Here is a 114820-nt window from a genome sequence, read left to right as displayed (position 1 = left end):
CCCCCGCCGCCATACCCTGCTTGAAGATGTGCAGGGGCTGGTGTTTGGCACGGGCATGGCCGCCACTGGCCTTGTCATCCTGACCCATCTGGGGCTGGTCACGGGACAAACGGCGGGGCTGGCCCTGTTGCTGTCATATGCCAGCGGTTACAGTTTCGGGCTGGTGTTTTTCGTCGTGAACATCCCGTTTTACTGGCTGGGCTTTCGCCGGATCGGGCTGCGGTTCACGATCAAGACCTTTGTCAGCGTTGCCATGCTGTCGCTCATGTCACTTTATTTTCCGCAGCTGATCAGCTTTGCCAGCCTCGACCCGATCTTTGGCGCGGTGCTGTTTGGTGCGGTCACCGGTGCGGGGCTGCTGGCGCTGTTCCGGCATGGCTCAAGTCTTGGCGGTGTGGGTATCCTTGCGCTTTACCTGCAGGAAAAGACCGGCTTTCGCGCCGGTTTCACCCAGCTTCTGTTCGACGCCTGCATCTTTGCGGCGGCCTTTTTCGTGATTCCGGCGGGGGCGGTTTTCTATTCCATGCTGGGCGCGCTTGTGGTCAACTTGATCATCACGTTCAACCATCGCCGCGACTGGTATGTCGCCACGTAAGGGGGACCAATGGCCGACCCTGTAATCCTTGAAGGCCTTGCCAATATGCGCATGGACCTTGGTAACGTCAAAAACGACCGCCCGCTTGCCACGGCCGCCGTGGCGCTGGTGGGCAACTGGGTTGGCGGGCGGTTTTCCCTGACGCAAACCGCACTGACATTCACCACCAACCGGATGAACGCGGCTTTTCAAAAAGACAGCGAACCGGTGGTGATCGGGCTGGACAGCCTGCGCAGTTTCGGGTTCGGGCGGATGTTCTTTGTCTTGAAAACTGTCGATCTGGACACCCAGCACGGCACCTATCGCCTGCGCTGCGCCCCCGGCAAATCGGTGCAGTTGATGGAAAAACTCCGCGCGCTTTGCCCGATGGGCGAATTTACAGGATAGCCCATGCCTTACTTCTATTTATTCATGGCCGTGCTGGCCGAAACCATCGGCACAAGTGCGCTGCAAGCCAGCCAGCAATTCACCCGGCTGTGGCCTTCGTTGCTGGTGATCGTGGCCTATGCGGTGTCGTTCTACCTGCTGTCGCTGACCCTGCGTTTCATGCCCGTGGGGATCATGTATGCGCTTTGGTCCGGCCTTGGGATCGTGCTGATCGCGCTGATCGGCTGGCTGGTGTTTCGCCAGAACCTTGACCTGCCCGCCGTCATCGGCATGGCGATGATCATTGGCGGAATTGTCGTCATTCAGGTCTTTTCCAACACCACTGTGCATTAGGGCTGGCGTTCGCTGCGGTTGCACGGTATCGCGCGCGCAACCCCAGACAGGACGGACGTTATGGAAATTCGCAACATCGCAATCATTGCCCACGTTGACCACGGCAAGACCACCCTTGTGGACGAGCTGCTGAAACAATCGGGCACCTACCGCGACAATCAGGCCACCACCGAACGGGCGATGGACAGCAACGATCTTGAGCGCGAGCGCGGCATCACGATTCTGGCCAAAGCCACCTCGGTGGAATGGAAAGGCATGCGCATCAATATCGTCGACACCCCCGGCCACGCCGATTTCGGTGGCGAGGTCGAGCGCATCCTGTCGATGGTTGACGGGGTTGTGCTGCTGGTGGACGCCGCCGAGGGGCCGATGCCGCAAACCAAATTCGTCACCTCCAAGGCGCTGGCACTGGGGCTGCGCCCGATTGTTGTGCTCAACAAGGTCGACAAACCCGACGCCGAGCCGGATCGCGCGCTGGACGAAGTTTTTGATCTGTTTGCCTCGCTCGAAGCCGACGACGATCAGCTTGATTTCCCGCATCTTTATGCCTCGGGCCGGTCGGGCTGGTGTGACGCCGAACTGGACGGGCCGCGCGAAAACCTCGAAGCCTTGTTTGATCTGGTCGTGAAACACGTCCCCGCCCCCAAACAGATCGCCGCGCGCGACGAACCGTTCCGTATGCTGGCAACCACGCTGGGCTCTGATCCATTTATCGGCCGTATCCTGACGGGCCGCGTCGAAAGTGGCACCCTGAAGGCGGGCGAAAGCGTTAAGGCGCTGGCGCGTGATGGCAAGCTGATCGAAAGCTTCCGCGTCACCAAAATTCTGGCGTTTCGCGGACTGGGCCAGCAGCCGATTGATCTGGCCGAAGCGGGCGATATCGTCACCCTTGCGGGCATGACCAAGGCGACTGTGGCCGATTCCATCGTCGCACCCTCCGTCACCGAAGCCCTGCCCGCGCAACCCATTGATCCGCCGACCATCACCGTCACATTCGGGATCAATGACAGCCCGCTGGCGGGCCGCGATGGCAAAAAGGTCCAGTCGCGCGTTATCCGTGACCGCTTGATGAAAGAGGCTGAATCCAACGTCGCGATCAAGATTTCCGACACGCCCGGCGGTGAAGCATTTGAAGTGGCAGGCCGCGGCGAACTTCAGATGGGTGTGTTGATCGAAAACATGCGCCGCGAAGGGTTCGAGCTGTCGATTTCCCGCCCGCAGGTGCTGTTTCGCGAAATTGACGGTGTGCGCCATGAACCCGTCGAGGAAGTGACAATCGACGTGGATGATGAATACTCCGGCGCCGTGATCGAAAAGCTGACCGGCGTGCGCAAGGGCGAACTGACCGAGATGAAGCAAAACGGCGGCAAGACGCGGATCATCGCCAATGTGCCGTCGCGCGGGCTGATCGGCTATCACGGCGAATTTCTGACCGATACGCGCGGCACCGGCGTGATGAACCGCGTCTTTCACGACTGGGCACCGCACAAGGGCGCGATCCCGGGGCGGCGCGCAGGTGTGCTGATCTCGATGGAAAACGGCACCTCGGTGTCCTACGCGCTGTGGAAACTCGAAGATCGCGGCAAGTTCTTTATCGGCGCGCAGGAAGCGGTCTATCAGGGCATGATCATCGGCGAACACAGCCGTGAGAACGACCTCGAGGTAAACCCCCTCAAGGGCAAGCAGTTGACCAACGTGCGCGCGTCGGGCACCGACGAAGCCGTGCGCCTGACCACGCCGATCACCCTGACGCTGGAACAGGCGATTGCCTATATCGACGATGATGAACTGGTCGAAGTAACGCCCAACGCGATCCGCCTGCGCAAGCGCTACCTTGACCCGCACGAACGCAAGCGCCAATCCCGCAGCGCCTAATCCATCCGGTCAGCTAGACGCATGGGGCTGGATTGACTACAGTGTCCCTTCGCCCTTTTCACGGTGGAGGTGGCACATTTTTGTTAATCGGTTCCTTATTTGTCTGCTCGCGATCGTCGCGCCCCTGGGGGCGCAAAGCGAGCCCTATGCCTGCCCCGACACGGCCGTCACCGTTGATGCGGGATCGCCCGAGGCTGACCAGGAGGTTTGCGATCTGGTGGCGCGCGCCAGCACCCAGCTTGCATCCTGTTCCCTGGAGATCACCCGCCCATTGACGATCACATTGGCGGACAGCCTGTCGGACGATTGTTACGGCCAGTTCTTTTGTGAAGATGACCTTATCAAGGTGCTCTCGCCCCAGGCCCTCGCCGCGGCTGTCTCGGATGACAGCATCTATCAGGCGCTGCCAGACGACACATTTTTCCAGGGTATTTTGGTGCACGAGCTTGCCCACGCCGCGACGGACGACATGCCCTGCCCGTTCGAGTCTTGTTTGTTGGGTCAGGAATACATTTCCTATGCAATGATGATGCAATCATTTCCCGATGATCAGCGCACCATGCTGATCGAAGAGCGGTTTCAGCGTCAGATCTATCGCGATGAAGTAAGCCTCATGATCCTTGCGATGGCACCCGAAGTCTTTGCCCAGAAAGCGTGGCTGCATTTCAGCCAACGCCCGGATCCTTGCGGGTTCATCGGGCAGATTGTTGATGGCACAGTCTTGCTCGATACCGAACATTTCTGACGGGCTTACTCCTGAACTTCGACGATCATCAATTCGCGTTCGGACGCGCCGCGCGCGTGGTTCAGCGCGGCCTGATATTCGGGCGAATGATAGCAGGCCTCGGCGGCCTCAAGACTGGGGAAACGCGCAACGACGTTGCGGGCGCGCTCAACCCCTTCCAATTGCACAAAACGTCCGCCACGGGCGATGAAGTGCCCGCCATGCGCCGCAATGGCGGGCCCGGCCAGTTCGGCGTATTTGCCATAGGCCTCTGGGTCCGTCACAGTGACATGGGCAATCCAAAGCGCGCTCATCCCAGCACCTTTTCGGCTGCAGCAATAGCGGCCTCGGCGTTGCCGGCATCCTTGCCGCCACCCTGCGCCATGTCCGCGCGGCCACCGCCGCCCTTGCCACCCAGTTCCGCGACAGCGGCGCGCACCAGATCAACGGCAGATACCTTGTCGGTCAGGTCGGTCGTGACGCCCGCTGCAACGGCGGCTTTGCCATCGCCATCGGCGATCAGGAGCACAGCACCGCTGCCCATATCGCCCTTCATCTCGTCGATGATGGCGGGGAGGTCACGCCCCGTGACGCCCTGCATCACCTGCGCCTTGAAGGCGACACCGTTGATTACCCTGGCCTCGACGGGGGCGGCTTTGGCCCCGCCCGACATCGCCAGTTCGCGACGCAGTTGCGCCACTTCATTGGCCAGCGCCTTGCGTTCATCTATCAGCGATTTCACGCGGTCGGGCACATCGGCGACCTGCGCTTTCAGCGCCAGCGCCACCTGTGCCAACCTGTGATCCTGCGCTTGCAGATGGTCCAGTGCGGCCTGTCCGGTCAACGCCTCGATCCGGCGCACGCCCGATGATGAGGCGCTATCACCCAGCGTGACGAACGCGCCGATATCACCGGTCTGGCGCACATGGGTGCCACCACAAAGTTCAATCGAATAGGTCTGGCCATCGGCCCCTTTGCCGGTGTCGGCACGGCCCATCGACACCACGCGCACCTCGTCGCCATATTTTTCGCCGAACAGCGCCTGTGCGCCAATCGCGCGGGCATCGTCGGGCGTCATGATGCGGGTCACAACGGGGGTGTTCTGGCGGATCATGGCGTTTACATCCGCCTCGACTTTGCGCAATTCGTCCGCTGACAGCCCCTTGCCGTGGCTGAAGTCAAACCGCAACCGGTCTGGCGCATTCAGCGATCCGCGCTGCGCCACATGGTCGCCAAGCGCTTCGCGCAGGGCTTCGTGCAGCAGGTGCGTGGCGGAATGGTTGGCGCGAATGCCGGTGCGGCGCGCGTGATCGACGATCAGCTCCGCGCCTTGACCTGCTTTGATTTCGCCATCCGTCACATCGGCGATGTGAATGAACAGCCCCGCTTCCTTGCGGGTGTCCTTGACGACGGCCGCGCCGGTCGCGGTCGTGATCACGCCGGTGTCGCCCACCTGCCCGCCACTTTCGGCATAAAACGGTGTCTGGTTCAGCACGATCTGCACTTCGCCCTTTGCCACCTGATTGACCGGGGCACCATCGGCGACCAGCGCCTTGATCTGGCCTTCGGCGGTTTCGGTTTCATAGCCCAGGAAATCAGTGGCGCCATGGGCATCGACGATATCGAACCAGACGGCCACATCGGCGGTGGCCCCGGTGCCAACCCAGGCCGCGCGCGCCTTTGCTTTTTGATCGGCCATCGCGGCATCAAACCCGTCCGTGTCAACCAGAACGCCGCGGTCGCGCAGCGCATCCTGTGTCAAATCGAGCGGAAAGCCGTAGGTGTCATAAAGCTTGAACGCCGCCGCGCCCGACAGCGATTGCCCCTCCGACAGCCCCGTTGCCTCCTCGGCGAGCAGTTTCAAGCCGCGATCAAGGGTCTGGCGAAAGCGCTCTTCCTCGCCCAGCAGGGTTTCCTCGATGGTGGATTTGCGTTCCACCAATTCGGGATAGGCCGTGCCCATCTGGCGCACCAGTTCGGGCACAAGGCGGTGCATCACCGGGTCTTTGGCCCCCAGCAGATGCGCGTGTCGCATCGCGCGGCGCATGATCCGGCGCAGCACATAGCCGCGCCCTTCATTGCTTGGCATCACCCCTTCGGCGATCAGGAACGACGTAGAGCGCAGATGGTCCGCGATCACACGGTGATGCACGGCCCTGTCCCCGTCGGGATCAACGCCGGTGACATTGGCCGAAGCGCCGATCAGGGCGCGCATCAGATCGGTTTCATAAACGCTGTTGGACCCTTGCAGCAGCGAGGCGATCCGCTCCAGCCCCATGCCGGTGTCGATGCTTTGCATATCAAGCGGTTTCATGGTGCCGTCTTCGAACTGTTCGTTCTGCATGAAAACGATGTTCCAGATTTCGATGAAACGGTCGCCGTCTTCTTCGGGCGATCCGGGCGGGCCGCCCCAGATTTGATCGCCGTGATCAAAGAAGATTTCGGTGCAGGGGCCGCAGGGGCCGGTTGGCCCCATCCGCCAGAAATTGTCGTCCGTAGCGATACGGATGATCCGGTCTTCGGGCACGCCGATTTTCTTCCACAGATCAAAGGCCTCGTCGTCGGTGTGATACACCGTGGTCAGAAGGCGCGATTTGTCGATCCCGAAATCCTTGGTCAGCAATTCCCATGCGAAGGGGATCGCGTCTTCCTTGAAGTAATCGCCAAAGCTGAAATTGCCCAGCATTTCGAAAAACGTCAGGTGGCGCGCGGTATAGCCGACGTTATCAAGATCATTGTGTTTGCCGCCTGCACGCACGCATTTCTGGCTGGTGGTGGCGCGCTGGTATGGGCCGCTTTCAAGGCCGGTAAAGCGGTTCTTGAACTGCACCATCCCCGAATTGGTGAACATCAGGGTCGGGTCATTGCGTGGCACCAACGGGCTTGAGGCCACGACCTCGTGACCTTGTCGTTTGAAATAATCAAGAAAGGTCGAACGGATGTCGGCAAGGCTGGTCATGGCGCACTCTTTTGGTTGGTTGCGCCTGAAATAGCCCTGCCCAATGTCAGTGTCCACAGGGACATGCGAAAAGGGCGCAGCCCGTGCCACGCCCTTTTGCCAGTTTTACCGTTGCGGCGGTGCCTAGACGTCGATCAACGCGTCATCATCGCTGTCATTGGCGGCGATTTTCGGGGCAGGTTCTGCACCATCAAAATCAAGCCCGTGCGCCGCGCGAATCTTGTCTTCGATCTCGTTTGCGATGCCCGGGTTATCCTTGAGGAACACCTTGGAGTTTTCACGCCCCTGCCCGATCCGCTCATCGCCGTATGAAAACCACGCACCGGATTTTTCGACGATCCCCGCCTTGACGCCCAGATCAAGCAGTTCGCCGGTCTTGGAAATCCCTTCGCCATACATGATGTCGAACTCCACCTGTTTGAACGGCGGTGCAACTTTGTTTTTCACGACCTTGACGCGGGTGGCGTTGCCGACAACCTCGTCACGGTCTTTCAGGGCACCGATGCGGCGGATGTCCAGACGCACGGAAGAGTAGAATTTCAACGCATTGCCGCCGGTCGTGGTTTCGGGGCTGCCGAACATCACGCCGATTTTCATGCGGATCTGGTTGATGAACACGACCGTGCAGTTGGTGCGGTGGATTGATCCGGTCAGCTTGCGCATGGCCTGTGACATCAGGCGGGCATGCACACCAACGCTGCTGTCGCCCATATCGCCTTCAAGTTCGGATTTCGGTGTCAGCGCCGCGACACTATCGACGACGATCATCGACACCGCACCCGAGCGCACCAGAGTGTCAACGATTTCCAGCGCCTGCTCGCCCGTGTCGGGCTGCGAGATCAGCAATTCGTCCAGGTTCACACCCAGCTTGCGGGCATATTGCGGGTCAAGCGCGTGTTCAGCATCAACGAATGCGCAAACCCCGCCCTTTTTCTGTTCTTCGGCGACGCAATGCAGGGTCAGCGTGGTTTTCCCCGATGATTCCGGCCCGTAGATTTCAACGATGCGCCCCTTGGGAATGCCACCGATGCCAAGCGCGATATCAAGGCCCAGGGAACCGGTCGAGGTCGCCTCGATGTCGGCCAGCACGTTGTCGCCGCCCAGTTTCATGATCGAGCCCTTGCCGAACTGCCGCTCGATCTGGGCCAGCGCGCTATCAAGCGCCTTTTGTTTGTCTGCTGATTTCTTGTCGGTCATGCTGAGAAGTTCTGCCGTTGCCATGTTTGTCGTCCTTATTCCATGCGCGCCCCAAATCTGCAATCTGTGGGCTGCAATCACTGCTATTGTTCACCTCTTGTTCTTTTCATGAGACCAAAATGAGAACATTACAAGATAAATCTTTCCTGCCCCCACTTTTTCCTCAAGTGGTTAAGGAGTAGTTTACAAAAACGGGGTGTCATGGCGCAAAGCCGAGGGAGTAGTGTTAAATGCTTGTTTTCTGGAGCGAAAAACTGGTGATGCTGGCGGTTCCCAAAACCGGCACAACCGCGCTGGAACGGGCACTTTCGTCAAAGGCGTCAATGGTCGTGCGCGATCCGCCCCTGCTGAAACATGCCCCCGTTTACCGCTACCGGCGATTCCTTCACCCCTATTTCAAGCAGGCCGGCGGGCAGGAGATGGAAACACTCGCCGTGGTGCGCGAACCGGTCGACTGGCTGGGTAGCTGGTATCGCTATCGTTACCGCGACGATCTGATCGGCCACAAGAACAGCACCCGCGACATCAGTTTCGATGATTTCGTGCAGGCCTATATGAAGGGGGCCAAGCCGCCCTTTGCGCAGGTGGGAAGTCAGGCCAAGTTCCTGCTGGACAACGAGGGCGCGATCGGCGTCGATGACCTGTTCCAATACGAACAGCAAGACAAGCTGATCGCCTTTCTGGAGGACCGGCTGGGGATCGAAATTTCCCTGCCGCAAATGAATGTCTCACCCCGGATGACACTGGACCTGTCCGATGCCACGCAGGACAAGTTGCGGCGTAAATGTGCCGATGAGTTCCGCGTCTGGGAGGCAGGGCGGCGATAAGCGTGGTATGCTGCCAGCGTCAGGTTATGGTGGTGATATGAATTTCAATCGACGTGTTTTTCTTGCCGGGTCAGGTGCCTTTGGATTGACGGCGTGCACCGGCGCGCCATCCGCCATGCAGCGCGTCAGCACCAACGGGTTGCCCGCCGATCTGCGCCCCGTGGCGAACGACGGGTTCACCCGCTGGGTCGCGGCGTTTCGCCCGCGCGCGCGCAGTGCCGGTATTTCGTCGGCGACGCTGGACGCGGCCTTTGCCAATGCGGGCTATCTGCCCGGCGTGATCACCCGTGACGGCACGCAAATCCAAACCCGCCGCACCCTTGAGGAATATCTGTCCATCGCCACGTCGGACGAACGCATCAGCAAGGGCCGCGCCGCGTTTTCGCGCCATGCCAGCACCCTGTCGGCGATTGAATCGCGCTATGGCGTTGATGCGCTGATCGTCGCGGCGATCTGGGGGATGGAAAGCCAGTTCGGTGAAAAACGCGGCGAAATCCCGGTGATCTCGTCCACGGCGACCCTTGCCTTTGACGGGCGGCGCGGGGCGTTTTACGAATCCCAGCTGATCGCGGCCCTGCGGATTTTGCAAAGCGGTGATACGACCCCGGCCCGCCTGACCGGAAGCTGGGCCGGTGCGATGGGCCATACGCAGTTTATTCCCACGTCTTATCAATCCTTTGCGGTTGATTTTACCGGTGACGGGCGGCGCGATATTTGGGGCGATGATCCAGCCGACGCGCTGGCCTCCACGGCCAGTTACCTGGCGCGCAACGGCTGGCGCACCGGGCTGCGCTGGGGCGCCGAGGCCGGCACGGGCGGACCATCAGGGCGCAGGATCCAGCCGCAAAGTGGCGGCGTCAGTTTCACGGTGACGCGCAATTTCGATGTGCTGAAAACCTACAACAATTCAGACCTTTATGCACTGGGCGTGGGCCATCTGGCCGACCGGATTGGCGGCGCTGGCCCGTTGCGCGGCAGCTTTCCCCCCGATGCAAACGGGCTTAGCCGCGACGACCGGCTGGCGATCCAGCGGGCGCTGGCGCAGCGCGGTTATGACATCGGCACGATCGACGGTGTGGTCGGCGCGAAAACGCAGGCCGCGATCAGCGATTTCCAGCGCCGTCAGGGGATGGTTGTGACCGGACAGGCAACCCGCGACGTGCTGGCCGCCTTGCGCTAGATCGGCGAACGCCGCGCAGGGCAAAAGTCGGCCCGACGAAAAGGGGGGTGGCGGACAGACAGGGATTCGAACCCTGGAGACGGTCTCCCGCCTACACACTTTCCAGGCGTGCGCCTTCGACCACTCGGCCACCTGTCCGTGGGCTGTCCTTAATCCATGCGGCACGGCAGTTTCAAGGGGCTTTGCGCCAAGCCGGTCAGTTTTTGCGGGTGGCCCACAAGGCCGCAGCCATCAGGCATTCGCCAAGGGCGGCGATCAGGATTGCCGCACTTGCGGTTCCGGCCAGATATGCGGCCAGACCGGTCGCGGCGATCCCGACGAACGACAGGGCAATGCCAAGCGCCACGGCGCGGCGCAGTGGGGTGTCGGGCGCGGATGCGGCGCACCACAAAATAACCGCAGGCGCGATGAACATGGGCGCAGCGCGGCGGGTGATGAACTGCACGCCCATGTCCGCCGCCACGCCGTAGGTCGGCGCATAAGTGGCGGGAAAAAGCAGCAAGATCACAAATAACACCGCGCATATGGCGGCAACGATCCGCGCGACCAAGGCAAAGCTCATGATACCAGATGCATATAGACGCGGCGGTTTTGCTTGCCCTTCTTTTCGATCTTGCCAATGCGCACGCTGCCGATTTCACCGGTAAAGGCGACATGGGTGCCGCCGCAGGGTTGCAGATCGGCGGTATTTTCACCGCTGCCGATGCGGATCAGGCGGATGCGCCCTGCCCCGCGCGGCGGCTGCACGGACAGGGTCTTTACCAGCGCGGGATTGGCGTCAAGCGCGGCCTCGGTGATCCATTCCGCGGTGACTTCGAAATCGCAGGCGATCAGCTTGTTGAGGGTCGCCTCGAGCGTGTCCTTGTCCGCGGGGGCATCGGGCATGTCGAAATCAAGGCGGCCCTTGTCGGCGGAAATCGATCCGCCGGTGACCGGCAGCGGGATCACGACCGACAGCAGATGCAGCGCGGTGTGAACGCGCATCATCCGGTGGCGGCGGTCCCAGTCCAGCGACTGCGTGACGGGTGCGCCGACCGGAGGCAGGGGCGCGGGTTCGGCGGGAACAAGAACGATCGCATCACCTTCGCCCTTGACGGTGGTGGCGATTTCGATGGCACCGCCCCCCATGCCAGCCGCCCGCTGTCGCCGGGTTGGCCACCGCCGGTGGCATAAAACACCGTTTGATCCAGCACGATCCCGCCCTCGTCGGTGATTGCTGTCACGGTCGCGGGGGCATCACGCAGGTAGGCGTCATCGCGAAACAGCGGCGTCGTCATGACGTGCCCTCCGGCGATTTTGGTTTGGGTTTGGGTTTGGGTTTGGGCTTTGCGGCGCCCGACAGCGTTTCGGGGTTGCGCAGCCAGACGTCACGCTGGGCAAAGGGTATCTCGATCCCTTCTTCGGCGAACTTTTTGGCGATGGCGTGATTCATATCGGATTTGATCTTGAGCACCCAATTCACATCCCGCAGGATTGCGCGAATTTCAAAATCAAGCGAGTCCGCACCAAACCCCTGAAAGATGACGTTGGGCGCGGGATTGGCGAGCACAAGCGGATGATCCTTGGCAATATCCAACAGCAATCGGGCAACCAGATCTGTATCGGTGCCATAGGCCACCCCCACGGGCACGATCACGCGACCCACAGAATTGCCACGGGTCCAGTTGATCACCTGCCCGCTGACCAGATCGGCATTGGGCACGATGACGTCGGTGCGATCAAAGGTTTCGATCCGGGTGGAGCGCACGGAAATATCGCGCACATAGCCCATTTGCCCACCAACCTCGATCCAGTCGCCTTCGGAAATCGGGCGCTCGATCAACAAGATGATCCCGGCGACGAAATTGGACACGATGTTTTGCAGGCCGAAACCGATGCCGACCGACAGGGCACCGGCGACAATCGCCAGGCCCGACAGATCAATCCCGGCGGTGGTGATCGCCACAAGGGCCGCCAGGAATATCCCGACATAACCAAGGCCCGACACGACCGCGTTCTGCCCACCGACATCCATGCGCGTCTTGGGCAGCACAGTGGTGCGCAGCGTCCCTTGCAACAGCCGCGTCACGGTATAGCCAACCGCGAAAACGATGGCGAAGGTCAGGAAGCTGGTGGGCGAAATCTGCGTGGCCCCGATCGAAAATCCCTGACGAAAGCGGGTCCAGAGTTCGGTCAGGTCCGCCACCCGCGCGCCCCAGATCAGCGACAGGACAGGCAGGGCCAGCAACAACAGCACAAAGCCGATCAGCACCGGGATCAGCGCATCGCGGCTGCCATCCTCGGCGCGGGTCAGCAGGGTGTAGATGTCAAATACAAGGCTTTGCAGCAGCAAGACAATGCCCAGCACACCCAGCGACATGACAGCCGGATAAAGCAGCATATTCGCCGCTTCGGTATAGCCCAGCACGGCCAGCAAGGGTGCAAGCGCGGCGATGATGACCAGCGCCCGGCCAACCAGCGCGACAAGGCGATCCGTATATGGTCGTGGCGGCGAAGCGTCATCATCATCGGCGGGCACGGGCGCGGGCGCGCCATAGCGCACCAGCAATTGCCCCAACCGGAACAGCATCACCGCAACCAGCACCGCCAGCGGCAACAGCATGACCGATTGCACAGCCGCCGAGGCATCTATCACCGTCAGGAATGACTCAAGCAGGATGCGCGCCCCCAGCAACCACCCCAACGACGTGCTGAGCCAGCGCCCCTGACTGCGGGTCTCGGCAGTGAAATCAAGTGGGGCCACCCCCACCTGCCCGTCCGCATCGGCAAAGAAATGCCCCGACAGCCATCGCGCAAACAGCACAAACAGCGCCGCGAGCGGCAAGACCGCCAGCAGGGCCGCGCCCCGTTGGCCCAGAACCTCAAGCGAATCGACCGCAGCCGTCAGCGCAACAACCCCCGTCAGCGGCAGGACGATCTGGCTCAGGGATATGATGAAATCCCACACGCCACGCCCGCGCAATGACCGCGCCACCACAAGGTTTTGCAACCGCGCGGCCCACTGCCGGCCACGCAACAACAGCACCAGCCCGACCAGCGCCAGCAGGCCCGCGGACGGGGCGGCCTGAACCACCGCCGCACGGCGGATTTCACTGTTCAAGGTGGTGCGGGCCTCGATATAGATCGCCATTCCGCCTGATTTCACCGCCCCCCATGTCGCGCTCCAGTTCTGCGGCATCAAAGGCGAATCATCGCGCGCATAAAGCGCTTCGGCCTGACGATCGCGGATCAGCGTGTCAATTTCACTGATCAGCCCGTTGGCTTGGGTATGCGCTTCCTCGGCGAGGATCACAGGTGCCTGCAAGCGGTCCAACTGGTCATTGAGAACCGCGCGACGCGCGGCGATGGCAGGCGAGTCCTCAATCGGGTCGCCCGCATCGTTGGTGGTCGGGCCAAGGGCGCTGATCTGCGCCGACACGGTTTCGATCCGCGCGCTGTTGACCGATTGGCCCGTAAGAAAGGTATCACGCCAGTCGACCAGTTCGGCGCGCAATTGTTCAAGCGCGAAGCTTGATGCACGCCCGGCCTCCACAGCGGCCTCGGCGCGGGTGGCGACACTGTCCCACGCGCCATAGTCAATGCCCGCGACCTTGCCGCGCTCTGCCACGGTATTTGGTGTCGTGACGGTCGTATCGGCGGGCGTTTCGATGGTCGTGTCCTGCGCGCTGACCTGCAAGGGCAGGCCAAGCAGCAGCCACAGCGCCGCGATACGGATAAAGCGGGCGATCGGCGTCATACGTCCTCGAACACGCCGGGGATGGACTGTGGCGCGGCACTGAGCCAGCCGGGAACGGGCAGACCTTTGTCGCGCAGAAATTCGGGGTTCCACAATTTGGATTGATAGCGCGTGCCGTAATCGCACAGCACCGTCACAATCGTATGGCCCGGCCCCATTTCACGCGCCATGCGGATCGCCCCGGCGACGTTGATCCCAGACGATCCGCCCAGACACAGCCCTTCGTGTTCCAACAGGTCGAACACGATCGGCAAGGCTTCGCTGTCGGGGATGTTGTAGGACATATCGGGTGTGAACCCTTCAAGGTTGGCGGTGATGCGCCCCTGCCCGATCCCTTCGGTGATCGAGCCGCCGTCGGATTTATGTTCGCCCGTGGTATAAAAGCTGTGCAGCGTTGCGCCATCGGGATCGGCCAGCGCCATTTTCACGCCCTTGGGTTGCAGTGCCATACCGACACCGGCCAGTGTGCCGCCCGAACCGACAGCGCAGACGAAACCATCAACCTTGCCGTCTGTCTGGTTCCAGATTTCCGGCCCCGTGGTTTCGAGATGGGCCTGACGGTTGGCGACATTGTCAAACTGATTGGCCCAGATCACACCCTGATTGCTGTCGCGCGCCAGCTTTTCAGCCAGCCGCCCCGAATAGCGGACATAGTTGTTGGGATTGCGATAGGGTGCGGCAGGCACCTGCACCAGTTCGGCGCCGGCCAGGCGCAGCATGTCCTTCTTTTCCTGCGATTGTGTCTCAGGGATGACAATTACCGTCTTGAAGCCCATCGAGGCACCCACCAGCGCCAGACCGATACCGGTATTGCCCGCCGTCCCTTCGACGATCGTGCCGCCGGGTTTCAACTGCCCCTTGGCAATCGCGTCGCGGATGATGAACAGCGCCGCGCGGTCCTTGACCGACTGACCGGGGTTCATGAATTCGGCCTTGCCCAAAATGGTGCAGCCTGTCGCCTCGCTTGCGGCGCGCAGCTTGATCAGGGGCGTATTGCCGACAGTTTCGGCGAGGTCGGATTTAATCTGCATCAGTTTGGCCTTTCTTGCTTGCCTACCTGTCTAGGGGCGCGCAGGTGCGAACTCAAGCGGATGCGCGCACTCCCTCGCGGTTTCGTGCAAGCCAATGGCCCGCGGCGATCAGCGGCAACAGCCGAAACCCGCCCGCCATCAAACGCGCGTCAAACTCTGCCCACGGCAACAGGTGGCTGCGGATATCTTCGTCTTCGGCCACTGCGCCGCCCAAACCGGCGATTCCATCCGGCAGATCGCAAAGGCCGACGAACACATGGAAAAATTCGGTTGTGGTGCCGGGGCTGGGGTAGGATGCAGCCACGGGCAGCAAATCGCGCAGGGTCAGACCCGCTTCTTCGCGGGCCTCGCGGCGGGCGGCGGTTTGAGGGCTTTCACCACGATCAATCCGGCCTGCGATGGGTTCAATCGTCCAAGGGGCATCATCCCCCGCCCCGTAAGCGCCCGCGCGGAACTGTTCGACCACCAGCACGCGGTCGCGCACGGGGTCATAGGGCAGCACAATCGCGCTTTGCCCACCGACGAACACGGCGCGCTCCACGGTTGGGCTAAAGCCGCCGGCGAATTTACGAAATTGCAGATCGTATTCGTCAACGGCAAAGAAGTTTTCATAGACGCGGCGTTGGGCGATGTGGCGCACCGTTTCGGGGGCGGCGTCAAACCCTGCCATCTTGTCGGCGGCGGCGATCAGGTTCTGCGCGCCAAATTCGCTGTGCCATGTGTCATAGTCCCAGAGCACGCCAGGTTCCCACTGCGCGGCGATGGGCCAATAGACTTCGGCCGTGTGCCATGTGCCGCTGGCGTCCATCACGCCGACGTCGCGGCGTCGATACCCGAACAACCCCTCGTAATAATCAAGGCGGGCGTAGTCCTGCGCGCTGAGCCTTGTAAAGCGCAAACCCTGGGCCGCCCCGGCTTTATCGGTCACCAGCAGCGGGAAATTCTGCCCCTTGGCCCACCGCACGCTATGGCCCGTCAGCACCGCCCATTCGGATTCGTAAGGGTCCAGATCGCGCCCCAACACCAGCGTCATCAACGCCGGGTCGCGCAGCGTGCCGAAGATCACCAGCCCCTTTTGCGGGTTCATGTTCAGGAATACCTGCTGCCGATATATTCGGTGATCAGGGCGGCAATCAACGACCCGACGACGAAGGTGCCAAGGACCAGCGGCGTCGCCAGCCAGCCTCCCAGTTCGGCGGCCAGTTCCATGATGCTGATCACCGCCTCTGAGGGGCCATCGTAGCGCTTGTTCAGGGACCGGTCGATCATTTCGATGAAGGAATGGGCGAACAGCGACCAGAAAATGATTGCCGCAAAGGTGGTCAGGCCATAGCCGATGGCCGCGCTTGTCCCGTCACCCGCGCGTTTTCCGGCGATGATCCACCCCATCAGCAGGCCAATCACGGCGTTGATTTCCGCCCACATGGGCGGAACGCGCCCTTCGGGAAACAGCGGTATCGCCAGAAGCGACACATACCAGCAAAGCGGCGCAAACAGGATGGCCGCCGTCAATCGTCCAAAGGTAGGCATGACACTGCTCCTTGTCCCGGCGGTGCCGACCTTCAAGCGGGCCGTGTCACCGTGATCTGTGTTACGTCACAGTTTCCGCTATGAAACGTCCCCGCGCAAGAGGTGAGGTAAAAGTTCCACATCCGGCGGAACCGATCATCGAATCCAAGCGCGGCCACCTGATCCCATTTGGCGTTGAAATCATCGTGCCAGCGGCGCAGGGTCTGGCTGTAGCTTTCGCCAAATTCAATCGAGTGGGCCACGCGCAGCCCCGCCTTTTCAACCTGTTGGCGCAGCACCGTGGGGCTGGGCAGCATCCCGCCCGGAAAAATGTATTTCTGGATGAAGTCCACGCCGCGTTTGTAGACCTCCCAGCGGGCATCATGCACCGTGATGATTTGCAGTGTGGCGTTGCGCCCCGGTTTCAGGCGGTCGCGCAGGGTGTCAAAGTAGACCGGCCAGTATTTTTCGCCCACGGCCTCGAACATCTCGATCGAGGCAACGCCATCATAGGTGCCGGTTTCGTCGCGGTAGTCCTGCAACTTGAAGGTCACCATATCGGAAAGCCCAGCTTTTTCAATGCGATCCGTTGCATAGTTAAACTGCTCTTGGCTGATGGTCAGCCCCGTGACCTTGATCCCGCGCTCGCGTGCGGCGTATTGCGCGAACCCGCCCCAGCCGCAGCCGATTTCCAGCACATGATCACCCGCCTGCGCGCCCATCTGATCAATCATTGAGGCGTATTTCTGTTCCTGCGCCGTTTCCAGCGGCTCTTGTCCGCTCTCGAACTTGGCCGACGAATAGGTCATGGTGTCATCAAGCCACAGCCCGTAGAATTCATTGCCCAGATCATAGTGATAGCTGATGTTTTTACGGGCCTGACGCTTGGAATTGGACTGCAGCCAGAAGCGCAGCTGTTCATAGGCGCGCACGAACCGCTGGCCTGGAAAGCCGTCATACATTTCTTCGGCGTCATCATGCACAAGGTCCATGAAGGCCTGCAAATCGGGCGTTGACCACCAACCGTCCATATAGGCCTCGCAAAAGCCCAGATCGCCCTCGCGGATCAGGCGGGCGAACAGATCGGCGTTATGGACATGCAATTCGGCGACATGGCCCGCATCGCGCCCTTCGGCGCGAAAATGCCGCCCGTCGGGCAGGATCATATCGACGCGCCCACGTGGAATCCGGCGGACCACGTCAAACACGGATGCAAAATAGCGCGGCAGGTTGTCCTGCCCTTGTGTCGTTGTCAGGATCATCCCAACCCCCCAAGTGTGTGGCGCGCAGCCCCCAGGGTGCGCGTGTTTATCTTAATACAAGATACGTGGAAGTCACGGAAAGGGTTTCATTTTTTCCCGATCGGCACAGGGTGACCCAAGGGCAATCAGCCATCACCACGGCTTTGATAGGCGTCAAGCGCGCGTTTGCGCCCCACATCAAGGGCCACCACGGGGGGCGGATAAGGTGCATCGGGGCGCAGGTTCCAGGCGCGCGGAATGGCATCGAAATACGACAGCGCGGTGGCGGACGGGCGCCCATGTCCTTCGGCAATCCAGGCGCGGGTATAGGTGCGGTCGGCGTCGAATTTATCCAGCTGGGTGTCGGGGTTGAAGACGCGAAAATAGGGGGCGGCGTCCGGCCCGCTGCCCGCAACCCATTGCCACCCCATCGCATTGGCGGCCGGATCCCAGTCGATCAGGCAGTCGTCAAACCACGCCTGCCCGATCCGCCAGTGGGTCATCAAGTGTTTCGTCAAATATGACCCGACGATCATGCGCGCGCGGTTGTGCATGGTGCCGGTCACATACATCTCGCGCATGGCTGCATCGACGAAGGGGATGCCGGTGCGCCCCTGTTTCCACGCCACAACATGTTCATTTTCCGTTTTATTCCAAGGAAATGCGTCCCACTCTTCACGCCAGTTCCGCTCCATGATCCGGGGCGTGTGATGCACCAGGTGATAGGCAAATTCACGCCAGACGACCTCTTTGAGGAAATGTTCCGCGCCTGCCTTTCCATCGTGCACCGCGCGCCATCCGGCGTGCCACAGGGCACGCGGCGCAATTTCACCATAGGTCAGGTTTTCCGACAAACCCGAGGTGGCCTCGGCCGCAGGAAAATCGCGCAGGGTTTTGTAATTGGCGACCCGTTCGGCGATGAACAGCCCCAGCCGGTCGCGCGCCGCCCCCTCGCCCACGCAGACATGCCGGGCCAGCACATCGGCCCCGCGCTGCATGTCTGCCCCCATCTGCCAATCGGCCAAATCTTCGGACGCGGGCCAGACATCTGGAAGGGGCAGCGTGGGTTCGGGCAGGCAGGCATCAACATCGCGGTCGCGCACGGCTTTCCACAACGGCGTGTAGACCTTGTAGAATCCGCCGGTCTTGGTTTCCACGGTCCAGGGTTCAAACAACAGGTGGCCATTGAAACTGCGCGCCGCAATCCCGTCGTCTTTCAGCGCCGCCTTGACGGTGGTGTCGCGCGCCTTGGCGTCGGGATCATAAAGGCGCGACCAGTAAACCGCCCCTGCCCCCGTCTGTGCGATCACTTCGCGCAAGACGTCCAGTGCGCGCCCACGGCGCAGGATCAGGCGGCTGTTGTGGCGATGCAGCGATGTTGCAAGGCTGGCGACGGACAAGCCCAAACGGTAACGCGGCGCGGCACCTTGGGTTTCCACGACCTCATCATGAATGAACAGCGGGATGATCGGGCGCCCCGTAGAGGCCGCCGCCGTCAGCGCGGGATGATCGGCCAGCCGCAAGTCGCGGCGAAACCACAAGATAATCGGGGAAGTGTCAGTCACGGTGCGCCTGTTTCTTGCTGCTATAGCTCCTGATCTAGCGCGGTCATCAGTTTGTCCACCTCGGCTGGCGATGTGTAATGGGTGAACGACAGGCGCAGCACGCCTTTGTCGGGGTCCACACCCATGCCCGCCAGCGCGCGCCCCGCGTAAAAATCGCCGCCGCCGGTCATGATCCCGTGTTGTGCCAGCCGCGCCGCCACGCCCTCGCCCGGTTCGGCCAGTTCCAGCGCGATGGTCGGGGCACGGTTTTCCGGTGCACGCGGTCCCAGCAGCCGCACCGCATTTTTCGACGCCAGATACTCCAGCAGCGGGGCCATCAGCGCGATTTCATGGGCGCGCATCAGGTCGTGGGACAGGCGGGCCGCCTGGGCCCCCTGCCCGCCCCCATGTTGGGCCGACAGCGCATCCATGTAATCGGCCATGCCCGCACAGGCGGCAACCTGGGCGTGATCCGGTCCTGCGGGGGTGAACCGCAGAAAAAGGCTGTCACCGTTGAAATGGTGCCCCTGATTGGGCAGGTCCATGCCAAACCCTTCGCGGATCACCATAATGCCCTGATGGGGACCGTAGGTTTTGTAGGCGCTGAACAGATAGACATCACACCCCAGCGCGCCCACATCAGCAAAGCCGTGCGGCGCATAGCTGACGCCATCCACCACCGTAAACGCGCCAGCCGCATGGGCCAGCGCAGTGATCGCCGCAACATCGTTGATTTCGCCCACCACGTTTGAACAATGGGGAAAGCAGACCAGCCGCACCTTTTCATCCAGCAGGTCAGACAGTTTTTCCGGGTCCAGATGGCCGGTTTCGGGGTCGATGCGCCATTCGCGCACTTCGATCCCTTCGTTGGCCAACCTGCGCCAGGGGCCGGAATTTGCCTCGTGATCCTGATTGGTGACCACCACCGCCTCGCCGGGTTTCAACCAGCGGCGCACGGCATTGGCCAGCACATAGGTATTTTGCGTGGTCGAGGGACCGAACGAAACCTCATGCGTTGCGACACCCAGCATCGCAGCCAATCGCGCACGGGCTTCGTCCATTTCCTGCCCGGCCAGGGTTGACGCCGCATAGGGCGCATAGGGCTGCACCTTGCGCTGGCGATAAAACCGCGTCAGCCGGTCAATAACGGGTGCGCAAGCATATGATCCGCCAGCATTTTCGAAAAAGGCCTGTCCCTGAAGCGGGGCCTCGGCGAAAGCGGGAAACTGGGCCCGCACCCATGTAATATCCAAATTCATGAGCGCAGTGTTTCGCGAGTTTGCAACCGAGGTCAAGCAGGACTCCTCCGCGCACGGTGTCAAGGCGTAGCCGCCGTGCATCGACAGGCCGCCCCGCCGGGCTGGCGATTTGGCTGATCCGGGTGCCACGCTCGAGGAAAGGATGTGCTTGGCCACCATAAAGTGCAATGCCGACAGGTTGGATCGCCTTCCCGCGGTCTGTCGATGCACGGCGCGTGTCGCGCGACTTGGCAATACACAAAAGACACCGTCCCATGCTGCTCTTACCGAAGGAGCGCATGCGCCAAGCCCGACCGCGGGAGGCCCTGCAACCCAGCGTGGCAGATGTTTCGTAGCCTGCCTGATGTATCACGCAGATCAGCCGATGCTGTAAGCCCTCCCTTGGGGGAGGTCGGGCTTGGCGCATGCGCGCCGAAGTGCGCAAAACACGATAGGGCCGTCCCTCAACGGACGGCCCTGAAGCAACCGATAGCTGCCGGATCAGCGCGGCTCGGACATCAGCCCGCGCATGATCGAAAAGCACATGACCAAGAGCACTGCGGTAAAGAACAGCCCCGAGGAGATGACCATCGCCTGCAGCGAATCCAGCCCCGCCGTGCCTGCTGCGCCCAGCAGCAGCACACCGGCCACTGCCCCTTCGAAGATGCACCAGAATATCCGCTGTGACACAGGCGCGTCCACCTTGCCGCCAGCCGTGATCGTGTCGATCACCAGCGAACCGGAATCGGACGAGGTCACGAAAAAGATGATGACCAGCACCACCGCAAGCACCGAGGTGATTGACGCAAGCGGCAATTCACCCAGCATCGCAAAGAGCGAGATTTCCGGCTTGTAGGCCGCGATCACATTCTGGAACACGCCGCTTTCGCTGGCGCCCGCAACCACCTGACTGATCGCCGTGCCGCCGAATGTCGCCATCCAGAACACACAGACCAGCGAGGGGATCAGCAAGACGCTGATCACGAACTCGCGCACCGTGCGGCCCCGGCTGACGCGGGCGATGAACATACCGACAAAAGGCGACCAGCTGATCCACCACGCCCAATAGAACGTGGTCCAACCGTGCAGAAAGCCGGTGTCGTCGCGCCCGAACGGATTGGACAGCGGCGCGATGTTCTTGGCGTAGCCCACCAGCCCGCCAATGAAATCACCAAGGATCGCAAGGGTCGGACCGGCGAAAAAGACAAACGCCAGCAACAGACCCGCAAGCCCCATGTTGATCTCCGACAGCACCTTGACCCCGCCATCAAGGCCACGAATGACCGAAACAAGCGCGATCGCGGTGATAAAGGTGATGATCAAAACCAGCAGGACGGAACTGTCGCTGGACCCGTCCGCATTGCCCCAAAGGAACCCCATGAAGTTGCGGGTGCCTGCGGTAGCATCGCCTGACCCAAACACTTCCGTCAGGCCCGACGCCACCTGTGTCGCACCAAACCCCAACGATGTGGCAAGGCCGAACAGTGTGGCAAAGGCGGCGATCGTATCAATCGCATTGCCCCAGGCGCCCCAGACACGTTCGCCCAGCAGCGGATAAAACGCCGAGCGCAGCGTTAGCGGCAGACCCTTGTTATAGCTGAACAGCGCCAGCGCCAGACCAACGATTGCATAGATCGCCCAGGGGTGCAGACCCCAGTGATAGATTGTCGCGGCCATCGCCATCTGCCGCGCGGCCTTGAGCGCGGCAGGATCGGCAACGACACCGTCAACGATCCCCAACGCGCCCCCCAGCGGCTGATCGCCCCAGGGCGTGCCAAAGTAATAGACCGGCTCAAGCACGCCAAAGAACATCAGCCCGATACCCATACCGGCCGCAAACAGCATCGCGAACCATGCAGGATAGCTGTAATCGGGCGTGGCCTCGCTGCCGCCAAGCCGGATCTTGCCCCAGGGGCTCACAATCAGGAACAGCGCAAAAATCACAAAGAAATTCGCCGAAAGCAGAAAAAACCAGTCAAAGGTGGATTTCACATAGTCGCGCATCGCCAAAAAGGTTTCCTTGGACCCTTCGGGCCAGATCAGCGCGATTGCGACAAACAACACAATCATCGCCGCGGAAATGACGAAGACCGGATTGTGGATATCAAACTTGAGCGGCCCGATCTGGGCCTCGATATTGTCCTGACCGATCTCATAATCGGTCGCGATCACTTCAGAGTGTCCTTCGGGCTCAGGTATCCCCTGGTTTGTTGTTTCATCGGCCATTTGACAGCCCCCTGTTGTTTTGTTTTTCGTGGTCCTGCGCGCCTAGGCGTGGCGCACAAGAAAGACGGAAACATCCGTGTGACGCGCCAGGGCGCCACCATGTGCCGGCAAGATCATATCGGCCATATTGGGCACATGGGTTGCCATGACGACCAGATCAGCGCCGACATCGCCCACCGCCTTGATCAAGACATCGTCCAGCTCGACAGCCGGATCGTGGCTGATGATCGTTTGCGCACGTGTGGTGATCGCGTGGCGGCTGGCCTTTTGGGCGGCAAAGGCCGCAAGTTTGTCGCGATATTCCTCGGGTGAATGGGCCGCGCGGCTGGGCGCGGTCGCAGTCACACCAACAAACACAAGCTCTGCACCGTAGTGGCCGGCAAGATCGGCGGCGACGGTCACCGCCTGCCCCAGGCTCTCCACATGGGCCAGATCCACAGGCATCATGATACGCTTGAACATACATCCCTCCTGTTCTGACGATGACAGAGGTGCGCCTTGGGGCGCTGCCCCTTTTCGCCTGTTCATTTCGGGGAACACGGTGTCCAACGCCCCCCGGATGGGGGAACGCTAACAGGTGATTTGCGCAAAAAACACCCCGCAAAGGCACTTTTGCCGCACTTCACAACAGATCTGGGGCGCAAATCGCGCTCAGACGTTTACATCGACAACGACGCGGCCCTTGACCTGACCCTTCAGGATATCACGGCCCAGTTGCGGCAAATCCGACAAACTGGCGGGCTGGATCATGGAATCGAGCTTGTCCATCGGCAGATCGCGCGCGATGCGCTGCCAGGCGCGCACGCGGTTGTCATAGGGCTGCATGACACTGTCAATTCCCAGCAAGTTGACGCCGCGCAACAGGAACGGAATGACCGTGGCAGGCAGATCCGCGCCGCCAGCCAGGCCGACCGCGGCCACGGATGCGCCATATTGCATCTGCCCCAACACGCGGGCCAGCATCGCGCCGCCCACCGCATCAATGCACCCGCCCCAGGTCTCCGCCTCAAGCGGGCGTTTGACGGTCTCGTTGATCTCGTCGCGCGCCACGATCCGCGTTGCCCCGAGGCTGGTCAGGTAATCGGTGGTTTCGGGACGCCCCGTCACGCCCGCGACCTCATGGCCAAGATTGGCGAGAATCGCCGTAGCAACCGACCCAACACCGCCCGCAGCCCCGGTGACCAGCACCGGCCCGTCCTTGATCCCGTGATCCTCCAGCGCCATCACCGCCAGCATCGCGGTGAAACCGGCGGTGCCCACGGCCATCGCCTGACGGGTATCAAGCCCCTCGGGCAGCGGCACCAGCCAGTCGGCCTTGACGCGGGCCTTTTGGGCATAGCCGCCCCAATAGGCCTCGCCCACGCGCCAACCGGTCAGAACAACCTTGTCGCCGGGCTTGTAGCGCGGATCGTCCGAGGCCTCGACGGTGCCAGCAAAATCAATGCCCGGCACGTGAGGATAATTGCGCACCAACCCGCCACCCGGTCCAATGCACAACCCGTCCTTGTAATTGACAGTCGAATAGTCCACCGCGACGGTCACATCCCCTTCGGGCAGGCGATCAATGCCGATCTCCTGGACCGACGCGCTTGTCTTGCCCTCGTCATTCTTTTCAACCACCAAAGCGTTGAACATCTCAAAGACTCCTTTATTCATCTTGGCCCATACAACTCCCGCCGGAGGCTCCGACGGATCAGTGGGCGCTAAATCCAGAATGTTTCCTGCACCACCGCCGGAAACACGCCGTTCTGGGTCACAACATCAAGATCGGTGGCGGCGTTCCAGTGGGTCATCCGCACCATGCCGATCGCGACATTGGTTTCAAAATCGGGCGACCACGCCGCCGACGTTATCGCCCCGACCTGATACTGCCCGTCCATCAGGGGCCAGACCCGATCGCAGGGCGGGATATCGCCCTCGATCCGCAGCGCGCGGACCTGTTTGACCGGCCCCTCGCTGGCCACGCGCAGCAATGCATCGCGGCCCACGCAGCCAATCGCCGTCTGGGTCGAACAAAACCGCCCCAATCCGGCCTCATGCGGGGTGTTGTCGCGGGTCATGTCGTTGCCATAGGACAGCAAGCCGCCCTCGATGCGTTCAATCAGGTTGGGACAGCCCGCATGCACGTCCAGATCACGCCCAGCTTCCATCAGCGCATTCCACAGGGGCATGCCGATGTCGCCTCCCTCGACGTAAATCTCGAACCCGCCCTGGCGCGAATAGCCCGAGCGCGCAATCACCATCTCGCGCCCCTGAAAATCAAAGCGGCCAAAGCGGAAAAACCGGATGTCGCGCACCGCGTCTCCAAAGACCCCTGCGGCCAGATCATCGGCTTTCGGCCCCTGAATGGCCAGCGGCGACACATCGGGTTCGCCCACCAGCACATCAAGCCGAAAACCATAGACCAATCCCTTGACCCAAAACAATAAATCACTGTCGGCAATGGATATCCAATAGCGGTCTTCGGCCAGCTTCACGGCCACCGGATCGTTCAGCATGCCGCCGGTCTCATCCACCATCGGCACATAGTAACACATGCCTTCCTGCATCTTGCGCAGATCACGCGGCGTCAGCATCTGCATCAGGCGCCCCGCATCGGGGCCGCGCACTTCGACTTGCCGTTCGCAGGACACATCCCAGACCTGCACCGCCTCTTTCAGGTGGCGATAATCCTCCTGAACCGTGCGAAACACAGTTGGCAGCAGCATGTGGTTGTAGGACGTGTAGCCCTTGACGCCCGCCGCCTCGACGCCTTGGGAAAACGGGGTGCGCCGCAACCGGCGCGAGGGTGAAATCAGGGCCATCAGAATTCCTCGGGCATAAAGGGCAGATCGGTCGGGCCGGGTTTGGCCCCTGCGGCTGTCAACATCGCGTGGACTTGCCCGCGGTGATGGGTCTGGTGGTTAAAGAAATGCACGATGCAGGTTTGCATGGGTTGGGTGACCTCGCGTTTGGCCGCTTCGGAATACCATGTCAGGTCACCAACCAGATCGACCGATGCCAGCTTGTCCGCCCAAAGCGAAATCCGCCCGTCCGTGCGAAACCGGTGTGTGGACCATTCAACCGGTGTTGCGGTCATATCCGGGCTGTCGGCGATGGCCTGGGGTGGGGCATCACCGCCTGCGAACCGCGCCATCCAGACCAGATCACCCCAAAGCAGATGGTTCAACGTGCCAAAGATCGAGCCAAAGAATGCACCGCGGTCGTGCCGCAGCGCATCTTCATCCATTGCATCAACAATGGCGCGCAGCCCTTTGTTTTGCCAGGCATTATAGCGCGCCATGACCCTACAGTAACCGGCGTCGATCACTTGGCGACACCTTTCCAGTCAATCGCGCAGATCTCGCCCGATTTGCCGGACAGATCCCAGACGCGACCATAATCGCGCACCTTGGATTTCAGGCCCTTGGCGGCAATCACATCTGGCCCCATCCAGTATTGGGTATTGGTCATGGTGACGGGTTTGTCGGGGTCGGTGCCGGTGATCATCTCGATCTCGCCGTGAATCTTGCGACCGATGTAAAGGCCCCGCTTGGTGCCTTCGCGCATGATATCGACCTTTTCGCGCTCCATGCCGATGATTTCACTGACCAGCATCGTGAACAGCCCCGTGGTGCCGCCCGCCGTGCCGCTAAAGATGCGGCCCAAGCCTTCGTAGGCTGTATCGCTGGCGCGTTCATCCACATACAGCGCAACTTTCCAGTTACCTTCGGCCATCCGGCCCGGAATGTCCGCCAGAATGCCCACATTCAGACCCGACAGGTCTTCGCCCTCGAAATGACCCTCGTCGATGGCCACGGCCATCCATGCCTGGCAGTAGCCCTCGGTTGGCGGGTGCGCGCCAAGGCTGACAACACAGGGGCAGAACAGGGTGCAGTTGCAATTCAGGAACAGCTCGCCCTTGATGGCCCAGTCTGTTGCGCTGATCTTGCGCCGTAGGGGATGTGTATCGCCGTCCATGATCTTTCTCCTCAGGGTTAAAGGCCGGCCAGCACCAGCGCGCCTGCGCCGATCAGACCAAATCCAAGGGGCCGCGTCAGGCGATCCCCCAATTGCGGTAGTTTTTCCAGCACCATCAGCAGCGTCGCCAGCCCCATGAATGCAAGGCTCATCACGCCGCCGACAAAGGCCAGCACCATCAGCGCCCAGCAACAGCCCAGACAGACGGCACCAAGGCGCAGACCCATCCGCCACGGTCCTTCATTCCAATGATCCATGAAGAACGGCAGTGGCGCGCGGCATTTGCTGACGCAGGCATTCTTGAGGGCGGTGAACTGATAGGCACCGGCCCCGATCAACAGCGCGGCTGACAGGATGCGGCTGAGGCTGAGACCGGTCTGATCGACCAGCCCGAATTGCCACAATGCCATTTGCGCCAGCGCGGCCACGGCCGAAAAGCCCAACCAGATCGCGAGGTATCCGCCGACAAGCGCCGCAAAATCGCGCTGCGATGTCGGCAGGTCGTCAAAGGTGGCGAAAGCGGGCAGCGCCGTGGGCAACATCATCGCCGCCGACATCAGCGCCCACATCCCCCAGAGTTTCAGCGCGCCTGCGCTGTCGGGCGTGACGCGGCACAGGCCCGCCCAGAAATCACTGCCATAAATCCGTGACAGGCTGCGCATCTCGGCGGGGATTGCCATCACGTAAAGCGCGGCCCAGCCCGCCAGAACAAGCCCGAACAGCGCCAACCACTGGGGCGTCGCCATCGTTCTGATCAAGCGTGCAAGCATCTGTCCTCCCCGACTCAGCTCTTGCGTTTTAAATGTCAGACTTTTAAATGTCTGACAAATGAAAATTGATCCCAACAACCCCGCCGACCTCTCGGCGCAGATCGCCAAGGCGATCCGCGACGCCATTATTTCGGGCGCGATGCCAGTGGATGAACGCCTCCCCAGCGAGGCAGAACTGGCCGAACAATTTACCGTGTCCCGCCCGACGGTGCGCGAGGCGCTGAAGCGACTGGCCGCGCAAAGCCTGATCCGCACCCAGCGCGGGGCGACGGGCGGTGCCTTTGTCAATCGCTTGCGGTTCGAGGATGCCTATGCGCAGCAAATCACCACCTCGACGTTACTGCTTAGCATGAACGACGTTGGCTTCGCCACGGCCTGCGAGGCCCGCTACGCGCTGGAGCGCGCCTGCGCACCCCTGTCGGCGCAGCGCCGCACAGCCGATCAACTCGCGACCATGCGCGCCGAATGTTTCCGCCAGTCCCAGCCGGGCCTCACCGACGAGGCATTTTGTGCCTCGGATGTGGCGTTCCACCGCGCGCTGGTCGATGGCGCGGGCAATCCGGTGCTGTCCTACCAACTGGCCGGTGCCGTCGAGGCCATGCAGCCGCTGATGAACATGATCACCTTTACGGCGCGCGACCGCGAACGGATCGTCGCGCTGCACCATGCCATTGCCGATGCCCTGGAGGCGCGCGATGGCAGGGCCTGCGATGACCACCTTGCCGCCCTGGCCCGCTACACGATGGAACTGGCCGAGGAAGTCATGGCGCGGCGCGCCGCGCGCTGATCGGAACGTCGCCCAAGACCCGGTCCAGGAGAGATCCCCGGAAACGGTCAATCGCTGGTCCGTAATGTGGTGATCCAACCTTGCAGCTTTGGCACTTATGGCAACCAACTGGATCGTCCCTGACGGCATCGCCTGACAGTCGCGCGCCTTGACCCTACCCGTCCCAGCCCCATCTTGAACGGCAATCAAAGGACCACAACAATGGACATTATCAATATCCTTCTTGCCCTCGCCTCGATCGTGTTCGGCGCGTTCGGCTGGCTGGCCCCGCGCTACACCATGGCAGTGCTGGACCTGCATCAGGGCGACAGCGAAATGGGCATCAGCGAAGTGCGCGCCTCGGTCGGGTGTTTGTTTGTCGCGCTTGGGGTAGGCAGCCTGATCATCGCCACGCCCGCAGCCTATCTGATGATGGGTGTCGCCTATGCGGGGGCAAGCCTGGGGCGCGCGACCTCGCTGATCCTTGACAATCCACCGCGCAACAAGGCGCTGCTTTATCTGGGCATCGAGGCAGCGATGGCTGCCTGGCTGATCGCCGCCAATCTGTAGCGCGACTGAGCGCGATCAAATATGATCACTCCTGATTGCGATCAAATATGATCACTCCTGATTGCGATCAAATATGATCACTCCTGATTGCGATCAAATATGATCGACGAACTATAGCTGCCCCAGGCGCGGGTTTCGACCGTGTTGGTGCTTGTGGCGCGATAGCTTTCAAGCCCGCCAATGCGGATCACATTCACCGTGCCGCCTTCGCGCGCCAGGGCACCTGCGTGCCGTGCAGCCGAGCAGATATCACTGTCGGCCGTGTAGGGGCCGCTGCCATAGACCGGACGACGGGTGCCATCATCGGCGGGGCATGTGCAGGCCAATGTATCGGCATCGCCCGGCAACACCGAACAGGCGGCAAGCGTGGCCGGGCTGCTGGCCATGACCACATCAAAGCTACGCCCATAGCTGCCCCAGTTGCGCGTCGTCACCCCGTTGGCCGAGCCGCCCTCATAGGCAACTTGCCCGTCGCGTTTGATCACCAGAACGGCACCGCCTGCCTGATCGACCGCGCCTGCGTGAAGCGCTGCGGTGCAGATATCGCTGTCGCCCGTATAAGGCCCGCTGCCCCAGACGGATTTGACGGCAGGCATCGCCGGGCAACGGCACAGGCCCACATCGGGCGCATCCGTTGCAAGGCTGGTGCACACCGGGGCATTAGCCATTTCCACCTGCGAAAATGTCGGCAGGGCATCGGTGGCCGCGGTCGTTTCGGGTGTCGCGGCTGCGGCGACCTGCGCCCGTGCGACGTTGAAACTGCGATCCCACGAGCCCCAGCCCTGGGTGGTGACACCGTTTGCCGACGAGCTGGGATAATCCGCGTTGCGCCCCGCCGGTGTCACCACGATCACACCGCCCTGCACATCGATCACCCCCGCATGGCGCGCCGCCGTGCAGGTGTTGCTGTCGCCCGTATATGGCCCGCTGCCCCAGACCGACCCCGCCGCGCCACCCGCGGCACATGCGCAAACCAGCCGTTGCGTGCCATCGGCCGATACCGGACAGGCACCTGCATTGGCAATCTCATCGCCGGTGACACTCTGGGCCAGGGCCGCCGGGGCACCCAAAGCCATGATACACAAGGCAACAACAAGGGATTTGGGATTCAACATCGCCGACTCCGATCATAGGTTTTGGCAAAATGCCCTGCCTCATCCTAGGGCGCGGGGCGGACGCGATCTTACCCCAAATGCGGTAGGGCCGTGCGAAACCCATTGAAATTGCGCCTGCGCTCGCCTACTTTAGGTCTGTCCCTCGGGACTATGAACATAAACGCGCACGTAATAACCGGATTGGACCAGGGGGCGGTACCCTGCGCCTCCACCATCATCTCTCATTTGGGGACTTTGGGGGCGAAATAGGATCGACAAACGTCTAAAGGTGTTTGCTTTGTTTCGGTGAGTTACCACCGTTATCGGTACATCAAAGCTAGTTGCAAATGACAACAAAGCTCCGATGGCTCTCGCAGCGTAAGCTGTGCGAAACGTCGAAAATTAAGCCCTTGCGCCTAGCAGCGTAAGGCGGGGTTCGCAGGCACCTGGCAACAGAAGCCTGCACTTTCATCCGCCATGATCTGACCGCCGCGCCTGCGGGCCGCTGACTCCACATTTGGCTGCGCCAAGTGTTCTGTCAGGGGAACGTGATTGCGGGCAATCCCGTGGAAGCCTGCACTTTCATCCGCCATGATCTGACCGCCGCGCCTGCGGGCCGGGCTGGGGTTGCGCCCTGTGTTGCGATTCCACGTCGCGCAGCCGCCCTTGGTGCTGGTATCTTTGACAGGCCGATGTGCGCCGGATGCGGCTGGAGGCTGGCGCATTTCCGTTGGGATTGGCGCAGTGTTGACAGATGCGCCTCCGGCGGGAGTTTTTTTTGAACAGAAGAAACCGGGGCACGGTCAGCGGTTGCGCTGCCCCTGTTGGGTTTGTGCGCGCGCCTGGGCGAAAGAAAGTAACTGCCGGGTTTTTTCATCCCAGAGCTTCAGCCGCGCGGACCCGATGCTTTGCCGGATGGTCATGCGGTTGCCGCTGGCAAGCTCGCTGTGGTCGTGCAGCACTTCGGGCAGGCGGTAAAACGGGATACGGCTGTAAAGGTGGTGGACGTGGTGGATGCCGATATTGGCGCTGAGCCACTGCAGTGGCGATGGCAAAACATAGTGCGAACTGCCATGCAGCGCCGCCGCATGGACCTGCCAGTCGGCGTCCGTGTCCCAGCAGGCATCTTCGAATTGGTGCTGCACATAAAACAGCCACATGCCGGCCGTAGCCGCCAACAGCGTAGTCGGCAGGAACACCAGCAAAATCGGCATCGCCCCACCGAAATAGGCGATCACCGACAGGCCGACCACCAGCGCGACATTCGTGCCCATCGCGCTGATCCAGTATTTCAGACCCCGCATCAGCCCCAGTGGCAGGCGGTTTTGCAGCAAGAACAGATAACCCGGCGCAAGCCCGAACAGAACGATCGGATGGCGGTAGGCACGATATTGCAGCCGGCGCAGCCAGCCCATCGCCTGATATTCCGCCACAGTCATCGTATAGACATCGCCGATTCCGCGCCGCGACAGGTTCCCCGAGGCGCTGTGGTGAATGGAATGGGTGCGCCGCCACACGTCATAAGGCGTCAGCGTCAGCACCCCAAGGGCACGCCCCAGCCAATCGCTGAGTGCCCGGTTGTTGAAAAAGGAGCCATGCCCGCAGTCATGCTGAATCACGAAAAGGCGCAACAGGAAGGCACCGTTCAGCACCGCGATTCCAAGGGCCAGCCAGTAGCTGTAAGACAGGCTCCACCAAGCCAGCCCCCACAACAGCACAAACGGCCCTGCGGTTACCGCCAGTTCAAACAGGCTGCGCCACATATTGGGCTCGCGATATTTGGCGAGGGTTTTCACCCATTCGATGGGCGCGCGCGCCACCGGTTCGTGCTGCACGCAGCTTGAAGTGTCTAACATATGCCTGCTTGTTTTTGATCTTTGCCCGGCCACTATAGGGTGCAAATCCTTTCACGAATATCAATTTCGACGCAAATTGCACAAAAGTTCCATGCCGCGGGCATTTGTCGCAACGCTGCGCCCGCCCCCGGAATATCCGCCACCGGCTTGCACTTGGTCCGCAAATACCCTCAACTTGGGCCATGCTGCGGATTGTCACCCTTATCTGGTTCGCCCTGATCGCACCTGCCGCGCAGGCCTGCGACACGGCGCTGATCCTGACGATTGATGTCTCCAATTCCATTGATACAGCCGAATACCGGTTGCAGACCAATGGCATGGCGGACGCGCTGCTTGATCCTGAAATCATGGATGAACTGATCCGTGGGCAGGCCGCGCTGATGGTGATCCAATGGTCGGGTGTGGGCCGTCAGGAGGTGTCGATCCCCTGGTCCCAACTGCGCGCCGAAGCAGATGTGATCAACCTGTCCGCCCGCGCCCGCGCAATGCCGCGCGCCTTTGTGCAATCGGACACGGCGATTGGCGATGCGGTGCAGTTTTCCTTGCGCCAGTTCGCCGATGCCCCCGCTTGCGCCCGCCGGGTGATCGACATTTCCGGTGATGGCACCGCCAATGCTGGCAGTGATGTGCGCGCCGTGCGCAATGCCGCCGAACGCGCCGGTGTCACCATCAACGGTATCGCCATCGAGGGGATGGGCCTTGCCATTACCGGCTTTTTCAATCGCGCCGTGATTACCCGCAACGGGTTTGTCATCACCGCCCTGACCCACCGCGACTACCCCCGTGCGATCCGTGCCAAGATCCTGCGCGAGGTCAGCCGGGTGCTGGGTTGACCCGCCAGTTGTCGGCCCTGACCCTTTCAGAAAGACTTCACCATGTCGGCCCCTGACGAAAATATGCCCTCCGCGCCGCAGCGCATGACCGGCGCACCGACCGAAGCTGGCAACGGCTGCGCCCGGCCCGCAGCGGCAGCGCCATGATCAGCTGGGGCGACATGGCGCGCGTCTTTGGCAGGATCGGTGTGCTGTCCTTTGGTGGACCCGCCGCGCAGATTGCCCTGATGCACAAGGAACTGGTCGAAGACCGCCCGTGGTTAACCGAGCCGCAGTTCCTGCGCGCCCTGTCGTTTTGCATGTTGCTGCCCGGCCCCGAGGCCATGCAGCTTGCCACCTATTCCGGCTGGCGGATGCGCGGGATTGCGGGCGGTTTGCTGGCGGGTGGGTTGTTCGTGATCCCCGGGGCGCTGGTGATTTTCGCGCTGGCCTTTGCCTATGCGGCTTACGGCAACCTGCCACTGGTGCAGGCGGGTTTTGTCGGGATCAAGGCCACGGTCGTGGTGATCGTGATCGAGGCGATCTTGCGCATCGCACGCAAGGCCCTGCGCGGCCCGCCCGATTGGGCGATTGCGGCGCTGGCGTTCATTGGCTTGTTTGCGCTGAACCTGCCGTTTCCGTTGATCATCGGCGTGGCGGCGGTTTATGGCGCACTGACCAGCCGCGCGGGTGCCACGGGCACGCCCACCGCCCTGCCCTGGGGCAAATCCCTGCGGGTGATCGCGATTGGCGGGCTGATCTGGGCCGCGCCGCTGCTTTTGATCCGAGGGGCGCCATTCCTGACCGATATCTGGGTTTTCTTTTCGACCTTGGCCGTTGTCACATTCGGCGGGGCCTACGCCGTGCTGGCCTATATGACGCAGGTGGTGGTGGTCGATTTCGGCTGGATCGACACGGCGCAGATGATGGACGCGTTGGGGCTGGCGGAGACCACGCCCGGGCCGCTGATCCTTGTGACGCAGTTCGTCGCGTTTCAGTCGGGTCTGGGTCTCGGCGGGCCGTGGCTGGCGGTTCAGGCCGCTGTGCTGGCGCTCTGGGTGACCTTTGTGCCGTGTTTCATCTGGATATTCGCCGGTGCGCCGCTGATTGACTGGCTCGAGGGGCGGCCACGGGTGGCAGGTGCGCTATCTGCGATCACGGCAGCCATTGTCGGCGTCATCGCCAATCTGTCGCTTTGGTTCGCAGTGCATCTGCTGTTTGCGCAGACCGGCAGCCTTGGCCGCCTGAACCTGCTTTGGCCGGTCTGGAGCAGCCTTGATTGGGCCGCCCTTGGGCTGGTTGTGCTGGCGGGCGCAATGATGCTGGTGGCGCAACGCGGACTGGTGCTGACGCTGGTTGTGACGGCACTGGCGGGGGTGGCGATTGGCATAATCTAGGGCGCGCGCTGGCCCGTGGGGTGGCGCATTTGTCGTCCGTGTTGAGCACTTTCTAGCTGCCTGGCACCTGTGCCATTTCCGTTCTGCGCCCCGCGTGTCAAAGCGCCAGCCCGTGCGGACGGGCCAGCGCTCGCCCGGCGCCTGCGGCTTGATTCCGGGCGGACGTTCATTTTACCCAACCGCCCCTTTCATCCGCTTCCGAATCCCTTATGCTGTGTTCAACTGCAAGGGATGATGCGCATGACCCGTTCAATCGACTACGGAAACCTCATGCACCGCGCAATGCGTGGGCTGATCCAGCAGGTATTGACCGACATCGGCAAATACGGCCTGCCGGGCGATCACCACTTTTTCATCACCTTCGACACGATGCACCCCGACGTGGAAATCGCCGACTGGCTATCGGACCGCTATCCCGGTGAAATGACCGTGGTGATCCAGCATTGGTTCGACAATCTGACGGTCACCGACGACGGCTTTGCCATCACCCTGAATTTTGGCGACAACCCCGAGCCGCTTTATATTCCTTATGACGCGATCAAGACCTTTGTGGATCCGTCCGTTGAATTTGGCCTGCGCTTTGAAACCCAGGACAGCGAGGACGAGGAGGAGGACGAGAGTCACCCCGAAGCGCCGATGGATGTGATGGCGGACGAGAAAGACCACGCCGCCCCCGAGGCCGAAGTCGTCAGCCTTGACAGTTTCCGCAAATAACGGTTGCGGCAACACGCCCGTTGCAGCGTGGCGCGCGCTGGCTTAAACGGCATACAACCGCATACCAAAGGACCGCGCCATGACCAAGACCCGCACAGAAACCGACAGCTTTGGCCCACTCGAGGTGGAAAGCACACGCTATTGGGGCGCACAGACCCAGCGCAGCATCATGAATTTCCCGATCGGCTGGGAAAAACAGCCCGTCGCCATCGTGCGCGCCCTGGGCGTGATCAAGAAAGCCTGTGCGCAGGCCAACAAGGCATCCGGCAAGCTGGAAGGCAAACTGGCTGACGCGATCATCGCCGCTGCGGGCGAAGTGATCGACGGCAAGCTGGATGACCACTTTCCGCTGGTGGTCTGGCAGACAGGGTCGGGCACACAATCCAACATGAACGCCAACGAAGTGATCGCCAACCGCGCCATCGAACTGCTGGGCGGCGTGATCGGCTCCAAAGACCCCGTTCACCCCAACGATCACTGCAATATGGGCCAATCCTCCAACGATACCTTCCCCACGGCCATGCATATCGCCGCCGCCATGACGGTGCGTGATGTGTTGCTGCCGGGGTTGGGAAAATTCGCCGCCGGACTTGAGGCGAAATCAAAGGAATTTGCCGAGATCATCAAGATCGGCCGCACCCATACCCAAGATGCGACGCCGCTCACCCTGGGGCAGGAATTTTCCGGCTACGCCGCGCAAATCCGCAACGGGATCGCGCGTATCGAACTGGCCCTGCCCGGCATCTATGAATTGGCCCAAGGCGGCACAGCGGTCGGCACCGGCCTGAACACCGCCAAGGGCTGGGACACGACCGTGGCCGCGCATATGGCCGAGATTACCGGCCTGCCCTTCGTGACCGCCCCCAATAAATTCGAAGCCTTGGCCGCCCATGATGCGATGGTTTTCATGTCCGGCGCGATCAAGACCACCGCAATGGCCGCCTATAAAATCGCCAGCGATATCCGGCTGCTGGGGTCCGGCCCCCGCTCGGGCCTTGGCGAATTGATCCTGCCGGAAAATGAACCGGGATCCTCCATCATGCCCGGCAAGGTGAACCCGACCCAGGCCGAAGCCATGACGCAGGTCTGCGCCCATATCCTTGGCAATGACGCCGCGATCAGCTTTGCCGGGTCGCAGGGGCATTTTGAGCTCAACGTCTATAACCCGATGATGGCCTATAACCTGTTGCAATCCATGCAACTGCTTGGCGATGTGGCCGACAGTTTCACCGAACGGATGCTGATGGGGATCGAAGCCAACGCACCCCGCATCGACAAGCTGATGAAGGAAAGCCTGATGCTTGTCACCGCACTGGCCCCCACCATCGGCTATGACAACGCCACCAAGGTCGCCAAGACCGCCCACAAGAACGGCACGACCCTGCGCGAGGAAGCCATCGCCCTTGGGTTCGTGGACGGCGAAACATTCGACGCGGTCGTGCGCCCCGAGGATATGATCGGCCCGAAATGAAGCCCGTGAACCTCAACCAGGTGCGCAAGGAAAAGGAACGGGCCCAAAAGAAGGCCCGCGCCGATCTGAATGCGGTGAAACACGGGCGCACCAAGGCGCAGCGGTTGCTGGATACGGCACAGTCGGATCAGGCCAAAGCGCGGCTTGATCAGCTGAAATTCGAGGACGAATGACGCGGCCTGAAAAACACTCGCTAACCTTACGCGGCCACCGCACATCGGTGTCGCTGGAACCGGAATTTTGGGTGGCGTTTCGGGCGCTGGCACGCGCACAAGGCAAGACCCTGAACGGCCTGGCGATCGAAATCGACGAAGGGCGCGGCGATGTCGGTCTTGCCTCGGCGATCCGTGTGGTGGTGCTGAAAGCAACCCAGATGAACAATCAAGGCTAGCGGGGCGTGATCCGCAGCCAGATGCCATCCTTGGCGCGCACGGTCAGATGGGCGACAGGCACAGGTTGGCGCCCCGCCACCAGGTCAAAGCGGTAGGCGCGCAGCAGCATCGACAGGATCAACGGCCCCTCGACCATCGCAAAACCTGCGCCCGTGCAGACGCGCGGACCGGCGGAAAACGGAATATAGGCCTCGCGCTGGCATTGCTTGCCGTTTTCGGTGGCCCAGCGGGTCGGGTCAAACCCGTCGGGATTGTCCCACAGCCGTTCATGGCGATGCAGGTGCCAGGGGCTCAGGACAATCTGCGACCCCCGTGGCACATCGCGGTCGCGGAAGCGTTCGGGGCAGCCCGCCTCGCGCACCATCATCGGCACCGGCGGATAAAGGCGCAGGGCCTCGCGGAATACATCCTTGGACAGACGTAGCTTGGCGACCAGCTTGAAATCGGGACCGGTCAGTGCCTGCGCTTCCTGCGCGACCCTGTCCTGCCAGTCAGGATAAAGCGCCATCAGATAGAGCGTCCAGGCCAGTGCCGAGGCCGAGGTTTCATGCCCCGCCAGAAAGAAGATCGCGACCTGATCGACCATTTCCGCGGTTGTGAATGTCTCGCCAGTCTGGGGATCTGGCGTGGTCATGATCTTGGTGGCCAGATCATCAGGCGCAGTGCCTGCCTTGATCGCCGCCATGCGCTGGACCGTCAGTTGCGTGATCAGGGCGCGAATATCGCGCGCGGTGCGTTTGGTCTGCCCCTTGAAAAAACGCGGAAACCAGCGCGGCACGGGGATGAAGGCGGCCAGATTGAGGATCGGCTGACTGCGCTGATAGTCGCGGAATTTCGTAAAGACATCGGCGGCGATCTGATGCTCGATGGGGATCGAAAACAGCGTGCGGAAAATCACATCCGCTGCGGCGTGGCTTGTCTCGGCCTCGACCTCGTGCGGGGTGCCGTTGGCCAGGGGGGCAAGGCGGGTCACGGCGGCCTGCGCGGCCGCATACATTGCGCCGTAGGTATCGCGCAGGCGCCCACCCTCGAACGCGGGATCAATGATGCGGCGCTGACGTTTCCAGACCTCGCCATTGGTCAGGAACACCGACTCCCCCAGCAAAGGCCGCAATCCCGCGCCGATCCGGTCGGATTTGGGAAAATCATCGGGGCGATCTTTCAGGACGGTCTGCACAAGGGCGGGATCATTGGCAAGGAAGCTGCGAAAGAACGGCGTGCGAAATTCGGCCATCCACGCACGGTATAACTTGGCCGGCTGGGCCGACAGGATATCACTGCGAAACAGGCGCACGTAGCGCCACAACGACACCTTGTCGGCGCGCGCGGGCGGCTTGGGCGGGATCACGGCGCCACGCTCGTGTATTTCGACGCGGGCACGTCGATACGGGATTTGGATGGTGGGCGGTCGCGGTAGCGGTCAGCCAGGGTGACAGGTCCGGCAGTGATCTGGAAATAGTCGTAATCGCGCGGGCGATCAAAGGCACAAAGGTATTGGAAATGCAGGCGAAAGAACTTCCAGCGCAGCTCTTTCCAACGCGCTTCGCTCAGGCTCTGGGTAAAGGCCGCCGACATGATCAGCGGCCATTTCTTGCCCGCGGGCGCGACACCGGACACGGCCACCGGATCGCACAGGGCAAAGGCGCAGCCATCGCCGGGGGCGGTGACATCGACCCATGTCAATTCATCGCGCATCGACAGATAGGCCAGATCGTTGCGCAAGCGGTGCGCCTCGCGCAGGAACGACACCATCGGCACCACCTGCCCCAGCGACAAAAACGCAAGCCTGGGACCATCCGCGCGCACCCGCCCGGCGCGGATCAGATCGGCCAGAATGCTGACGCCCAGATGCGCCCCCGAAGAATGACCAACCACCAGAACCTCGTCCACATCCCCCTCCAAAGCGGCGGCGATCACATCGCCGAATTGGGCCATCCGCGCCTCAAGCTCGGGTGGATTCGCGCCGTTCCAGTTGGCGGAATAGGCGTAGTCATGCATCAGGTAGTAGGCGAAAAACTTGCCGTCCATACGTTTGAACCAGCGCAGGATCCACACCGCCAGCGCCAGAAAAATCGGCCACCAGATCAGCGCTTTGACCAGATCAGGCGCGTCCCAAACCGCACCCAGACCGGCCAGCGCCAGCCGCCCGGCCTGTCCGCCCACAACCAGCGCCAGCAGCAGTTGCAACAGCAACATGCCCACCGGATAAAGCGCGGCGATCACCGGCCCCTTGCGCAGCCACATCAGGCGGCGCAGCGTGCCGCTGGCGATATAGGTCCAGGCGGTGCGGACCAGTTGCAGATAGGTCGCGCCAATGGTGTTGGACATGCTGTCACGCACGATATCGGACCAGACCAGCACGGCGATATCGGCCTGCACCGGGGCGCCAATATCGGCCTGCACGTGCCAGCCATAGGGGCCGTCACCGGTTTTCGGGCTGATCCCGATCTCGTAGTCGGAAATCGCGGCCTGCGCGGCACTTTCGCTGCGGTAAAGCTCGCGGTAGCGGCGCGGATGGATCGGGTCATAGCCGGGGATGTAAAACACCCGCCGCCTGCGCACCTGCATCTGTTCATCCGCCTCGCTCATGCGGCTACCCTAAACAGAAATTTCGGCGAAAATAAGCCGCGACAACACCATTCTTCTGTTCAGAAATACCTCCGGGGGGACCGCAGGTCGGGGGCCGCGCCCCCTGCACCGCTAGCCCAGCACGGCCAGCGCCGGAAACGTCTCAAGCAGCCACCAGCTAAAGGCGGTGAATTGCCCGGTCAGCATCAGCAGGCCGACGGTCCACAACAACAGGCCGGAAATCCGCTCGATCCGCTTGGTATGGCGCTTCATAAAGGCCATCGGCCCTTTCATCACCGGGAAGAAAGCCGCAACCAAAAGGAACGGCACCCCAAGACCCATCGCATAGAACGCCAGCAAGATTGTGCCGCGCCACAGGTCGGCCTCGCTTGCCGCCAAGCCCAGGATCGTGCCAAGGATCGGCCCCAGGCAGGGCGTCCAGCCAAAGGCAAAGGCCAGCCCCAGCACATAGGCCCCGAGGGCCGTGCCGCCCTGATCGCCGGTGTCGACACGGGCCTCGCGATCCAGAAAGGGAATGCGGAACACGCCAATGAAATGCGCGCCGAACGTCATGATGACGATGCCCGCAATGATAACGAACCAATCCTGCCAGGCCAGCAATACCCGCCCCATCGCCGAAAAGGCGAATCCCAGCAGGATGAAAACCGTCGACAGACCCAGCACAAAGAACACCGCCGCAAGAAGCACGCGGCCCCGCTTTGCGCGGCTGTCGTCCATATCCGTCACCGACACCCCGCCCATATAGGCCAGATACGGTGGCACGACCGGCAAAACACAGGGGCTGAGGAACGACAGCAGCCCTGCAAACAGCGCAATGGCTATAGCAGGCAGAAGAGTCGCATCCAGCAAAAGATCAGGCGTCATTGTCAGGTCTCCTTTTCCCAACAGCTTTAGGGCAGCATGCGCGCCGCGTCACCCGCCAAACGGTCACAACTTAGTGGACAGTCTGTCACATGCGGCCTAATCGTCGGGCATGACCCCTGATCTGGACATCGACGCGATCGGCTTGCTTTGCCCCCTGCCCGTGCTGCGCGCGCGCAAGGCGCTGTTGGGCATGCGCGCGGGCCAGATCCTGCGCTTGCAGGCCGACGATCCGGTAGCGGTGATCGACGTGCCGCATTTTTGCGCCCAAGCGGGGCACGTCTTTTTGTCCGCGACCTCCGAAGGTGCCGTGACCACCTATCTGATCCGGCGCGGCACATAAAAAAGACCGCCGCGCAAGGCTGCGCAGCGGTCCTGTTCCTTTATCGCAATGCCTTAGCGGCCCAGTGACCACCAGCCCTTGCGTTTGGGCTTGCCATCGTCTGGTTCGGCGGCCTGCCGGGCAGGCTCGGCCTTGGCCGGTTCCGCGGTGGCCAGTTCGGCTTTCGCGGCTTCGGGCGCAGCGACTTCGGCGCCGTCAACGGCTTGGGCCGCGACAGGTTTGGCCTTGGCGCGCGAGGCGCGCTTGCGCGGTGCTTTGGGGGCCGCCTCGGTGGCAGTCTCTGTGGTGGCCTCCACGTCGGTCGTCGCCTCTGCCTTTGGCTCGGCTTTTTTGCGGCTGCGTGTGGCGCGCTTTTTCACCGGCTTTTCAGCGGGTTCAGCTTCGGCAGCCACCGGTTCGGGCGCGGGTTCGGCGGCGGGTTCGGGCGCGACCTCCTCCTTGGGTTTGCGGCGGGTGCGGGTGCGCTTGGGCTTGGGTAATTCTGCGGCGTCAACTTCGCCAGCAGGGGCGGCGTCAACCTCGACGGGGGCCGCGTCGGTTTTTGCCTCGGCTTCCTGCGGCGCGGCATCACTGCCGTTTTCGCCGCTCACAGCTTCCCCGTTGCCGTCACCATTGCCACCACCACGACGCCGCCGCCGACGCCGACGGCGCTTTTTCGGCTGGCCTTCACCCTCACCGTTTTCGGGTGTATCGGCGCGCGCCTGTTGCGCGGTCTCCTCGGCCGGATCGTCTTCAATCACGTCGGCCATGACGGCCGTATCCGACGAAATCACGTTGGCGGCGGGTTCGGCGATCACCCGGCTGGCGGTCTTGAACTTTTCGATCGCAAAATCAGGCGAGATCATGAAGGGATCAGCTTCGACCCGCACCGACAGCCCGTAACGCGCCTCGATGCCGAGCACATGGTCGCGTTTCTGGTTCATCAGGTAGTTGGCGATGGCTGTGGGGGCCTTCACCAGCACTTCCTTGCTGCGGCCACGCACGCCTTCTTCTTCGATCTGGCGCAGGATCGACAGGGCAAGGTTGTCATCCGAGCGCAGCAGGCCGGTGCCGTGGCAATGCGGGCAAGGCTGGGTCGTCGCCTCGATCATGCCGGGGCGCAGGCGCTGGCGCGACATTTCCATCAGGCCAAAGCCGGAAATCCGGCCCACCTGAATGCGCGCGCGGTCGGTCTTGAGCTTGTCTTTGAAGCGTTTTTCCACGGCGGCGTTGTTCTTGCGCTCATCCATGTCGATAAAGTCGATCACGATCAGACCGGCAAGGTCGCGCAGGCGCAACTGGCGGGCCACTTCGTCAGCCGCTTCAAGGTTGGTCTTGGTCGCGGTCTGCTCGATGCTGCCTTCCTTGGTGGCGCGCCCCGAGTTGACGTCAATCGCCACCAGTGCTTCGGTCACGCCGATCACGATATAACCGCCCGAGGGCAACTGCACCGTGGGGTTGAACATGCCCGACAGATAGCTTTCGACCTGATGGCGCGCAAACAGCGGCATCGCTTCGGTATAGTTTTTCACGTTCTTGGCGTGGGACGGCATGATCATTTTCATGAAGTCCTTGGCCGTGCGATAGCCCCCCTCGCCTTCGACGATCACCTCGTCGATGTCCTTGGAATAGAGATCGCGGATCGAGCGTTTGATCAGGTTGCCTTCTTCGTAGATCGGTGCGGGCGCTGTCGATTTCAGCGTCAGCTCGCGGATCTGTTCCCAAAGGCGCAGCAGGTATTCGTAATCGCGTTTGATTTCCGATTTGGTGCGCTGGCTGCCCGCAGTGCGCACGATCAGGCCCGCGCCCTCGGGCACGTCGATCTCGTTGGCGATCTCTTTCAGCTTTTTGCGGTCGGCGGCGTTGGTGATCTTGCGCGAAATGCCACCACCGCGCGCGGTATTGGGCATCAGCACACAATAGCGACCCGCCAGCGACAGATAGGTGGTCAGGGCCGCGCCCTTGTTGCCGCGCTCTTCCTTGACGACCTGCACCAAAAGGATCTGGCGCACTTTGATCACTTCCTGGATCTTGTAGCGCTTGGGGCGGGGTTTGCGCACGGGACGCACATCTTCGGCGTCGTCTTCATCGGCGACTACTTCGATGGAGTCGTCCTTTTCGGCGGCGTCATCCATCGCGACATAGGGCTGTTCGCCGTCGTCATCATCTGATGCAGGCGTCTCCACCGGCGTGTCACCCACGGTTTCCATCGGGCTGGAGCCTTCTTCGTCCAGATCAATGGTTTCCATTCCGGCGATATCGCCCGAGGTTTCATCCTCGCTCGTTTCGACGGGATCGGCGGTTGCGACGGCGTCCTGCCCATCAACCTCGGCGGCTTTGGGTTTGCGGCGGCGGCGTGTGCGCTTGGGCTTGCTTTCCGCGGCTTCGGCTTCGGCCCTCTGCGCCTCGGCATAGGCTTTTTCCTCGGCGATCAGCGCCTGGCGATCGGCCACCGGAATCTGATAGTAATCAGGGTGGATTTCGTTGAAGGCAAGGAACCCGTGGCGGTTGCCACCATAGTCGATGAACGCCGCCTGAAGCGAAGGTTCGACCCGTGTTACCTTGGCCAGGTAGATATTGCCCGCCAGTTGGCGGCGGGCTTGGGATTCAAAGTCGAATTCCTCGACTTTGTTTCCGTCCACGACCACGACCCGGGTTTCTTCCGGGTGGGTCGCATCGATAAGCATTTTCTTTGGCATGTTGTCCGATCACACGACAACGCAAACGGCGCCCGGGGGCGCTGTTGTCTGGCTGGCGTGACTATTAAGGGCGATTGGCGCAACAGCACACGCCCGAGACAAAACGCCCCGTTCACTTGTGCCTGTCAGTTGCGCGCGTTGCATCGCGTTTCTTCTCCGACCGCAGTGTAACTGCGGCCCATTCAATGCCCGGCGCTTTGGTTGTCCAACAGCGCCCGCGGGCTGTTTATCTGGCCCCGTCATGTGAAATGTGGGGCCACATTCTTGGTCTGACAAAGGGGCGACTTGGGCCGCGCGACCTTTGGCAGAGAAACTCACCGGACTTTTGCGCAAAGCGTCATGGCAACCGTCCGTGGCCTATACATAGGGGAGGAAGGACCGCCATTACAACGTCTAAGTGTGTTGCAGGGGCAATTAGACGGCCCCTACCCTAGGTCGGTGCAGGTTTGATCCACTACCACACTAGCCATTCATCTCTTGTCACAGCGGCAATATTTACCTTTACCCAGTCACCAGACAAACAGCTCCCGCGTTCACGCGGCCCTTACAGATTAGCCCAGATAGTCAGACCTTTGCAGGCCATACTTGGCCATCTTTTCGTTCAGGGTGCGGCGTGGCAAGCACAATTCGTCCATCACGTTGACGATGCTGCCCTTGTGGCGGCGCATGGTGTTGTCGATCAACATGCGTTCAAAGGCATCGACAAAATCTTTCAGCGGCTTGCCTTCGGTGGTCATCGCGGGGCGGCTTTCGTCGTCATCGGCCATCAGCAGCGATGCGATGGTGCCCGTGCCACGGCGGTTTTGCAGCACCGCGCGTTCGGCCACGTTGATCAGTTGGCGCACGTTGCCGGGCCAGGGCGCCTGCAGCAACTGTGCGGCTTCCTGTGCGCTGACCTGCGGCGCGTCACAGCCGTATTCTTCGGCAAATTGTTCGCCCAAGCGGGTGAACAACGTCAGGATATCCTCACCACGCTGGCGCAGGGGGGCACGGTAATGCGCAGGGCCGCAAGGCGGTAAAACAGATCGGCGCGCAGTTCGCTTTCGCAGGTCTTGCCTTCGTCTTGCAGGTTGCAGATCGCGACAATGCGGGTTTCGGCGGGTGTGCCCTGATCATTGATCGCCTGCAGCAGGCGCGCCTGCGCCGTTGGCCCCAGCGATTCAATATCTTCCAGCACAAGCGTGCCACCGCGGGCTTCTTCCATCGCGGGAATCGGATCATCCTGCCCGGCGGGACCGAACAGGCGCTTTTGCAATGCGTCTTCGTCGTAGGCCGAACAGCTGATCAGCACGAATTTCTTGCTGGCGCGCGCACCCACCGCGTGAAGCGCATGGGCCACAAGGGTCTTGCCGGTGCCGGTTTCGCCTTCGACCAGCACATGGCCGTCAGCCTGCCCCAGATCAAGGATATCTTCCTTGAGCCGCTCCATCACCGGGCTTGCACCGATCAGTTTCTTGATCAATGCGCTGCCATCGGACAATTCACGGCGCAGCGCACGGTTATCAAGCGTCAGGCGGCGCACATTGGTGGCCTTTTTGGCCAGTTCGGTCATGCGGTCGGGATTGAAGGGCTTTTCCAAAAAATCGAACGCACCGATGCGCATCGCCTCGACCGCCATCGGGACATCGCCGTGGCCAGTGATCATGATCACTGGAAGAGTGCTGTCTACGCCCTTGAGTTTCTTGAGAAATTGCATCCCGTCCATACCGGGCATCTTGATGTCGCTGACGATGATACCCGGATAATCGGGGCCAAGGCCGCGCAGGGCTTCTTCGGCGCTGGCAAATGTTTCGGTATCAAAGCCCGACAGCGCCAACCACTGTGATATCGAATGACGCATGTCTTTCTCGTCATCCACAATCGCGATCTTCATTGCCTGTGCCATATGTCCACGCCCTATTCTGCTGCGGAAATCTCGCTCTCTTCTTTCCAGATAGGCAGGCGAACTTCAAATACAGCCCCCCCCGCATCGGCATTTCGGGCGGTTAATCGCCCACCCAAGTCGTTGACGATCCCCGAGGAAATGGCCAGACCCAGCCCGACCCCGTCACCGGGTTGCTTGGTGGTGTAGAACGGCTCGAATAACGCGTCGAGATCGGCGATGCCTTCGCCGTTGTCGCGCACCGACAGGGTCACCGTGTTGCCTGCGGCCAGAACGATATCAATCTGCGGGTCTTTCACGCCTTTGGTGGCATCCAGCGCGTTGCGCAGCAGATTGATAATCACCTGCTCATAGCGCATCCGGTCGCCGAAAATCATCGCCGGTTCACTGGGCAGGGTGCGGGTGATGCTGACGTGACGCTGGCGCAATTGCGGCTCCATCATCGCGAGGGCGGAGGTAACCGCATCACGGGTATCGACGGGTTCAAAGGTATCGGCGCCCTTGCGGGCATAGGATTTCAGCTGTTTTGTGATTGCGCCCATCCGTTCGATCAGATCGTCGATGCGCTGGAACGACGACAAGGCCTCGTCCGGGCGTTTGCGGCTCAGGAGCAGGCGTGCGCCGGCCAGATAGGTTTTCATCGCCGCCAGAGGCTGGTTCAATTCGTGGCTGACGGCGGCGGACATTTCACCCAAAGCGGCCAGTTTGGACGATTGCGCAAGGGTTTGTTCGGCCACTTCAAGGGTCTTTTCGACTTTCTCGCGCTCGGCGATTTCGCGCTGCAGGCGCTGATTGAGCATGCGCAATTCGGCGGATTCCCGTTGAAACACCCGCATCCGCACCATTGATTTGCGCGACGTAAACCAGAAACCGGCGGCAAGCAGGATCGCGAATCCCATGATTTCAAGCGCCAGCACGCTGTTCACCCGTTCGCGCACGCTGGCATAGGTTGTGAAACTGACCATGCGCCAGCCCTGAAACGGCACGCGGGTCTCGCGGCGCATCACGCCTTCACCCTGCAAATAGGCGTCGATCGGCAGCGAGGTCCAGTCCTGCGTGGCCTGCAAGGCGCGCTGGATGGCCGAGGGCGCGTCTTGCCGTGCAAGCGCTTCGACCTCGGTCAGCCCGCGCCAGCGGCCCTCGGTGGTCAGGATGATGCGCCCCTCGCTGTCGGTGACGAAAACCGCATCCGATATGCCAGCCCAACTGCGTTCCAGCTTGGCCAGATCAACCTCGACGGTGATCACCCCAAGGAACACGCCGCCATCATCAAGTTTACGCGAATAGGTAAAGGAATAGCCGCTGCTTTCGCGTTCCTGCACGCTGAACACGGTGGTGTTGGATCGCATGGCATCGGTGAAATCGGGCATCCCGCGGTGGGATTCGCCCAGCCGGTTACGATCGGTCGCGGCGACGGTGCGCCCGTCCTGATCCAGCAGCATCAACGAAGCCGCGCCAATTTCATCGACAAACGACAGCAGGCGCTGGGTCGATTGCGAATAATCCCGCGAGTTGAGCGCGCCAATCAGGGCCGGATCGCGCGCCAGCAGTTGCGGCACGATGGAATTGCGCTGCAACTCGCTGATCAGGTTGGCAGAATAAAGCGCAAGCCGGATTTCGGCACGGTTGCGGGTGTTTTCGGTAAAGCGTTCGGTCAGCAGTTGGTTGGTGATATAGATCACGCCAATCGCGACCAGACAGATCACCAATAAGGCAAGCCGTTCAGCCCGTTTGCCACGCGCCCCAAGGCCTTGGTTGGTGTCACTGTTCTGCGCCATCACGCCAGCTTACGCCGCGCCACCTCTTCGGGCAACTAGCCAGCGACCAGTTGATCGGCCAATCCGCGGAACATCGCCGCCCCGTCAGTGCCGCCGTGGGCGGTTTCCGCCGCGCGTTCAGGATGGGGCATCATCCCCAGCACACGGCGATTTGCGCTCAGCACCCCGGCAATATCGGCGACCGATCCGTTGGGGTTGTCGCTGTAGGTAAAGGCCACGCGATCATCGCCCCGCAGGCGCGCCAGCGTGTCGGAATCAGCGAAGTAATTGCCATCGTGATGGGCAATGGGCACTTGCAGGGTGTCCCCTTGCTTGTAGCCTTGGGTAAAGGCGCTGTCGGCCGTTTCCACGGTCAGGCCCACTGTGCGGCAGATATATTTCAGGTTCTCGTTACGCAACAATGCGCCGGGCAGGATGCCGGTTTCGGTCAACACCTGAAAACCGTTGCAAACCCCCAGAACGAACCCGCCGCGATCGGCATGGGCCACAACCGCGCGACAGATCGGCGACTGCGCCGCAATCGCCCCACAGCGCAGATAATCGCCAAACGAAAACCCGCCCGGGATCGCGACAATATCCAGTCCTTGGGGCAGGTCCGCATCCTTGTGCCAGATCATCTGCACCGCCGCGCCCGCATTTTGCAGGGCCACGGCCATGTCACGATCACAGTTCGATCCGGGGAAAACGATGACGCCAGCTTTCATGGGAGGCTCCGTTATTGGCTAAAGTCGGTAATGACCGCCACGCCGGGCGGTGCAGGATGATCAAAGGCGGCCAATTCGTCACTGACCTTGCCCAGCGGAATGCGCCGCGCAATCAGCGGCGTCAAGTCCACATGACCCGCCTGAATAAAGTCGAGCAGCGCAGGGTAGCGCCAAGCGGCCATGCCACGGGTGCCGAAAATCGCCAGTTGGCCGCTATAGACCCGGTCCATCGGCAGGGCCATCGTTGCATGATCCCCGGCGGGCATGCCCACCTGCACCATGCGCCCCAGCTTGGCAAGGCAGTGCAGCGCAGGCACCGTGGTCGCGGCAATGCCCAAGGCCTCGATTGCGACATCCGCGCCGCCATCGGTGATCGCGTGGATGCGCGCGGCGGTGTCGCCCGTGCGGGCATCCACCACGTGATCGACCCCCAGCGCCAGCGCATGGGCCAGCTTTTCAGGCACCGTGTCCACGGCGATCACGCGCGCGCCAAGGCCACGCGCCAGCAGGGCTGCCGACAATCCAACGCCGCCCGTGCCAAACACCGCGACCCATTCGCCCGCCTGCACTGCCGCGCGCCCCGTAAGCGCCTGCCATGCGGTGGTCACACGGCAGCCAAGGGCAGCAGCAAGGGCGGGGTCCATCCCATCGGGCAGTGCTGTGAGGTTGGTATCGGCAAAAGGCACGGCGATCATTTCGGCGAACGCGCCCTGGGCCGTAAAGCCCGGCAGGATCTGGCGGGCGCAGGTGGTTTGGTGGCCGCGGGCGCAGGCGGGGCATTGGCCACAGGCCAGAATGAACGGGGCGATTACACGATCCCCTTTGCGCCAGCGCGTCACCCCCTGCCCCAGGGCGATGACTTCGCCGCAATATTCATGACCGGGGATATGGGGCAGCGTCACATCAGGATCGGCCCCGGTCCAGACATGCCAGTCAGAGCGGCACACACCGCAGGCCAGCAGGCGCAGGGTAACCCCGCCCGCAGGGGCATCCGGTGTGGGCAGGTCCACAGCTTGAAGCGGCGCGCGCCACTGATCAAGCTGCATGGCCCGCATCAGATCACCTCGATGCGGTAGCTTTCAATTACTGTATTGGCGAGCAGCTTTTCGCACATTTCGCCAATTTGTGCCTCGGAGGTGCCATCGGTCAGATCAAGTTCAATCACCTTGCCCTGACGCACCGCGTCCACACCCGTGAACCCAAGCGTGCCAAGCGCGTGTTTCACAGCCGCCCCCTGGGGGTCCAAGACCCCATCTTTCAACATGACGTGAACCCGTGCTTTCATGGTCTTACCTTCAATCTTGTCTTGCCAAAAATGTCCAATGTTCCCGGATCGCGCGCCTAGTTGATCAGCGTCGGTTTCGGGATCGACGTGGTATTGCTGGGCATGACACCCAGACGGCGCGCCACTTCGGTATAGGCGTCCGTCAGGTTGCCCAGATCGCGGCGGAACACATCCTTGTCCAGCTTGGTGCCGGTTTCGATGTCCCACAGGCGGCAGCTATCGGGGCTGATTTCATCGGCCACCACAAGGCGCTGATATTCGCCATCCCAAACGCGGCCCACTTCGATCTTGAAATCGACCAGCTTGATCCCGACCCCGTGCATGACGCCGGACATGAAATCATTGACCCGCAGGGCAAGGGCAACAATATCGTCCATGTCCTGCTGGGAGGCCCAGCCAAAGGCTATGATATATTCTTCGGGGACCAGCGGATCACCAAGGGAATCGTCCTTGTAGCTGAATTCGATGATCGGGCGGGGCAGTTGCGTGCCTTCTTCCATCCCCAGGCGTTTGGCCATCGACCCGGCGGCATAGTTGCGCACGATCACTTCCAGTGGGATGATGTCCACGGCACGGATCAACTGTTCGCGCATATTCAGCCGTCTGATGAAATGGGTTGGCACCCCGATAGCGGCCAGCCCGGTCATGAAAAACTCGGACAGGCGGTTGTTGAGCACACCTTTTCCGTCAATCACGGCTTTCTTTTCGCCGTTGCCTGCGGTGGCGTCATCCTTGAAGTATTGCACCAGTGTTCCGGGCTCGGGGCCCTCGTAAAGGATCTTGGCCTTGCCTTCATAGACCAGCTTGCGACGTGCCATGCATTGCTCCATCTGTCGCGGCGGCACCCCAGTGCGGGGCGCGGGGCAGCACACGACTTAGGCCGCGTCATACGCCAAGCCCCCCTTGCGGGCAAGCGCCCAGCGGGGCATATCTGATGTAACATTAGTCCAACCAAGAGGTTCCCGCCCATGTCCACCTTTGATGATCGTGAAAACGCCTTTGAGGCCAAATTCGCCCATGACGCTGAAATGCAGTTCAAAGCCGATGCCCGCTGCAACAAACTGCTGGGCATCTGGGCGGCTGACCTGTTGGGCAAAACCGGCGCGGATGTTGATGCCTATGTGCAGGACGTGATCAAATCCGACTTTGAAGAAGCCGGTCACGAGGATGTCTATCGCAAGTTGTTCGCCGATATCGGTGATCAGGTCGACGAGGCCACGATCCGCGCCAAGATGGCCGAATGCATGGCGCAGGCCAAGGCACAGCTTGTGCAAGAACTCTAAGATTTTCATAAACTTGCGCGGCATTTCGCGCGGTTTTCAGTGGAAAAATGCGGCGCGTCGGGGCGATCTCCCGGCGCGCCGCCATGATGAGGGGCGCTGTTAACACGCCATTCATGCAAGCGGCCTAAGCCTTGGGAACAGCCGGTGGACCGGCGCATTCGGGGGGCCGAAATGACAACCATTCACCATCTGGATCCGCGTGCAGGGCGTGGTGACACCTTGGCCAGCGACTGGCGGTTTCTGGGCCGCCTGTTGCCCGTCGCGGCTGTTGTTATCTTTGGAATTTTGCTGGCGCGCAGGATTGGGGATATCGACACCGCGCATGTCTGGGACAGCCTTGGGGCGACCACACCGGCGCAATGGGCGCTGTCGGCTTTGGCGACTTTCGCCAGTTTTTGCGCGGTCGGGCAATATGACGCAGGGGTGCACAGGATGATGCACACGGGGGTGGCACCGGTTGATGCACGCCGTGCCGGTATGCGCGCGATCGCCCTGGGGCAGACCCTTGGATTTGGCAGCCTGACCGGCGCATTGGTGCGCTGGCGCTGCCTGCCGACCCTTGGGCTTTGGCGCACAACGCAGATTTCCGTGCTGGTGAGCCTGTCATTTCTGGCCGCATGGGCGGTTGTTGCGGCCGTGATGGTGGCGCTGACCGGCCTGCCGCTGCCCGGCACGATGATGCAAACCGTCACGGGGGCAACGGTCACGGGGGCAACGGTATTGCTGGGGCTTGCGGTGGTGGCCACGTTTTTCATGCTGCGCAAGACCGGCGCGCGCACGGGGCTTGGCGATCTGGGGGCGATGCTGCTGTGGTGCCTGATTGATACAGCCTGCGCGGCACTGGCGCTTTATGTGCTGTTGCCCGCCGGTGTCGCGCCCGCGCCTGCCCTCTTTTTCACGGCCTATCTTCTGGCGCTTGGGGCTGGGCTTCTGTCAAACGCACCGGGCGGGATTGGCGCGTTCGATCTGGCCCTGCTGGCCTGTCTGCCGCTGGTGGATGACGCGGCAGTTCTGGCAGCGCTGATCGCCTTTCGCGTGACCTATTATGCGGTGCCGGCGGCCCTGGCCTTTGTGTCGCTGTTGCGCGCGCCCCGTTTTGGCCCGGCGCAACATCTCGCGCCGTTGCGCGGCCTTACCCTTGCGCGCGCGCTGCAAGCCCCGCCCCACCCAGAATGGGCGCTGTCCCATCAGGGTGCCAGTATTTGGAGCGATGGGGCAAATGGCTGGATGGTACAAAACGTTGCGGGGCACGCCTGCACCATCGGCCCGCCCAAGGGCGCGGCCAGCCACGCGGATATCACGCAGATCGCGCGCCGCCTGGGGCGTCGGCCTGTCTTGTACAAATGCGACTGCGCCAGCGCCCTGCGCGCGCGCCGCGCGGGCTGGGCCGTGCGCCGGATCGGGGCCGAGGCACAGATCACACCGGCGCAATGGTCCAAGGACGGCCCGCAACACCGTCAGTTGCGGCGCAAGCTGCGCCAGGCCGAAAAGGCTGGCGTGACGATCAGCCAGACGGGCACCCTGCCCATTGCCGAGATGCGCGCGCTGGCCCGCAGGTGGGCTGCACGGCACGGCGGCGAAAAAGGCGTATCGATGGGACGGTTCGATCTGCGCATCCTTCCCGGGCAGCAGGTGTTTCTGGCCCATGTGGGCGGCGCGCTGATCGGTTTTGTCACGTTTCACACCAGCCCCACGGCCTGGTCGCTTGATCTGATGCGCCACGATGACGATCTGCCCGATGGCACGATGCATGCGCTTGTCACCGCCGCGATTGATGCCGCGCACCGACAGGGTATCGCCCGCCTCAGCCTTGCCGCCGCGCCGCTTGGCTTGCCCGACCGTTTGGCACGCACCGCGCAGGGGCTGATCCGCTTCAAGCAAAGCTTTGCCCCGCGCTGGCAACCGCTTTATCTGGCGGCGCCCGGTTGGCTGGCCCTGTTTTATGCAGGTCTGGCGCTGGCAGTGGCCATTCACCGCCCGCCACCCCTGCGCAGCCAGTCTATGCTGCATCAGGATGATAATCTTTATGCAGAAAATACATTTGAAACCCCGGGCAACCCGTGTCATGGCCCATTGGCAACTCTTACTGGCTAGGGATACCCCTTGCCATATGAACAGGCTGCCCGATCATGACAAACGCCCTTTCCCGCCTCCTTGAAACCCGCGACTGGCTGCTGGCCGACGGCGCGACAGGCACAAACCTGTTCAACATGGGGCTGATGTCGGGCGATGCACCGGAAATGTGGAACGAAGACCACCCCGACCGGATCACCGCCCTTTATCAGGGGGCAGTCGACGCGGGCAGCGACATTTTCCTGACCAACAGCTTTGGCGGCAACGCCTCGCGCCTGAAACTGCACGGGGCGCAGTCACGCGTGCATGATCTGAACCGAATCGCCGCGGCAATCGGGCGCGAGGTGGCCGACGCCGCCGGCCGCCCGGTCGTCGTTGCCGGTTCTGTCGGCCCCACGGGCGAAATCATGTCGCCGATGGGCACCTTGACCCATGAAAGCGCGGTGGAAATGTTCCACGAACAGGCCGAGGGGCTCAAGGCGGGCGGGGCCGATGTGCTCTGGGTCGAAACGATCAGCGCCGCCGAGGAATTCATCGCCGCGAGCGAGGCATTCGCGCTGGCCGATATGCCCTGGTGCGGCACGATGAGTTTTGACACAGCCGGGCGCACGATGATGGGGCTGACCAGCGCGGAAATGGTCAAGATGGTCAATAAACTGACGCATAAACCCCTGGCATTCGGGGCAAACTGCGGCACGGGCGCGTCCGACCTGATGCGCACGATCCTTGGGTTTTCAGCACTTGGTCCGCAACAGCCGATCATCGCCAAAGGCAACGCTGGCATCCCGAAATATCATGACGGACATATCCACTATGACGGCACGCCAGCGTTGATGGCCGATTACGCCGTGCTGGCGCGTGATGCAGGCGCGACGATCATCGGCGGCTGCTGTGGCACCACGCCCGAACATCTGGCGGCGATGCGCGAGGCGCTGGAAACACTGCCCGCGGGTCCGCGTCCGACGTTGGACCAGATCACCGCGCAGCTTGGCGCATTTTCCTCGGCCTCGGATGGCACGGATGGGGCCGGCCCTGTGCGCGCGCCCCGCCGTGGTCGGCGCAAGGCCTAAAACAGCGCCAGTTGGTCGCCCGCTTTTGGTGGCACCGCAAACAGGTCCCTGCGCAGCGGTGTCAGCCTGCGATCCAGGCCCAGCCGCGCCGTGGCCAGCTTGACCCTTGCGCGCAAAAGGGCCGCCCATTCCCCCTGCCCCGTCATGCGGCTGCCAAAGGCGGGATCATAATCCTTGCCGCCATGCAAATCACGCACGCGGTTCATGATCCGCGCGGCGCGATCGGGAAAATGCGCCTGCACCCAATCGGCAAACAGCGGCGCAACCTCGCGCGGCAGGCGCAGCACGATGGAACTGGCCGCCACCGCGCCCGCATCGGCGCAGGCGGCCAGTATCGCCTCAACCTCGTGATCGGTCAGCCCGGGCACCACCGGTGACACCATCGCGCGCACCGGAATCCCGGCATCGGCCAGGCGACGGATCGTTTGCAGGCGCCGTTTGGGGGCGGGTACGCGCGGCTCCATCGCCCGAGAGATTTTCGCGTCCAGACTGGTGACCGAAATGCCGACCCGCAACAGCCCTCTGGCCGCCATCGGTGCCAGAATATCAATGTCGCGTTCAATCAGAACACCCTTGGTCACGATCGCCAGCGGGTGATTGAAAGCCGCCAGCACCTGCACCAACCCGCGCATGATTTCATGCGCCTTTTCAATCGGTTGATAGGGGTCCGTATAGGTGCCAATCGCCAGTGTATCGGGCACGTAGCCTTTGCGCGACAGCTCGCGGCGCAACTGTTCAGGCGCACTGGGGCGGGCCACCAGACGTGTCTCGAAATCAAGCCCGGGTGACATGCCCAGATAGGCATGCCCGGGGCGCGCATAACAGTAAATACAACCGTGTTCGCAGCCGCGATAAGGGTTCACCGAGCGATCAAACGACAAATCGGGCGATGTATTGCGCGAAATCACACGGCGCGACACCTCCTCGCGGACCTCGGTGCGCAGGGGCGGCAAATCATCCATCCGCGCCCAGCCATCATCCACCGCCTCGCGACTGTAGGGTTCAAAGCGGTTGGTGTCATTGCTTTGGGCTGCCCGCCCGCGGGCGGTCCCGTGCAGGGGTGGCGGTGCATGCGACATGGGCCAACATTAGAACATAACAGGAACGCATGAAAGACCCGCATCACGATTCCGCAAATTTTTCATTTGTGTTAACGTCGGTCACGGTTCAGGCAGTGTCGCAATCGGTTCAGCCAGTTGCGACGTTTCAGCGCAATTCTGGCGCCAAGAAACACCCATGCGGGAGCGACCCATGTCCGAAGACGACGACATCATCCTGAGCGAATTGAACGACGAAGATCTTGTCGCGCAGATGTTCGACGACCTTTACGATGGCCTCAAGGAAGAGATCGAGGAAGGCGTGCATATCCTGCTGGACCGCGGGTGGGAGCCTTACCGCATCCTGACCGAGGCGCTGGTCGGCGGCATGACCATCGTCGGTCATGATTTCCGTGACGGCATTCTGTTCGTCCCCGAAGTGCTGCTCGCCGCCAACGCCATGAAGGGCGGGATGTTTATCCTCAAGCCGCTTTTGGCCGAAACCGGTGCGCCGCGGGTGGGCAAGATGGTGATCGGCACCGTCAAGGGCGATATCCACGACATCGGCAAGAACCTTGTGGGCATGATGATGGAAGGCGCCGGTTTCGAAGTAGTCGACCTTGGCATCAACAACGCGGTCGAGGCCTATCTTGAGGCGCTCGAGGCCGAACAACCCGATATCCTTGGCATGTCCGCCCTGCTGACCACCACCATGCCCTACATGAAGGTCGTGATTGATACGCTGGTCGAAAAAGGCATCCGCGAGGATTACACGGTGCTGGTCGGCGGCGCCCCCCTGAACGAGGAATTCGGCAAGGCCATCGGTGCGGACGCCTACTGCCGCGACGCCGCCGTGGCCGTGGAAACCGCAAAAACCTTTATGGCGCGCAAACACAATCAGGGTGCCAGCGCCTAGGACACGCACTGGATTTGCACAATCCGGCCCCGTGTCCCATGCTGGCGCGGGGCTTTTTCATGGGATCAAACGATGCGACCGGACGATCACAGCCTGACAACCAGCGGACTGCCCGCCAAGGGGCAAGGTCGGGTGCTGTTGCTCGCCTGTGGTGCGCTGGCCCATGAAATCCTCGCGCTGAAAGCCACAAACGGCTGGGATCATCTGGATTTGCACTGCCTTCCGGCGATCTTTCACAACACGCCAGACAAGATCACCCCCGCGATCGAGGCCGCCGTGACAAAACATCGTGGCGCTTACGACGACATCTTTGTCGTCTATGCCGATTGCGGCACAGGCGGGCAGTTGTTGGAAAAGTGCAAGGAATTGGGCGTTAAAATGGTGGAGGGCCCGCATTGTTATTCGTTTTTTGAAGGCAACGATGCCTTTGCGGCGCGTGAAGAAGTCACCGCCTTCTACCTGACGGACTTCCTTGTGCGCCAGTTTGACGCCTTCGTGTGGAAACCGCTGGGCCTGGATCGCCACCCGGAGCTGCGCGACATGTATTTCGGCAATTACGAAAAACTGGTCTATCAGGCACAAACCGATAATCCGGCGCTCACGGCCAAGGCCAAAGACTGCGCCGCCCGCCTTGGGCTGAAATTCGAGCGGCGCGCGACAGGCTACGGCGATCTGGCCACGACGCTGGCCGCAATCCCGCGCACCTAGTTTCATCTTGCCGAAAATACCTCGGGGTGTTTGAGGGGCGGCGCCCCTCATCAAAATATCATGCCTGCGCAGCAGCCAATTTGATCCGTTCAACCATCGCGCGCAGCCCATTAGAGCGTTGCGCCGAAAGATGATCGTTCAGTCCCAGCCGCCCCAGTTCGGCCCTTGCATCGATCGCCCCGACCTGGTCCACGGGCACCCCGTTATAAAGCGCGGCCAGCACCGCGATCAGCCCGCGCACGATCATCGCATCGCTGTCGCCACGAAAGGAAAACACGCCGCCATCGGTGTTTGGCAACAACCAGACCTGCGAGGCGCAGCCGTCAACTTTGGTCGCGGGCACCTTGAATGCGTCCTCCAACGGCTCCAGCCCCTTGCCCAGATCAATCACATGACGGTAACGATCTTCCCAATCGTCAAGGAATTCAAAGGTTTCCGCGATATCTTCAAAACTCTCGGTGGCCATGCCTGTCCCCTTTTGACTGCCCTTGATTTAGGGTCTGTGACACCAGAGGTCCAGTGCGTGCTTTTCAAGCGCGCGCTGATCGGCTAGCAATTGGCAAAGCGAAATGAAGGTCCTGATCATGATCCGTCCCCTGCTCCTCTCGGCTGCGATTGCCCTCACCCTTTCGGGATGCGCGCGCATCGCGGAGTCGCGTTTCAATCCGGTGAACTGGTTTGGACGCAGCACCGTAGAGGCGTCAGCGCCCACGGAAATCCGCCCGCTGGTCCCCGAAGGGCGCCGCGCCCAGGTCGTGGAAGGGCGTGAACTCGTGCAAAGCGTGACCGCCATGCGGATTGACCGCACGCCGGGCGGCGCAATCGTGCATGCCACGGGCCTGGCCGCGACGCAGGGATATTTCAACGCGCAGCTTGTGCTCGCAGGTATCGAAAACGGCGTAATGACGCTGGATTTCCGCGCCGAAGTGCCGGCTGGGTTTCAGGCGATCGGGCCGGACCGCTCGCGCCGAATCGATGCCGCCTATACGTTGTCGGCGGCTGAACTGGCGGGGATCCGCACGGTCCGCGTGCAGGGCGCACAAAACGCCCGCACCGCCCGTCGCTAATCCAGATTGACGGCGATCACATTGCCGCCCTTGGCGGCCAGCGCCACCTTGCCATCACACAGGCGCAGCGCATCCTCGCCAAACACCTCTTTGCGCCAGCCTTTCAGGGCTGCGACATCGCGCTGCCCCGCCGCGATCAGATCAAGATCAGAAGCATTGGCGATCAGCTTTTGCGCGACCCCCTCGCCTTCGGCCTTGGCTTTCAGCAACACGCGCAACAGGTCCGCCAAAGCGGGGTTCACCTGCAGCTTTTCACGTGATCTGTCGGGGTTGGGCATATCTTCGGGGCGGGTGTTGATCCCGGCCTGCACGGCAGCCAGAATCCCCTCTGCGATCTCGCCGCGCCGGGCCTCGCGCAGCAACAGGCGCGAGCGGCCCAAATCCTGTTCACTGGCCGGTTTGGTCGAAGCCAGTTCGACCAACGCATCGTCCTTGAACACCCGCGTGCGCGGCACATCGCGCGATTGTGCGTAAAACTCGCGAAACCGCGCCAATTCACGCACAATCGCCAGAAACTTGCCCGAATTGGTGCGCGTCTTGACCCGTTCCCACGCCCGATCGGGATCGGCCCGATATGTTTCAGGCGCATTCAGGATCGCCATTTCCTCGGCGACCCATTTGTGGCGCCCCGACTTGGCCAGTTCCGCGGCGAGAAATTCGTAAACGCCGCGCAGGTGGGTCACATCGGCCAGCGCATAGGTTTTTTGTGCATCAGTCAGCGGGCGGCGTGACCAGTCGGTAAAGCGCGAGGATTTATCGACCTGTTCGCGCACGATCTTGCGCACCAGGGTCTCGTATCCGACCTGTTCACCAAAACCGCAGACCATCGCCGCGACCTGGGTGTCAAACAGAGGTTCGGGGATAACGCCTTTGTCCACATAGAAAATTTCAAGATCTTGACGCGCGGCGTGGAACACTTTGACAACGCCGTGATCTGCAAAAAGGGCATAAAGCGGGTCAAGCGACAGCCCGTCCGCCAGCGGATCAACCAGCACCGCATCATCTTTGCCATCCCCCGCAAAGGCAAGCTGGATCAGGCACAGTTTGGAATAGTAGGTGCGTTCGCGCAGGAACTCGGTATCGACCGTCACATAAGGAAATGCGGCTGCCCGCGTGCAAAACTCCGCGAGATCGTCGGTCGTTGTGATGGTTTTCATTATGGCCTGTTCCACTGCGCGTTTTCACAGTGATAGGCCAAGCCCCCGCCAAAGGAAAGGGCGCTAGCCCAGCATCACCGGACGGCTGTCACCACTGGCAAATCGGCGCAGCACCGCAGGATAAAGCGCGTGTTCCATCGGCAAAAGGCGGGCGGCCAATGTCTCGGGCGTGTCGCCCTTGTTTATGGCGATACGGGCCTGCCCCAGGATCGGCCCATCGTCAAGCGCGGCGGTGACCTGATGCACGGTGCAGCCATGTTCGCTGTCGCCCGCGTCCAACGCGCGCGCATGGGTATGCAGCCCTTTGTATTTCGGCAATAGTGACGGATGGATATTGAGCATCCGGCCTTCCCATTTGGCGGTGAAATCGGCCGTCAGGATACGCATGAAACCGGCCAGGCAGATGATATCGGGGTTCGCAACTTCAAGTGATGCATTAAGAGCGCCCTCGAACGCACTGCGATCTTTGTGAAATTTGCGATGGTCAATAACTGCCGTGGCAATACCTAATTCGGCCGCTTTCGCCAGCCCGCCCGCCTCTGGATCGTTTGACAACACCAGAACGGGCCTTGCAGGGTGGTCGCCCGTCATGGACTGCGCCAGCGCGACCATGTTCGACCCGCCACCAGAGATCAGGATGGCGACCCGTTTTGTCACAGCAGGTTGCCCGTGTAGGCGACCCCTGCGGTATCGGTCACATGGCCCATCTGATAGACCGTTTCGCCCATATCCGTCAGCAGCGCGGTCAGCGACCGGGCCTGATCGGGGGCCACGACCAGCATCATGCCAACACCGCTGTTGAAGGTCTTGAGCATTTCACCCGCGTCCATCCCGCCCTGATCGGCAAGCCAGGCAAAGACCGGTGGCAGGGTCCAGCTGTCCAGATCGATCGCCGCGCCCATGCCGTCCGGCAGAACGCGCGGCAGGTTTTCCGTAAGGCCCCCGCCGGTGATATGCGCCAGCGCATGCACGCCCCCTGCCCGCACCGCCGCCAGCGCCTGTTTCACATAAAGCCGCGTCGGCGTCAGCAGCGCCGTGCCGAGGGGTGCGTCGCTCCACGGACAGGCATCGCCCCATCCAAGTCCCGAGCGTTCGACCACGCGGCGCACCAGCGAATAGCCGTTGGAATGCACACCGTCGCTGGCAAGCCCCAGCAGCACATCGCCCACTGCCACGCCTGCGGGCAGGTCCGTGCCACGCTCCATCGCGCCCACGGCAAAGCCAGCCAGATCAAAGTCCCCCGCCGGATACATGCCCGGCATTTCCGCCGTTTCACCGCCGATCAGCGCACATCCCGATCGCACGCAGCCTTCGGCGATGCCCTCGATGATGCGCGCGGCCTGATCCAGTTCAAGCTTGCCAGTCGCAAAATAATCAAGGAAAAACAATGGCTCTGCACCTTGGCACACCAGATCGTTGACGCACATCGCGACCAGATCGATGCCCACGCCATCGACGTTTCCGGTATCAATGGCGATGCGCAGCTTGGTGCCGACACCATCCGTGGCCGCGACGAGAACCGGATCGACAAATCCCGCGCTCTTTAGGTCAAACAGCGCACCAAACCCGCCGAGGCCCGACATCGTGCCGCTGCGCTGGGTGCGTTTGGCCGCAGGTTTGATACGATCCACCAACGCATTGCCCGCGTCAATATCAACACCTGCATCCGCATAGGTCAGCCCGTTTTTGCAGTGATCTGCTGCCATGTCACATCCCCTTGAAACCTGCCCGCAGGCGATAGCGCTTTTGGCGGCCACGGGCAACAGGCGCGCTTGACGCGGCGGCCACTGGCTGAAATCTTGCGCCAATGGAGCGCATTCGCGAATATCTGACAGGTTTTCTGGGGCTGGGTGAGCTTTTGTCACCGGTTTATGTCGTGACATTTGTCATGATCGGCTGGGCCTGGTTCAAATATCGCCACATCAGGGGGAGTTTCTGGGCCTACCTGTTCCCCAAGGCGATCTGGTCACACGAATCGACGCGCGCGGACCTGTCGTTATTCGCTCTTGGTCAGTTGATGGTATTTTTCCGGTTTGGCGCGCGCTTTGCCGCTACACCGATTGTCGCGGCCTGGGTCGCGCAATTTGGTCCCGGACCGGTGATCGACCACGCGCAGATATCGCCGGTGACAATCGCCCTGCTGATGTTTCTGATTGCCGATTTTTCGCTTTACTGGATCCATCGCGGCTATCACACGATTGCCACGCTGTGGCCGCTACACGCCGTGCATCATAGTGCGGCCGTTCTGACGCCGCTTACAGCCTATCGCATCCACCCCGTCGGCAGCCTTGTGACGACGTCGTTCAACGCGGTGATTTTCGGGACGATCTTCGGGCTGTTGCTTGGCGGGCTTGGCGCGGAGCTGAGCATTGCGGAAATCGCCGGCGCGAACGCCTTTGTGGTGGCCGTTAACCTTGTGCTCACGAACTTTCACCACTCGCATATCTGGATCAGCTTTGGTCCCGCGCTTGAACGTCTGGTGATCTCTCCGGCGCAGCATCAGGTGCACCACTCGATCAACCCGCAGCATTACAACAAGAATTATGGTCAATCCCTTGCGCTATGGGACTGGATGTTTGGCACGCTTTACCTGATCGGCGAGGATGAACAGATCACATTCGGGCTGGAAGGCCCCGTCGATGCGCCCTTGATGACACAGCGATTGGCGCCGATCCTGATTGATCCGTTGCGCCGGATGGTGTTTCCAAAGTCCGGCGGGTGATCAGAACTTCATGATCACATCATCATCGGTCTGATCGGTGGTGTCGCGTGGTGCGGTGTTGCGCGTGGTCGTGCCGCGACCGTTGATAAGCATCAGCGCCCCCACGACGATAAGCACAAACAACACACCCTCGCCCGAGCCCGAGCCCGCAGGCAGCGCCGTTGAATAGGATGTCGCGACAGCACCCGCTGCCGCAGACGTGGCCGACACAATGGCCATCCCAGCAAGTAAGAACTTCATTACATTTCCCCGTCTTCGTTTCCCAATATGGAAAACGCTAACAGACACAGCCGCACCGCGCCACAAATTTGTCCCGGCAGCTTGACCGCCCCGCCCGCCATGATACGACACTGCACGGGGCCTGTAGCTCAACTGGTTAGAGCAGAGCGCTCATAACGCTTTGGTTGCGGGTTCAAGTCCTGCCGGGCCTACCAATTCCCCGTCATGCCGCGCAGGATTCGCCTGTAGCTGCGCGCAGCCATGCCGCAAGTGCGATCACGTCGGGCGCGATTTCTTCGGCCATGCCGCCGCAAAATTCCTCGAACGCGGGCTTGTTGAGCGTGTTCAGCCCCACCAGCACAGGGATGTCCATCGCCAGCGCATCGGCAATGACGCTGCGGAAACCGCGCCCTTCGGCCTCGTGCTTGCCGAATTTGTTGATGATCAGCAGATCCGCCCCCTGTTCCAGACTGGCGGCCACCATCGCAACGGCGGTTTCCAGTGCGTCTGGGTCAAGCCGGCACCCGTGCGAGGCGCGCCCCAAGGCCTGTGAAATCCGCAGGACGGCGCCATCGGGCAGCACCTGAACGTCCATATCGCAGGGGCCGGCATCGGCGCGGTCGGTATTGGTCTGCACAAGGCCACAGGTGCGATAGCCCTGCGCCCCCAAAGACCGGGCCAGCGCGTGCAGCAAAAGGTCCGTATCGCCGCGCCCCTGCGCCATTGTGTATGCAATCTTCATTGTGTGGTCCTATCACTGTGGTTGTCTGTGTGTTGAAAATGCCCCGACCCGACCGCGTTACCGGGATCGCGCGACCGCTGCACATCGCATTTGAAAAGGTCATTCAGCATGGCGCGTCCAGCAGGCGGTCAAGGCCGCGGCGTTTCAGCATGTTCCGGCGCATCCGGTTCAGGTCAGAACTGCGCAGCCGCAGCCGTGCCAGCGGCAGGATGATGGCGTTTTCAAAGATCAGATGGCGGCGCGCATTGCGGGCGTAATCGACCAGAACCGCCCGCCCCGCCGCGTCGATCCCCGGCTCCGCCAAAAGTGCAATCACAACCGGCGTGTCGTCACCTGCGTGCCGGTGATCGTTTTGCACTTTGTTCAAGGCTTTGTCGATTTCATCTTCGGGGTCACATCTGCGGCGCAGCATCGGGAACAGGTCTTGTTCCTCGTCCTCAAGATGGGCGGGTAACTGGTATTTCAGAAAGGCGGTGATACGTTCGCAGATGTCACCGTCAGGGGCGGCGCTGGCGGCAACACCGTCCATCAGCGCACAGATTTCTCGTTCGGCCAGATGGTCCTCGGCGATGAAATCAAGCGGATTGGCAAAACCGGGAAGTTCCGGCAGTGCCTTTTTCGCGTGCGCTAACAGACGGATGTCGCGGCGGCCCATGCGTTTATCCTTGTGGTATGGCCTTCCCCAATTCGGCCCCCTGAATGTCGGCCGTGGCGACCAGACTGGCGATAAAGGCGCGCGACTGGCGCACCCACGCGGCCTTTTCCAGCGCGGCGGCGATCTTGTCGCGCACGGCGTCAAAGGGCAGCACCTGCCCCGGCGCCACTGCATCCATGCGGATCAGGTGATACCCGTGGCGCGTCAGCACGGGGGCCTGGGTCATTTCGCCCTCGGCCAGTCCGCGCAGCGCATCTTCGAATTCGGGCACCGTGTCACCCGGCCCCAACTGGCCCAGCGCCCCGCCCGAGGATTTCGAGCCGCAATCGCTTTCGCGCGCGGCCAACGCGGCAAAGCCCTTGGCATCGGCCCCCTGCACAATCGCCAAAAGACCGTTCGCCCGGGTCAGCGCCTTGGCGGTGGCCGCGGTGTCGCGCGGATCGCAGGCGCACAGGATATGCGAAACCTCCCACAAGGGATGCGAGCGAAAGCGCGCGGGGTCTTTGTCCCATTCGGCCTTGACGTCGGCCGCGCTGGGGGGGGCCACATCCACGGCCCCGTCAAGAAGCCCCCTGATCAGGGCCTCCTCGTCTGTTTCAAAGCGGCCCGGGGCGACTTCTTCGGGTGTCGCCTGCAGATCGCGTGCCCGTGCCTCTTGCAACAGCAGGGTGCGGATCGCGACCGCATTGGCGGCCTTGCGCCAGGCGATGCCCGGTTTGCCCGCAGGCGCGTCCTGATTTTGCGTCTCGGCGGCGACAACGGCATGGGGCACCGCTTCGCCATTCACGACCAGATCGGGGAAAAGTGCTGCGTTCATGTGCCCTACTCCGCCGGTGTTGTGGTTTTGCGGTCAGCAAGTGGTTTCTGACGGCGCGACCGCACGATCTGATAACCCGGACGCAGCAGATACCGGAACGGTGCCGCAAAGCCGGAAATCAGATGCACAAGACGCGTGAACGGAAACAGAATGGTGATCAGCAAGCCAAGGAAGATGTGCACCTTGTAAAGCCAGTTCACGTCAACGACCAATTCCCATGCATTGAGGTTCAGCGTCACTACCGACTGCGACCATGTCATGAAGCGCACCATTTCAACGCCATCCATGTGTTGCAGCGTCAGGGTGATCGTCGCCAGCCCGATGAACAGTTGCAGCCAAAGCAGCACCAGAATGCCGATGTCGGCGAAACTTGTGTGCCGCCAGATGCGCGGATCGCTGACGCGGCGATGGATCAGGATCGTGGCACCGATCAGCGCCGTGAACCCGGCCACCCCGCCAAGCACCACCGCCGCCCACTGTTTGGCGACATAGGGGATGCCCAGCGCATCGAGCACGGCAACGGGCGTGAAAAGGCCAACCAGATGGCCGCCAAACACGGTGATGATGCCAACGTGAAACAGGATCGAGCCCCAGACCAGTTGCTTGCGCCGCAAAAGCTGGCTCGAGGACGATTTCCACGTGTAGGGATCGCGTTCATAGCGGGCGATTGACCCGACAATCAGCACGGTCAGCGCGATATAGGGCATGATGCCAAAGATGAAATAATCAAGTTGTTCTTGCATGTCTCTCTCTCCCTATTGTGCCGCATGGCGTGGGTTGGGGGTGATCGGCGTATCCATGCGCGACAGCATATCGCGCACCTGCGGGCAGCCTGCGTTCGGGTCGGGACCAAAAAGCACCTCGCTTTCCTCCCAGACCTCGTCTAGGGCTTCCAGGTCGGTTGGGTCGACTTCGGGTTGGGCCAGCATATCGGCCACGGCCCCGGTGTCGGCCTGCACGGCGGCAAGCTGTGAAAGGACGGCGAACACGGCACCATAAGGGCTGTCACGACGCGCAAGGCGCACCGCCAGAGCCTCAAAGATATGGGCCGCGTCCGCCAAGGTTTCCTGACCTTCTGTTTGGGAACGCGTGGCCAGGAATTCGAGCAGGACCGGGAGATGGTCGGGCAGTTCGCTGGTCACAGGTTCAAACCCGCCATCGCGGTAGGTTTCCACCAGTGACACCATTGCGCCGCCACGGTCGCGGCTTTCGCCATGCACGTGTTCAAACAGGTTCAGCGACAATGTGCGCGAGCGGTCAAACAGCATCACATATTGTTCTTGCAGCTCGTAAATGTCGCGCCCGCCAAGCTCCTCCACTAGCGGGCGCAGGTCCCGACGTGCCGCAGCGGTAAGGCGGCTGTCAGCGGCAAGAACGCCACCGATTTCCGGCATCGCCTGCTGCAGGTCGGTCGTCGGGTAACTCAGGATCAGTGAAAGCGCTTTGAATGTGCGGTCCATTACTGCACCTCCGTTGGCATTTTGAGGGGTTTCTTGGAGCCACCAAAGAGCGAGCCTTTGGAAATCCCGGTGGAACAGCCGTTGGTATCGGTAAAGCCGCATCCGCCCTTGAGGTCATAGGCTTCCTCGACCTGTTCGCGGTGTGTGGTGGGGATCACAAAGCGATCCTCGTAATCCGCAAGGGCCATGATTTTATACATGTCCTCGATCTGGCGACCGGTCAGGCCGACGCTTTGCGCGATCCCTTCGTCGTTCACGCCCTCGACCGTCTTGGAGCGCATGTAAGAGCGCATCGCCAGCATTCGTTCCAGTGCTGTGACAACCGGGGCTTCGTCGCCCGCCGTCAGCATGTTGGCAAGGTATTTAACCGGGATACGCAGGTTCTTGACGTCCGGCATGCCGTTCTTGGAACTGATTGCGCCGGCTTCGGCGGCGTTCTGGATCGGTGATAGTGGCGGAATATACCAGACCATTGGCAGGGTGCGATATTCAGGGTGCAGCGGGAAGGCCACCTTCCAGTCCATCGCCATCTTCCAGATCGGACTTTCCTGCGCCGATTTGATCCAGTCCTCGGGGATGCCATCGGCGCGGGCGGCCTTGATCACCTCGGGATCGCTTGGGTCAAGGAAGACACCCAGTTGCGCATCATAAAGATCCTGTTCGTCCGCGACATTCGCCGCGTCTTCGATCTTGTCCGCGTCATAGAGCATCACACCCAGATAGCGGATACGACCAACGCAGGTTTCCGAACAGACCGTGGGGTTGCCGCTCTCGATGCGCGGGTAGCACAGGGTGCATTTTTCCGATTTGCCGCTTTCCCAGTTGTAGTAGATTTTCTTGTAGGGGCAGCCCGAGACGCACATCCGCCAGCCGCGGCATTTTTCCTGATCAATCAACACGATACCGTCTTCTTCGCGCTTGTAGATCGCGCCTGACGGGCAGGACGCGGCGCAGGCGGGATTGAGACAGTGTTCGCACAGGCGCGGCAAATACATCATGAATGTATTTTCGTATTCGCCATACATCTGCTTCTGGATGCCCTCGAAGTTGTAATCCGCTGACCGCTTTTCAAATTCGCCGCCAAGGATTTCTTCCCAGTTGGGCCCCTTTTCGATCTTCTGCATCCGCTCGCCGGTGATCTTTGAGCGGGGGCGCGCCGTGGGGAAAGCCTTGCCTTCGGGCGCACTTTTCAGGTGGTCGTAATCGAAATCGAACGGTTCGTAGTAGTCGTCGATTTGCGGCAGATCGGGGTTGGCAAAGATATTCGCCAGGATCCGCCACTTGCCACCCTGTTTGGGGCGCAGTTTGCCGGCCTTGGAGCGTTCCCAGCCGCCATTCCAGCGCGCCTGATTTTCCCAATCGGTGGGATAGCCAAGGCCCGGCTTGGTTTCGACGTTGTTGAACCATGCGTATTCAACGCCGTCACGGCTGGTCCAGACGTTCTTGCAGGTAACGCTGCAGGTGTGACACCCGATACATTTATCAAGGTTCAGCACCATGCCGATTTGTGCGCGGATTCTCATTGGGCTGCCTCCACAGGGGTTGCTTCATCGTCGAGCCAGTCGACCTTTTTCATTTTGCGGACCACGACGAATTCGTCGCGGTTGGACCCGACCGTGCCGTAGTAGTTGAAACCATAGGACTGGTGGGCATAGCCGCCAATCATATGGGTCGGTTTCAACGTCGTGCGGGTGACCGAATTGTGGATACCGCCGCGGTTGCCGGTCTTTTCCGAGCCGGGCGTATTCACGATCTTTTCCTGCGCGTGATACATGAAGGTCGTGCCTTCCTTGATCCGCTGGGACACCACCGCGCGCGCTGTCAGCGCCCCGTTGATGTTATAGACCTCGATCCAGTCGTTATCGACGATCCCTGCCGATTTGGCATCGACTTCGGAAATCCAGACCACCGGCCCGCCCCTGTTCAGCGTCAGCATCAACAGGTTATCGGTATAGGTCGAGTGGATCCCCCATTTCTGGTGGGGCGTGATAAAGTTCAACACCAGTGTGTCGCCTGCATCCAGCACGTCCGCCGTGATCGTCTTGAGATCAACGGGCGGGCGATACGACATGAATCCTTCACCAAATGCCCGCATCCACAGGTGATCCTGATAAAGCTGTTGGCGTCCCGTGAGTGTGCGCCAGGGGATCAATTCGTGGACGTTGGTGTAGCCGGCGTTATAGCTGACCTTTTCGGATTCAATCCCTGACCACGTGGGCGAGGAGATGATCTTGCGCGGTTGCGCGGCGATATCGCGGAACCGGATCTTGTTGTGATGTTCGCCTTCGGCCAGGTGGGCATGTTCGCGCCCTGTTGCCTTTTCAAGGGCTTGCCACGCCTTGACGGCCACTTCGCCGTTGGTTTCGGGGGCCAGCATCAGGATGACCTCGCAGGCGTCGATCGCGCTTTCGATCTTGGGGCGTCCCGTCGCTGCGCCGTCCAGTTGCACACCGTTCAGATCCGACAGGTTGTCGATTTCCGTCTGGGTGTTCCAGCCGATGCCCTTGCCGCCGTTGCCCAGCTTGTCCATCAATGGGCCAAGCGCGGTAAAGCGGTCGTAGATCGCCGTGTAATCCCGTTCTACCGCCACATAGTTCGGCGCGGTTTTGCCGGGGATCAGATCGCATTCGCCTTTCTTCCAGTCCAGCACCTGATCCTGCGCAATTTCCGCAGGGGTGTCGTGCAGGATCGGCAGGGCGACGATATCCGTTTCCACACCCAGATAGCCGGGGGTGATTTCCTGAAACTTCCTGGCAATCGCCTTGAAGATTTCCCAGTCCGACTTGGATTCATATGCGGGGTCCACCGCCGCCTGAAGCGGGTGAATGAACGGGTGCATATCGGACGTGTTCATATCGTCCTTTTCGTACCAACTGGCCGTGGGCAAAACGATGTCGGAATAGACGCAGGTCGTGGACATGCGGAAGTCGATCGTGACCAGCAGGTCCAGCTTGCCGCGCGGCGCGTTGTCGTGCCAGGTCGCCTCTTTTGGCAATTGCGCGCCATCTTCACCCAGGTCCTTGCCCATGACACCGTGATCGGTGCCCAGCAGGTGCTTGAGGAAGTATTCATGGCCCTTGCCCGATGATCCCAGCAGGTTGGAACGCCAGACGAACAGGTTGCGGGGCCAGTTTTCGGGCGCATCCGGGTCTTCACAGGACATTTCCAGATCGCCTGATTTCAGATGCTCGGCCACATAGGCGGGGATGTCCTTGCCTGCGGCCTTGGCAGCCTTGGCCACCTCGAGCGGATTGGTTTTCAACTGTGGCGCCGAGGGCAGCCAGCCCATACGTTCGGCGCGGATGTTGTAATCAATCAGGTTGATGTCCCAGTCCCCGGCGGGGGCTGTGGGCGACAGAATTTCCTTGGCCTCGAGGGTTTCATAGCGCCACTGATCGGTATGCGCATACCAGGCCGAGGTCGAGTTCATGTGCCGTGGCGGACGGTTCCAGTCCAGCGCAAAGGCCAGCGGCTGCCAGCCGGTTTGCGGGCGCAGCTTTTCCTGACCCACATAGTGCGCCCAACCGCCGCCCGATTGCCCAACGCAGCCACACATGACCAGCATGTTGATCACGCCGCGATAGTTCATGTCCATGTGATACCAGTGGTTCATCGCCGCACCGATGATGATCATCGACTTGCCGGTGGTCTTTTCGGCGTTATCGGCAAATTCACGGGCGACATGGATGATCTTGTCGGCAGGAACGCCGGTGATCTTTTCCGCCCAGGCCGGTGTGCCGGGCATGTCGTCAGCGAAATCAGAGGTGACCCAGTCACCACCCAGACCACGGTCAAGCCCGTAGTTGGCGCAAAACAGATCGAACACCGTGGCCACGGCGATCTTCTTGCCCTTTGGCCCCTTGATCATCTTGACCGGAATGTTGCGCGTCAGCACATCGGGGTGATCGGCGTCCGTTTCAAACTGGCCGTAAGCTTCGCCGCCAAAGTAGGGGAAATCAACGCCGACGACATCATCGTGATCGTCGTCCAGAACAAGGCTGAGTTTCAGTTTAGTTTCGGCCGTGCTGGCCTTTTCTTCAAGGTTCCATTCGCCGTCTTCACCCCAGCGATAGCCGACCGACCCGTTGGGCGATACCAGCGCGTTCGACAGCTCATCAAAGGCCACGGTTTTCCATTCCGGGTTGTTCTTTTCGCCCAGTTTGCCCGCCAGATCATCCGCGCGCAGGAACCGGCCCGGCACCATGCGCCCCTCCTGTTCCTCAAGCTGGACCAGCATCGGAAAGTCGGAATACTTGCGCACGTAGTCCTCGAAATAGGGTGTCTGGCGATCAAGGTGGAATTCACGCAAGATGACGTGGCCAAAGGCCATCGCCAGCGCGGCATCCGTGCCCTGTTTGGCGTTCAGCCAGACATCGCCGAACTTGGCGGCCTCGGAATAATCGGGACAAATGACGGCGGATTTGGTGCCTTTGTAGCGCGCTTCGGTATAGAAATGCGCATCCGGCGTGCGGGTCTGTGGCACATTGGACCCCCAAAGCAACAAGTAACCGGCGTTATACCAATCGGCCGATTCCGGCACGTCGGTCTGTTCGCCCCATGTCATCGGTGACGCGGGCGGCAGATCGCAATACCAGTCATAAAACGACATGCACACACCGCCCATCAGCGACAGGTAACGCGACCCGGCAGCGTAGCTGACCATCGACATGGCCGGGATCGGCGAAAAGCCGAACACGCGGTCAGGCCCGTATGTTTTCGCTGTATAGGCATTGGCGGCGGCGGTGATTTCAGTCGCCTCGTCCCATGTGGCGCGCACGAAGCCGCCCTTGCCACGGGTTTCGACGTATGAGGCACGCAGAACAGGATCGGCCTGCAATTTCGTCCATGCCGCGATCGGGTCCATCGTTTCGCGCATCTTGCGCCAGACCTTCATCAACCGGCCCCGCACGAGCGGGTTTTTCACCCGGTTGGCGGAATAAAGATACCAGCTGTAGGACGCGCCGCGCGCGCAGCCGCGTGGTTCGTGGTTGGGCAGATCGGGGCGGGTGCGCGGATAATCAGTTTGCTGGGTTTCCCAGGTGACGATGCCGGACTTGACGTAAATTTTCCAGCTGCAAGACCCCGTGCAGTTCACACCGTGGGTCGAGCGGACGACTTTGTCGTGGCGCCAGCGGTTGCGATAGGTGTCTTCCCAATCGCGATTTTCGCGGGTCACTTGCCCGTGGCCGTTCGAAAATTTCTCCAATTCCTTGGACTGGAGGAAGTTCAATCTGTCGAGCAGGTGGCTCATGTTATTGTCTCCTGTGGGGGTGGTCCTGCCCCGACACCGGGCCGGGGCAGGCAGGCGTTGGTTTAAGGGTTCTTCACGTAGGCGTTGGGCCGCAGGTAGAACCAATAGTTGATCACGATGCAGACCGCGTAGAAGATCGCGAAACCATAGAGCGCGAGTTCGGGCGATCCGGCCTTCAGTTGCTCGCCAAAGACCTGCGGGATGATGAAAGCACCATAGGCAGCCACAGCAGCCGTCCACCCCAGCGCAGGGCCGGCTTGTTCCTTGTTGAACACCACGCCGATCGTGCGGAAGGTCGATCCATTGCCGATGCCGGTGGCCGCGAACAGGATCAGGAACAGCCCCAGGAAGGGGTAGAAATACTGTTCAGGAGTGGCCGAGGCATAGGCCGCCTGAATGAAGTAGGCCACGCCCAAGGCACAGATGACCATGACCACGGAAATGATCTGCGTCACCTTTGCGCCACCGGCCTTGTCGGCCCAGATGCCGCCAATCGGGCGGATCAACGCACCGATGAATGGCCCCATCCATGCAAACATCAGGGCCGAGGGGCCGTTGGGGTTCACGATGTCATGGGTCAACACGCCGTCCACTTCGACGTGGCTGAAACCAAAGACCACCTTGATGGTCAGCGCCAGCGCGGCCGAAAAGCCGATAAAGCTCCCGAATGTCATGGTATAGATCACGGTCATGGCCCAGGTGTGCTTGTTGCCGAAAATCTTGTATTGGCGGCTCAGGTTCTGGCCGACGGCACCGGGGATCATTTTCAGCAGGAACACGGTCAGCGCGATCACGATCGGCAGAACGATCCACTTGGACAGGCCAATGCCGGATGTGGGCAGGCCACCTTCTGTCTGGGGCAAAAGCAGCCAGATACCGAACGCGGATGCGGCCAGACCAAGCAGCAACATGCCGGTGATGATGGCAAAGGATCCCAGCGGGTTGGGGATTTCTGGCGACACATGTTCATCGCGGATGTTGTTCATCCCCATCCAGCCGATGAGTGCCAGCGGCACAAGGAACACCAGCCAGATCAGCCCGGCGTTCTGGATGTAGGTTTCGGTGCCTGCCGGAATTTTCCCGATCAGCGTGCCCGAGGTATTGACCAGCGTGCGGCTTTCCCCACCAAACAGGCCCATTGTCATGGCCAGCGGGATCAGGATTTGCATGGTGGTCACACCAAAGTTGCCCAGACCGGCGTTCATGCCCAGCGCGTAGCCCAGTTTCTTCTTGGGATAAAAGAACGAGATGTTGGACATCGACGACGAGAAGTTACCGCCACCGATCCCCGACAGGAAGGCAAGGATCTGGAAATACCACAGCGGTGTATCAGGGTCTTGCAGGGCCAGACCCGCGCCAATGGCAGGGATCATCAAAAGCGCGGTCGTGAACACGATGGTGTTCTTGCCGCCCGCGATACGGATAAAGAAGGTCGAAGGGATACGCAGCGTTGCCCCTGTCAGGCCCGCAATCGCCCCCAGCGTAAAGAGCTGCGATTGATCAAAGGCAAAGCCAAGGTTGATCATCTGAACGGTGATGATCCCCCAGTAAAGCCAGACGGCAAAGCCACACAGCAAGGACGGGATCGAAATCCACAGGTTGCGCGTGGCAATCGCCTTGCCGGTCGAGGCCCAATAGGCCTCGTCCTCGATGTTCCAGTTTCTTAGGTCTTGTCCCACTTGTATTCTCCTCGGGCGAGGTTACGGCGAGCCCCAGATGGCCCGCCTTTGTTTGGTGATGTCGTCAGGCGGGGTTTGCCCTGCCATTCTTGTCAGAGATCGCCTGCAGACCCTCTTCGAGGGCTGCATTGGCCTTGGCAGCGCGCAGGCGAAGTGTATCGATATTGGCCGCCGCAAAGTTCGCGCGCTCTTCATCTTCCTGGCGGGTCGAGAACCGCACGAAGAAGGCAAGGAACGACGCCGCGGTCACAACCAGGCCAAGGATGAAGAAGGCCTCGGACCAGTCGATGACGTTCTTGAACAGGAAGCCTGCCAGAACCGCGCCGGTGTTACCGCCCGCACCAACCACGCCGGCAACAGCGCCCAGCGCCTTTTTGTTGATGAAGGGCACAACCGAATAGGTGGCGCCTTCGGCCATCTGCGTGAACAGCGAGAAAACGATCAACGCGGGCAACGCCAGGAACAGAACCTGCATCTGGCTAAAGACCAGCAGGGCCAATCCTTCGAAGAACAGGCAGATGAACAGCCAGAAGCTGCGCCCCCGCAGACCCCAAAGCGCGCCGAAGTTATCGCCAAAGATACCGCCCAGGGTGCGGGCAAAAAGGTTCATCAGGCCAAAGGATGCAGCAACGAAACCGGCGGCAACCAAACTCAGATCGAAATAGTCCATGAAATACAGCGCCGCGACGTTGTTCACCGTCAGCTCGATGCCAAATGAGGCACCGTAAATGACAAACAAGACCCAGACCCGGCGGTCCTTGAGCGCATGCATGTAATTGCCGGTCACCTTTTTCTTTTCTTCCATTTTGCCTTGGGCGCGCAAATCGTCATAGTTGCCGTCAGGCGCGTCCTGGGTCAGGAAGTAATAGCCAATCCCGATCAGGAAGATGATCACACCGACGACAACCATCGACAGGCGCCAGCCCACCGCTTCGGAAAAGCCGAAACCGATGACCATGACCGAAAACAGCAATGGCATAACGAACTGTGTGACACCGCCGCCCAGATTGCCCCAGCCTGCGGATGTGGCGTTGGCCTGCCCGACCACGTTGGGCGCGAACATCACCGATGTGTGGTATTGGGTGATCACAAAGGATGCCCCGATCCCGCCGATCAGCACGCGGAACAACAGGAAGGTTTCAAACGATTGCGCAAGGCCGATCCCCATGACGGGCAGCGAGCCGACAAGCAGCAACCAGGTATAGGATTTCCGTGGCCCGATCCGGTCACAGAGCCAGCCGATAAACAGCCGGGCGAAAATTGTCATCGAAACCGAGCCGATAATGGCCCAGCCGATCTGGTTGGGTGTCAGACCCAGTTCGTCGCGCACGACGCTCATCAGCGGGGCAATCCCGAACCAGGCAAAGAAACATGCGAAAAAAGCAAACCACGTCATGTGGAATGTCCGGATTTGCACCATCTTCACATTCAGGAAATTCGACCACAGCGCCGTGGCCTTGTTTTGCAGTTCCATTCCGGTCCCTCCGTCCTTGGCAGATTTTCCTCTGCCGTTATGGGTTGGGCGGGATGTGCGCCTTTGCGGGTGCAGAATGGTTGATCTGGATCAAAAAACGCTGCCAAACCATGCGAAATAAATCGCGCCGTGAACAATGTCAGCTTGCCGACTTTGGATCATCAAGAGGGGCACTGAGATACATCAATTAACCACTTGACATTTATCAACTGCTCACGTCTTTTCCCGTGATGCTCGTAACCCGAAAGCTTCTGATCCATGTCTGAGTCGTATCGCGACGACCTCCGCAGTCTCGACCTGTTTCGCAACATGCAGCGGGCGAATTTCGATTCGTTGATGCGGGCCGCCTATGTTCAGAATTTCCCGCCGCGCATCGATCTGATCCACGAAGGCGACACGCCCGACTTTTTGCATGTGGTGCTGACCGGATCGGTTGATTTGTTTTCAACCTGGAATGGGCGCGAAACCAGCATGGCGACGGTGCGACCCGTGTCGACCTTTATTCTGGCCGCCAGCGTCAAGGATGCCCCCTATCTGATGTCGGCCCGCACCCTTGAGAAAAGCCGCATCGTGCTGCTGCCCTCCGAGGACGTGCGCGCGATCTTTGATATCGATCACGATTTTGCCCGTGCGATCGTCACGGAACTGGCGCAGTGTTACCGCGCGGTGGTCAAGAACACCAAAGACCTGAAATTGCGCAGCTCGCTAGAGCGGCTGGCCAATTACCTGCTGCGTGAACGCGGTCGCGAAGGGGCGGATGCCTTTACGCTGCGGATGGAAAAGCGGCGCCTGGCCTCGTCACTGGGGATGACGCCGGAAAACCTCAGCCGCGCGTTCAAGGCGCTTGAAGCTTACGGGGTGCAGGTCACCGGCACCCAGATCACCTTGATGGACCCCGAAGACCTGTCAGGCTTTGCCAAACCCAGCCCGCTGATCGATGGGCGCAATACCTAGCGCGATTTGGCCGGACGAGCGCGCAGCAACAGCGGGCCGTAAAGCAGCGCGAAGCCGGTAAATCCGGCGATCCAGAACAGACCGGACAGGGCATAGACCGTCGCCGCAAAGGCGGGAAACAGCCCCGCAAACACCCGCAAGATCACGGCCAGAAATAACGTGACATAGATCGTGACGGTGCCCGGCCCGGCCCATAACGCCTGCCCGGTGTGCCCCAGGCTGGCGCGCGTCATTACCGCAACGGTCATCAGGCCGATCGCCCCCGCCATCCACAGGTGTTGCACCGCGCCCAGCCCCGCCGCGCCGGGCCAGGCGATCCCGGCTGCCAGCGCAAGCGCGCCCAGCGGCACAAAGGCATAGGCCAGATGCAAAACCACCACCAGCGGATCGCGCAACGTGCGCAGCCCCGCCCAACGCGACAAGCGCGCGGCATGAAGTGCCCCTGCAAGGGCCAAAAGCGCGGCGGTGAAACCGGACACGGGTGCCGCCAGCCAGAACAGCAGGCCCGCCAGCAACGCCAGCAAGGCAAGTTTGTCGAACCGCTGCATCGGCGGCACGGGCAGCGTCGCGGATTGCTGTTTCACCAGATAGTTGCGGGTGAACGATGGCACGACGCGCCCGCCAATCACCGCGATCATCATCATGGCTGCCCCAAGGCCAATGCGCAGCCCATAGCCCTGGGCCGCGTAAACACCGCGCGCCGCCTCGTAGTGAAACACGCCGTTGCCAAGGATCAGCGCCACAAGCATCGCCAGCACGATCAGGTTGCGCCAGTTCTTGCCCGCGACGATCTCGCGGGCGATCAGCGCGGCAAGGGCCACGGGCATCGCCAGATCAATCACCGCGACGCTGAGCGGCGTCAGGTAAGCTGACAGCGTCACCGCCACCCGCCCCGCAACCCATAGCGAAAACAGCGCCGCCAAGGGCCAGCCGACAATCGGCAAGCGGCCTGTCCAGTTTGGCACCGCCGTCAACAGGAACCCGGCAACGACTGCGGGCAGATAGCCAAACAAGAAGGCATGCGCGTGCCAGGACACCGCATCAAACGCGGTCGGCAGGGCGATTTTGCCCGCCAGCATGGCTATCCAAAGGACCATCGCCAGCGCAGCCCAAACAGCCGCTCCAAGAAAGAACGGGCGAAACCCGAAGCTGAAAATCACAGGCCCGCGCCAGGCGCGCATTTGTTCGGCGGTCGTGGCCATGATCCTGTCCCCGGATACGAAAATCTGGCTTGGCGATAGGCGCTTTAATACGCATTGTAAATACCAATTCAAATATGACCATCCAGACCGGCCCGGCGTTAACCAAAAATTAACCCTGTCAAGGTTAAGCGTTTCTTAACGCAAGAACGGGTAGATCATGGCGATCCTGCAATGGGATACGGTAACCGGTGACAGTGCTGTCACAGGGGGCGCGGGTGCGTGGTCCTTTGGCTTGTCGTATTTCACGGCCGATGGCGGCGTCACCAATACCACCTTCAGCAATGGCGACAGCGTCAGTTTTGGCGGAATCGGTGGCACCGTCGATCTGTCGCCCACGGTGGCGCCCGCCGAGATCAGCTTTGCCGCCAGCGGCTATGTCCTGTCCAGCACAGTCGGCGCGCTGATCGATACGGGCAGCGGGCTGACCATCCATATCGCCAACTTCGGGCAGACGGCGGCGATCACCACACCATTTACCGGCACCGGACTGGTGACGCTGACCGGGTCGGGCACATTGACCGTCGCGGGCACTGATATCGGGGCAGTTGTGCCCGTGATCGTGGCCTCCTCGGCGGGGCTGGTCGTGACGGGCACATGGGACGGACTGATCGCTTCGGCGGGCAATTTCACCAGTTCCGGCACGCTGCTGGACACATTCAGCAACAGCGGCGTGGCGACCCTGTCAGGCACAGCCGCAGGCATTGACGCGAGTGGCTCAACCACAATCGCCGCAGCGGGGCTAACCCTGAGCGGGCAGAACGTCGCCAATGACACAGGCGGCACCGCCGCCACGGCCAGTTTTACACTGGACGGCAATCTGGGCGGAGTGGGCACATTCACCAACCTTGGCGACAGTCTGGGCGGGCTGGCGCAACTGACCGTCAACAGCGGCACCACATTGAATGCGGTCTCACTGGCCAATGGCGAAAACGGCTATATCACCAACTTTGGCACCATCACCGCCAGCCTGTCGCAAAGCTTGGGCGCGAACCTCACCAACTATGGCGGCGCCGTGATCACCGGCGATCTGACCCTGACCGGCGGCACGCTGACCAGCTATGGCGACATCGTCGGCGCAGTCGATAACGCTGCCCTGCTGCGCCTTGCCCTGGGGGCCAGCGTGACGGGCGATTACACAAGTTCCGGCACGACACTGATCATGTTTGGCGGCGCACTGTTTGACGGCGACGTGACCCAGACCGGCGGCAGCTTTACCCTGTCCGAGGCCGCGACGATCACGGGCGACATGACCGCAACGGGCACCTTGAATGGCGCATATACCCTCGCGGTGGCGGGTGTGCTGACCCTGCTTGATGGCGCCGATCTGGGCAGCGGTATCGGCCTTGATACCGCCACGCTGGTGATCGGTGACGGCGCGGGCGATGCGGTAGTCACCACCGACAATCTGGTGCTTGATGCGGGCACCACCCTGATCCTGCACAGCAACGGCAGCCAGTCCGATACGATCACCAGCAGCGGAACACTGGACCTTGGCGATGTCAACATGACCTTGACCAGCACCGCAATCAGCCAAGGCACCGTGCTGACACTTGCCAGTGCGACGACCGGGTTGTCGGGTCTGGATGTCAACATGAATATCACCGGCCAAGACGTTGATTTCAGTTACATCCTTGGGGTCTCAACGGGCCAGAGCGCCCTGACCGTCACCGCCTTGAACGATGGCGCGACCGGCGGCGCGGCCACGCTTGACCTCACCAGTGCGGGCAGCGCCCTCACGGCCCTGTTTGACGGAGATGGCAGCGGCGCACTTTGGGGTGGCGGGTATGATCCGACGACGCCATCGCTGTTTGTGAACCTTTCTGACATCATCGGCACCGGCTTTGCCGACATATTGGATGCCAGCGCCGATAGCGCAGGCGTGACCCTTGCGGGGGGTGCGGGCGATGACACGATCGCGGCGGGCGCGGGCGATGACACGATCGCGGGCGGGGCGGGCAATGACAGCCTCGCGGGGGGACGGGTGCGGATGTGTTCATCTTTGCGCCCTTCCAAGGCCGGGATACGATCACCGATTTCACCAGTGGCGACCTTATTGACCTGTCGGCAATTACGGCGTCGTTTCTGCGCTTTGACGATCCCTTTGCGGGGGCCGGCATTCTGTCGGATGGGTTCAGTTGCGTCGCCCCTGCCCCCAGTATCGGGCGATTGCTGATCTGGCAGGACGGGGCGGACACCCAGTTGCGCGTTATCGCCAGCTTTGACATGATGGCGGGCCCCTACGGTGAAGTGACCCTGACCGGCGTCGATGCCAGCACCCTGACGGCGGCGGATTTCATCCTTTAGCGGGCCAGCACCAGATCGGCGCGCAAGCCCCCCAGACGCGCGCTATCGTCAAGGCGAAGGGTGCCACCGTGGCTGCGGGCAATATCGGCAACAATCGCAAGCCCCAGCCCAACGCCGGTGCCCCGATCCTGATTGCGCGCCGGATCAAGGCGGGCAAAGGGGCGCAGGGCTTCCTCGCGCTTGTCCGCAGGAATGCCCGGGCCATCGTCTTCGACCGAAAAGCGGATCGCGCGATCACTCAGGGTCAGGGACACCTCGCAGCGGGAGCCATAGCGCAGGGCGTTGCCGATCAGGTTTTCCAGCGCGCGCCGGATCGCCATCGGCCGCAGGGACACCAATTGCGGCGGGTCCACACCATCAAGCCCGCCCAGCTGCGCCGCCTGCCCCATGCGTTGCGCATCGGCAATCACCTTTTGCAACAACGCGGCAGGATCGACCATATCAGGTTCATCCCCCGCATCACCGCGTGCGAAATCAAGAAAGCCGTCAAGCAGGCGCTGCATGTCATCGACATCGCGGATCAGCGGTGCGGCCTCGTCCGGGTCGTCCAGCAGGGTCAGCCCAAGGCGCAGACGGGTCAGCGGCGTGCGCAGATCGTGGCTGACCCCCGACAACATCATCGTGCGCGCGGCTGTCTGGCGCTCGATCCGGTTGCGCATGTCCAGAAAGGCCGCCCCCGCCGCGCGGACTTCGGTGGCCCCAGAGGGGTTATAGGGGACCACGCGCCCCTTGCCATATTCAGCCGATGCCTTGGCCAGCCGTTTGATCGGGCGCAATTGGTTGCGCAGATAAACAAAGGAAATCGTCGTCAGCAAGATGCCCAGGACCACAATCAGGACCAGCAACTGATGCGGGTTTGACGCCGAGACCCGCCCGCGGGCGAATGTAACCTGCAGCGCCCCGTGGCGGGTATCGAACCAAAGCGAAATCTCGCGATCATCGGGCAGCGATACGGTCCGCAGCTCAGGCAGGGACTCCCGCAACCTGCGCATCACGACAATGCCGGAAAAGTCGTAAAACCGGCGTATGTCTGCCGCTGGCATCCCGCCAGTCGGCAGGGTCATCTCAAGTTCGAGCGGCGCGGCCAATGCCCGCCCCCGGCCTTGGGCAAGCGCCAGATCAGGCGCGTTTTCGACAGTTTGCACAAGAAGTGCCAGTTCGGGGATCATCGAGCCGGTCATCTGTTCGGTCACACCCTCGAAGTGGCGCTGGATAAATACGACCGACACCACAAATTGCAGCGAGATCACCGGCAAAAGCAGGATCAGCGCCGCCCGCCCATAAAGCGAGCGCGGCATGTAGTGTTTGAGCATCGCAAAGAACATGGGCTAAACGTAGCGGGCGCATCAGGGCGGGGAAAGCACGAAGCGATGGATGACAGCGATTTTAACCCGACGGCGGGCCTGGCCGAAAACCTGGACGACGGGCTACGCCGTGTGCTTGCGCCCAACCCTTCGCCGATGACCTATCGTGGGACCAATACCTATTTGCTGGGCAGCGACGATCTGGCGGTGATTGATCCCGGCCCTGATCATCCGGCCCATATGGCGGCCCTGCTGGCGGCGATTGGTGGCGCACGGGTATCGCAGATTATCGTCACTCACGCCCATGTGGATCATTCGCCACTGGCCGCGCGCCTTGCACAGGCCACCGGCGCGCCTGTCAGCGCCTTTGGCGATGCTTTGGCGGGGCGATCTGGCGTGATGACGGCCCTTGCCAGCGCGGGGTTCACCGGTGGCGGCGAAGGGATCGACCACAGCTTTGCCCCCGATTTGCACCTCGCGGATGGCGCGCGGGTCTCGGGTGGCTTTGGTGATCTGGACGTGCTGCACACCCCCGGTCATCTGGGCAATCACATCTGTCTGGTCTGGGGCGATCAGGTCTTTACCGGCGATCATGTGATGGGCTGGGCCAGCTCGCTTGTGTCGCCACCCGATGGTGACTTGGCGGATTTCATGGCCTCCTGCGCGCGCCTGCGCGCTATTCCTGCCAGGCGCTACCACAGCGGCCACGGTGCCCCAATCGGGGACCCCCATGCGCGGCTTGACTGGCTGATCGCGCACCGCGAGGCCCGCACGGCGCAAATCCTGACCACTCTGGGCGATGGACCCGCCACACCGACGCAACTGACCACACGGATTTACGCCGATGCCCCCCTCGCCCTGCGACCCGCCGCCGAGCGTAATGTCATTGCACATCTCATTGATCTTCATGGAAAAAACATGGTTGTCGCGACCCCAGACCTATCCAGCACAGCGGTTTTCGCGCTCGCCACCTGAAGCGGTGCATTTTTCTGCGCAAACCCACTGGACGCCTTCAAACGAGGTTGCTATACGGCCCAAGGTTTTCCGGCGTAGCTCAGCGGTAGAGCAGTTGACTGTTAATCAATTGGTCGTAGGTTCGATCCCTACCGCCGGAGCCAATACTTTCATCGATAGACAGTGAGACGCTTTGTCCGACCCTGCCTACCTTGCCCCAAAGTTGCCATATTTTGGCCCTTTGAGCGGCATAGTTTTGTAGCAGCCTTATTTTATGGCCCGACAAGAGGTCAAACCGGCAGTGATACCGAGGCAAAGCAGGATCACGAATATGGCACAATCGACCCCCATTCGCGCGCCCAAACCGGCGCCTCGGCCCCCAGCGCCGAAAACCATTCCCGTGCAGGGCCGCAAACGCCCCAGCCCCAAACCGGTTGTCTTTACGGATTTCGCCAGCATCTGACTGGCCGCGAACAACCCTGCGGTGCGCAGATCCTCCCCTCGCGCGGCGCAGATATGCAGACCAGACGGGCACGGTGCCCTTGGGTTTCTCCCCCCTTGCACCCGCGCCCTCTGGTCTTTTTTTGTGCCGACCCTAAACTGGGCGGATGGCAAGTATCACAACCATTCGCAACCTTGGCCCCGCGATGGCGGCCGAATTTGCCCGGGCCGGGATAACCACCGCCGCAGAAGTCGCCGCCCTGGGGGCTGACGCGGCTTACGGACGCCTTTTGGCCAGCGGCACCCGCCCGCATTTCATCGGATACTACGTGTTGGTCATGGGGTTGCAGGGCCGCGCCTGGAACGATTGCAAGGGCGCCGAGAAACAAGCGCTTCGCGTCCGTTTCGACGCGATCAAGGCCGCCCATTTTGACGCGGGGCGATCAGAGCTGCAAAACTTCATGGACCGGATCGGGCTGGTCGAGGTCAATAAATCCTGAAAGGCGCGCGATAATCCGCTGGGGCATTGGCCTGCGCTCTGGACGCGTGTGCCCTGCGCGGGCTAGGCATTTGTCATGATCAAATATATCGCCCTTATCGGCGTGCTGGTGCTATCGGCCTGCGCCCGCACGGACCCGCCTGCCCCGCCGCCTGCGGCCCTTGCGCTTTATCCCGGTGAAACGCCGGAAATCCGCGCGTTGATCGTGAAATACGCCCAGGTGCATGACATCCCCGAGGCGCTGATCCACCGCGTGATCCAGCGCGAAAGCGATTACCGTCCGCGCGCGCGTAACGGCCCCTATTGGGGGATGATGCAGATTCTTCCCGAAACCGCGGCACAGATGGGCCATCGCGGCCCGCCCTCGACGCTGCTGGATGCGGAAACCACGCTGATCTACGCGGGGCGGTATCTGCGCGGCGCCTGGCTGGTATCGGATGGTGATATCAACGAGGCGGTCATGTGGTATGCGCGCGGCTATTACTACGAGGCGCGCGACCGGTGCATGTTGGTGGAAACCGGATTGCGCACCCGCGAAGTGCGCCGCGACTGCCCGTCCCGCACTTAAAACCTGGCCCGCGCCGCACAAGGCGGGGTGGCAATTCTCTTTTGCTCAACCAGTGGTGTCGACCCTCGCACATCAGTGATTCACGGCGGCCGATTTTCCCAATTGCGCCAGCGGGCCGCAACACCAAGAAGGCCAAACTTCTATAGTCTGAAGCAGCCCTTGCGTGATGCCTTCGGGCGCATCGTCATGGCCATCTTTCGCGAAGGGCGCACTGACACCGGAGGGGAGAGAACTACGCAAACCTCGGTCACGCGACTGCGCAAGATCTGCAAGCAGCACGCGCGTCAAGCCGCTTGTTGCGCGGCCAGCGGATAAACAGCATCGCTTCGCCAGTGATCTCATGGGCCATTAACCTATCTTCAAGCGCGCAGAGTGTGCAGTTGAAAACAACCTGTTGTTTGCGTTGTGCCCTGGCGACGACCTGCACGTCCAGCCCTGCATCGGGGTGACTGCGGTCCAGCTGCGCCATGATCTGAGGGGCAGCGCCCACAGCCATATAGAGCGCGACGCAGGTTCCCGGTTTGAGGTCTTTGATCGCATCAGGAACAGCATAGCCTTGTTCTAGATGCCCCGTGGTCAGGACCAAGCTGTCAACGGCGCCGCGCTCTGTCAGGCTTTCGCCCAGGGTTGCCGCTGCGGCGCAGGCCGCCGTCACACCGGGAACGATTTCAAACGCAATGCCATTGGCCTTGAACGCATCGATTTCTTCGGTGCTGCGCGCAAACACACCCGGATCGCCACATTTGAGACGGACGACCCTTTGGCCACGCTGTGCCGCAAAGACCAAAGTCTGCGTGATTTTGTCCTGTGGCCAACTGTGGCATCCCGGGGCCTTGCCAACATAGATGCGTTCCGCGTCGCGGCGCGCAAGATCGAGGATTTCAGGGTCCAGCAGACGATCATAAAAGATCACATCTGCCTCTTGCAGGCGTTGCACCCCGCGCAGCGTGATAAGGTCCTTGGCCCCCGGTCCGGCACCGACAAGGCTGACGCTGCCGCCTTTGGTTGCACCGAACTCGCCTGTTGCGATGGCGGTCTTGATTTGCTTTGCCGCGTCCCGCTCGGCCCCGCTTGTGAACAGTTGGCGCGGTTGATCGTTGAACACCCAACGCCATAAATCGCGACGCGCGCGGGGCGCGAGGCGGGCAGCGGCCGATGCACGCAGGCGGCCAGCCAAAGCCGCCAGGTCGCCCAGGCGCGGTTCAAGTGTTTCCTCCAGTCTTGTTTTGATCTGGCGGGCCAGAACGGGCGCTGTGCCTTCGGTTCCGATGGCCACAACGACAGGGTCACGGTCTACAATTGACGGGGTTATCGCATCGCAAAGGTGCGGCTGATCCACGACATTGACCGTCGCCCCTGCCTCTTTTGCGAGCGCGTGTAACGCGCTGTCAAGGCCGGGACAGCCCGTTGCGATAAAGGTCAGCGCCGCGTTCGCGAAACAGGACGGAGTAACAGGGCCGATATGGTGATGCAGACGCCCCTGTGCGACAAGACCCGCCAATTCCGGATCAAGTGTCGGGGCGTAGACGTCAACCGAGGCTTCGGTTTTCAGGATCAGACGCGCTTTTTGTGCCGCTTGCTCGCCGCCGCCCAGGATCACAACACGGCGGCCTGCCATTTGAAGGAACATCGGAAAGGTTTTCATGCGGACAGGCTTTCATGTTGGTGTCGGGTTGCCCAAAGGTCTTGCGCCATGTCCTGCGCTTCGGCCACGGTTGGCGTGGCTTTCAAGGTCCACAGGGCGAGTGCGGCGGTGCCGGTAATGGTGGCAATGGCAAAGCGGTCATGTGACTTGCCATGCCAAAGGGCGTTGAGGTCGACAGGAGCATCGGCCTCGTGCAGGCGGCGTGTGTCATCGGCAATCGGGCGGGTTTTCTGCTTGATGTGCACACCATCGCGCAACCCGAAGGCGGTGATGTCCTTGGATGGATGGCGCTCGAATTCACCACCGCCGCCTTTGATGATGCAAAGCTGTTCTTGCCCCAGCATTGCGGCGGCTTGCGCCTGTAAACTGCGATAGGACGGGTGGAACACGCCTTGCACGGTTGCGGGGGCGTTTGATGGGTTCCACATGCGTAAAACTGTGTTGAAACAGGATCGCAGCCCGAACGTGTCGCGCAAGGCCAGTAAATCAAATGCAACCGGGCTAAGGGTCTCCAGCGGGAAATAGGCAACATTCGGCCCGACGAGGGGCAGCGCATCACGCACGGACGCCACCCCAGATTGGTGGGAATTCCAACCATGCATGGACACGCGATAGCCCGCTTGGCCGACCAGCGCTGCGGCCAGCAAAAACAGGGGTGCGCCGCGGCTACGGCCGGCGGCATAAGACGGCCAATCAAGGTCAGACCTGGGCAAGGCCCCATCGACATGCGCGCGCAGGGCTGCGGTAAAGCCCGCGATTTCCGCGGCGGTTTCTCCGCGCAAGCGCATCACCATCAAAAGCGCGCCAACCGCTTCGGGGGCGGCCTCCCCGTTCAGGATTATGCCCATCGCATCCTGCGCTTCATCCATCGTCATGGCCCGTGTGCGCCCCTTGCCGCGGGCGACGATCTGGACAAATGGGGCAAGGCTCATTGTGCCGCGACCCTGAGGGTCTGTTCCGAAAGCAGGGCTTTCAGCTCGGGCTTGCATGACCCGCAATTTGTTCCGGCGCAGGTGGCTTCGCCCAAAGCCGCGACGCTGTGCGCGCCCTCGGAAATAGCGCCCAGAAGCGTGTTGCGGCCCACTTTGAAACACGCACAGACCGTGGCACCTGCATCTGGCATATCAGCAGGGTTGCGCCCCGCAAGAGCGGCGAGCGGGGAGGTATTGCTGCCAATCAAGCCAATCACCGCCGTGCGTGACAATGTGACAGGTTCTGGCGAGGCAAAGAACAACGCAGTAATAAGACCATTGTGAACGATGGCTATGCGGACCACGCCAGTTGCGGCATCGCCCTGCACCGAGGCATCGCCCGTCGTTTGGCCGGACAAACGCCGCGCCTCGGCTTGCCAATCGTGCGGGGTTTGCGCGCTGGCAAGTTCGGCCTGCCAGCCTGTTTGGGTGCGGGCAATCGCTGCATAGGTCGTCTGCGGGGAAAGCGTTGAAGCGGTCGCGAGATATCCATACCACTTCGGCTTGAATTTCGTGGCGGTGACAGCGCCAGCTTTCAATGCAGGTTGGCCCGAAACCGGATCGGTGAAGGGGGCGACGAGGCTGTTGACAGGACTGCCCGCACTGCGCTTCCGTGTCCAATGCATCGGCGCAAACAATTGTCCCGGTGCCGTGCGAGGCGTGATCAGGACACGCAGGATCACGCCGCCATAAACGCTCTCAACGCGCAGAAGGTCGCCGTGCCCCAACTCTAACGCATGCGCATCTTCGGGATGAATTTCGACGTAGGGTTCGGCCAGATGCATCCCCAAACGCGCGGATTTTCCGGTGCGCGTCATGGTGTGCCATTGGTCACGATTGCGCCCGGTGTTCAAGGCAAAGCGGGTTTTGGTGAGGGTTGGCGCCTTCACGGCGATCATTCTGGCTTTGCCATCGGGGTGGTAAAATCGACCATCCGCAAAAAAGCGATGATCGTCGCGGGGCCATTGCGACGGGATCATTTCAGCATAATCCGCATCGGCAAAAATGCTCAGGTCCAGGTCACGCGGGAACTGAGAAGTAGCGGTATCAAGCGCGACATACTCGGCAAAGACATCCGACGGGGCGCGATAGTGAAACGCATCGGCAAACCCCATGCGCGACGCCACATCGCTCATAATCTGCCAATCAGGTCGCGCCTGTCCCGGTGCGGGCAAAAAGGCGCGTTGGCGCGACACGCGGCGTTCGGAATTGGTGACGGTACCATCCTTTTCACCCCACCCGGTTGCGGGCAGCAGGACATGCGCCAGATCATTGGTGTCCGTCTTTTCGATGATGTCAGATGTCACGACAAATGGCACGTTGGCGATCGCCGCTGCCACCCCGTCTGCATCGGGCAAAGACGCCGCCGGATTCGTTGAGATGACCCAAAGCGCCTTGATTTTGCCATTGGCACAGGCGTCGAACAAATCGACAGCCCTCAGGCCTGGCTGGGTGCAAATGGTCGGGCTGTTCCAAAACGTTTGCACGGCTGCACGATGATCGGCGTTGTCCAGCTCAAGATGATTGGCCAGCATGTTCGCCAGCCCGCCAACCTCGCGCCCGCCCATGGCGTTGGGTTGGCCCGTGATGGAAAACGGCCCCATGCCGGGCTTGCCGATGCGGCCCGTCGCCAAGTGGCAATTCAAGATCGCGTTTACCTTGTCAGTGCCCGACTCTGACTGGTTCACGCCTTGCGAATAGACGGTCACGACCTTTTCGGTCTTGGCCCAAAGTGACAAGAACAACTGAAGGTCTTGCGCACTTAATCCCGTGTCGGCGAGGTTTGATTGACCCGCCGCCGTCAGCGCTTTGTCCAATCCGTTCACATGGTTTGCGACAAACCCGTGATCCAAAGCCCCCGCCTTGGCGAGATGTGCCAACAGGACATTAAACAGCGCAACATCAGCGTCGGGTGCGATCTGCAAATGCAGGTCCGCCAAATCCGTCGTCGCTGTGCGGCGCGGATCAATATTGACCACGCGCATGTGCGGGCGTGCATCTTTGGCGGCGGCGATCCGTTGGTAGAGAACCGGATGACACCACGCCAGGTTCGATCCCACCAGCACAACCAAATCCGCTTCCTCAAGGTCGCCATAGATCCCTGGAACCGTATCCGTGCCAAACGCGCGTTTATGTCCGGCAACAGAAGACGCCATGCAAAGGCGCGAATTCGTGTCGATATTGGCCGCGCCGATAAAGCCTTTCATCAGCTTGTTGGCGACGTAATAATCTTCGCTCAGCAATTGGCCCGAGGCGTAGAATGCCACGCTTTCGGGGCCATGTTTTTGGATTGCTTCCGTGAACTTGGCGGCCACCAGATCAAGCGCTTCGTCCCAACTCGCCTTGCGGCCTTCGATCTTTGGGTGCAACAGGCGTCCTTCAAGATCAATCGTTTCGCCCAAGGCAGACCCTTTGGAACACAGCCGACCGAAGTTGGCCGGATGATCGGGGTCTCCCTTGATGGTCCCGTCCGCGCCCGCCAGCACACCGCAGCCCACGCCGCAATAAGGGCACGTGGTGCGGGTCAGGCTCATGCGGCAGACCCTTGAATGGATTGCGCTTGCAGCACCGCAGGGTCCAGCAAAATGCGCCCCTGTTCCACGCGGGCCGGATATGTGGCGACGCGTCCTTCGTCGGCGCCTTGCGCCTCACCGGTTTCGAGCGAGATCACCCAATTATGCAACGGGCATGTCACTGACTTGCCATGCACGATGCCCTCGGCCAAGGGGCCGGATTTGTGCGGGCATGCATTGTTGAGCGCGAACACCTCGTCCTCGCCCGTGCGAAAAACCGCCACGCAACCCAGCGCCGTTTTGACGACGCGTGCGCCGCGCTGCGGGATGTCATCAAGTGCCGCGATATCGATCCAGCCGCTCATTCTGCGGCCTCCAACGCGAGGGTAGCAAGGGGCTGGTAGCGCTCGACTTTGGTTTGCGCATGCTCGGCCCAAGGATCCTTGCGATAGATGGATTGGCTGAGGTCAAATCGCGTGGCGAGGTCCGCGCGGCTGTCCTGATCATCGACGATCCGTTCTTTGATCCAATCCAGGCCGACCTTGCCCATCCATTTGTAGATCCGGTCGAGATATTTGGCGTTCTCGCGGTAAAGCTGCGTGACCGCCTTGATCACGTATAGCGCTTCCTCTTGGGTTGGCACCTGCACCAGCAATTCGGTTTCGCGCACGTCCATGCCCGCCGCCCCGCCGATGCTGATCTGGTAACCGCTGTCGACGCAAATGATGCCGATGTCTTTGCACGTCGCTTCGGCGCAATTGCGTGGGCACCCCGATACGCCCAGCTTGAGCTTATGCGGCGTCCACGACCCCCACAGTTCCTTTTCAAGCTTGATGCCAAGGCCGGTGCTGTCTTGCGTGCCAAAGCGGCAATGGTCCGTGCCGACGCAGGTTTTCACCGTACGCAGCCCCTTGGAATAGGCATGTCCGGACACCATGCCCGCATCGTTGAGATCCGCCCAGATGGCGGGCAGGTCTTCGCCTTTGACGCCCAACAGGTCGATGCGTTGGCCGCCTGTAACCTTGACAGTAGGCACCATGTATTTGTCCGCCGCATCCGCAATTGCGCGCAATTCGTTGGGCGTTGTGAGTCCACCCCACATGCGCGGCACAACGCTGAATGTCCCATCCTTTTGGATATTCGCGTGCTTGCGTTCGTTGACGAACCGGCTTTGCGGGTCGTCCTGATACTCCAGCGGCCAATCGGCCAGCAGATAAAAGTTCAACGCGGGGCGGCAGACATGACAGCCGCAGGATGTTTTCCACCCGCATTCCTGCCAAACCGCAGGCATCGACGTCAGCTTTTGTGACTTAATCATGCGGCGGACATCTTCGTGCGTCATGTCTGTGCAGCCACAGACCGAGGCCGCGGCGGGCGCGACGAAATCATCGCCCAAGCGAACCGCCAGCACTTGTTCGACCAGCCCCGTGCATGTCCCGCAGGACCCGGATGCTTTGGTGGTTGCCCGCACGCTGCCCAGATCAGAGGCACCCGCTGCGATCGCGTCTTCGATTTGCCCTTTGCAGATACCGTTGCAGCCGCAGATCTCCGCGTCACGCGGTAAGGCTGCAACAGCCGCTAAAGGGTCCAGGGGGGTCCCCCCTTGATAGGCTGGGCCGAAGATGAGGGTATCGCGTATCCCGGCGATGTCGGTCTTGTCGCGGATCAGACCAAAGAACCAGTTGCTGTCAGATGTATCGCCATACATGACGGCCCCCACCAGCACGTCGTCCTCAACCACAAGGCGGCGGTAAACGCCGCGCCCGGGATCGCGAAATACGATATCCTCGCGCCCTTCCCCTTGCGAAAAATCACCCGCGCTAAACAGATCGCATCCGGTGACCTTCAGCTTGGTCGACAGCTCTTTCGCCACAAAGGCGTCCGGTTCATCCATCAGCGTCTTTGCGACCACCTTGGCCTGATCATAAAGTGGGGCGACCAGACCAAAAAGATGGCCGTCAAATTCGATGCATTCGCCGACGGCAAGAATATCAGGGTCAGAGGTCTGCATCTGCGCGTTGACCTCGATCCCGCGCGCAACCTCAAGCCCTGCATCATTTGCAAGCCGGGTTTCGGGGCGAATACCGACGGCCATGACAACCAGATCTGCTTCCAGCCCAGTGTTATCTTCAAGCATCACGCCTTCAACGTGACGATCACCCAGGATGGCGGCGGTTGACGCCTGACAGATCACCTTGACGCCCTTGTTCTGCAAATCACGCCGCAGCAGGAAGCCGGCACTTTCATCAAGCTGTCGCTCCATGAGATGGCCCATGAGGTGCAGCACCGTCACCTCCATGCCGCGTTCGGTCAGGCCCGCCGCAGCTTCCAGCCCCAACAGGCCGCCGCCAATGACAACAGCCTTGCCGCCTTTGGCTGCCGCCGCGATCATCGCATTGGTATCATCAAGATCGCGGTAGGTGATGACTCCCGGCAAATCCTTGCCCTGCACCGGAATGATGAAGGGGGCCGATCCTGTGGCGATCAGCAGTTTGTCGTAAGGCACGGTGCCATTCTCGCCCGTGACTGTTTTGGCGCTGCGATCAATCGCGGTCACATGCTCTCCGAAGCGGCAGGTGACACCATGATTTTCGTACCAATCAGCATCATGGGTAACGATATCATCATATGACTTTTCACCCGACAAGACGGGCGACAGCATGATTCTGTTATAGTTCCCGCGCGCTTCGGCGTTAAACAGCGTCACCTCATAATCTGCGCCCGCATCGAACAGGTGTTCCAACACCCGCCCCGAGGCCATTCCTGCGCCAATGACGACCAGTTTTTGGGTCATGTTCTTACTCCGCTGCGATGGCGTTGGGTTTTGATTTGGGCGTTGCGCCATGCTCATACGCCTCAAGAAAATCGAGCACTTCCTGCCTGTAGGCATAGTAATCCGGGTGTTCGAGCAGCGCTTTGCGGGTGCGTGGGCGCGGCAGGTCTACATCCGTGATTTTGCCAATTGTCGCGCGCGGTCCATTCGTCATCATGACCACACGATCTGCCAGTAGTATGGCCTCGTCCACGTCATGCGTGACGCAGATCGCAGTGACCTTGGTGCGCGACCAGACCTCCATCAAGACCTCTTGCAGTTCCCAGCGTGTCAGGCTGTCAAGCATCCCAAAGGGTTCATCGAGCAACAGCAATTTGGGCGACAAAGCAAAGGCGCGCGCAATACCCACACGCTGCTTCATCCCGTTCGAGAGGCTTGCGGCCCCTTTGTCCATGCTGTCGGCAAGCCCCACACGTTCAAGATAGTATTCCACCACGTCCTGTCGTTCGGCCTGCGAGGCGCGTGGGTAGACCTTGTCGACGCCGATCGCGACGTTCTCTTTGGCGGTCAGCCACGGGAACAGATTGGGCGATTGAAACACAACGGCGCGTTCGGGGTCGGCCCCTTCAACGTTCCAACCATCCAAGCGGATGGCGCCTTTGGAAATCTCATTGAGTCCTGCCGCCATTGTCAACACGGTGGACTTCCCACAGCCCGAATGCCCGATCAGCGAGATAAACTCGCCTTTGTTGATCTTCAGGTCGAAATTCTCAACGACGGTCAGCGGCCCTTTGGGCGTGGGATACACCTTGTCGAGTTGAGAGAAATTCAGGAACTTTTCTTCAATCGCACCTTCCTGTGCCTTGGCGACAACTGCGGGAACAGCGTGGATTGGTGTCACATCGGGCAATATGCGTCCGCCTTCCACCTTCGCGGCAATACCGACATCCATCAGAAAATTCGTTACTTGCCCGCGCAGTTTTTTGAACGTGGCATCGCTGTTCATCGCGACGCGATCGCGCGGGCGCGGGATATCCACCTTGAATTCATTGCCCAAGGTGCCATCCGGGTTCAGCGCAATGATGCGGTCGGCCAGAATGATAGCCTCGTCCACGTCATTGGTGATCAGAACGCAGGTCTTTCTATCCTTGTCCCAAATCGCCTCGATCTCATCTGCCAGATTGGCGCGGGTCAGCGCATCAAGCGCGGACAGCGGTTCATCCAGCAGCAGGACTTCGGGGTCCATCGCAAGGGCGCGGGCAACGTTCACCCGTTGGCGCATCCCGCCCGAAAGTTCCGCAGGGCGGCGGGTGGCGGCGTGGCTCAGGCCGACCATATCAACGTAGTGGTCAACCTTGGTAGCGCGGTCTTGTCTGCCCAGGTTGGGAAACATCGTATCCACCGCCAAAGCCACATTTCCAGTCACAGTCAGCCACGGCATCAAAGAATAGCTTTGAAAGATCACACCGCGTTCCCGACCCGGTTCAGTGATCGGCGCGCCTTTGAACGTCACGGCACCAGCGGTGGGCGGTTCCAGCCCCGCCATCAGGTTGATCAGTGTCGTCTTGCCGGTGCCGGAAAACCCGAGGATGACCACGAATTCACCTGCTGCCACATCCAGATTGATGTCTTTCAAAACCGGCACATCACCATAGCTTTTTGAGACGCCTTTGAGGGAAAGAATGCTCATCGTTTTTCCTTTGTGCGCGATCGCTACGCTTCTTGCGCGCGGGCTACCGGTTGTTTGAGAATGTGAACATGGATTGCAGAGCATACATCACGCGATCCAAGAGGAAGCCGATGATGCCAATCGTAAAGACCGCGACCATGATCCGTGCCAGCGATTGCGATGATCCGTTTTGGAACTCATCCCAGACAAATTTGCCCAGGCCCGGGTTTTGCGCCAGCATTTCGGCCGCAATCAACACCATCCAGCCGACCCCAAGCGACAGACGCAATCCGGTAAAGATCAACGGTAGCGCGGACGGCAAGACCAGTTTGGTGATCTTGGTGTAGGTGTTCATTTTCAGAACGCGGCTGACCGAAACAAGGTCTTTGTCAATGCTGGACACACCAAGTGCCGTATTGATCAGCGTTGGCCACAGCGAACACAGCGTCACGGTCACGGCCGAGATCAGAAAGGATTTCGAGAACATCCCGTCATTGGTGGTGTAGACCGCTGAGACCACCATCGTGACGATCGGGAGCCAGGCCAGAGGCGAGACAGGTTTGAATATCTGGATCAGCGGGTTGAGGGCGGCGTTTGCCGTCACTGACAGACCCGCCGCGATACCCAGTGGAATGGCAAAGATAGACGCGATCAGAAAGCCGAAGAATACCGTTTTGATCGAGGTCCATATCTGATCGTAATACGTTGGTTTGCCCGTATATACCCGGTCGCGAACTGCGTCGGGGTTGCCTTCGGCTATGGCCTCGGCGTTGCGCGCGTCCTGGCGTTCATAAAAGGCGGTGGCTTTTTCACCTTCGCGAAGGGCGTCTTGATGCAACTCTCCCACCTGTTCCCAGACCTGAACCGGTCCGGGCACGGCACCCAGCGATGTTTGCACCCGTGGGGCCAGTGTCGCCCACATCATCAGGAAAATCGCGATGGCCAGTAACGGCACCCCCAACAGCCGCCAGATTTCACCCATCTGCGCGCGCGGATTATCACCCGCTGCGGCCTTTAGAACGGGCGTGAGCCACGACAGACCCAAAACGCGAAACCACGCATCGGCCTTGTTGATGCGCGCGAAACGGCGGGCGCGGCGGTCTTCTTGGTCAAGTGTCTGGGGATCAATCGCGGTCATATCTGGGTCCAGCTACTGGTTTTGAAAGGGGTCTGACCCCTTCGGCAAAGGCCGAAGGGGCCGTTTGATTAGCCTTGGATTTCGCTATCAACGACGGTCTGGCCGGACTTCAAGCCGATGGGCAGGCTGTCGATGTAGGCGTTGGGCGCGCGGCCGTCATAAGGAATGGCGTCGATGATATCGCTGGCCGGTGTCGGTTCTTTGAAGCCATCACTGTCCCATGGGAAATCCGCTTCATTGGCCAAGCCTTCGTCAACCAGCAGACGTGCGGCCTCAAGGTAGATGTCGGGGCGATAAACCTCGGCAGCGGTCTCGAAATACCAGTCATCTGGCATCGTTTCAGGGATTTGGCCCCAACGACGCATCTGCGTCAGATACCAGATCGCGTCTGAATAGAACGGATAGGTCGCATTGTAGCGGAAGAAGACGTTGAAATCAGGTGCAGGGCGTACATCGCCTTTTTCAAACTCGAAGAAGCCGGTCATGGAATTGGCGATGACCTCGGCATCTGCGCCGACATATTCAGAGCGCGCCAAAATCTCCACTGCCTCTTCGCGGTTGGCGTTGTCGTTTTCATCAAGCCAGATCGCCGCGCGAATCAAGGCCTTGGTCATCGCGATTGTGGTGTTGGGATAGGCCTCGGCGAATTCATCGGTGATGCCAAAGACCTTTTCTGGATTGTTGCTCCACATGTCGTAATCGGTGATGACGGGGACGCCGATCCCTTTGAACACGGCCTGCTGGTTCCACGGCTCGCCCACGGCGTAGCCATAGATCGTGCCTGCTTCCATCGTCGCAGGCATTTGCGGCGGAGGCGTCACCGAGAGCAAGACATCCGCGCCGATCTGACCCGAGATATCTTGTGGGCTGTAATAGCCAGGCTCAAGGCCGCCCGCGGCCAACCAATAACGGATTTCGTAGTTATGGGTTGAGACGGGAAAGACCATGCCCATGTTGAACGGCTCACCGCGATCAAGGTAGTCCTCAACCACAGGCGCAAGCGCGGCGGCGCTGATCGGGTGCTGGGGGCGGCCGTCCTCCATCAGTGGCACGTTCGGACGCATCTCGTCCCAAATCTCGTTGGAAACCGTGATGGCGTTGCCATTCAGGTCCATCGAAAAGGGCGTGATGATATGCGCCTCTGTGCCGTAACCAATCGTGGCGGCCAATGGTTGACCGGCTAGCATGTGGGCACCATCCAGTTGGCCGCTGATCACACCATCCAGCAAAACCTTCCAATTGGCTTGTGCCTCCAGCGTGACGAACAAGCCCTCGTCTTCGAAATAGCCAAGCTCATAGGCGACGGCCAAGGGGGCCATGTCGGTCAGCTTGATAAAGCCAAGGGTCAGGTCCTCTTTTTCAAGATCGAGGTTTTGCGCAAAGGCGGCCGGCGCAATGAGGCAGCTGGTGGCAAGCAATACGGATAACGTCTTTTTCATTTTGGAGTCCCTTTGTGGTCCTGTCGAAAAACAAAAAAGCCGCACGTCGAGATCACGGGGGAGGAGGTCCGTGGTCTAAACGAGCGGCTTTGCTCTGAGAAAATGCACCCCGTCAGTGGCGGTGCGGTGTCGGCTTCGTTGCCTCTTGGCCTAAACGTGACGCAAGACGAGTCGGCGTTTCAATTCTTTTTTCTGCATCGCCGCATTAAAATTGCCGCAATGCAGTATGTGCTCAAATGTTCATCACCTTTGCCCGCTGAAATCAAATGTCCTGCCGTCAAAATAAGCATCCGGCGCAAGAATCATTTGACCGCGCGACGATGCGACAGCCGTTGCAACTTGCAACGACCCTTCTTCTTTTTCAGACGCGCCGGGCATGTCTGCGCCAGCATCAGCAAGGTTTTTCCGGTATAGATCCGAGCGAAAACAGTCTTTGGCCCGCTCCAGGCCCGCAGCATCCGCACCCAACTGATGCGCGATCCATGCGGCCTGACTGCGCCACGGAAAGTTTGCGGCGTGGTTATGGAACTGCACAAATCTATCGACCTTGACCGGAACCGCCCCCAACTTGGGCGCTATGCGCCCGCTTAATGCCGGATCGATAAGGTCTATTGGCATACTAAGGTGTTCGCTGCGGCCCAGAACCTCAACCGCGAGCGGCGTGTTCCTGGGCGTGTCCAGCCATGCTGCCGCCTGTAGGACTGCGCGCATCAATCTGGCCGCGATATCGTCATTTTGTTCAATCCAATCACGCCGCGCGGCAAGGACTTTTTCAGGGGCGAACTGCCAGACATCGCGCCCCGTCATCATCAGCTGCGCGACACCGCGCTGCACGGCGGCACTGCCCCAAGGTTCCCCAACCCAGAACGCATCGACAAAACCGTCAGCCACAGCATCCGCCATGCGCGATGGGGGCACAGTGATGACCTCAATGCGCGGGTTCGGCGCCGCAGTGGTCCAATAGGACAGCAACAATCGGTGCATGGAGTGGTGAAACGGCACACCAACGCGTAAAGGCTCGTGCAGGGTTGTGGTCAGTGCTGCCAAAAGCGCGTTTGCGTCGCCAAACGCAACATCCCCGACACGCGCAGCGATCGCGTTGGATAGCCCAAAGACGGTGCCGTTCACCGACAGAACCATCAAGGCATCGATTTCTGCCGGAAGCCCCCCCATCCCCAGCGACATCGCGACGGGCATCGGTGCCAACATATGTGCGGCATCCAGATACCCCAGCGCCAGCATATCGCGCAACGCTGACCAGGAAGGCTGGCGCACAAGGTTAAGCGCAAGCCCGTGATCCGCCGCAAACCCGAGTTCTTTGGCGACAATCAAAGGCGCGCTATCTACCAGCGGAACATACCCGCAATTCAGGACCGCACCATTCATGCCAAAAGATCCGCGGCCATAACCAATGCGTGCGCAACATCTATCACCTTGCGCCCTTGGCTCATCGCCGTTTTTCGCAACAACGTATAGGCCTCGTCCTCACCAATCTGGCGTTGCCCCATCAATATGCCTTTGGCACGGTCAATGGTCTTTCGGTCTTCCAGCGCTTGTTTGGCCGCATCGAGTTCGGACTGCATTTGGCGCATGAACCCGAACCGCGCGATCGCGGTTTCCAGAACCGACTTGATGCGCTCCATCTTGAGACCATCGACAACATAGGCGCTGACACCCGCATTGAGCGCCGCCTTGGTCAAGGCGTCGTCCGTCTGATCGACAAACAGGGCCACTGCGCGTTTTGTCGATTCCGTGGCGTGGGAAATGTGCTCAAGCGTGTCGCGATCAGGGTTGGCCAGGTCAATCAGGACGATATCTGGCGCAAAGTCTTTCACGGTCCTCTCAAGAGCTGAGATTTGCGCGACCGCTTTGACATCAGACCAGCCCGCCGATGCCAGTGCATCGATAATGTCACGCGCGCGGTCGGGGTCCGGTTCAACAACAAGGATGCGTAAGGAGGTGGCCATGCGCTGTAATTGAACTCCCTGTCGCGAAGGTCAATTTCAGACGTGTATTCTCCACCGCATTTTTGAGGTCACCCGCCTATGGAAAAGGCACGACCGTGCGATATGCCTAATCCCGGTGCGTTCCGCAAAGAATGGCAGAAGATTATCAGGAGAGCGCCAACCGGCGTTGCAATAACGCGCCGTGATAGGTTCGTCCCACTGCCTGTCTTGGGGGCGTCCATACCCGACGACACCGCGCAAGTGTCGATGCGTTCAGTCACTGTGTTTTTCAATTGAAACGGCGCGCAACGGTCGCTCGCAACATCAGGCGCGAGCGACCGCTTGTTTTTCGCATGCAATACGGGGTCATAACGTATCAGGGTGGTCAGTTTGCCTGACCTCTGACAGTGGCTTAGCCGACCAGTTCAAGACCCGAGAAGAAGAATGCGATTTCTTCGGCTGCGGTTTCAGGTGCGTCTGACCCGTGGACCGAGTTTTCGCCGATCGAGAGCGCGAATTCCTTGCGGATCGTGCCGTCAGCCGCATCGGCAGGGTTGGTGGCGCCCATGACTTCGCGGTTTTTCGCGATGGCGTCTTCGCCTTCCAGAACCTGCACGACGATCGGTTCGGAGATCATGAATTCACAAAGCTCATCAAAGAAGGGACGTTCGGCGTGGACACCATAAAACTGCTGCGCCTGGGCCAGTGTCAACTGAATGCGCTTGGAGGCGACGATGCGCAGGCCGGCCTCCTCGAACTTGGCGGCGATCTTGCCGGTCAGGTTGCGTTTGGTGGCGTCGGGTTTGATGATCGAAAAGGTGCGTTGGATAGCCATGATGGACCTCATAGGGGTTGAATGATTTGGGGCGCTGCTAGCATGGGTGCTGAGGGTTGGAAAGATGTGATCTGCGGATATCGCCGGTGACGGGGCACGACCCTTGCCGCCTCAGGCTCACGTCCCTTGGCGCTGCATTCCTTTGAAAAAGTTGCGTGTTTGCCAGTTTTGCGAAACACTCTGCAGGTATTTCCTTTTTGAGAAAGACCATCTTATGCAAATGACTCACGCAGCACTTGCCATCACGCTCCTTGCAACTTCCGCCGCCGCGCAGGAGACCTATCGCTTCACACTCACCACCGAGGGGCAGTCGAGCTCCACATTCACACCGCTCTCCGGCGATCTTCAGTTGTGGTCCGGGACCAATACGCAAGAACTGGTCGAATATACGGCGGAACATCCATCATACGTCCCACCGAAGACTTGGACGTGCAATAGTAGCTTCGTCATTGTCCGCGGTATCCCAAGTGGCGAAGGACACTGCCTGATGGAAAATGTTGACGGTGACCGGTCGATCATTGCCACCTCCGTCACCCATGTTTCAGAAGGCCGGAATGCTGGTACTTGGTACTCGATTGGTGGCACTGGTGCCCAGGAGGGCGTTCAGTCCCGTGGCACCTATTACAGTATCTATTCCCCAGCATCAGGCCGGATCATCACCACGGTTGAGGGTCAGGTCACGCTAAACGAGTAACGTTTCACTGGCAGTTCCTGCTTTCTGGTCGGTTGGCGTCGATTCCGCGGCACCGCGCCCGAACGAATGCAAATGCTTGCGGCCTTTGCTGCGGACCAAAGTGCAACTTACTCCAGTTGGCAAACCGACCTGCGCAAATTGCTCACCTACTCGATTGACGCCGCCGCGCCGTTCTGGTTCTGCCCGCCATGAAAAGACGTGATCGCATCTGCGTGGCGCGCTAGCCTTACGACATGCTTTCGATTCTGCGTAATCCCGCGTTCGGGCGTCTGTTTTCGGCCCAGGTGGTGGCCCTTGTCGGCACTGGCCTTCTGACCGTGGCGCTGGGTCTGCTGGCCTATGATCTGGCCGGCCCGCGCGCGGCCTCGGTGCTTGGTCTTGCCTATGTGATCAAGATGGTGGCCTATGTCGGCCTTTCGCCGGTTTTTTCGGCGCTGTTCGCCCGCCTGCCGCGCCGCCGTGTGCTTGTCGCCGCTGATCTGGTGCGCGCGGGGGTCGCGCTGTCGCTGCCCTTCATCACCGAAGTCTGGCAGATTTATCTGGCGATCTTCGTGCTGCAATCCGCCTCGGCCAGCTTTACCCCCGCCTTTCAGGCGACGATCCCCGATGTGCTTCCCGATGAAGACGACTATACCCGCGCGCTGTCGCTGTCGCGGCTGGCCTACGATCTTGAAAACCTGATCAGCCCGGCCTTGGCTGGTCTTTTGCTGCTCGTCGTCAGTTATCACTGGCTTTTTGCGGGCACCGCCTTGGGCTTTGCGCTCTCGGCGCTCCTGGTGGTCACGACCCGCCTGCCCGCGCCCATCCCGACGCGGGACCGCCCGTTTCACGACCGCCTCACACGCGGTGTGCGCATCTATCTGGCCACACCGCGCCTGCGCGGGATGCTGGCACTGGTGTTGACGGCTGCAAGCGCCAGCGCCTTTGTGATCGTCGATACCGTTGTGCTGGTGCGCGACACATACAACGGCAGCGAGGCCGATGTCGCGACCGCGCTTGCCGCCTTTGGCGCGGGTTCGATGTTCGCGGCCATTGCCCTGCCGCGCCTTTTGCGCCGCACGGGCGACCGCCCCGTGATGCTTATCGCTGCGGCGGCGCTTGCGGGCCTTCTGGCAATGCATGGTATCTGGCAATCCCTCGCGCGGCCCGACTGGATCGCGCTGCTGGTGCTCTGGGCCGCCTTTGGCATCGCCTATGCGGCAATCCTCACGCCTTCGGGGCGGCTTTTGCGGCGATCCTCGGCACCTGATGACCGCGCAGCCCTGTTCACCGCGCATTTCGCACTGTCGCACGTTTGCTGGCTGATCGCCTATCCGATCGCGGGCAGCGCGATGACACGCCTTGGCCCTGCGCCGACACTTCTTATCCTTGCGGCTTTGGCGTTTGCGGGGCTTCTGGCTGCGCTTTATCTCTGGCCCCGCGCCGCCGACGGGCCGCTACCGCATTCTCACCCCGACCTGCCTGCGTCCCATCCGCACCTGCGCGCATATGGACAGGGCGCGGCCCATGCCCACGCAATCGTGCTAGATGATGAACACCGCGTCTGGCCAACTCACGGCTGACCCTCAATCCCCGTTGACGCCGCCGCGCCGCTCTGGCACTGCCCGCCCATGTTACGCATCACAGACATCAGTTATTCCATCGACGGGCGTGTCCTGATCGAAAATGCAACGGCCGTCATTCCGACGGGCCACAAGGTGGGCCTTGTGGGGCGCAACGGCACGGGTAAGACAACCCTGTTCAAGATGATCCGTGGCGAGCTGATCCTTGATACGGGCGAAATAACCCTGCCCCGCGGCTGGAAGATTGGCGGCGTCAGCCAGGAAGTGCCCGGCAACGAGGTCTCGCTAATCGACACGGTGCTGGCTGCGGATGTGGAACGTGCCGACCTGCTGGCCGAGGCCGACACCGCCACCGATCCCGCCCGCATCGCCGATATCCAGACCCGCCTTACAGACATTGACGCCTGGAGCGCGGAGGCGCGCGCCTCAAGCATCCTCAAGGGGTTGGGATTCACGGATAGCGAGCAAAAACAACCCTGTAGCGCATTTTCCGGTGGCTGGCGGATGCGCGTGGCCTTGGCGGCCGTGCTGTTTTCGGAACCCGATCTGCTGCTGCTGGACGAACCGACCAACTATCTTGATCTCGAAGGCGCGCTGTGGCTCGAAAACTATCTGGTCAAATATCCACACACGGTCCTGATCGTCAGCCACGACCGCGAATTGCTGAACCGGTCCGTCGGCGGCATCCTGCATCTGGAAGACAAGAAGCTGACCTATTACACCGGCCCTTACGATAGCTTCGTCAAGCAACGTGCTGAAAAACGGTCACTTTTGGTTTCAGCCGCCAAAAAGCAAGAGGCCAAGCGCGCCCATCTGGAAAGCTTCGTGAGCCGCTTCAAGGCCAAGGCTTCAAAGGCGAAACAGGCGCAATCGCGCGTCAAGATGCTGGAAAAGATGGAAACCATCCGCGTGCCCGAAGATGCGGCGCGCACGGTGTTCACGTTCCCACGTCCCGAGGAACTGTCACCGCCGATCATCGCGCTGGAAAACGCATCAACGGGCTACGGCGAACATGTGGTTTTGCGCGATCTGAACCTGCGCATTGATCAGGACGATCGCATCGCCCTTCTAGGGCGCAACGGTGAAGGAAAATCCACACTTGCCAAGCTGTTATCGAACAGACTTGAAGTGATGGACGGGCGTCAGGTCAGCAGCACAAAACTGCGGATCGGCTTTTTTGCCCAGCATCAGGTGGATGAATTGCGCGTCGAGGAAACGCCGCTGCAACACCTGATCCGCGAACGCGCCGAGGAAGGTCAGGCCAAATTGCGCGCCCGTCTGGCGGGCTTTGGCCTGATGGCGGCGCAGGCCGAAACCGAGGTCGGACGCCTGTCAGGTGGGCAAAAGGCGCGTCTGTCGCTGTTGCTGGCCACCCTGCCCGCGCCGCATCTGCTGATCCTGGACGAACCGACCAACCACCTTGATATCGAAAGCCGCGAGGCACTGGTCGAGGCCCTGACCGCCTATACCGGCGCGGTCATTCTGGTCAGCCACGACATGCACCTGTTGTCGATGGTCGCAGACCGGCTGTGGCTGGTCAAGGACGGTCATGTCAAACCCTACGACGACGATTTGCAGGCCTATCGGCGGATGCTGTTGACGCCCGACAAACCTGCCAGTGACAAACCGAAACCTGTCAAACCCGCCAAACCCAAGGCGACCCGCGAACAGGTCATGGGCTTGCGCGCGGATGTGCGCAAATGCGAGGATCGCGTCACCAAGATCAACGACATGCGCGACAAGCTGGCAAAAAAGCTGGCCGATCCGGTGCTTTACGAGGACGCGCGCAAGGGCGAGCTGGAAACATGGAACCGCAAATACGCCGAAGTGATGGATGGGCTGGGCAAGGCCGAGGCCATGTGGATGGCCGCACTCGAACGGTTGGAAGCGGCTGAAAAATGATGGAAACCGCCGCCCTGATCACTGCCTTTACCACGCTGTTCGTGATCATTGATCCGCCGGGATTGGCACCGCTGTTCCTTGCCTTGACCCAAGGCATGACAGGGCCACAGCGCCGCGCGATTGCCATTCGTGCCAGCCTCGTTGCCATTGGTATTCTGCTGGGCTTTGGTCTGTTTGGCGAAGCCCTGCTGGGGTTTATCGGCATTTCCATGCCCGCGTTTCGCGTGGCGGGGGGCGTGTTGTTGTTCCTGACGGCCTTGGACATGCTGTTCGAGCGCCGCCAGAAACGCCGCGAGGACACCGCCGAGGAAGAAGAAGCCGAGCCGGATCATGATCCGTCGGTTTTCCCGCTGGCCGTGCCGCTGATCGCTGGCCCTGGTGCCATTGCGACGATGATCCTGTTGGTCGGGCAAACCGAAGGCGCGCTGGGGTTTGCGGCCCTTGTCGCTGTGCTGCTGGCTGTCATGGCGATCAACTTTGCCTTCTTCATGGCCTCCGGCCTGATCGAACACGCACTTGGCAAGACCGGTATCAACGTGATCACCCGCTTGTTGGGGATGCTGCTGGCCGCCCTCGCGGTGCAGTTCATTTTGGACGGTCTGCGCTCTTTTGGTTTTGCTGCCTAAGCCCTATATCTGACCTATGGATGGTGATCAGACAGCCCGTTTCATCTTTTTGGCCCTGCTTGGCGGGGCGATTGCGGGTGGCTATCTGGTGCAGCATCGCAAGAAGATGGGCAAGGTCGCGCAACAGGCTGCCGTCTGGGCGCTGATCTTTCTGGGTGCCATCGCGGCGGTCGGCCTGTGGGGCGACATTCGCGATGATATCATGCCGCGTCAGACAGCCTTTGCAGGCGGGATCACCGAAGTGCCACGCCAGCGTGACGGCCATTTTTATCTGACGTTGGATGTAAACGGCCAGGCGATTGAATTTCTTGTGGATACCGGCGCGACACAGGTTGTATTGACCCAAAGTGATGCGGATCGTGTCGGCATCGATGTGGCCAATCTGGCATTCCTGGGAACGGCCTATACCGCCAACGGCCCTGTCGATGTGGCAAGTGTGCGTCTTAACACTGTCGCCTTGGGCGAGATGGAAGATACCGATATCCGTGCGCTGGTGAACAAGGGCGAACTGGATCAATCGCTGCTGGGCATGTCCTATCTTGATTTGTTCGAGCGGATCGAAATCACCGGCGATGCGCTGATCCTCACACGCTAGAGGGGGCGCTGCCCCCGCCTTGCGGCCCCCCCGGAGTTTTTTGAACAGAAGAAGGGGCTATTTTTGTGCCTTCATCGCCCAGCGTCCGCCGTCCTGGGCCCAGTATTGCGCCGCGCAGCCCGCGTCGGTCAGCGCCTTCCATTGGGTGCGCGCATGGGCCACGGCATCCGCGTCAAGACCGTCAAACAGGATGCAGGTGCGCGCCATCGTGCTGACCTCATCGGCCGTGACATCGGCCCCGTGCACCGCCATCAGGCAGGCCGGGGCGTTGGCCGCGCCCGCGCCCGTGGTCAGCAGCACTGGCTGGTCGGCATCATGGGGCCCCCCAGCGATCCCGTGGGGCGCAAAGCTGTCGTCGGGGCCACGCCAGAGCGCGACATCAAGCTGCGCCATACGGTCGGCGTCCTGTCCGCGCACTTCGATCCGCCAGCCCTTTTCGCGGCTTTTGGCGATCAGCATCGGCAGGGTGCTTTCCAAAGGCGTCTGAGTCAGGTGATAAAAGAACGCAGCCCCCATGTTACCCCTCGACCGTGTCGGCAATCAGGCGGTCAAGCGCCATGACACCCCAGCCGGTCGCGCCCTTTGGGGCATAGGCCGTGTCTTCCTTGACCGAGGCCGTGCCCGCGATATCAAGGTGAATCCACGGCATCCCGTCCTGAATGAACCGTTTAAGGAACTGCGCCGCCGTGATTGACCCTGCCGCGCGGCTGCCGACGTTTTTCATGTCCGCCACCTGGCTTTTGAGCATGTCGTCATAGGCCTGCCCCATCGGCATGCGCCAGGCCCCTTCGCCCTCGGCCTGCGCCGATTTCAGGAAGGCGTTGCACAGGGTGTCGTCATTGCTGAAAACCCCTGCGTTTTCATGGCCCAAGCCGATGATGATCGCCCCGGTGAGGGTCGCCAGGTTGATCACGCCTGTGGGTTTGAAACGGTCCTGCGCATACCACAGCACATCGGCCAGCACGAGCCGCCCTTCGGCATCGGTGTTGATCACCTCGATCGTGTCACCCTTCATGGATTTCACCACATCGCCGGGACGGGTCGCGCGATCGGATGGCATGTTTTCAACGAGGCCCACAAGGCCGACCACATTCGCCTTGGCCCCGCGCAGCGCCAGCGTTTTCATCACACCCGCGACGACGCCCGCGCCGCCCATATCCATGGTCATGTCTTCCATGCCTGCCGCAGGTTTCAGACTGATCCCGCCTGTGTCAAACACCACGCCCTTGCCGACCAAGGCAAACGGGGCTGCGCCTTTTTTGCCGCCCTCCCATTGCATCACCACCACCTTTGAGGGGCTGGCCGAGCCAAGGCCCACACACAGCAGTGACCCCATCCCCAGTTTCTCAAGGTCTTTTTCTTCCAGGACCTCGACCTTGACGCCGATGTCCTTCAGGGCGACCAGACGATTGGCAAATTCGGTGGTGGTCAGCACATTGGCGGGTTCAGTGACCAGATCGCGGGTAAAGAACACACCCTCGGCCACAGCGGCCTTGGCGGCATAGGCGGCGGTTTCATCATCGGGTTTGGCGACCATCATGGTGACGTCGCCTGCTGCATCGCCCTTGTCCTGCTTGTGATCGCTGAAGGTGTAGCCGCGCAGTGCGATGCCCAACGCGATCTCGCTTGCGCGCGCAGAGGGGCCGGCAAGAACCAGCAGCGGGCCAGCACCACGCAGTTTGGCGATGGACACGCCGATCTTGCGCGCCTCGGCCACATCGCGGCGGTTTTCGACCTTGGCGACGATCACCCCATCGGCGGCCATATTGGCGGGGAAAGCCAGTTCCACCGCATCGCCCGCCTTCATCTTGGTGAAACGCGCGCTTTCGGCAAACCGCGTCAGCGCCTTGCGCATCAGCGCATTGACGCGGCGCGCGCCCTTGTCGAGCTTGCCATCACCACTGATCAGCACGGCGATCTTACCCGTCGTTTCGGCAATCGGGTCGATGTCGACGGCGGCAAAGGTGATCTGGGCGGGGGTGGTCATGATATACCTCGTGATTTTGCGGATTTGGGCAATTGGTAGCCCGCCCCCCGCCGATTGACCAGATAGCAGTTTTGTCCCGCGCGCCAATCGGCTAGTTTGCCCGCACTTGGGACCAGCAACAGGGGGACGGCACGTGGCACGATTCGACAGATACATGCTGTCGCAACTGTTCACGCTGTTCGGTTTTTTTTCGTTGGTGCTGGTGCTGATCTACTGGATCAACCGCGCGGTGCGCCTGTTTGACCAGTTGATCGCCGATGGGCAGACAGCCATCGTCTTTCTGGAATTCACCGCCATGACCCTGCCGCAGATCATCCGGATCGTGCTGCCACTCGCGGCCTTTGTCGCGGCCACCTATGTGACCAACCGGATGTCCTCGGACAGTGAACTGACGGTGGTGCAGGCCACCGGCTATTCTGCATTTCGTCTGGCGCGGCCTGTGCTGGTCTTTGGCTTGATCGTTACGGGGATGATGCTGGTGCTGACCCACTTTCTGGCCCCGATGAGTTCGGCGCGGCTGGCCGAACGCAGCGCCGAAATTTCGCGCAACATGACAGCGCGTCTGCTGACCGAGGGGACATTTACGAACCCCGCAGATGGCATCACCTTTTATATCCGCGAGATCACGCCGGCGGGCGAACTGCTGGATGTATTCCTGTCTGACAACCGCGACGCCGATCAAAGCATCACCTATACCACGAACCGCGCCTACCTGGTGCGCACGGACAACGGGCCGCAACTGGTGATGATCGACGGGATGGCGCAGACGCTTGATACCGAGACACAGCGCCTGTTCACGACAACCTTTACCGATTTCGCCTTTGATATCGGTGCGCTAATTCCCGAAGCGGGCGTGCGCAACAGGTCGTCGCGCGAGTTGACCACGCTGGAATTGCTCAACCCGACGCCGGAACTTGAGGCCGAAACCGGTCGCAGTGCGGGTGCCTTGATCGTCGAGGGGCATGACCGCTTTGATCAGGCATTTCTGGCAACCGTCGCGGCATTGATCGGCTTTGCGACACTGCTGACGGGGGGCTTTAGCCGCTTTGGCCTTTGGCGTCAGATCATCGCGGCGGTGTTTCTGGTGATCGTTGTCAAAGTTCTGGAAAGCACAGGTGCGGGCATCGCACGCGCCAATCCCGCGCTTTGGCCAATGGTCTATCTGCCTGTTGTGGGTGGGGCCGTGATTGTCTGGACGTCGCTGTTCGCGGCCTCGCGCCCCTATCTGTTCAAGCGCCGCACAAGCGGGGTGCCCGCATGATCCTGCACCGCTATTTCGCGCGCCGCTTTGCGGTGATGTTTGCCGGAACCTTTGCCGTGTTTCTGGCCTTCATGGCCTTGCTGGACGTTGTCGAACAGGCGCGCCGTTTCGGCGACACGGGCGCGGTTTTTCGTGATTTTGTCGGCCTTAGTCTGCTGAACCTGCCGCAGTCGATCTACGCGATCCTGCCGTTGATCCTGATCCTTTCGACCATCGGGCTGTTTCTGGCGTTGGCACGGTCGTCGGAAATGGTGGTGACACGGGCGGCCGGGCGTTCGGCAATGCGCGCATTGGTGGCACCTGTTCTGGTGACCCTGGTGATCGGCATCTTTGGCGTGACCATTATGAACCCGATTGTCGCGGCCACTTCCAAGGAATATGACGCCCGCGTGGGCGACTTGACCCTTGACGGTGGCAATGTCATGTCGATTACCCGGTCGGGCCTGTGGTTGCGCCAGGGCAGCGAACGCGGCCAAACGGTTATTCGCGCCGCTGCGGCCAATGCGGACGGCACTCAATTGCGCGACGTGAGCTTTATCACCTTTAGCCCCGAGGGCGGGCCGATCCGCCGGATCGAAGCTGCCCGCGCCACCTTGACCGCGGGCGCATGGACGCTGGAAGACGCCAAGGCCTGGCCGTTGTCGGACACCCGCAATCCCGAGGAATGGGCCACGACCTATCCCACGCTCGACGTGCCCTCGACCCTGACAGCCGACCAGATCCGCGACAGTTTCGGCATGCCCTCGTCCATTCCCGTATGGGAACTGCCCGCCTTTATCCGCGATCTGCAACAGGCCGGGTTTTCGGCGCGCCGCCATCAGGTCTGGCTGCAGATGGAACTGGCCCTGCCCGCCTTTCTGGTGTCGATGGTGTTGATCGGCGCGGGGTTCACCATGCGCCACCAACGTAGCGGGCGCACAGGCGTGATGGTGCTGTTTGCGATCCTCGTCAGTTTTGGCCTCTATTTCATCCGCAATTTCGCGCAGGTCTTGGGTGAAAACGGCCAGATTCCGGTCTTGCTGGCGGTATGGGCCCCGCCCCTGGCGGCAATCGGCCTGTCGCTGGGCCTGTTGCTGCATCTGGAGGACGGCTGATGCTTTGGCGTGCTTTGGTCCTGCTGATGGCCCTGGTTGTGCCGCACCTGGTGCAGGCCCAGGGGGCCGCCACCTTGGTGGCTGATACCGTCTTTGTCACCGATGGCCAGCGTCTGGTGGCGCAAGGCAACGTCGAAGTCTTGTATGACGGCACCCGCCTTTCGGCCGCCGCGATCAGCTATGATCAAAGCACCGATCGGCTTATCATCACCGGCCCGATTTTTATTACAGACGGCGACGGCTCGATCGTGACAGCCGATGGCGCGCAACTTGATCCTACCCTCGAAAACGGCATTTTGCGCGGCGCGCGGCTGGTGCTGGACCAGCAGTTGCAGCTTGCCGCCAACCAGATCAATCGTATCGACGGGCGCTATAGCCAGCTCTACCGCGTGGTTGCCACATCCTGTCAGGTCTGTTCACGCGAAACACCGCTGTGGGATATCCGCGCGCGCCGCGTTGTTCATGACCAGCAAGAGCGCCAGCTTTATTTTGACGACGCACAGTTTCGCATCAAGGGCGTGCCGGTCTTTTGGGTGCCACGGATGCGCCTGCCCGATCCCACGCTGACCCGCGCGACTGGCCTCTTGATCCCGCAATTTCGCACCACCGATCAATTGGGCACCGGGATCAAGCTGCCGTATTTCATCCGGCTGGGTGACTATCGCGACCTGACGCTGACACCCTATATTTCGCCGCGCACCACGACACTCGAGGCGCGCTATCGCCAGGCCTTTCTGAATGGCGACATCGAAATCAACCTTGCGGGCACGACCGACGATCTGCTGCCCGATACCGGACGCGGCTATATCTTTGCCGAAGGCACGTTTGATCTGGGCGGGGATTATACCCTGACGTTCGGCCTTGAGGCGACGACAGATCGCGATTACCTGCTTGATTACGGCTATTCCGAAAAAGACCGCCTTGATAGCGAGATCGCGATCACCCGCGTGGGCGCGGACGACTATTTCCGCGCCGCCCTGACGCATTTTGAATCCCTGCGGCTGGGCGATGACAACGCGGTTTTGCCCAGCATCGTCAGCGATGTTTCCTACGAACGTCGGCTTGACGGGTTCGGCGGGGTTGCGACCCTGACAGCCGATGCGCAAACGCTGTTTCGCTATTCAGACGTTGATGCGGACGGGCGCGATGTGGCCCGCTTTGGCCTTGGTGCCGATTGGCAGCGCAACTGGGTCACGCCTGCGGGGCTGTTGATTGATGGGCAGATCGGGGTGGCGTTTGACTACTACGCGATCACTCAGGACCTGGCCTTTGACGCCGACATCATGCGCACGACCCCCAGCGCGGCGCTGACCCTGCGTTATCCGCTGATCCGCACCACCGGGCGCGCGACCCATGTGATCGAACCGGTTGTGCAGGTCGCGTGGTCAGATGTCTACGGTGGCGATGTCCCCAACGAGGACAGCACCGAAACCGAATTTGATCAGGCCAATCTTTTTGCCCTGTCGCGCTTTCCCGGCCAGGATGCGCGCGAGACCGGGGCGCGGGTGGCATATGGTGCGCGCTGGACGCGGGTGTCACCGGATGCATGGAACGCCACGCTGACCTTCGGGCGTATCCTGCGCGAAGAGGCCAACAGCGCTTTCACCACCTCATCGGGGTTGCAGGGCCGCGCATCGGACTGGCTCTTGGCCGGGCAGGTCGATTTTCCCAACGGGTTGGCGATTGATGGGCGCACGCTTTTTGACGATAGCCTGAATTTCGCCAAAACCGAGGCCCGCGTCAGCTGGAGCGATGAACATCTTGATCTGGCCGCCTCTTATCTTTGGATTGACGACACCACCGCCGTGTCGGAATGGACCCTCGAAAGTGCCTATCAAATCAATGACATCTGGAGCGTCAGCGCCGATGCGTCATATGATTTCGTCACCAATCGGGCGGCGCGTGCGACCATCGGGGTGGGCTGGCAAAATGAATGTCTGGCGGTTGACCTTTCTGTCTCGCGCCGCTTTTCGTCTTCGACTACTGTAGACCCTGTGACCGACTTTGGGTTAACGGTTGAACTACGCGGATTTTCCGCGGGGCGCACGGCCGGGCAGGCAACGCGAAGCTGTGTGAACTAAACGAGCAGACCAACGAGCGAGGCAACAATGCGCATAGGACTGACACTTTCCGCCCTTCTGGCCCTGACACTGGCAGCGGCGCTGCCCAGCAAGGGCACGGCGCAAAGCCCGTTTTCACCTGCGATCATCGTCAACGACCGTGTCGTCACCCAGTTTGAACTGGATCAACGTATCGGGCTGCTGCGCGTATTTCGCGCACCCGGGAATCTCCCCGAGGTCGCCCGCGAGGAGTTGATCGCGGATCGTCTGAAACTCGAAGAACTGGATCGCGCCGGTCTGCGCCTGACCGAGGAGGCCCTGCAAGAACAGATGGCCATGTTCGCAGAACGGGCCGATCTTGATCTGGACCAGTTCCTGGCGGTGCTAGACCAGAACGGGGTCGAGCGTGAAACCTTCCGCGATTTTGTCCGTGTCGGTGTCAGCTGGCGCGATTTCGTCCGTTCGCGCTATGGCAGCCGCGTGCAGATCTCCGAGGCAGAGATTGATCAGGCGCTTGGCCAGTCCGCGGGTGCCTCCACGGGCATCGAAGTGCTTCTGAGCGAAATTATCATCCCCGCCCCGCCACCGCGCGCAGCGCAGGCGCAGGCGCAGGCCGAACAGATCGCGACCCTTACCAGCACGGCCGCATTCGAGGCACAGGCGCGCCAAGTGTCGGCCCTGCCGTCGCGCACGCGTGGGGGCCGCCTCGACTGGCTGCCGATCAGCAACTACCCGCCGCAGCTGCGCTCGATCCTTCTGGCGCTTGGCACCGGCGAAGTGACCGCCCCGATCCCGATCACCAACGGGATCGCCCTCTTCCAGATGCGCGCGGTGCGCGAAGTGCCGCAAGCGGCCGCCGCCCCCGCCGCGATCGAATACGCCGCCTATTACATCGCTGGCGGCCTGAGCGATCAGGGACTGCGCCGCGCCGCGCAGGTCGCCGCCAATGTGGACACCTGCGATGATCTTTATGGTATCGCCCAGGGACAGCCCGAAGATGTCTTGCAACGCGACACCCTGCCCCCGTCCGATATTCCGCAGGATGTGGCGATGCGCCTTGCCGCATTGGATGCTGGCGAAGTGGATTATTCCCTGACCCGTGCGAATGGGGAAACACTGGTGTTCCTGATGCTGTGCGGGCGCACACCCACCCTTGAAGGTGATGTGGACCGCGATGCGATCCGGTCGCAACTGATCAGCCAGCGTCTTGCGGGGTATGCCGATGCGCTTCTGGCCGATTTGCAAGCCTCGGCCACCATCACATTCCCATGATCGCGCGCGCGCCGCTTGCGCTGTCATGCGGTGAACCGGCGGGGATTGGCCCCGAAATCGCCCTGGCCGCGTGGCGCGCCCTACGCGCTGATCTGCCGTTTGTCTGGCTTGGCGATCCGCGCCACCTGCCCGCGGGCACGCCGTTTCAGGTGATCGAAAGCGCCGATCAGGCCGCTGGCGTGGTAGCAGATGCGATGCCCGTGCTGGCCCATGGTTTTGGCGGCGCACGCACCCCCGGCCAGCCCGACCCGGCCAATGCGCAAGGGGTGATCGACGTGATCGCGCGTGGCGTTGATCTGGTGCAGGGCGGGCAGTGCCGCGCGCTGACCACTGCACCGATCCACAAAAAGGCGCTCGCCGATGGGGCGCAGTTTGTCTATCCCGGCCACACGGAATACCTGGCCGCACTTGCAAGCGTTGACCGCGTGGTGATGATGCTGGCCTGCGATATGTTGCGGGTCGTGCCCACCACGATCCATATCCCCCTTGCCGAGGTGCCGCGCAGCCTGACGGCCGCCCTTTTGACGGATACGCTGCTGATCACCCACGCCGCCCTGCGCCGCGACTTTGGCGTCATGCGTCCGCGCATTGCCGTGGCGGGATTGAACCCGCACGCGGGCGAAGGCGGCAAGATGGGACGCGAGGAGATCGACCTGATCATCCCCGTTCTGGATGCCCTGCGCGCCCAAGGGATGGATCTCACCGGGCCGATGTCCGCCGATACGATGTTTCACGCAGCTGCACGGGCGGGCTATGACGTGGCCGTCTGCATGTATCACGACCAGGCCCTGATCCCGATCAAGACGCTGGATTTTTCCGGCGGCGTGAATGTGACGCTGGGCCTGCCGTTCGTGCGCACATCGCCCGATCACGGCACGGCGTTCGATATCGCAGGCAAGGGCCTGGCTGATGCCACATCGCTGATCGCCGCCCTGCGCATGGCCGACCAGATGGCACAGGCGCGACACGGGACCGATGGATGAGCCAGATCGACAGCCTGCCACCCCTGCGCACCGTGATCGACACCCACGGGATCGCCGCGAAAAAGACCCTCGGGCAGAACTTCCTGCTTGATCTGAACCTGACGTCGAAAATTGCGCGGCTTGCAGGGGATTTGACAGGGTCGGATGTGCTCGAGGTCGGGCCGGGACCGGGCGGCCTGACACGCGGATTACTGGCCGAGGGCGCGCGCCGCGTGCTGGCGATCGAAAAGGATGCGCGCTGCCTGCCCGCCCTGGCCGAGATCAGCGCCGCTTATCCCGACCGGTTGCAGGTCATCAACGGTGATGCCCTTGAGATCAACCCGCTCGATCATCTGACCCCGCCGATCCGCATCTGCGCCAACCTGCCCTATAACATCGGCACCGAACTGCTGGTGCGCTGGCTGACGCCCGACACATGGCCACCCGTCTGGACCAGCCTGACACTGATGTTCCAGCGCGAGGTGGCACAGCGGATCACCGCCACCCCGGGATCAAAGGCTTACGGGCGGCTTGCCCTGCTGGCCCAGTGGCGCACGGATGCACGGATCGTGCTTGATCTCCCGCCCGAGGCATTTTCGCCCCCGCCCAAGGTCAGCAGTGCCGTGGTGCATTTCACCGCCCTGCCCGCGCCGCGCTATCCGGCCGATGCCAAGATGCTGTCGCATGTGGTCGCCACCGCCTTCAACCAGCGGCGCAAGATGCTGCGCTCTTCGCTCAAGGCGCTGTCACCGAATATCGAGGACCATCTGCGCGCCGCCGACATCGCCCCCACGGATCGGGCAGAACAGATCGACCTTGAACGCTTTTGCGCCCTGACCCGCAGCCTATCGGGCAACTGACTTCTTCTGTTCAAAAAATACTTTGGCGGGTTGGGGGCAGACCCCCAATCACCAAGGATGTGGGCGAGGCGTTCCGCGACCGTCGCGCATGAAAAAGGCGCGCCCGTGGACGCGCCTATTTATCTCGCCTTAAGCTGACCTATTCCGCCGCTTCTGGGGCACCATCGTCCGAGCCGCCCTGATCGGGCTGGTCAGCCTTGTCGGCCTTGGGCTGGCGCGGTTTGCGCGGACGGCGCGGTTTGGGCGCATCCTGCTGGGGTGCGGCTTCGGGTGTCTCGACAAGACCCGCATCCTCGCCGCGGGGCTGTTCCATATTCGCCGGATCGTTTGCCGCCGCTTCCTGTGCTTTCAGGCGCTCTGCGCGCTCGCGGTCACGCTCGGCCTGACGCTGGCGGTTTTGTTCTTCCTGTTCGTCGCGCTTGGCGTCGATTTCGCGCTGCGCCTCGGCCAGCATCCGGGTGTAGTGTTCAGCGTGCTGGGCGCAGTTTTCGGCCGCCACGCGATCCCCCGACAGCTGTGCATCGCGGTGCAGCTGGTTGTATTTGTCGATGATCTGCTGGGGGGTGCCGCGCACCTTGGAATCCGGCCCGTTGCTGTCAAACACCCGGTTGATGATATTTCCGCCCGAGGGGCGGTTGTTGTTGCGGTTCTTGCCCCGCGACCGTGACTTGGATGATCTCATAGGTTTCTTTCGTCCAGCATTCTTTGCTTTTGCATGGCCCTCGCGCGCCTCATGCGCGCTGCAATTTCGGGGCCGTGCGATGTTCTGGCGACTCATCGGGGGGAAGGCGCAGTGCCCTCTGCCCAGCCGATAAACAGGGATAACCATGCACGGGGTCGCAGGGCAAGCGTAAATCGTCCACAAAGGCCCCGATCAGGCATTTATCGGCCCGTTTGTTGCGTTTAGGCGATTTTTTGCCCCAAAACAACACGGTCGCGCCCGTCCAGATCGGCGCGGATGTCGACTGATTCCATTCCGGCGGCGCGCATCATGTCGGCCACCGCGCGCCCCTGGGTTGGGCCGATCTCTACCGCCAACCAGCCCTGCGCCAGCAAATGCTGGCCCACCCCCGCACAAATCGCGCGGTAGGCGTCCAGCCCGTCGGCACCGTCGGTCAGCGCCATTCGCGGCTCGAACGACAAATCCGGGGCAAGCCCATCCATTTCAGCGAGCGCAATATAGGGCGGGTTCGCGACGATCAGATCAAACTGCGGCACGACAGGCAGGGCGCGCGTTTTCGGCCCGCCGCCGCCGACCCTTTCGTCGTCACGCACCTCCCAATCGTCGCTGATTTCGGGGCGCGGCACGCCGTCATACCAATCGCCCCAGCAAAACGTGCAGCGCTGCTCCAGCCCCAGCGCCTGCGCATTCTCGCGCGCAACCTCAAGGGCCAGATTGCTGTGATCCGTGCCGACCCCCGTGGCCCCGGCCCGTTCGGCCAAAAGCGTCAGCAAGATGCACCCCGATCCGGTGCCAAGGTCAAGCACGCGTGTGAACGGCACCTCAAGCGCCGCCGCGATCAGGGTTTCGGTTTCGGGGCGCGGGTCAAGCACATCCGCCGTAACGATGAACCGGCGCCCGTAAAATTCACGCGACCCAACAATATGCGACACAGGCGTATTGCCCGCGCGGCGCGCAATCATGCCCGCGAATGTTGCCTGCTGGGCAGACGTCATCGGGTCAGCCAGCACCAGCGTCAAGCGCGTGCGATCCACCCCCAAGGCATGGGCCAGCAGCACCCGCGCATCCCGCGCGCCCCCGTCGATGGCGCGCAGATCGGCCACGGCCTGCGCCAGGGCTTCGGCCCCTGTCATCCGTTCATTTCGGCCAATGCGGTGGCCTGCGCGTCCTGAATGAGCGCGTCGATGATTTCATCCAGATCGCCCTGCATCACCTTATCAAGCGCATAAAGCGTGAGGTTGATGCGGTGATCGGTCATCCGCCCCTGCGGGAAGTTATAGGTGCGGATACGCTCAGAGCGATCGCCCGAGCCGACCTGACTTTTGCGATCGGCGCTGCGTTCATCATCCACCCGCTGGCGCTCCAGATCATAAAGCCGCGTTTTCAGCACGTTCATCGCGATCTCGCGGTTACGGTGCTGGGATTTTTCCGAGCTGGTCACGACGATTCCGCTGGGAATATGGGTGATGCGCACGGCTGAATCGGTGGTGTTGACGTGCTGCCCGCCCGAACCCGATGCGCGCATGGTGTCGATGCGGATGTCGTTGGCGTTGATCTGGATATCCACATCCTGCGCTTCGGGCAGCACCGCGACCGTGGCAGCCGAGGTATGAATCCGCCCGCCGCTTTCGGTTTCGGGCACACGCTGCACGCGGTGCACGCCGCTTTCGTATTTCATGCGTGCGAAAACATTGTCGCCACTGATCCGCGCGGTCACTTCCTTGATCCCGCCCAATTCGGAGAGGGTTTGTTCAAGAATTTCAAAGCGCCAGCCCCGCGCCTCGGCATAGCGCTGATACATGCGCAGCAAGTCAGCGGCGAACAATCCCGCCTCGTCCCCGCCGGTGCCGGGCCGGATTTCCAGCAAGGCGGGGCGCGCATCGGCGGCATCCTTGGGCAGCAGCGCCAATTGCACGGCCTTTTCCATCGTGGGCAGGTTTTTACGCAATTCGGGCAGTTCGGCCTCGGCCAGCTCGCGCATTTCGGGGTCGCGCAGCATCGCTTCCGCCTCGTCGATATCGCGGGTCAGGGTCTGATAGGCGCTGACGGTTTCAACGACCGGTTTGAGATCTGCGTATTCGCGCGCCACCGAGGCAAATTCATCGCCCGACAGCCCCTCGGACATTTTGGCCTCAAGGAATTGGAACCGCTGCGTGATCTGGATCAGTTTGTCTTCTGGTATCATGGGTTGGGCATGGGCGATCAGGGCGACACGGTCAAGGGCTTGCCGTGTGCCAAATCAAATCCGGCACCTCGTTCAGCCCATAGGCGGATTGCACCCACGCTTGAATACGCCGCGCATTGACGCCGCCGTCCAGCTTCCCGAACCGCTGGCGCGCGACGATACAAAGCAGCATCTGCCCATTGTCTTCGCGCAGCGCTGCGGTCGTGTAATCGGGAAACCCGAACACCGCCGAGCGTGTGATCCACGTGATCCGCCCCTCTTGCACGCTGCCCGCAAGTCGTTTCGTGCGTGGCCAATTCATCGCCTGGGCTTCAATCGCCGCAAGATCGGTCGCCAGTCCGTAGCGGCTGTCACTGGGCGGACAAAACACCGCCCAATTCGGGTCAGGCTCAAAGGCGGGATCGGCAATATCGATATGCCAGCGCGCGGGATCGCTTGGCGCAAGGCGGATATAAAGCACCGCCAGAACGATCAGGACCGCAAGCAGAATGACCGTTATTTTCATCGGTATTTCACCCCCGGCAGGACAGAGAGAATCTCGTAGATGATGTTGGCCCCGACGAGTGCAGTGTTGCCGCTGGTGTCATAGGGCGGCGAGACCTCGACCATATCCGCCCCGACGATGTTGAGGCCGCGCAAGCCGCGGATCAGCTCCATCGCCTGCATTGTTGTCAGCCCGCCGATTTCAGGTGTGCCGGTGCCGGGCGCGAATGCCGGATCAAGGCTGTCGATGTCAAAAGTGATATATGCGGGCTGATCGCCAATCGCTGTCACAATATCTTTTGCGAGTGGAGTCAGTGACTTGTGCCACAAAGCTGGAGCAAGATACTGGTTGAACCCCCAGCCCGCGGCCTCGGTAAAGTCATCGGCGGAATAGCCTGTGCCACGCAGGCCGATTTGCCATACTTTTGAAGGCGTTATCAGACCTTCTTCATATGCGCGGCGAAACGGGGTGCCGTGGGCCACTTTGACACCAAACATGTCCTCGCTGACATCGGCGTGGGCATCCACATGCACCAGTGCCACAGGGCCGTGCTTGCGTGCGATGCTGCGCAGGATTGGCAGGGTC

Annotated in this window: 104 protein-coding genes, 3 tRNA genes, 1 other RNA gene and 2 pseudogenes (2 of these 110 only partly in view); 43 read left to right on the top strand and 67 right to left on the bottom strand. The window is 61.2% G+C overall.

What is annotated here, in order from left to right:
- The 5 genes in view from FTO60_RS07005 to FTO60_RS06985 are tightly spaced (at most 60 nt apart) and all read left to right on the top strand, a layout consistent with a single transcriptional unit that may run on beyond the window.
- A protein-coding gene (locus FTO60_RS07005) for a YitT family protein (RefSeq protein WP_148055286.1) crosses the window boundary here: on the top strand, positions 1-595 show its 3' portion. 29 nt of this gene lie to the left of the window's left edge; only the last 595 of its 624 coding nucleotides appear in the window; its start codon lies off the left edge, out of view; the stop codon is at positions 593-595.
- Positions 596-604: 9 nt separating this feature from the next.
- The gene (locus tag FTO60_RS07000) at positions 605-982 is read left to right on the top strand and encodes a hypothetical protein (protein ID WP_148055285.1); all 378 of its coding nucleotides are present in this window, start codon (positions 605-607) and stop codon (positions 980-982) included.
- A gap of 3 nt (positions 983-985) precedes the next feature.
- The gene (locus FTO60_RS06995; protein ID WP_148055284.1) at positions 986-1315 is read left to right on the top strand and encodes a multidrug efflux SMR transporter; all 330 of its coding nucleotides are present in this window, start codon (positions 986-988) and stop codon (positions 1313-1315) included.
- A gap of 60 nt (positions 1316-1375) precedes the next feature.
- The gene (typA, locus tag FTO60_RS06990) at positions 1376-3190 is read left to right on the top strand and encodes a translational GTPase TypA (RefSeq protein WP_148055283.1); all 1815 of its coding nucleotides are present in this window, start codon (positions 1376-1378) and stop codon (positions 3188-3190) included.
- On the top strand, positions 3150-3935 hold the full coding sequence (locus FTO60_RS06985) for a DUF6639 family protein (protein ID WP_368074264.1): 786 nt from the start codon (positions 3150-3152) through the stop codon (positions 3933-3935). Before typA ends, FTO60_RS06985 begins: the two co-directional genes overlap by 41 nt.
- A gap of 5 nt (positions 3936-3940) precedes the next feature.
- Here FTO60_RS06985 and FTO60_RS06980 read toward each other — a convergent pair whose 3' ends face one another.
- The 3 genes from FTO60_RS06980 to recA form a co-directional block, all read right to left on the bottom strand.
- Positions 3941-4228, bottom strand: a complete 288-nt coding sequence (locus tag FTO60_RS06980) for a DUF1330 domain-containing protein (RefSeq protein ID WP_148055281.1) — start codon at positions 4226-4228, stop codon at positions 3941-3943.
- On the bottom strand, positions 4225-6873 hold the full coding sequence (alaS, locus tag FTO60_RS06975) for an alanine--tRNA ligase (protein WP_148055280.1): 2649 nt from the start codon (positions 6871-6873) through the stop codon (positions 4225-4227). The genes FTO60_RS06980 and alaS overlap by 4 nt, the downstream gene beginning before the upstream one ends.
- A gap of 123 nt (positions 6874-6996) precedes the next feature.
- Complete coding sequence (recA, locus tag FTO60_RS06970; protein WP_148055279.1) at positions 6997-8094, bottom strand: recombinase RecA; 1098 nt, start codon at positions 8092-8094, stop codon at positions 6997-6999.
- Between the two features lie 206 nt (positions 8095-8300).
- Here recA and FTO60_RS06965 point away from each other — a divergent pair, with 206 nt between their 5' ends.
- Positions 8301-8897, top strand: coding sequence for a gamma-glutamyl kinase (locus tag FTO60_RS06965; RefSeq protein ID WP_148055278.1), 597 nt, complete (start codon positions 8301-8303; stop codon positions 8895-8897).
- A 37-nt stretch (positions 8898-8934) separates the two neighbouring features.
- A complete protein-coding gene (locus tag FTO60_RS06960; protein ID WP_148055277.1) occupies positions 8935-10077 on the top strand; it encodes a lytic murein transglycosylase in 1143 nt (380 codons plus the stop codon).
- A gap of 48 nt (positions 10078-10125) precedes the next feature.
- On the opposite strand, the gene FTO60_RS06955 is transcribed toward FTO60_RS06960, so the two are convergent.
- The 17 genes and pseudogenes from FTO60_RS06955 to FTO60_RS06875 form a co-directional block, all read right to left on the bottom strand.
- Positions 10126-10215: transfer RNA gene (locus FTO60_RS06955), tRNA-Ser, on the bottom strand.
- A gap of 58 nt (positions 10216-10273) precedes the next feature.
- Positions 10274-10639 carry a hypothetical protein gene (locus FTO60_RS06950; protein ID WP_148055276.1) on the bottom strand — a complete coding sequence of 122 codons (366 nt, stop codon included), beginning with the start codon at positions 10637-10639 and terminating at the stop codon, positions 10274-10276.
- Positions 10636-11354: pseudogene (locus tag FTO60_RS06945) on the bottom strand (alanyl-tRNA editing protein). Before FTO60_RS06945 ends, FTO60_RS06950 begins: the two are co-directional and overlap by 4 nt.
- Positions 11351-13813, bottom strand: coding sequence for a DUF3772 domain-containing protein (locus FTO60_RS06940; protein ID WP_148055275.1), 2463 nt, complete (start codon positions 13811-13813; stop codon positions 11351-11353). The pseudogene FTO60_RS06945 and the gene FTO60_RS06940 overlap by 4 nt, the downstream one beginning before the upstream one ends.
- On the bottom strand, positions 13810-14844 hold the full coding sequence (locus FTO60_RS06935) for a cysteine synthase A (RefSeq protein ID WP_148055274.1): 1035 nt from the start codon (positions 14842-14844) through the stop codon (positions 13810-13812). Before FTO60_RS06935 ends, FTO60_RS06940 begins: the two co-directional genes overlap by 4 nt.
- A gap of 52 nt (positions 14845-14896) precedes the next feature.
- Entirely contained in the window at positions 14897-15931 is a 1035-nt protein-coding gene (locus tag FTO60_RS06930; RefSeq protein ID WP_148055273.1) for an NUDIX domain-containing protein, read from the bottom strand.
- A 2-nt stretch (positions 15932-15933) separates the two neighbouring features.
- On the bottom strand, positions 15934-16374 hold the full coding sequence (locus tag FTO60_RS06925) for a TrgA family protein (protein WP_148055272.1): 441 nt from the start codon (positions 16372-16374) through the stop codon (positions 15934-15936).
- 32 nt (positions 16375-16406) lie between these two features.
- Positions 16407-17615: a cyclopropane-fatty-acyl-phospholipid synthase family protein gene (locus FTO60_RS06920; RefSeq protein WP_148055271.1), complete on the bottom strand. Its 1209-nt coding sequence runs from the start codon at positions 17613-17615 to the stop codon at positions 16407-16409.
- A gap of 125 nt (positions 17616-17740) precedes the next feature.
- A complete protein-coding gene (locus tag FTO60_RS06915) occupies positions 17741-19159 on the bottom strand; it encodes a deoxyribodipyrimidine photo-lyase (protein ID WP_148055270.1) in 1419 nt (472 codons plus the stop codon).
- 20 nt (positions 19160-19179) lie between these two features.
- A complete protein-coding gene (locus FTO60_RS06910; protein ID WP_148055269.1) occupies positions 19180-20397 on the bottom strand; it encodes an aminotransferase class V-fold PLP-dependent enzyme in 1218 nt (405 codons plus the stop codon).
- A gap of 480 nt (positions 20398-20877) precedes the next feature.
- The gene (locus FTO60_RS06905; RefSeq protein WP_148055268.1) at positions 20878-22602 is read right to left on the bottom strand and encodes a BCCT family transporter; all 1725 of its coding nucleotides are present in this window, start codon (positions 22600-22602) and stop codon (positions 20878-20880) included.
- Between the two features lie 42 nt (positions 22603-22644).
- Positions 22645-23064, bottom strand: a complete 420-nt coding sequence (locus FTO60_RS06900; protein ID WP_148055267.1) for a universal stress protein — start codon at positions 23062-23064, stop codon at positions 22645-22647.
- A 189-nt stretch (positions 23065-23253) separates the two neighbouring features.
- Entirely contained in the window at positions 23254-24237 is a 984-nt protein-coding gene (gene acuI, locus FTO60_RS06895; RefSeq protein ID WP_148055266.1) for an acryloyl-CoA reductase, read from the bottom strand.
- A gap of 68 nt (positions 24238-24305) precedes the next feature.
- Positions 24306-25406 carry a dimethylsulfoniopropionate demethylase gene (locus FTO60_RS06890; protein WP_148055265.1) on the bottom strand — a complete coding sequence of 367 codons (1101 nt, stop codon included), beginning with the start codon at positions 25404-25406 and terminating at the stop codon, positions 24306-24308.
- Positions 25406-25912 (bottom strand): DinB family protein, encoded by a 507-nt coding sequence (locus tag FTO60_RS06885; protein WP_254696919.1) that lies wholly within the window; start codon positions 25910-25912, stop codon positions 25406-25408. The genes FTO60_RS06890 and FTO60_RS06885 overlap by 1 nt, the downstream gene beginning before the upstream one ends.
- Positions 25909-26562, bottom strand: a complete 654-nt coding sequence (locus tag FTO60_RS06880; RefSeq protein WP_148055264.1) for a DUF1326 domain-containing protein — start codon at positions 26560-26562, stop codon at positions 25909-25911. The genes FTO60_RS06885 and FTO60_RS06880 overlap by 4 nt, the downstream gene beginning before the upstream one ends.
- A gap of 17 nt (positions 26563-26579) precedes the next feature.
- A complete protein-coding gene (locus FTO60_RS06875; protein WP_254696918.1) occupies positions 26580-27332 on the bottom strand; it encodes a DUF2182 domain-containing protein in 753 nt (250 codons plus the stop codon).
- 58 nt (positions 27333-27390) lie between these two features.
- On the opposite strand from FTO60_RS06875, the gene FTO60_RS06870 reads away from it, so the two are divergent.
- Both FTO60_RS06870 and FTO60_RS06865 read left to right on the top strand, forming a co-directional pair.
- A complete protein-coding gene (locus tag FTO60_RS06870; RefSeq protein WP_148055263.1) occupies positions 27391-28119 on the top strand; it encodes a FadR/GntR family transcriptional regulator in 729 nt (242 codons plus the stop codon).
- Between the two features lie 201 nt (positions 28120-28320).
- A complete protein-coding gene (locus tag FTO60_RS06865) occupies positions 28321-28668 on the top strand; it encodes a DUF4345 family protein (RefSeq protein ID WP_148055262.1) in 348 nt (115 codons plus the stop codon).
- A 77-nt stretch (positions 28669-28745) separates the two neighbouring features.
- Here FTO60_RS06865 and FTO60_RS06860 read toward each other — a convergent pair whose 3' ends face one another.
- Positions 28746-29783 carry an LCCL domain-containing protein gene (locus FTO60_RS06860; protein WP_148055261.1) on the bottom strand — a complete coding sequence of 346 codons (1038 nt, stop codon included), beginning with the start codon at positions 29781-29783 and terminating at the stop codon, positions 28746-28748.
- A 98-nt stretch (positions 29784-29881) separates the two neighbouring features.
- Between FTO60_RS06860 and ssrA the strand changes: the two genes are divergently transcribed.
- Positions 29882-30229: a transfer-messenger RNA gene (gene ssrA / locus FTO60_RS06855) on the top strand.
- Between the two features lie 336 nt (positions 30230-30565).
- Here ssrA and FTO60_RS06850 read toward each other — a convergent pair.
- The gene (locus FTO60_RS06850; protein ID WP_148055260.1) at positions 30566-31618 is read right to left on the bottom strand and encodes a fatty acid desaturase; all 1053 of its coding nucleotides are present in this window, start codon (positions 31616-31618) and stop codon (positions 30566-30568) included.
- A gap of 182 nt (positions 31619-31800) precedes the next feature.
- On the opposite strand from FTO60_RS06850, the gene FTO60_RS06845 reads away from it, so the two are divergent.
- The 6 genes from FTO60_RS06845 to FTO60_RS06820 all read left to right on the top strand — a co-directional run bounded on the left by FTO60_RS06845 (position 31801) and on the right by FTO60_RS06820 (position 36403).
- On the top strand, positions 31801-32451 hold the full coding sequence (locus tag FTO60_RS06845; protein WP_148055259.1) for a DUF1194 domain-containing protein: 651 nt from the start codon (positions 31801-31803) through the stop codon (positions 32449-32451).
- A 143-nt stretch (positions 32452-32594) separates the two neighbouring features.
- Positions 32595-33827, top strand: coding sequence for a chromate efflux transporter (gene chrA / locus FTO60_RS06840; RefSeq protein ID WP_172623827.1), 1233 nt, complete (start codon positions 32595-32597; stop codon positions 33825-33827).
- Between the two features lie 240 nt (positions 33828-34067).
- Positions 34068-34541 (top strand): SspB family protein, encoded by a 474-nt coding sequence (locus FTO60_RS06835; protein WP_148055258.1) that lies wholly within the window; start codon positions 34068-34070, stop codon positions 34539-34541.
- A gap of 79 nt (positions 34542-34620) precedes the next feature.
- Positions 34621-36012, top strand: coding sequence for a class II fumarate hydratase (gene fumC, locus FTO60_RS06830; protein ID WP_148055257.1), 1392 nt, complete (start codon positions 34621-34623; stop codon positions 36010-36012).
- Positions 36009-36185: a DUF4169 family protein gene (locus FTO60_RS06825; RefSeq protein WP_148055256.1), complete on the top strand. Its 177-nt coding sequence runs from the start codon at positions 36009-36011 to the stop codon at positions 36183-36185. The genes fumC and FTO60_RS06825 overlap by 4 nt, the downstream gene beginning before the upstream one ends.
- The gene (locus FTO60_RS06820) at positions 36182-36403 is read left to right on the top strand and encodes a ribbon-helix-helix domain-containing protein (protein ID WP_148055255.1); all 222 of its coding nucleotides are present in this window, start codon (positions 36182-36184) and stop codon (positions 36401-36403) included. The genes FTO60_RS06825 and FTO60_RS06820 overlap by 4 nt, the downstream gene beginning before the upstream one ends.
- Here the strand turns inward: FTO60_RS06820 and FTO60_RS06815 are convergent.
- The 3 genes from FTO60_RS06815 to FTO60_RS06805 form a co-directional block, all read right to left on the bottom strand.
- Complete coding sequence (locus FTO60_RS06815) at positions 36400-37752, bottom strand: cytochrome P450 (protein WP_148055254.1); 1353 nt, start codon at positions 37750-37752, stop codon at positions 36400-36402. The genes FTO60_RS06820 and FTO60_RS06815 overlap by 4 nt on opposite strands.
- Positions 37749-38993: a hypothetical protein gene (locus FTO60_RS06810; protein WP_148055253.1), complete on the bottom strand. Its 1245-nt coding sequence runs from the start codon at positions 38991-38993 to the stop codon at positions 37749-37751. Before FTO60_RS06810 ends, FTO60_RS06815 begins: the two co-directional genes overlap by 4 nt.
- 111 nt (positions 38994-39104) lie before the next feature.
- Positions 39105-39857 carry a cytochrome c biogenesis CcdA family protein gene (locus FTO60_RS06805; protein ID WP_148055252.1) on the bottom strand — a complete coding sequence of 251 codons (753 nt, stop codon included), beginning with the start codon at positions 39855-39857 and terminating at the stop codon, positions 39105-39107.
- Positions 39858-39966: 109 nt separating this feature from the next.
- On the opposite strand from FTO60_RS06805, the gene FTO60_RS06800 reads away from it, so the two are divergent.
- Positions 39967-40197 carry a sulfurtransferase TusA family protein gene (locus tag FTO60_RS06800; protein WP_148055251.1) on the top strand — a complete coding sequence of 77 codons (231 nt, stop codon included), beginning with the start codon at positions 39967-39969 and terminating at the stop codon, positions 40195-40197.
- Positions 40198-40250: 53 nt separating this feature from the next.
- Here the strand turns inward: FTO60_RS06800 and FTO60_RS06795 are convergent, their stop codons facing one another.
- The 7 genes and pseudogenes from FTO60_RS06795 to purC form a co-directional block, all read right to left on the bottom strand.
- Positions 40251-42875, bottom strand: coding sequence for an Rne/Rng family ribonuclease (locus FTO60_RS06795; protein WP_148055250.1), 2625 nt, complete (start codon positions 42873-42875; stop codon positions 40251-40253).
- 551 nt (positions 42876-43426) lie between these two features.
- A pseudogene (locus FTO60_RS06790) lies at positions 43427-44760 on the bottom strand (sigma-54-dependent transcriptional regulator).
- Positions 44761-44771: 11 nt separating this feature from the next.
- Positions 44772-46535, bottom strand: a complete 1764-nt coding sequence (locus FTO60_RS06785) for an ATP-binding protein (protein WP_148055249.1) — start codon at positions 46533-46535, stop codon at positions 44772-44774.
- A 35-nt stretch (positions 46536-46570) separates the two neighbouring features.
- Positions 46571-47239 (bottom strand): phosphoribosylformylglycinamidine synthase subunit PurQ, encoded by a 669-nt coding sequence (gene purQ, locus FTO60_RS06780; RefSeq protein ID WP_148055248.1) that lies wholly within the window; start codon positions 47237-47239, stop codon positions 46571-46573.
- A gap of 11 nt (positions 47240-47250) precedes the next feature.
- Entirely contained in the window at positions 47251-48294 is a 1044-nt protein-coding gene (locus tag FTO60_RS06775) for a zinc-dependent alcohol dehydrogenase family protein (RefSeq protein ID WP_148055247.1), read from the bottom strand.
- Positions 48294-48524: a phosphoribosylformylglycinamidine synthase subunit PurS gene (purS, locus tag FTO60_RS06770; RefSeq protein ID WP_148055246.1), complete on the bottom strand. Its 231-nt coding sequence runs from the start codon at positions 48522-48524 to the stop codon at positions 48294-48296. The genes FTO60_RS06775 and purS overlap by 1 nt, the downstream gene beginning before the upstream one ends.
- Before the next feature lie 56 nt (positions 48525-48580).
- Positions 48581-49342: a phosphoribosylaminoimidazolesuccinocarboxamide synthase gene (gene purC, locus FTO60_RS06765; protein ID WP_148055245.1), complete on the bottom strand. Its 762-nt coding sequence runs from the start codon at positions 49340-49342 to the stop codon at positions 48581-48583.
- Positions 49343-49492: 150 nt separating this feature from the next.
- Here purC and FTO60_RS06760 point away from each other — a divergent pair, with 150 nt between their 5' ends.
- The 3 genes from FTO60_RS06760 to bmt all read left to right on the top strand — a co-directional run bounded on the left by FTO60_RS06760 (position 49493) and on the right by bmt (position 52950).
- The gene (locus tag FTO60_RS06760; RefSeq protein WP_148055244.1) at positions 49493-49807 is read left to right on the top strand and encodes a DUF1476 domain-containing protein; all 315 of its coding nucleotides are present in this window, start codon (positions 49493-49495) and stop codon (positions 49805-49807) included.
- 171 nt (positions 49808-49978) lie between these two features.
- Complete coding sequence (locus tag FTO60_RS06755; RefSeq protein ID WP_148055243.1) at positions 49979-51901, top strand: phosphatidylglycerol lysyltransferase domain-containing protein; 1923 nt, start codon at positions 49979-49981, stop codon at positions 51899-51901.
- 35 nt (positions 51902-51936) lie between these two features.
- Entirely contained in the window at positions 51937-52950 is a 1014-nt protein-coding gene (bmt, locus tag FTO60_RS06750; protein WP_148055242.1) for a betaine--homocysteine S-methyltransferase, read from the top strand.
- Here bmt and FTO60_RS06745 read toward each other — a convergent pair.
- A complete protein-coding gene (locus FTO60_RS06745) occupies positions 52947-54029 on the bottom strand; it encodes a PA0069 family radical SAM protein (RefSeq protein WP_148055241.1) in 1083 nt (360 codons plus the stop codon). The two genes, bmt and FTO60_RS06745, sit on opposite strands and share 4 nt — an antisense overlap.
- 172 nt (positions 54030-54201) lie before the next feature.
- On the opposite strand from FTO60_RS06745, the gene FTO60_RS06740 reads away from it, so the two are divergent.
- Entirely contained in the window at positions 54202-54903 is a 702-nt protein-coding gene (locus FTO60_RS06740) for a B12-binding domain-containing protein (RefSeq protein ID WP_148055240.1), read from the top strand.
- Between the two features lie 72 nt (positions 54904-54975).
- Positions 54976-55611: a DUF1638 domain-containing protein gene (locus FTO60_RS06735; RefSeq protein ID WP_148055239.1), complete on the top strand. Its 636-nt coding sequence runs from the start codon at positions 54976-54978 to the stop codon at positions 55609-55611.
- Positions 55612-55669: 58 nt separating this feature from the next.
- Here the strand turns inward: FTO60_RS06735 and FTO60_RS06730 are convergent, their stop codons facing one another.
- Positions 55670-56077 carry a SufE family protein gene (locus FTO60_RS06730; protein WP_148055238.1) on the bottom strand — a complete coding sequence of 136 codons (408 nt, stop codon included), beginning with the start codon at positions 56075-56077 and terminating at the stop codon, positions 55670-55672.
- A gap of 118 nt (positions 56078-56195) precedes the next feature.
- Between FTO60_RS06730 and FTO60_RS06725 the strand changes: the two genes are divergently transcribed.
- Positions 56196-56678 (top strand): hypothetical protein, encoded by a 483-nt coding sequence (locus FTO60_RS06725; RefSeq protein WP_148055237.1) that lies wholly within the window; start codon positions 56196-56198, stop codon positions 56676-56678.
- On the opposite strand, the gene rnd is transcribed toward FTO60_RS06725, so the two are convergent.
- The 3 genes from rnd to purM all read right to left on the bottom strand — a co-directional run bounded on the left by rnd (position 56675) and on the right by purM (position 59541).
- Positions 56675-57835 (bottom strand): ribonuclease D, encoded by a 1161-nt coding sequence (gene rnd, locus FTO60_RS06720; protein ID WP_148055236.1) that lies wholly within the window; start codon positions 57833-57835, stop codon positions 56675-56677. The two genes, FTO60_RS06725 and rnd, sit on opposite strands and share 4 nt — an antisense overlap.
- A gap of 63 nt (positions 57836-57898) precedes the next feature.
- Positions 57899-58492, bottom strand: coding sequence for a phosphoribosylglycinamide formyltransferase (gene purN / locus FTO60_RS06715; protein WP_148055235.1), 594 nt, complete (start codon positions 58490-58492; stop codon positions 57899-57901).
- Entirely contained in the window at positions 58489-59541 is a 1053-nt protein-coding gene (gene purM, locus FTO60_RS06710; RefSeq protein WP_148055234.1) for a phosphoribosylformylglycinamidine cyclo-ligase, read from the bottom strand. Before purM ends, purN begins: the two co-directional genes overlap by 4 nt.
- Before the next feature lie 101 nt (positions 59542-59642).
- On the opposite strand from purM, the gene FTO60_RS06705 reads away from it, so the two are divergent.
- A complete protein-coding gene (locus tag FTO60_RS06705; RefSeq protein WP_148055233.1) occupies positions 59643-60557 on the top strand; it encodes a sterol desaturase family protein in 915 nt (304 codons plus the stop codon).
- Here the strand turns inward: FTO60_RS06705 and FTO60_RS06700 are convergent, their stop codons facing one another.
- The gene (locus tag FTO60_RS06700; RefSeq protein ID WP_148055232.1) at positions 60558-60797 is read right to left on the bottom strand and encodes a hypothetical protein; all 240 of its coding nucleotides are present in this window, start codon (positions 60795-60797) and stop codon (positions 60558-60560) included.
- A gap of 117 nt (positions 60798-60914) precedes the next feature.
- Between FTO60_RS06700 and FTO60_RS06695 the strand changes: the two genes are divergently transcribed.
- Positions 60915-60991: transfer RNA gene (locus tag FTO60_RS06695), tRNA-Ile, on the top strand.
- 8 nt (positions 60992-60999) lie between these two features.
- Here FTO60_RS06695 and FTO60_RS06690 read toward each other — a convergent pair.
- The 9 genes from FTO60_RS06690 to FTO60_RS06650 all read right to left on the bottom strand — a co-directional run bounded on the left by FTO60_RS06690 (position 61000) and on the right by FTO60_RS06650 (position 72854).
- Positions 61000-61518, bottom strand: coding sequence for a DUF2478 domain-containing protein (locus tag FTO60_RS06690; protein ID WP_148055231.1), 519 nt, complete (start codon positions 61516-61518; stop codon positions 61000-61002).
- A 103-nt stretch (positions 61519-61621) separates the two neighbouring features.
- Complete coding sequence (locus FTO60_RS06685; protein ID WP_148055230.1) at positions 61622-62173, bottom strand: hemerythrin domain-containing protein; 552 nt, start codon at positions 62171-62173, stop codon at positions 61622-61624.
- Positions 62174-62177: 4 nt separating this feature from the next.
- Positions 62178-62990: a peptidylprolyl isomerase gene (locus FTO60_RS06680; RefSeq protein ID WP_148055229.1), complete on the bottom strand. Its 813-nt coding sequence runs from the start codon at positions 62988-62990 to the stop codon at positions 62178-62180.
- Between the two features lie 5 nt (positions 62991-62995).
- Positions 62996-63733, bottom strand: a complete 738-nt coding sequence (gene narI / locus FTO60_RS06675; protein ID WP_148055228.1) for a respiratory nitrate reductase subunit gamma — start codon at positions 63731-63733, stop codon at positions 62996-62998.
- Between the two features lie 12 nt (positions 63734-63745).
- Entirely contained in the window at positions 63746-64450 is a 705-nt protein-coding gene (gene narJ / locus FTO60_RS06670; protein ID WP_148055227.1) for a nitrate reductase molybdenum cofactor assembly chaperone, read from the bottom strand.
- Entirely contained in the window at positions 64450-65973 is a 1524-nt protein-coding gene (gene narH / locus FTO60_RS06665) for a nitrate reductase subunit beta (protein ID WP_148055226.1), read from the bottom strand. Before narH ends, narJ begins: the two co-directional genes overlap by 1 nt.
- Positions 65970-69701 carry a nitrate reductase subunit alpha gene (locus FTO60_RS06660; RefSeq protein WP_148055225.1) on the bottom strand — a complete coding sequence of 1244 codons (3732 nt, stop codon included), beginning with the start codon at positions 69699-69701 and terminating at the stop codon, positions 65970-65972. The genes narH and FTO60_RS06660 overlap by 4 nt, the downstream gene beginning before the upstream one ends.
- 62 nt (positions 69702-69763) lie before the next feature.
- A complete protein-coding gene (locus tag FTO60_RS06655; RefSeq protein WP_148055224.1) occupies positions 69764-71380 on the bottom strand; it encodes an MFS transporter in 1617 nt (538 codons plus the stop codon).
- A gap of 64 nt (positions 71381-71444) precedes the next feature.
- Positions 71445-72854, bottom strand: a complete 1410-nt coding sequence (locus FTO60_RS06650) for an MFS transporter (RefSeq protein WP_148055223.1) — start codon at positions 72852-72854, stop codon at positions 71445-71447.
- 258 nt (positions 72855-73112) lie between these two features.
- Between FTO60_RS06650 and FTO60_RS06645 the strand changes: the two genes are divergently transcribed.
- Positions 73113-73808, top strand: a complete 696-nt coding sequence (locus FTO60_RS06645) for a helix-turn-helix domain-containing protein (RefSeq protein ID WP_148055222.1) — start codon at positions 73113-73115, stop codon at positions 73806-73808.
- Here the strand turns inward: FTO60_RS06645 and FTO60_RS06640 are convergent.
- Entirely contained in the window at positions 73805-75010 is a 1206-nt protein-coding gene (locus FTO60_RS06640; RefSeq protein WP_148055221.1) for an NnrS family protein, read from the bottom strand. The two genes, FTO60_RS06645 and FTO60_RS06640, sit on opposite strands and share 4 nt — an antisense overlap.
- Positions 75011-75167: 157 nt before the next feature.
- Between FTO60_RS06640 and FTO60_RS06635 the strand changes: the two genes are divergently transcribed.
- Entirely contained in the window at positions 75168-77183 is a 2016-nt protein-coding gene (locus FTO60_RS06635) for an S-layer family protein (protein ID WP_148055220.1), read from the top strand.
- Entirely contained in the window at positions 77177-77314 is a 138-nt protein-coding gene (locus FTO60_RS17635; protein ID WP_172623826.1) for a hypothetical protein, read from the top strand. The genes FTO60_RS06635 and FTO60_RS17635 overlap by 7 nt, the downstream gene beginning before the upstream one ends.
- Here FTO60_RS17635 and FTO60_RS06630 read toward each other — a convergent pair.
- The gene (locus tag FTO60_RS06630) at positions 77311-78639 is read right to left on the bottom strand and encodes an ATP-binding protein (protein WP_148055219.1); all 1329 of its coding nucleotides are present in this window, start codon (positions 78637-78639) and stop codon (positions 77311-77313) included. The two genes, FTO60_RS17635 and FTO60_RS06630, sit on opposite strands and share 4 nt — an antisense overlap.
- A 45-nt stretch (positions 78640-78684) precedes the next feature.
- On the opposite strand from FTO60_RS06630, the gene FTO60_RS06625 reads away from it, so the two are divergent.
- The 4 genes from FTO60_RS06625 to FTO60_RS06610 all read left to right on the top strand — a co-directional run bounded on the left by FTO60_RS06625 (position 78685) and on the right by FTO60_RS06610 (position 81080).
- The gene (locus tag FTO60_RS06625) at positions 78685-79593 is read left to right on the top strand and encodes an MBL fold metallo-hydrolase (RefSeq protein ID WP_148055218.1); all 909 of its coding nucleotides are present in this window, start codon (positions 78685-78687) and stop codon (positions 79591-79593) included.
- Positions 79594-79661: 68 nt separating this feature from the next.
- Positions 79662-79736: transfer RNA gene (locus FTO60_RS06620), tRNA-Asn, on the top strand.
- Between the two features lie 444 nt (positions 79737-80180).
- Positions 80181-80513: a TfoX/Sxy family DNA transformation protein gene (locus FTO60_RS06615; RefSeq protein WP_148055217.1), complete on the top strand. Its 333-nt coding sequence runs from the start codon at positions 80181-80183 to the stop codon at positions 80511-80513.
- Positions 80514-80588: 75 nt separating this feature from the next.
- Positions 80589-81080, top strand: coding sequence for a lytic transglycosylase domain-containing protein (locus FTO60_RS06610; RefSeq protein ID WP_148055216.1), 492 nt, complete (start codon positions 80589-80591; stop codon positions 81078-81080).
- A 247-nt stretch (positions 81081-81327) separates the two neighbouring features.
- Here FTO60_RS06610 and cysG read toward each other — a convergent pair whose 3' ends face one another.
- From cysG to ndk, 11 genes are all read right to left on the bottom strand, one after another.
- Positions 81328-82725 (bottom strand): siroheme synthase CysG, encoded by a 1398-nt coding sequence (cysG, locus tag FTO60_RS06605; RefSeq protein ID WP_148055215.1) that lies wholly within the window; start codon positions 82723-82725, stop codon positions 81328-81330.
- A complete protein-coding gene (locus tag FTO60_RS06600; protein ID WP_148055214.1) occupies positions 82722-83657 on the bottom strand; it encodes a glycosyl transferase family protein in 936 nt (311 codons plus the stop codon). Before FTO60_RS06600 ends, cysG begins: the two co-directional genes overlap by 4 nt.
- Positions 83654-86230 (bottom strand): nitrate reductase, encoded by a 2577-nt coding sequence (locus FTO60_RS06595; RefSeq protein ID WP_148055213.1) that lies wholly within the window; start codon positions 86228-86230, stop codon positions 83654-83656. The genes FTO60_RS06600 and FTO60_RS06595 overlap by 4 nt, the downstream gene beginning before the upstream one ends.
- The gene (nirD, locus tag FTO60_RS06590; protein WP_148055212.1) at positions 86227-86574 is read right to left on the bottom strand and encodes a nitrite reductase small subunit NirD; all 348 of its coding nucleotides are present in this window, start codon (positions 86572-86574) and stop codon (positions 86227-86229) included. Before nirD ends, FTO60_RS06595 begins: the two co-directional genes overlap by 4 nt.
- On the bottom strand, positions 86571-89003 hold the full coding sequence (gene nirB / locus FTO60_RS06585) for a nitrite reductase large subunit NirB (protein ID WP_148055211.1): 2433 nt from the start codon (positions 89001-89003) through the stop codon (positions 86571-86573). The genes nirD and nirB overlap by 4 nt, the downstream gene beginning before the upstream one ends.
- 4 nt (positions 89004-89007) lie before the next feature.
- Positions 89008-90672 carry an ABC transporter ATP-binding protein gene (locus tag FTO60_RS06580; protein WP_148055210.1) on the bottom strand — a complete coding sequence of 555 codons (1665 nt, stop codon included), beginning with the start codon at positions 90670-90672 and terminating at the stop codon, positions 89008-89010.
- A gap of 43 nt (positions 90673-90715) precedes the next feature.
- Positions 90716-91789, bottom strand: a complete 1074-nt coding sequence (locus tag FTO60_RS06575; protein ID WP_148055209.1) for an ABC transporter permease — start codon at positions 91787-91789, stop codon at positions 90716-90718.
- Positions 91790-91857: 68 nt separating this feature from the next.
- A complete protein-coding gene (locus FTO60_RS06570) occupies positions 91858-93228 on the bottom strand; it encodes a CmpA/NrtA family ABC transporter substrate-binding protein (protein ID WP_148055208.1) in 1371 nt (456 codons plus the stop codon).
- Between the two features lie 243 nt (positions 93229-93471).
- On the bottom strand, positions 93472-94614 hold the full coding sequence (locus FTO60_RS06565) for an ABC transporter substrate-binding protein (RefSeq protein WP_148055207.1): 1143 nt from the start codon (positions 94612-94614) through the stop codon (positions 93472-93474).
- Complete coding sequence (locus tag FTO60_RS06560) at positions 94611-95195, bottom strand: ANTAR domain-containing response regulator (protein WP_148055206.1); 585 nt, start codon at positions 95193-95195, stop codon at positions 94611-94613. Before FTO60_RS06560 ends, FTO60_RS06565 begins: the two co-directional genes overlap by 4 nt.
- A gap of 391 nt (positions 95196-95586) precedes the next feature.
- A complete protein-coding gene (gene ndk, locus FTO60_RS06555) occupies positions 95587-96009 on the bottom strand; it encodes a nucleoside-diphosphate kinase (protein WP_148055205.1) in 423 nt (140 codons plus the stop codon).
- A gap of 220 nt (positions 96010-96229) precedes the next feature.
- Between ndk and FTO60_RS06550 the strand changes: the two genes are divergently transcribed.
- The 5 genes from FTO60_RS06550 (at position 96230) to FTO60_RS06530 (ending at position 101388) form a co-directional block, all read left to right on the top strand.
- Positions 96230-96703, top strand: coding sequence for a hypothetical protein (locus FTO60_RS06550; protein WP_148055204.1), 474 nt, complete (start codon positions 96230-96232; stop codon positions 96701-96703).
- Between the two features lie 233 nt (positions 96704-96936).
- The gene (locus tag FTO60_RS06545; protein ID WP_148055203.1) at positions 96937-98265 is read left to right on the top strand and encodes an MFS transporter; all 1329 of its coding nucleotides are present in this window, start codon (positions 96937-96939) and stop codon (positions 98263-98265) included.
- A 48-nt stretch (positions 98266-98313) separates the two neighbouring features.
- Positions 98314-100167, top strand: a complete 1854-nt coding sequence (locus FTO60_RS06540; RefSeq protein WP_148055202.1) for an ABC-F family ATP-binding cassette domain-containing protein — start codon at positions 98314-98316, stop codon at positions 100165-100167.
- Positions 100164-100793: a MarC family protein gene (locus FTO60_RS06535; RefSeq protein ID WP_148055201.1), complete on the top strand. Its 630-nt coding sequence runs from the start codon at positions 100164-100166 to the stop codon at positions 100791-100793. The genes FTO60_RS06540 and FTO60_RS06535 overlap by 4 nt, the downstream gene beginning before the upstream one ends.
- A gap of 16 nt (positions 100794-100809) precedes the next feature.
- Positions 100810-101388: a TIGR02281 family clan AA aspartic protease gene (locus tag FTO60_RS06530; RefSeq protein ID WP_148055200.1), complete on the top strand. Its 579-nt coding sequence runs from the start codon at positions 100810-100812 to the stop codon at positions 101386-101388.
- 57 nt (positions 101389-101445) lie between these two features.
- Here the strand turns inward: FTO60_RS06530 and FTO60_RS06525 are convergent, their stop codons facing one another.
- Together FTO60_RS06525 and FTO60_RS06520 are read right to left on the bottom strand one after the other, a co-directional pair.
- Positions 101446-101904, bottom strand: a complete 459-nt coding sequence (locus tag FTO60_RS06525) for a DNA polymerase III subunit chi (RefSeq protein ID WP_148055199.1) — start codon at positions 101902-101904, stop codon at positions 101446-101448.
- A gap of 1 nt (position 101905) precedes the next feature.
- On the bottom strand, positions 101906-103375 hold the full coding sequence (locus FTO60_RS06520; RefSeq protein ID WP_148055198.1) for a leucyl aminopeptidase: 1470 nt from the start codon (positions 103373-103375) through the stop codon (positions 101906-101908).
- Positions 103376-103508: 133 nt separating this feature from the next.
- Between FTO60_RS06520 and lptF the strand changes: the two genes are divergently transcribed.
- From lptF to rsmA, 6 genes are read left to right on the top strand one after another with little or no spacing between them, the layout of a single operon-like run.
- Positions 103509-104636 (top strand): LPS export ABC transporter permease LptF, encoded by a 1128-nt coding sequence (gene lptF / locus FTO60_RS06515; protein ID WP_254696917.1) that lies wholly within the window; start codon positions 103509-103511, stop codon positions 104634-104636.
- On the top strand, positions 104633-105730 hold the full coding sequence (gene lptG / locus FTO60_RS06510) for an LPS export ABC transporter permease LptG (RefSeq protein ID WP_148055197.1): 1098 nt from the start codon (positions 104633-104635) through the stop codon (positions 105728-105730). Before lptF ends, lptG begins: the two co-directional genes overlap by 4 nt.
- A complete protein-coding gene (gene lptD / locus FTO60_RS06505) occupies positions 105730-107811 on the top strand; it encodes an LPS-assembly protein LptD (protein WP_148055196.1) in 2082 nt (693 codons plus the stop codon). Before lptG ends, lptD begins: the two co-directional genes overlap by 1 nt.
- A 27-nt stretch (positions 107812-107838) precedes the next feature.
- Positions 107839-109062 (top strand): peptidylprolyl isomerase, encoded by a 1224-nt coding sequence (locus tag FTO60_RS06500; protein WP_148055195.1) that lies wholly within the window; start codon positions 107839-107841, stop codon positions 109060-109062.
- A complete protein-coding gene (gene pdxA, locus FTO60_RS06495; protein WP_148055194.1) occupies positions 109059-110045 on the top strand; it encodes a 4-hydroxythreonine-4-phosphate dehydrogenase PdxA in 987 nt (328 codons plus the stop codon). The genes FTO60_RS06500 and pdxA overlap by 4 nt, the downstream gene beginning before the upstream one ends.
- On the top strand, positions 110042-110884 hold the full coding sequence (gene rsmA / locus FTO60_RS06490; protein ID WP_148055193.1) for a 16S rRNA (adenine(1518)-N(6)/adenine(1519)-N(6))-dimethyltransferase RsmA: 843 nt from the start codon (positions 110042-110044) through the stop codon (positions 110882-110884). The genes pdxA and rsmA overlap by 4 nt, the downstream gene beginning before the upstream one ends.
- A gap of 139 nt (positions 110885-111023) precedes the next feature.
- Here the strand turns inward: rsmA and FTO60_RS06485 are convergent, their stop codons facing one another.
- The 5 genes from FTO60_RS06485 to speB form a co-directional block, all read right to left on the bottom strand.
- Positions 111024-111566, bottom strand: a complete 543-nt coding sequence (locus FTO60_RS06485; RefSeq protein WP_148055192.1) for a DUF4167 domain-containing protein — start codon at positions 111564-111566, stop codon at positions 111024-111026.
- 221 nt (positions 111567-111787) lie between these two features.
- On the bottom strand, positions 111788-112699 hold the full coding sequence (prmC, locus tag FTO60_RS06480; protein WP_148055191.1) for a peptide chain release factor N(5)-glutamine methyltransferase: 912 nt from the start codon (positions 112697-112699) through the stop codon (positions 111788-111790).
- Positions 112696-113751: a peptide chain release factor 1 gene (prfA, locus tag FTO60_RS06475; RefSeq protein ID WP_148055190.1), complete on the bottom strand. Its 1056-nt coding sequence runs from the start codon at positions 113749-113751 to the stop codon at positions 112696-112698. Before prfA ends, prmC begins: the two co-directional genes overlap by 4 nt.
- 31 nt (positions 113752-113782) lie before the next feature.
- Positions 113783-114256, bottom strand: a complete 474-nt coding sequence (locus FTO60_RS06470; RefSeq protein ID WP_148055189.1) for a DUF1499 domain-containing protein — start codon at positions 114254-114256, stop codon at positions 113783-113785.
- Positions 114253-114820, bottom strand: partial view of an agmatinase gene (gene speB, locus FTO60_RS06465; protein ID WP_148055188.1) — the 3' portion only. Its footprint extends 374 nt past the window's final position; the window shows 568 of its 942 coding nt (coding positions 375-942); its start codon lies beyond the right edge, outside the window; the stop codon is at positions 114253-114255. The genes FTO60_RS06470 and speB overlap by 4 nt, the downstream gene beginning before the upstream one ends.

The organism is Octadecabacter sp. SW4, from assembly GCF_008065155.1.
Classification (GTDB): domain Bacteria; phylum Pseudomonadota; class Alphaproteobacteria; order Rhodobacterales; family Rhodobacteraceae; genus SW4.
The sequence above is the reverse complement of the archived record's forward strand: the minus strand, read 5'-3'. Positions and strand labels throughout refer to the sequence as shown.

Excerpts from the sequence above, each read along its gene's own strand:
- FTO60_RS06965 (WP_148055278.1), top strand. The coding sequence starts at position 8,301 with ATGCTTGTTTTCTGGAGCGAAAAACTGGTGATGCTGGCGGTTCCCAAA.
- purQ (WP_148055248.1), bottom strand. The coding sequence starts at position 47,239 with ATGAAAGCTGGCGTCATCGTTTTCCCCGGATCGAACTGTGATCGTGAC.
- FTO60_RS06700 (WP_148055232.1), bottom strand. The coding sequence starts at position 60,797 with ATGAAGTTCTTACTTGCTGGGATGGCCATTGTGTCGGCCACGTCTGCG.
- FTO60_RS06595 (WP_148055213.1), bottom strand. The coding sequence starts at position 86,230 with ATGAGCCTGACCCGCACCACGTGCCCTTATTGCGGCGTGGGCTGCGGT.
- FTO60_RS06635 (WP_148055220.1), top strand. The coding sequence starts at position 75,168 with ATGGCGATCCTGCAATGGGATACGGTAACCGGTGACAGTGCTGTCACA.
- FTO60_RS06660 (WP_148055225.1), bottom strand. The coding sequence starts at position 69,701 with ATGAGCCACCTGCTCGACAGATTGAACTTCCTCCAGTCCAAGGAATTG.
- narH (WP_148055226.1), bottom strand. The coding sequence starts at position 65,973 with ATGAGAATCCGCGCACAAATCGGCATGGTGCTGAACCTTGATAAATGT.
- FTO60_RS06650 (WP_148055223.1), bottom strand. The coding sequence starts at position 72,854 with ATGGAACTGCAAAACAAGGCCACGGCGCTGTGGTCGAATTTCCTGAAT.
- FTO60_RS06535 (WP_148055201.1), top strand. The coding sequence starts at position 100,164 with ATGATGGAAACCGCCGCCCTGATCACTGCCTTTACCACGCTGTTCGTG.
- FTO60_RS06835 (WP_148055258.1), top strand. The coding sequence starts at position 34,068 with ATGACCCGTTCAATCGACTACGGAAACCTCATGCACCGCGCAATGCGT.
- FTO60_RS06760 (WP_148055244.1), top strand. The coding sequence starts at position 49,493 with ATGTCCACCTTTGATGATCGTGAAAACGCCTTTGAGGCCAAATTCGCC.
- FTO60_RS06930 (WP_148055273.1), bottom strand. The coding sequence starts at position 15,931 with ATGAACCCGCAAAAGGGGCTGGTGATCTTCGGCACGCTGCGCGACCCG.
- lptD (WP_148055196.1), top strand. The coding sequence starts at position 105,730 with ATGCTTTGGCGTGCTTTGGTCCTGCTGATGGCCCTGGTTGTGCCGCAC.
- nirD (WP_148055212.1), bottom strand. The coding sequence starts at position 86,574 with ATGAGCGGCTGGATCGATATCGCGGCACTTGATGACATCCCGCAGCGC.
- FTO60_RS06795 (WP_148055250.1), bottom strand. The coding sequence starts at position 42,875 with ATGCCAAAGAAAATGCTTATCGATGCGACCCACCCGGAAGAAACCCGG.
- FTO60_RS06850 (WP_148055260.1), bottom strand. The coding sequence starts at position 31,618 with ATGTTAGACACTTCAAGCTGCGTGCAGCACGAACCGGTGGCGCGCGCG.
- FTO60_RS06935 (WP_148055274.1), bottom strand. The coding sequence starts at position 14,844 with ATGCAGATTAAATCCGACCTCGCCGAAACTGTCGGCAATACGCCCCTG.
- FTO60_RS06525 (WP_148055199.1), bottom strand. The coding sequence starts at position 101,904 with ATGGGGGCTGCGTTCTTTTATCACCTGACTCAGACGCCTTTGGAAAGC.
- FTO60_RS06755 (WP_148055243.1), top strand. The coding sequence starts at position 49,979 with ATGACAACCATTCACCATCTGGATCCGCGTGCAGGGCGTGGTGACACC.
- FTO60_RS06565 (WP_148055207.1), bottom strand. The coding sequence starts at position 94,614 with ATGAATGGTGCGGTCCTGAATTGCGGGTATGTTCCGCTGGTAGATAGC.
- FTO60_RS06730 (WP_148055238.1), bottom strand. The coding sequence starts at position 56,077 with ATGGCCACCGAGAGTTTTGAAGATATCGCGGAAACCTTTGAATTCCTT.
- chrA (WP_172623827.1), top strand. The coding sequence starts at position 32,595 with ATGATCAGCTGGGGCGACATGGCGCGCGTCTTTGGCAGGATCGGTGTG.
- narJ (WP_148055227.1), bottom strand. The coding sequence starts at position 64,450 with ATGGACCGCACATTCAAAGCGCTTTCACTGATCCTGAGTTACCCGACG.
- FTO60_RS06560 (WP_148055206.1), bottom strand. The coding sequence starts at position 95,195 with ATGGCCACCTCCTTACGCATCCTTGTTGTTGAACCGGACCCCGACCGC.
- FTO60_RS06785 (WP_148055249.1), bottom strand. The coding sequence starts at position 46,535 with ATGGCGCAGAACAGTGACACCAACCAAGGCCTTGGGGCGCGTGGCAAA.
- FTO60_RS06820 (WP_148055255.1), top strand. The coding sequence starts at position 36,182 with ATGACGCGGCCTGAAAAACACTCGCTAACCTTACGCGGCCACCGCACA.
- FTO60_RS06685 (WP_148055230.1), bottom strand. The coding sequence starts at position 62,173 with ATGGGCCGCCGCGACATCCGTCTGTTAGCGCACGCGAAAAAGGCACTG.
- FTO60_RS06580 (WP_148055210.1), bottom strand. The coding sequence starts at position 90,672 with ATGAGCATTCTTTCCCTCAAAGGCGTCTCAAAAAGCTATGGTGATGTG.
- pdxA (WP_148055194.1), top strand. The coding sequence starts at position 109,059 with ATGATCGCGCGCGCGCCGCTTGCGCTGTCATGCGGTGAACCGGCGGGG.
- FTO60_RS06600 (WP_148055214.1), bottom strand. The coding sequence starts at position 83,657 with ATGAGCCTTGCCCCATTTGTCCAGATCGTCGCCCGCGGCAAGGGGCGC.
- FTO60_RS06680 (WP_148055229.1), bottom strand. The coding sequence starts at position 62,990 with ATGAACGCAGCACTTTTCCCCGATCTGGTCGTGAATGGCGAAGCGGTG.
- FTO60_RS06845 (WP_148055259.1), top strand. The coding sequence starts at position 31,801 with ATGCTGCGGATTGTCACCCTTATCTGGTTCGCCCTGATCGCACCTGCC.
- cysG (WP_148055215.1), bottom strand. The coding sequence starts at position 82,725 with ATGAAAACCTTTCCGATGTTCCTTCAAATGGCAGGCCGCCGTGTTGTG.
- FTO60_RS06640 (WP_148055221.1), bottom strand. The coding sequence starts at position 75,010 with ATGGCCACGACCGCCGAACAAATGCGCGCCTGGCGCGGGCCTGTGATT.
- FTO60_RS06610 (WP_148055216.1), top strand. The coding sequence starts at position 80,589 with ATGATCAAATATATCGCCCTTATCGGCGTGCTGGTGCTATCGGCCTGC.
- FTO60_RS06875 (WP_254696918.1), bottom strand. The coding sequence starts at position 27,332 with ATGCTTGCACGCTTGATCAGAACGATGGCGACGCCCCAGTGGTTGGCG.
- lptG (WP_148055197.1), top strand. The coding sequence starts at position 104,633 with ATGATCCTGCACCGCTATTTCGCGCGCCGCTTTGCGGTGATGTTTGCC.
- FTO60_RS06540 (WP_148055202.1), top strand. The coding sequence starts at position 98,314 with ATGTTACGCATCACAGACATCAGTTATTCCATCGACGGGCGTGTCCTG.
- FTO60_RS06625 (WP_148055218.1), top strand. The coding sequence starts at position 78,685 with ATGGATGACAGCGATTTTAACCCGACGGCGGGCCTGGCCGAAAACCTG.
- FTO60_RS06910 (WP_148055269.1), bottom strand. The coding sequence starts at position 20,397 with ATGAATTTGGATATTACATGGGTGCGGGCCCAGTTTCCCGCTTTCGCC.
- FTO60_RS06925 (WP_148055272.1), bottom strand. The coding sequence starts at position 16,374 with ATGCCTACCTTTGGACGATTGACGGCGGCCATCCTGTTTGCGCCGCTT.
- FTO60_RS06545 (WP_148055203.1), top strand. The coding sequence starts at position 96,937 with ATGCTTTCGATTCTGCGTAATCCCGCGTTCGGGCGTCTGTTTTCGGCC.
- FTO60_RS06900 (WP_148055267.1), bottom strand. The coding sequence starts at position 23,064 with ATGTTCAAGCGTATCATGATGCCTGTGGATCTGGCCCATGTGGAGAGC.
- FTO60_RS06950 (WP_148055276.1), bottom strand. The coding sequence starts at position 10,639 with ATGAGCTTTGCCTTGGTCGCGCGGATCGTTGCCGCCATATGCGCGGTG.
- FTO60_RS06630 (WP_148055219.1), bottom strand. The coding sequence starts at position 78,639 with ATGTTCTTTGCGATGCTCAAACACTACATGCCGCGCTCGCTTTATGGG.
- FTO60_RS06520 (WP_148055198.1), bottom strand. The coding sequence starts at position 103,375 with ATGACCACCCCCGCCCAGATCACCTTTGCCGCCGTCGACATCGACCCG.
- FTO60_RS06645 (WP_148055222.1), top strand. The coding sequence starts at position 73,113 with ATGTCTGAGTCGTATCGCGACGACCTCCGCAGTCTCGACCTGTTTCGC.
- FTO60_RS06570 (WP_148055208.1), bottom strand. The coding sequence starts at position 93,228 with ATGAAAAAGACGTTATCCGTATTGCTTGCCACCAGCTGCCTCATTGCG.
- FTO60_RS06775 (WP_148055247.1), bottom strand. The coding sequence starts at position 48,294 with ATGCGGGCCATGCAGCTTGATCAGTGGCGCGCGCCGCTTCAAGCTGTG.
- rsmA (WP_148055193.1), top strand. The coding sequence starts at position 110,042 with ATGAGCCAGATCGACAGCCTGCCACCCCTGCGCACCGTGATCGACACC.
- FTO60_RS06960 (WP_148055277.1), top strand. The coding sequence starts at position 8,935 with ATGAATTTCAATCGACGTGTTTTTCTTGCCGGGTCAGGTGCCTTTGGA.
- FTO60_RS06825 (WP_148055256.1), top strand. The coding sequence starts at position 36,009 with ATGAAGCCCGTGAACCTCAACCAGGTGCGCAAGGAAAAGGAACGGGCC.
- prfA (WP_148055190.1), bottom strand. The coding sequence starts at position 113,751 with ATGATACCAGAAGACAAACTGATCCAGATCACGCAGCGGTTCCAATTC.
- FTO60_RS06615 (WP_148055217.1), top strand. The coding sequence starts at position 80,181 with ATGGCAAGTATCACAACCATTCGCAACCTTGGCCCCGCGATGGCGGCC.
- FTO60_RS06470 (WP_148055189.1), bottom strand. The coding sequence starts at position 114,256 with ATGAAAATAACGGTCATTCTGCTTGCGGTCCTGATCGTTCTGGCGGTG.
- FTO60_RS06800 (WP_148055251.1), top strand. The coding sequence starts at position 39,967 with ATGACCCCTGATCTGGACATCGACGCGATCGGCTTGCTTTGCCCCCTG.
- alaS (WP_148055280.1), bottom strand. The coding sequence starts at position 6,873 with ATGACCAGCCTTGCCGACATCCGTTCGACCTTTCTTGATTATTTCAAA.
- FTO60_RS06690 (WP_148055231.1), bottom strand. The coding sequence starts at position 61,518 with ATGAAGATTGCATACACAATGGCGCAGGGGCGCGGCGATACGGACCTT.
- FTO60_RS06905 (WP_148055268.1), bottom strand. The coding sequence starts at position 22,602 with ATGGCCGATGAAACAACAAACCAGGGGATACCTGAGCCCGAAGGACAC.
- FTO60_RS06530 (WP_148055200.1), top strand. The coding sequence starts at position 100,810 with ATGGATGGTGATCAGACAGCCCGTTTCATCTTTTTGGCCCTGCTTGGC.
- FTO60_RS06500 (WP_148055195.1), top strand. The coding sequence starts at position 107,839 with ATGCGCATAGGACTGACACTTTCCGCCCTTCTGGCCCTGACACTGGCA.
- FTO60_RS07000 (WP_148055285.1), top strand. The coding sequence starts at position 605 with ATGGCCGACCCTGTAATCCTTGAAGGCCTTGCCAATATGCGCATGGAC.
- FTO60_RS06940 (WP_148055275.1), bottom strand. The coding sequence starts at position 13,813 with ATGACGCCGATCGCCCGCTTTATCCGTATCGCGGCGCTGTGGCTGCTG.
- FTO60_RS06735 (WP_148055239.1), top strand. The coding sequence starts at position 54,976 with ATGCGACCGGACGATCACAGCCTGACAACCAGCGGACTGCCCGCCAAG.
- FTO60_RS06740 (WP_148055240.1), top strand. The coding sequence starts at position 54,202 with ATGTCCGAAGACGACGACATCATCCTGAGCGAATTGAACGACGAAGAT.
- FTO60_RS06575 (WP_148055209.1), bottom strand. The coding sequence starts at position 91,789 with ATGACCGCGATTGATCCCCAGACACTTGACCAAGAAGACCGCCGCGCC.
- FTO60_RS06870 (WP_148055263.1), top strand. The coding sequence starts at position 27,391 with ATGAAAATTGATCCCAACAACCCCGCCGACCTCTCGGCGCAGATCGCC.
- FTO60_RS06920 (WP_148055271.1), bottom strand. The coding sequence starts at position 17,615 with ATGATCCTGACAACGACACAAGGGCAGGACAACCTGCCGCGCTATTTT.
- purM (WP_148055234.1), bottom strand. The coding sequence starts at position 59,541 with ATGGCAGCAGATCACTGCAAAAACGGGCTGACCTATGCGGATGCAGGT.
- FTO60_RS06995 (WP_148055284.1), top strand. The coding sequence starts at position 986 with ATGCCTTACTTCTATTTATTCATGGCCGTGCTGGCCGAAACCATCGGC.
- FTO60_RS06890 (WP_148055265.1), bottom strand. The coding sequence starts at position 25,406 with ATGGCCCTGATTTCACCCTCGCGCCGGTTGCGGCGCACCCCGTTTTCC.
- prmC (WP_148055191.1), bottom strand. The coding sequence starts at position 112,699 with ATGACAGGGGCCGAAGCCCTGGCGCAGGCCGTGGCCGATCTGCGCGCC.
- FTO60_RS06860 (WP_148055261.1), bottom strand. The coding sequence starts at position 29,783 with ATGTTGAATCCCAAATCCCTTGTTGTTGCCTTGTGTATCATGGCTTTG.
- recA (WP_148055279.1), bottom strand. The coding sequence starts at position 8,094 with ATGGCAACGGCAGAACTTCTCAGCATGACCGACAAGAAATCAGCAGAC.
- ndk (WP_148055205.1), bottom strand. The coding sequence starts at position 96,009 with ATGGCTATCCAACGCACCTTTTCGATCATCAAACCCGACGCCACCAAA.
- FTO60_RS06705 (WP_148055233.1), top strand. The coding sequence starts at position 59,643 with ATGGAGCGCATTCGCGAATATCTGACAGGTTTTCTGGGGCTGGGTGAG.
- FTO60_RS06745 (WP_148055241.1), bottom strand. The coding sequence starts at position 54,029 with ATGTCGCATGCACCGCCACCCCTGCACGGGACCGCCCGCGGGCGGGCA.
- nirB (WP_148055211.1), bottom strand. The coding sequence starts at position 89,003 with ATGACCCAAAAACTGGTCGTCATTGGCGCAGGAATGGCCTCGGGGCGG.
- acuI (WP_148055266.1), bottom strand. The coding sequence starts at position 24,237 with ATGTTCAACGCTTTGGTGGTTGAAAAGAATGACGAGGGCAAGACAAGC.
- FTO60_RS06865 (WP_148055262.1), top strand. The coding sequence starts at position 28,321 with ATGGACATTATCAATATCCTTCTTGCCCTCGCCTCGATCGTGTTCGGC.
- FTO60_RS06805 (WP_148055252.1), bottom strand. The coding sequence starts at position 39,857 with ATGACGCCTGATCTTTTGCTGGATGCGACTCTTCTGCCTGCTATAGCC.
- FTO60_RS06810 (WP_148055253.1), bottom strand. The coding sequence starts at position 38,993 with ATGAGCGAGGCGGATGAACAGATGCAGGTGCGCAGGCGGCGGGTGTTT.
- purC (WP_148055245.1), bottom strand. The coding sequence starts at position 49,342 with ATGGCACGTCGCAAGCTGGTCTATGAAGGCAAGGCCAAGATCCTTTAC.
- rnd (WP_148055236.1), bottom strand. The coding sequence starts at position 57,835 with ATGAAAACCATCACAACGACCGACGATCTCGCGGAGTTTTGCACGCGG.
- FTO60_RS06725 (WP_148055237.1), top strand. The coding sequence starts at position 56,196 with ATGATCCGTCCCCTGCTCCTCTCGGCTGCGATTGCCCTCACCCTTTCG.
- bmt (WP_148055242.1), top strand. The coding sequence starts at position 51,937 with ATGACAAACGCCCTTTCCCGCCTCCTTGAAACCCGCGACTGGCTGCTG.
- FTO60_RS06485 (WP_148055192.1), bottom strand. The coding sequence starts at position 111,566 with ATGAGATCATCCAAGTCACGGTCGCGGGGCAAGAACCGCAACAACAAC.
- typA (WP_148055283.1), top strand. The coding sequence starts at position 1,376 with ATGGAAATTCGCAACATCGCAATCATTGCCCACGTTGACCACGGCAAG.
- FTO60_RS06880 (WP_148055264.1), bottom strand. The coding sequence starts at position 26,562 with ATGGACGGCGATACACATCCCCTACGGCGCAAGATCAGCGCAACAGAC.
- narI (WP_148055228.1), bottom strand. The coding sequence starts at position 63,733 with ATGCAAGAACAACTTGATTATTTCATCTTTGGCATCATGCCCTATATC.
- fumC (WP_148055257.1), top strand. The coding sequence starts at position 34,621 with ATGACCAAGACCCGCACAGAAACCGACAGCTTTGGCCCACTCGAGGTG.
- FTO60_RS06550 (WP_148055204.1), top strand. The coding sequence starts at position 96,230 with ATGACTCACGCAGCACTTGCCATCACGCTCCTTGCAACTTCCGCCGCC.
- purS (WP_148055246.1), bottom strand. The coding sequence starts at position 48,524 with ATGAAAGCACGGGTTCACGTCATGTTGAAAGATGGGGTCTTGGACCCC.
- FTO60_RS06980 (WP_148055281.1), bottom strand. The coding sequence starts at position 4,228 with ATGAGCGCGCTTTGGATTGCCCATGTCACTGTGACGGACCCAGAGGCC.